Annotated in this window: 95 protein-coding genes (2 of these 95 cut by a window edge); 49 read left to right on the top strand and 46 right to left on the bottom strand. The window is 67.5% G+C overall.

Features of this window, described 5'->3' with window-relative positions; genetic code table 11:
- The 3 genes from DPV79_RS09080 to DPV79_RS09070 form a co-directional block, all read right to left on the bottom strand.
- Window positions 1–1,274 carry the 5' portion of an APC family permease gene (locus DPV79_RS09080; protein ID WP_113045236.1) on the bottom strand. Its footprint begins 1 nt before the window's first position, so 1,274 of the gene's 1,275 nt are visible here — the first part of the coding sequence; it begins with the start codon at window positions 1,272–1,274; its stop codon straddles the left edge of the window (only 2 of its three bases are visible, at window positions 1–2).
- A gap of 135 nt (window positions 1,275–1,409) precedes the next feature.
- Window positions 1,410–5,939 (bottom strand): DEAD/DEAH box helicase, encoded by a 4,530-nt coding sequence (locus tag DPV79_RS09075; RefSeq protein ID WP_113045235.1) that lies wholly within the window; start codon window positions 5,937–5,939, stop codon window positions 1,410–1,412.
- 221 nt (window positions 5,940–6,160) lie between these two features.
- Complete coding sequence (locus tag DPV79_RS09070) at window positions 6,161–6,685, bottom strand: metal-dependent hydrolase (protein WP_021159502.1); 525 nt, start codon at window positions 6,683–6,685, stop codon at window positions 6,161–6,163.
- 420 nt (window positions 6,686–7,105) lie between these two features.
- Between DPV79_RS09070 and ggt the strand changes: the two genes are divergently transcribed.
- The gene (ggt, locus tag DPV79_RS09065) at window positions 7,106–8,827 is read left to right on the top strand and encodes a gamma-glutamyltransferase (protein WP_042975050.1); all 1,722 of its coding nucleotides are present in this window, start codon (window positions 7,106–7,108) and stop codon (window positions 8,825–8,827) included.
- Window positions 8,828–8,913: 86 nt separating this feature from the next.
- On the opposite strand, the gene DPV79_RS09060 is transcribed toward ggt, so the two are convergent.
- On the bottom strand, window positions 8,914–9,837 hold the full coding sequence (locus DPV79_RS09060; protein WP_113045234.1) for an alpha/beta fold hydrolase: 924 nt from the start codon (window positions 9,835–9,837) through the stop codon (window positions 8,914–8,916).
- Window positions 9,838–10,190: 353 nt separating this feature from the next.
- Between DPV79_RS09060 and DPV79_RS09055 the strand changes: the two genes are divergently transcribed.
- Complete coding sequence (locus DPV79_RS09055) at window positions 10,191–10,640, top strand: winged helix-turn-helix transcriptional regulator (protein WP_027791380.1); 450 nt, start codon at window positions 10,191–10,193, stop codon at window positions 10,638–10,640.
- 46 nt (window positions 10,641–10,686) lie between these two features.
- Here DPV79_RS09055 and DPV79_RS09050 read toward each other — a convergent pair whose 3' ends face one another.
- The 7 genes from DPV79_RS09050 to DPV79_RS09020 form a co-directional block, all read right to left on the bottom strand.
- Window positions 10,687–11,298, bottom strand: a complete 612-nt coding sequence (locus tag DPV79_RS09050) for an ANTAR domain-containing response regulator (protein WP_027791381.1) — start codon at window positions 11,296–11,298, stop codon at window positions 10,687–10,689.
- A 6-nt stretch (window positions 11,299–11,304) separates the two neighbouring features.
- Entirely contained in the window at window positions 11,305–12,447 is a 1,143-nt protein-coding gene (locus DPV79_RS09045) for a transporter substrate-binding domain-containing protein (protein ID WP_059485061.1), read from the bottom strand.
- A gap of 32 nt (window positions 12,448–12,479) precedes the next feature.
- On the bottom strand, window positions 12,480–14,039 hold the full coding sequence (locus DPV79_RS09040) for a vWA domain-containing protein (RefSeq protein ID WP_113045233.1): 1,560 nt from the start codon (window positions 14,037–14,039) through the stop codon (window positions 12,480–12,482).
- Window positions 14,036–14,875: a CbbQ/NirQ/NorQ/GpvN family protein gene (locus tag DPV79_RS09035; protein WP_113045232.1), complete on the bottom strand. Its 840-nt coding sequence runs from the start codon at window positions 14,873–14,875 to the stop codon at window positions 14,036–14,038. Before DPV79_RS09035 ends, DPV79_RS09040 begins: the two co-directional genes overlap by 4 nt.
- Window positions 14,875–15,357 (bottom strand): AmiS/UreI family transporter, encoded by a 483-nt coding sequence (locus tag DPV79_RS09030; RefSeq protein ID WP_021159494.1) that lies wholly within the window; start codon window positions 15,355–15,357, stop codon window positions 14,875–14,877. Before DPV79_RS09030 ends, DPV79_RS09035 begins: the two co-directional genes overlap by 1 nt.
- Window positions 15,358–15,425: 68 nt before the next feature.
- Entirely contained in the window at window positions 15,426–16,463 is a 1,038-nt protein-coding gene (locus DPV79_RS09025) for an aliphatic amidase (protein WP_021159493.1), read from the bottom strand.
- Window positions 16,464–16,943: 480 nt separating this feature from the next.
- Window positions 16,944–18,230 (bottom strand): TolC family protein, encoded by a 1,287-nt coding sequence (locus tag DPV79_RS09020; RefSeq protein ID WP_414016621.1) that lies wholly within the window; start codon window positions 18,228–18,230, stop codon window positions 16,944–16,946.
- Between the two features lie 410 nt (window positions 18,231–18,640).
- Between DPV79_RS09020 and DPV79_RS42545 the strand changes: the two genes are divergently transcribed.
- The 7 genes from DPV79_RS42545 (at window position 18,641) to ppk2 (ending at window position 26,270) form a co-directional block, all read left to right on the top strand.
- Window positions 18,641–18,814, top strand: coding sequence for a hypothetical protein (locus tag DPV79_RS42545; RefSeq protein ID WP_006495012.1), 174 nt, complete (start codon window positions 18,641–18,643; stop codon window positions 18,812–18,814).
- Between the two features lie 225 nt (window positions 18,815–19,039).
- Window positions 19,040–19,225, top strand: coding sequence for a hypothetical protein (locus tag DPV79_RS09015; protein WP_021159490.1), 186 nt, complete (start codon window positions 19,040–19,042; stop codon window positions 19,223–19,225).
- A 144-nt stretch (window positions 19,226–19,369) separates the two neighbouring features.
- Complete coding sequence (locus DPV79_RS09010) at window positions 19,370–21,490, top strand: peptidase domain-containing ABC transporter (RefSeq protein WP_113045230.1); 2,121 nt, start codon at window positions 19,370–19,372, stop codon at window positions 21,488–21,490.
- A complete protein-coding gene (locus DPV79_RS09005; RefSeq protein WP_181523073.1) occupies window positions 21,487–22,491 on the top strand; it encodes a lysophospholipid acyltransferase family protein in 1,005 nt (334 codons plus the stop codon). The genes DPV79_RS09010 and DPV79_RS09005 overlap by 4 nt, the downstream gene beginning before the upstream one ends.
- Before the next feature lie 12 nt (window positions 22,492–22,503).
- A complete protein-coding gene (locus DPV79_RS09000) occupies window positions 22,504–23,799 on the top strand; it encodes an HlyD family secretion protein (RefSeq protein ID WP_111941615.1) in 1,296 nt (431 codons plus the stop codon).
- A 4-nt stretch (window positions 23,800–23,803) separates the two neighbouring features.
- Window positions 23,804–25,231, top strand: coding sequence for an OmpW/AlkL family protein (locus tag DPV79_RS08995; protein ID WP_113045229.1), 1,428 nt, complete (start codon window positions 23,804–23,806; stop codon window positions 25,229–25,231).
- Window positions 25,232–25,319: 88 nt separating this feature from the next.
- Entirely contained in the window at window positions 25,320–26,270 is a 951-nt protein-coding gene (gene ppk2 / locus DPV79_RS08990; protein WP_021159485.1) for a polyphosphate kinase 2, read from the top strand.
- A 66-nt stretch (window positions 26,271–26,336) separates the two neighbouring features.
- Here ppk2 and DPV79_RS08985 read toward each other — a convergent pair whose 3' ends face one another.
- From DPV79_RS08985 to DPV79_RS08975, 3 genes are all read right to left on the bottom strand, one after another.
- On the bottom strand, window positions 26,337–26,924 hold the full coding sequence (locus DPV79_RS08985; protein ID WP_021159484.1) for an IMPACT family protein: 588 nt from the start codon (window positions 26,922–26,924) through the stop codon (window positions 26,337–26,339).
- Between the two features lie 248 nt (window positions 26,925–27,172).
- The gene (locus tag DPV79_RS08980) at window positions 27,173–27,823 is read right to left on the bottom strand and encodes a DUF2625 domain-containing protein (RefSeq protein WP_021159483.1); all 651 of its coding nucleotides are present in this window, start codon (window positions 27,821–27,823) and stop codon (window positions 27,173–27,175) included.
- 75 nt (window positions 27,824–27,898) lie between these two features.
- A complete protein-coding gene (locus tag DPV79_RS08975; RefSeq protein ID WP_060056244.1) occupies window positions 27,899–28,756 on the bottom strand; it encodes a LysR family transcriptional regulator in 858 nt (285 codons plus the stop codon).
- A 125-nt stretch (window positions 28,757–28,881) separates the two neighbouring features.
- Here DPV79_RS08975 and DPV79_RS08970 point away from each other — a divergent pair, with 125 nt between their 5' ends.
- Both DPV79_RS08970 and DPV79_RS42540 read left to right on the top strand, forming a co-directional pair.
- The gene (locus DPV79_RS08970; RefSeq protein WP_113045228.1) at window positions 28,882–29,460 is read left to right on the top strand and encodes a DUF4865 family protein; all 579 of its coding nucleotides are present in this window, start codon (window positions 28,882–28,884) and stop codon (window positions 29,458–29,460) included.
- The gene (locus DPV79_RS42540) at window positions 29,457–29,630 is read left to right on the top strand and encodes a hypothetical protein (RefSeq protein WP_155649160.1); all 174 of its coding nucleotides are present in this window, start codon (window positions 29,457–29,459) and stop codon (window positions 29,628–29,630) included. The genes DPV79_RS08970 and DPV79_RS42540 overlap by 4 nt, the downstream gene beginning before the upstream one ends.
- Window positions 29,631–29,706: 76 nt before the next feature.
- Here DPV79_RS42540 and DPV79_RS08965 read toward each other — a convergent pair whose 3' ends face one another.
- Window positions 29,707–31,908 carry a glycoside hydrolase family 3 C-terminal domain-containing protein gene (locus tag DPV79_RS08965; protein WP_113045227.1) on the bottom strand — a complete coding sequence of 734 codons (2,202 nt, stop codon included), beginning with the start codon at window positions 31,906–31,908 and terminating at the stop codon, window positions 29,707–29,709.
- Between the two features lie 597 nt (window positions 31,909–32,505).
- Window positions 32,506–33,630, bottom strand: a complete 1,125-nt coding sequence (locus DPV79_RS08960; protein ID WP_059485051.1) for a polysaccharide biosynthesis/export family protein — start codon at window positions 33,628–33,630, stop codon at window positions 32,506–32,508.
- A 507-nt stretch (window positions 33,631–34,137) separates the two neighbouring features.
- Between DPV79_RS08960 and DPV79_RS08955 the strand changes: the two genes are divergently transcribed.
- From DPV79_RS08955 to DPV79_RS08895, 13 genes are all read left to right on the top strand, one after another.
- The gene (locus tag DPV79_RS08955; protein ID WP_059485050.1) at window positions 34,138–35,184 is read left to right on the top strand and encodes a GHMP family kinase ATP-binding protein; all 1,047 of its coding nucleotides are present in this window, start codon (window positions 34,138–34,140) and stop codon (window positions 35,182–35,184) included.
- Window positions 35,181–35,762, top strand: a complete 582-nt coding sequence (locus tag DPV79_RS08950) for a D-sedoheptulose-7-phosphate isomerase (protein ID WP_113045226.1) — start codon at window positions 35,181–35,183, stop codon at window positions 35,760–35,762. The genes DPV79_RS08955 and DPV79_RS08950 overlap by 4 nt, the downstream gene beginning before the upstream one ends.
- Window positions 35,759–36,490, top strand: coding sequence for a nucleotidyltransferase family protein (locus DPV79_RS08945; RefSeq protein WP_244321724.1), 732 nt, complete (start codon window positions 35,759–35,761; stop codon window positions 36,488–36,490). The genes DPV79_RS08950 and DPV79_RS08945 overlap by 4 nt, the downstream gene beginning before the upstream one ends.
- A complete protein-coding gene (gmhB, locus tag DPV79_RS08940) occupies window positions 36,480–37,052 on the top strand; it encodes a D-glycero-beta-D-manno-heptose 1,7-bisphosphate 7-phosphatase (protein ID WP_113045224.1) in 573 nt (190 codons plus the stop codon). The genes DPV79_RS08945 and gmhB overlap by 11 nt, the downstream gene beginning before the upstream one ends.
- Window positions 37,053–37,232: 180 nt before the next feature.
- The gene (locus tag DPV79_RS08935; RefSeq protein ID WP_113045273.1) at window positions 37,233–39,455 is read left to right on the top strand and encodes a GNVR domain-containing protein; all 2,223 of its coding nucleotides are present in this window, start codon (window positions 37,233–37,235) and stop codon (window positions 39,453–39,455) included.
- A gap of 42 nt (window positions 39,456–39,497) precedes the next feature.
- The gene (locus DPV79_RS08930; RefSeq protein WP_113045223.1) at window positions 39,498–40,679 is read left to right on the top strand and encodes a glycosyltransferase; all 1,182 of its coding nucleotides are present in this window, start codon (window positions 39,498–39,500) and stop codon (window positions 40,677–40,679) included.
- A gap of 11 nt (window positions 40,680–40,690) precedes the next feature.
- Complete coding sequence (locus DPV79_RS08925) at window positions 40,691–42,124, top strand: DUF6418 domain-containing protein (protein WP_113045272.1); 1,434 nt, start codon at window positions 40,691–40,693, stop codon at window positions 42,122–42,124.
- Window positions 42,121–43,359, top strand: a complete 1,239-nt coding sequence (locus DPV79_RS08920; RefSeq protein WP_133295627.1) for an MATE family efflux transporter — start codon at window positions 42,121–42,123, stop codon at window positions 43,357–43,359. The genes DPV79_RS08925 and DPV79_RS08920 overlap by 4 nt, the downstream gene beginning before the upstream one ends.
- A 52-nt stretch (window positions 43,360–43,411) precedes the next feature.
- A complete protein-coding gene (locus tag DPV79_RS08915; RefSeq protein ID WP_165843497.1) occupies window positions 43,412–44,620 on the top strand; it encodes a glycosyltransferase in 1,209 nt (402 codons plus the stop codon).
- Between the two features lie 314 nt (window positions 44,621–44,934).
- Window positions 44,935–46,626: a serine aminopeptidase domain-containing protein gene (locus DPV79_RS08910; protein ID WP_244321723.1), complete on the top strand. Its 1,692-nt coding sequence runs from the start codon at window positions 44,935–44,937 to the stop codon at window positions 46,624–46,626.
- A gap of 110 nt (window positions 46,627–46,736) precedes the next feature.
- A complete protein-coding gene (locus tag DPV79_RS08905) occupies window positions 46,737–47,903 on the top strand; it encodes an acyltransferase family protein (RefSeq protein WP_113045219.1) in 1,167 nt (388 codons plus the stop codon).
- 159 nt (window positions 47,904–48,062) lie between these two features.
- The gene (locus DPV79_RS08900; protein ID WP_113045218.1) at window positions 48,063–49,277 is read left to right on the top strand and encodes a glycosyltransferase family 4 protein; all 1,215 of its coding nucleotides are present in this window, start codon (window positions 48,063–48,065) and stop codon (window positions 49,275–49,277) included.
- A gap of 261 nt (window positions 49,278–49,538) precedes the next feature.
- A complete protein-coding gene (locus DPV79_RS08895; RefSeq protein WP_244321722.1) occupies window positions 49,539–50,642 on the top strand; it encodes a glycoside hydrolase family 71/99 protein in 1,104 nt (367 codons plus the stop codon).
- A 24-nt stretch (window positions 50,643–50,666) separates the two neighbouring features.
- Here DPV79_RS08895 and DPV79_RS08890 read toward each other — a convergent pair whose 3' ends face one another.
- Both DPV79_RS08890 and DPV79_RS08885 read right to left on the bottom strand, forming a co-directional pair.
- A complete protein-coding gene (locus DPV79_RS08890; protein ID WP_059485039.1) occupies window positions 50,667–52,232 on the bottom strand; it encodes a mannose-1-phosphate guanylyltransferase/mannose-6-phosphate isomerase in 1,566 nt (521 codons plus the stop codon).
- Window positions 52,229–52,813: a GNAT family N-acetyltransferase gene (locus DPV79_RS08885; protein ID WP_021159466.1), complete on the bottom strand. Its 585-nt coding sequence runs from the start codon at window positions 52,811–52,813 to the stop codon at window positions 52,229–52,231. The genes DPV79_RS08890 and DPV79_RS08885 overlap by 4 nt, the downstream gene beginning before the upstream one ends.
- A gap of 1,465 nt (window positions 52,814–54,278) precedes the next feature.
- Here DPV79_RS08885 and DPV79_RS08880 point away from each other — a divergent pair.
- The gene (locus DPV79_RS08880; protein ID WP_042975033.1) at window positions 54,279–55,670 is read left to right on the top strand and encodes a sigma-54 dependent transcriptional regulator; all 1,392 of its coding nucleotides are present in this window, start codon (window positions 54,279–54,281) and stop codon (window positions 55,668–55,670) included.
- 45 nt (window positions 55,671–55,715) lie between these two features.
- Here DPV79_RS08880 and DPV79_RS08875 read toward each other — a convergent pair whose 3' ends face one another.
- From DPV79_RS08875 to DPV79_RS08850, 6 genes are all read right to left on the bottom strand, one after another.
- Entirely contained in the window at window positions 55,716–58,196 is a 2,481-nt protein-coding gene (locus tag DPV79_RS08875) for a glycoside hydrolase family 2 protein (protein WP_113045216.1), read from the bottom strand.
- Window positions 58,193–59,251, bottom strand: coding sequence for a DUF1839 family protein (locus tag DPV79_RS08870; RefSeq protein ID WP_113045271.1), 1,059 nt, complete (start codon window positions 59,249–59,251; stop codon window positions 58,193–58,195). The genes DPV79_RS08875 and DPV79_RS08870 overlap by 4 nt, the downstream gene beginning before the upstream one ends.
- Entirely contained in the window at window positions 59,248–60,222 is a 975-nt protein-coding gene (locus tag DPV79_RS08865) for an amino acid--[acyl-carrier-protein] ligase (protein ID WP_113045215.1), read from the bottom strand. The genes DPV79_RS08870 and DPV79_RS08865 overlap by 4 nt, the downstream gene beginning before the upstream one ends.
- Entirely contained in the window at window positions 60,219–61,415 is a 1,197-nt protein-coding gene (locus tag DPV79_RS08860) for an acyl-CoA dehydrogenase family protein (RefSeq protein WP_113045214.1), read from the bottom strand. The genes DPV79_RS08865 and DPV79_RS08860 overlap by 4 nt, the downstream gene beginning before the upstream one ends.
- Window positions 61,412–61,663, bottom strand: a complete 252-nt coding sequence (locus DPV79_RS08855; RefSeq protein WP_113045213.1) for an acyl carrier protein — start codon at window positions 61,661–61,663, stop codon at window positions 61,412–61,414. Before DPV79_RS08855 ends, DPV79_RS08860 begins: the two co-directional genes overlap by 4 nt.
- Before the next feature lie 192 nt (window positions 61,664–61,855).
- Window positions 61,856–62,638 carry a Crp/Fnr family transcriptional regulator gene (locus DPV79_RS08850; protein ID WP_208866712.1) on the bottom strand — a complete coding sequence of 261 codons (783 nt, stop codon included), beginning with the start codon at window positions 62,636–62,638 and terminating at the stop codon, window positions 61,856–61,858.
- A 924-nt stretch (window positions 62,639–63,562) separates the two neighbouring features.
- On the opposite strand from DPV79_RS08850, the gene DPV79_RS08845 reads away from it, so the two are divergent.
- The 4 genes from DPV79_RS08845 (at window position 63,563) to polX (ending at window position 68,450) form a co-directional block, all read left to right on the top strand.
- Complete coding sequence (locus DPV79_RS08845; protein WP_113045211.1) at window positions 63,563–64,345, top strand: Crp/Fnr family transcriptional regulator; 783 nt, start codon at window positions 63,563–63,565, stop codon at window positions 64,343–64,345.
- A 2-nt stretch (window positions 64,346–64,347) separates the two neighbouring features.
- Window positions 64,348–65,763, top strand: coding sequence for an undecaprenyl-phosphate glucose phosphotransferase (locus DPV79_RS08840; RefSeq protein WP_425267354.1), 1,416 nt, complete (start codon window positions 64,348–64,350; stop codon window positions 65,761–65,763).
- Window positions 65,764–66,142: 379 nt separating this feature from the next.
- Window positions 66,143–66,535 carry a TraR/DksA family transcriptional regulator gene (locus DPV79_RS08835; RefSeq protein ID WP_034196043.1) on the top strand — a complete coding sequence of 131 codons (393 nt, stop codon included), beginning with the start codon at window positions 66,143–66,145 and terminating at the stop codon, window positions 66,533–66,535.
- 148 nt (window positions 66,536–66,683) lie between these two features.
- On the top strand, window positions 66,684–68,450 hold the full coding sequence (gene polX, locus DPV79_RS08830; RefSeq protein WP_113045210.1) for a DNA polymerase/3'-5' exonuclease PolX: 1,767 nt from the start codon (window positions 66,684–66,686) through the stop codon (window positions 68,448–68,450).
- 45 nt (window positions 68,451–68,495) lie between these two features.
- Here the strand turns inward: polX and ald are convergent, their stop codons facing one another.
- On the bottom strand, window positions 68,496–69,611 hold the full coding sequence (gene ald, locus DPV79_RS08825; RefSeq protein WP_113045209.1) for an alanine dehydrogenase: 1,116 nt from the start codon (window positions 69,609–69,611) through the stop codon (window positions 68,496–68,498).
- Between the two features lie 301 nt (window positions 69,612–69,912).
- On the opposite strand from ald, the gene DPV79_RS08820 reads away from it, so the two are divergent.
- The gene (locus DPV79_RS08820; protein ID WP_042977744.1) at window positions 69,913–70,329 is read left to right on the top strand and encodes a DUF3995 domain-containing protein; all 417 of its coding nucleotides are present in this window, start codon (window positions 69,913–69,915) and stop codon (window positions 70,327–70,329) included.
- A gap of 9 nt (window positions 70,330–70,338) precedes the next feature.
- On the opposite strand, the gene DPV79_RS08815 is transcribed toward DPV79_RS08820, so the two are convergent.
- Window positions 70,339–70,923, bottom strand: a complete 585-nt coding sequence (locus DPV79_RS08815; protein WP_113045208.1) for an RNA 2'-phosphotransferase — start codon at window positions 70,921–70,923, stop codon at window positions 70,339–70,341.
- 604 nt (window positions 70,924–71,527) lie between these two features.
- Here DPV79_RS08815 and DPV79_RS08805 point away from each other — a divergent pair.
- The 4 genes from DPV79_RS08805 (at window position 71,528) to DPV79_RS08790 (ending at window position 77,376) form a co-directional block, all read left to right on the top strand.
- Entirely contained in the window at window positions 71,528–72,265 is a 738-nt protein-coding gene (locus DPV79_RS08805) for a gluconate 2-dehydrogenase subunit 3 family protein (RefSeq protein WP_060085515.1), read from the top strand.
- A complete protein-coding gene (locus DPV79_RS08800; protein ID WP_021163240.1) occupies window positions 72,265–74,043 on the top strand; it encodes a GMC family oxidoreductase in 1,779 nt (592 codons plus the stop codon). The genes DPV79_RS08805 and DPV79_RS08800 overlap by 1 nt, the downstream gene beginning before the upstream one ends.
- Window positions 74,040–75,452: a c-type cytochrome gene (locus tag DPV79_RS08795; RefSeq protein WP_113045207.1), complete on the top strand. Its 1,413-nt coding sequence runs from the start codon at window positions 74,040–74,042 to the stop codon at window positions 75,450–75,452. Before DPV79_RS08800 ends, DPV79_RS08795 begins: the two co-directional genes overlap by 4 nt.
- Before the next feature lie 208 nt (window positions 75,453–75,660).
- Window positions 75,661–77,376, top strand: coding sequence for a cation:proton antiporter domain-containing protein (locus DPV79_RS08790; protein ID WP_021164046.1), 1,716 nt, complete (start codon window positions 75,661–75,663; stop codon window positions 77,374–77,376).
- A gap of 79 nt (window positions 77,377–77,455) precedes the next feature.
- On the opposite strand, the gene DPV79_RS08785 is transcribed toward DPV79_RS08790, so the two are convergent.
- The 4 genes from DPV79_RS08785 to DPV79_RS08770 form a co-directional block, all read right to left on the bottom strand.
- Window positions 77,456–78,220: an SDR family oxidoreductase gene (locus tag DPV79_RS08785; protein ID WP_060323096.1), complete on the bottom strand. Its 765-nt coding sequence runs from the start codon at window positions 78,218–78,220 to the stop codon at window positions 77,456–77,458.
- A 19-nt stretch (window positions 78,221–78,239) separates the two neighbouring features.
- On the bottom strand, window positions 78,240–79,235 hold the full coding sequence (locus DPV79_RS08780; RefSeq protein WP_059492330.1) for an arabinose ABC transporter substrate-binding protein: 996 nt from the start codon (window positions 79,233–79,235) through the stop codon (window positions 78,240–78,242).
- Between the two features lie 210 nt (window positions 79,236–79,445).
- Entirely contained in the window at window positions 79,446–81,341 is a 1,896-nt protein-coding gene (locus tag DPV79_RS08775; protein WP_113045206.1) for a peptidoglycan D,D-transpeptidase FtsI family protein, read from the bottom strand.
- Window positions 81,342–81,758: 417 nt separating this feature from the next.
- Window positions 81,759–82,103 carry a DUF3564 family protein gene (locus tag DPV79_RS08770; RefSeq protein ID WP_021164050.1) on the bottom strand — a complete coding sequence of 115 codons (345 nt, stop codon included), beginning with the start codon at window positions 82,101–82,103 and terminating at the stop codon, window positions 81,759–81,761.
- A gap of 645 nt (window positions 82,104–82,748) precedes the next feature.
- On the opposite strand from DPV79_RS08770, the gene DPV79_RS08765 reads away from it, so the two are divergent.
- Entirely contained in the window at window positions 82,749–83,960 is a 1,212-nt protein-coding gene (locus DPV79_RS08765; protein WP_021164053.1) for an SDR family oxidoreductase, read from the top strand.
- Between the two features lie 54 nt (window positions 83,961–84,014).
- Here the strand turns inward: DPV79_RS08765 and hpaR are convergent, their stop codons facing one another.
- Window positions 84,015–84,455 carry a homoprotocatechuate degradation operon regulator HpaR gene (gene hpaR, locus DPV79_RS08760; RefSeq protein ID WP_021164054.1) on the bottom strand — a complete coding sequence of 147 codons (441 nt, stop codon included), beginning with the start codon at window positions 84,453–84,455 and terminating at the stop codon, window positions 84,015–84,017.
- 152 nt (window positions 84,456–84,607) lie between these two features.
- Here hpaR and DPV79_RS08755 point away from each other — a divergent pair, with 152 nt between their 5' ends.
- The 8 genes from DPV79_RS08755 to DPV79_RS08720 all read left to right on the top strand — a co-directional run bounded on the left by DPV79_RS08755 (window position 84,608) and on the right by DPV79_RS08720 (window position 91,426).
- Window positions 84,608–85,297, top strand: a complete 690-nt coding sequence (locus DPV79_RS08755) for a fumarylacetoacetate hydrolase family protein (RefSeq protein ID WP_113045205.1) — start codon at window positions 84,608–84,610, stop codon at window positions 85,295–85,297.
- Window positions 85,294–86,058 carry a fumarylacetoacetate hydrolase family protein gene (locus DPV79_RS08750; RefSeq protein WP_113045204.1) on the top strand — a complete coding sequence of 255 codons (765 nt, stop codon included), beginning with the start codon at window positions 85,294–85,296 and terminating at the stop codon, window positions 86,056–86,058. The genes DPV79_RS08755 and DPV79_RS08750 overlap by 4 nt, the downstream gene beginning before the upstream one ends.
- Before the next feature lie 22 nt (window positions 86,059–86,080).
- Window positions 86,081–87,544, top strand: a complete 1,464-nt coding sequence (gene hpaE, locus DPV79_RS08745; RefSeq protein ID WP_059485026.1) for a 5-carboxymethyl-2-hydroxymuconate semialdehyde dehydrogenase — start codon at window positions 86,081–86,083, stop codon at window positions 87,542–87,544.
- Window positions 87,545–87,593: 49 nt separating this feature from the next.
- Complete coding sequence (gene hpaD / locus DPV79_RS08740) at window positions 87,594–88,442, top strand: 3,4-dihydroxyphenylacetate 2,3-dioxygenase (protein WP_113045203.1); 849 nt, start codon at window positions 87,594–87,596, stop codon at window positions 88,440–88,442.
- A gap of 33 nt (window positions 88,443–88,475) precedes the next feature.
- A complete protein-coding gene (locus tag DPV79_RS08735; protein ID WP_027791434.1) occupies window positions 88,476–88,868 on the top strand; it encodes a 5-carboxymethyl-2-hydroxymuconate Delta-isomerase in 393 nt (130 codons plus the stop codon).
- 20 nt (window positions 88,869–88,888) lie between these two features.
- Entirely contained in the window at window positions 88,889–89,692 is an 804-nt protein-coding gene (gene hpaH / locus DPV79_RS08730) for a 2-oxo-hept-4-ene-1,7-dioate hydratase (RefSeq protein ID WP_059623158.1), read from the top strand.
- Window positions 89,693–89,704: 12 nt separating this feature from the next.
- Entirely contained in the window at window positions 89,705–90,511 is an 807-nt protein-coding gene (gene hpaI, locus DPV79_RS08725; RefSeq protein WP_113045202.1) for a 4-hydroxy-2-oxoheptanedioate aldolase, read from the top strand.
- A gap of 135 nt (window positions 90,512–90,646) precedes the next feature.
- On the top strand, window positions 90,647–91,426 hold the full coding sequence (locus tag DPV79_RS08720) for a DUF3304 domain-containing protein (RefSeq protein ID WP_165843496.1): 780 nt from the start codon (window positions 90,647–90,649) through the stop codon (window positions 91,424–91,426).
- Window positions 91,427–91,585: 159 nt separating this feature from the next.
- On the opposite strand, the gene DPV79_RS08715 is transcribed toward DPV79_RS08720, so the two are convergent.
- Complete coding sequence (locus DPV79_RS08715) at window positions 91,586–92,395, bottom strand: AraC family transcriptional regulator (RefSeq protein ID WP_113045200.1); 810 nt, start codon at window positions 92,393–92,395, stop codon at window positions 91,586–91,588.
- Between the two features lie 95 nt (window positions 92,396–92,490).
- On the opposite strand from DPV79_RS08715, the gene DPV79_RS08710 reads away from it, so the two are divergent.
- Both DPV79_RS08710 and DPV79_RS08705 read left to right on the top strand, forming a co-directional pair.
- Window positions 92,491–92,742 carry a hypothetical protein gene (locus DPV79_RS08710; RefSeq protein WP_113045199.1) on the top strand — a complete coding sequence of 84 codons (252 nt, stop codon included), beginning with the start codon at window positions 92,491–92,493 and terminating at the stop codon, window positions 92,740–92,742.
- A gap of 46 nt (window positions 92,743–92,788) precedes the next feature.
- Entirely contained in the window at window positions 92,789–93,754 is a 966-nt protein-coding gene (locus tag DPV79_RS08705; protein ID WP_113045198.1) for a quinone oxidoreductase family protein, read from the top strand.
- A gap of 170 nt (window positions 93,755–93,924) precedes the next feature.
- Here the strand turns inward: DPV79_RS08705 and DPV79_RS08700 are convergent, their stop codons facing one another.
- The 5 genes from DPV79_RS08700 to pdxR form a co-directional block, all read right to left on the bottom strand.
- Window positions 93,925–95,016, bottom strand: a complete 1,092-nt coding sequence (locus DPV79_RS08700) for a porin (protein ID WP_113045197.1) — start codon at window positions 95,014–95,016, stop codon at window positions 93,925–93,927.
- Between the two features lie 162 nt (window positions 95,017–95,178).
- Window positions 95,179–96,246 carry an ABC transporter ATP-binding protein gene (locus tag DPV79_RS08695; protein WP_021164062.1) on the bottom strand — a complete coding sequence of 356 codons (1,068 nt, stop codon included), beginning with the start codon at window positions 96,244–96,246 and terminating at the stop codon, window positions 95,179–95,181.
- On the bottom strand, window positions 96,239–98,011 hold the full coding sequence (locus DPV79_RS08690; RefSeq protein WP_059485020.1) for an ABC transporter permease: 1,773 nt from the start codon (window positions 98,009–98,011) through the stop codon (window positions 96,239–96,241). The genes DPV79_RS08695 and DPV79_RS08690 overlap by 8 nt, the downstream gene beginning before the upstream one ends.
- A gap of 114 nt (window positions 98,012–98,125) precedes the next feature.
- A complete protein-coding gene (locus tag DPV79_RS08685; protein WP_059623146.1) occupies window positions 98,126–99,226 on the bottom strand; it encodes an ABC transporter substrate-binding protein in 1,101 nt (366 codons plus the stop codon).
- Between the two features lie 218 nt (window positions 99,227–99,444).
- Window positions 99,445–100,932: a MocR-like pyridoxine biosynthesis transcription factor PdxR gene (gene pdxR, locus DPV79_RS08680; RefSeq protein WP_113045196.1), complete on the bottom strand. Its 1,488-nt coding sequence runs from the start codon at window positions 100,930–100,932 to the stop codon at window positions 99,445–99,447.
- A gap of 102 nt (window positions 100,933–101,034) precedes the next feature.
- Here pdxR and DPV79_RS08675 point away from each other — a divergent pair, with 102 nt between their 5' ends.
- From DPV79_RS08675 to DPV79_RS08665, 3 genes are all read left to right on the top strand, one after another.
- Entirely contained in the window at window positions 101,035–102,288 is a 1,254-nt protein-coding gene (locus DPV79_RS08675) for a multidrug effflux MFS transporter (protein ID WP_113045195.1), read from the top strand.
- A gap of 138 nt (window positions 102,289–102,426) precedes the next feature.
- A complete protein-coding gene (locus tag DPV79_RS08670; protein WP_027791446.1) occupies window positions 102,427–103,107 on the top strand; it encodes a response regulator in 681 nt (226 codons plus the stop codon).
- Window positions 103,108–103,186: 79 nt separating this feature from the next.
- Window positions 103,187–104,605: a sensor histidine kinase gene (locus DPV79_RS08665; RefSeq protein WP_113045269.1), complete on the top strand. Its 1,419-nt coding sequence runs from the start codon at window positions 103,187–103,189 to the stop codon at window positions 104,603–104,605.
- A gap of 128 nt (window positions 104,606–104,733) precedes the next feature.
- Here DPV79_RS08665 and DPV79_RS08660 read toward each other — a convergent pair whose 3' ends face one another.
- The 8 genes from DPV79_RS08660 to DPV79_RS08625 form a co-directional block, all read right to left on the bottom strand.
- Complete coding sequence (locus DPV79_RS08660; protein WP_113045194.1) at window positions 104,734–105,600, bottom strand: MOSC domain-containing protein; 867 nt, start codon at window positions 105,598–105,600, stop codon at window positions 104,734–104,736.
- Between the two features lie 88 nt (window positions 105,601–105,688).
- Complete coding sequence (locus DPV79_RS08655; protein WP_113045193.1) at window positions 105,689–106,642, bottom strand: ABC transporter substrate-binding protein; 954 nt, start codon at window positions 106,640–106,642, stop codon at window positions 105,689–105,691.
- Window positions 106,643–106,679: 37 nt separating this feature from the next.
- Window positions 106,680–107,873, bottom strand: a complete 1,194-nt coding sequence (locus tag DPV79_RS08650) for a c-type cytochrome (protein ID WP_113045192.1) — start codon at window positions 107,871–107,873, stop codon at window positions 106,680–106,682.
- A gap of 50 nt (window positions 107,874–107,923) precedes the next feature.
- On the bottom strand, window positions 107,924–108,751 hold the full coding sequence (locus DPV79_RS08645; protein WP_059650825.1) for an ABC transporter ATP-binding protein: 828 nt from the start codon (window positions 108,749–108,751) through the stop codon (window positions 107,924–107,926).
- Complete coding sequence (locus DPV79_RS08640; protein ID WP_113045268.1) at window positions 108,745–109,860, bottom strand: ABC transporter permease; 1,116 nt, start codon at window positions 109,858–109,860, stop codon at window positions 108,745–108,747. The genes DPV79_RS08645 and DPV79_RS08640 overlap by 7 nt, the downstream gene beginning before the upstream one ends.
- Before the next feature lie 4 nt (window positions 109,861–109,864).
- Entirely contained in the window at window positions 109,865–110,926 is a 1,062-nt protein-coding gene (locus DPV79_RS08635) for an ABC transporter substrate-binding protein (RefSeq protein ID WP_208866711.1), read from the bottom strand.
- Between the two features lie 32 nt (window positions 110,927–110,958).
- Window positions 110,959–111,798 (bottom strand): class II aldolase/adducin family protein, encoded by an 840-nt coding sequence (locus DPV79_RS08630; RefSeq protein WP_113045191.1) that lies wholly within the window; start codon window positions 111,796–111,798, stop codon window positions 110,959–110,961.
- Window positions 111,799–111,821: 23 nt separating this feature from the next.
- Window positions 111,822–112,907 carry an LLM class flavin-dependent oxidoreductase gene (locus tag DPV79_RS08625; protein ID WP_113045190.1) on the bottom strand — a complete coding sequence of 362 codons (1,086 nt, stop codon included), beginning with the start codon at window positions 112,905–112,907 and terminating at the stop codon, window positions 111,822–111,824.
- A 313-nt stretch (window positions 112,908–113,220) separates the two neighbouring features.
- Between DPV79_RS08625 and DPV79_RS08620 the strand changes: the two genes are divergently transcribed.
- Entirely contained in the window at window positions 113,221–114,591 is a 1,371-nt protein-coding gene (locus DPV79_RS08620; RefSeq protein WP_113045189.1) for an acyl-CoA dehydrogenase family protein, read from the top strand.
- Window positions 114,592–114,652: 61 nt separating this feature from the next.
- Here DPV79_RS08620 and DPV79_RS08615 read toward each other — a convergent pair whose 3' ends face one another.
- Window positions 114,653–115,343: the 3' portion of a LysR family transcriptional regulator gene (locus tag DPV79_RS08615; protein ID WP_205713689.1), read on the bottom strand. 284 nt of this gene lie beyond the right edge of the window; the window shows 691 of its 975 coding nt (coding positions 285–975); its start codon lies beyond the right edge, outside the window; the stop codon is at window positions 114,653–114,655.

The raw sequence follows: 115,343 nt of genomic DNA, 5'->3' as shown, positions 1-115,343 counted from the left end.
TACTGGCGCGGTCCGGTCATCCGCAGATAAAGCAGCGCACCGCCCGCGAGCAGCAGCGGGCACAGGATGGCCCAGCCCGTCGTCAGGAACAGCCCGGCAACCGCGACCAGCGAAACCCACGCACAGCGGTAAGCGATGCCGCCGCGCGGCAGCAACTTCAGCGCGGCGGCCGCACCGAGCCCATACACCATCACGAAACACCCGGACGTCACGAGCACGAGCGGTTTCGGTCCGACGTCCGAGATCGCCGTCGCGGCCAGCGCGACGGCCGCGAGCACGGCGATCACGCCGAGGCTGCGGCGCGGGACTCCGCCGACCTGGCTGCCTTGCGCGAGCCACGCGGGTAATGCACCGTCGCGCCCGAGCGCCGCACCGAGCTTGGCCGCACCCGCGAAATACGCGTTCATCGTGCCGAGCGTGAGCAGCAGCGCGGCCGCGGCGGCGAGCACCTGTGCGTGACCGCCGATGCCGCCTGCGATCAGTTCGGCGAGCGGCGCGCCCGATGCGCCCGCGGAAGGCCCGAGCACCGTCACGCTCGCGGCGGCGACCGACAGATACAGGAACCCGACCACCACGACGGCGATCCCGGCCGAGCGCGGCATGTCATGCGCGGGCCGTTGGAACTCGGCCGCGAGGTGCGTGATTGCTTCCCAGCCCGCGAAACTCCACACGAGCAGCGCGGCGGCCTGGCCGACCGCGAGCCAGCCGTGCGGGGCGAACGGATGCAGGTTTGCCGTGCGCGCATGCGGCGCGGAGGCGAGCACCGCCGCGAGCAGCAGCGTGACGAGCAACGCCGACAAAACGAGCTGCATGCGGCCTGAAACGGTGACACCGAATGCATTCGCAGCCGATACGGTCGCGATCAGCGCGGCAGCCGTGACGACGACCGTCGTGTGCCCGCCGCCCGTGACGGCCGCGACGTACGCGCCGCCAAACATCGCGGCAGCCGGCGCGCCGGCCGGGACCGCGAAGTAGAAGCACCATCCGACGACCGCCGCGGCTTTCGGTCCGAATGCGCGCCGGGCGTAGGTCGAGACCCCGCCTGCATCGGGATAGCGCGCGCCGAGTGCGGCGAAGGTGGCCGCGAGCGGCCCGGACAACACGACCAGCGCAGCCCACGCGAGCAGGGATGCCGGGCCCGCGACCTCGGCGGCCAGCGCGGGCAGCGCGATCACGCCGGTGCCGAGCACCGCGCCGATATAGAGCGCGGCGCCCTGGAAAATGGTCAGCGAGCCCGAGTGATGAGCGGCGGGCGAGTCGGCGTGCGAGGGCATGGACAGCAGTCTCCGTAAATCTTGTTGTGCTGGAGCGCGGGCGCCCGCGCGGAAAGTCGTTCGATGCTACCCGAAGGCAGGCGGTCGCGCGGCCCCGCGATCAGTAGTCGGTGTGGTGCCGCGTGTCAGCCGATGTCAGTGGCGGCGCGCGAGCCGCAGGCGCGCATCCTCGCGCGCGGCGGGCGACAGTTCGGGGGCGTAGTGGAACGCCCCCGAAACCAGCGAGGCGACGGGCACGCCGTCACGGAACAGCACGCGATTTCCGGCGAGGGCCGGCACCTTGTCGCCGGGCAGCAGCGTGCCGGCAAGATTCAGCGGATCGGCGCCCGTCACGCAAACATACTGTCCATCGCCCGGTTGCCGCCGCAGTTCGCGCAGGACCGGGATCGCTTCAGGCAGCGCGAACTGTTCGCCCGCGAGCCCGGCGACGAAGCGTCCGCCGCGAATCTCGCCGCGCGCTTCGAGGCGTTGCAGCACGCGCACGAGCTCGCGCCAGTTCGGCAGCCAGTCGGCTTCGCGTTCGAGCAACCGCCAGAACACGACGCCGTAGCGGCGCAGCAGCGTCCAGACGATGTGTTCGAGTGCGTCGGGATCGGTCGTGGGCGCACTGCGCTTCGGTGCCGGCGTTGGCGTGTCAGTCGGTGCCGAAGCGCGTTGCACGAGCGCCCAGCGGCCGGCGTCGTCCATTCCGCCGATCAGCGCACCGCCGCGCCGCGTGCGCGGCGCATAGGTCGCGCTGCGCTTGACGGCAGGCTTCAGCAGTGCGCGGAGGCCCGCGTAGCTGTCCGCATTCACGAGGCCGGCCGAAACGAGTTCGCCGAGCGCCTGTTCGAGTTCGACGGGCAGCATGTGCAGGTCGTCGAGCAGCGCATCGAAGAACATCGCGCCGTGCGCGGCGAGCGCGTCGCGCACCTGCGTGGCCCGCGCGGACAGCGCCGGTTGTGCGCCGGGATCGCGCAGCGCCTGCCACGCGGAGAGGTGGCGGCGCGGCAGCAGCACGATCGGCGTCGTCTTCACCGGCGTGCCGGCCGCACGTGCCGGCGCGCCGATGCGCGTCCACACGAGCTTGCCCGAGCGGCACAGCTCGTCGAGCCCGCCCGCCGTGTAGTCGCTGAGCCGCGCGGGCAGCAGCGCGTCTTCCCATGCGCTCGCCGCGGCCTCGAAGCCTTCGAGTTGTTCGACCACGGCAGCGAGGGCATCGCGGCCCGTGCCGCGCGTGTCGGGTGTCAGGTGTTGCCAGTGGAACAGGAAGCGCATGAAGTCGGCACGCTCCACCGGCTCGATTTCGCGGCGCAGCCGTTTCACCGTGTAGCGATGAATGCGCGCAAGCAGATGGCGTTCGCACCATTCGTCCGTCGTCGTGCGCGGTGTGAACCGGCCGCGTATCACATAACCTTCGCGCTCCAGCGCCGCGAGCGCCGTCGCGACCGACGCCGGCGGCAGGCCGAGCGGCGTCGCGATCGCGTCGAGTGCAAGCGGGCCGAAACCGGTGAGCCGCGCGCGGATCACGTCGACGAGTGCGGCATCCGCTTCCCACGGCTGTGCGCAGGCAGCCGGCACCTTGAGCGCCGGCGCGATGCGGGCTTCGGGATGCAGCGCACGCAGGCACACGAGCCGTTCGACCGGCACCCACAGCGCGGCGCCGCCGGGCGTCACGAGTTTCGTCGCGCGGCGGCGTTCGGCAAGTTCCGCGAGCCGCTCGGGCCAGCCTTCGTGCGCGTGCGCCTCGCTGTCGGCGATGCATGCGAGCGTGAGCAGCGCGTCGTGCATTTCGTCGGCGTCGCGCACGAGCGGCCAGGCTTCGTCGCGCACGGCATCGATCGCGTCGGCGTCGAGCGCGCCGAGATCGTCGGCCGATTCGGGATCGCTCCAGCGGCGCGACTGCACGGCCTGCGTGCGGCGCTCTTCCAGCGGTGCGTCGTCGAGGAACGCATACGGTTTCGCGTTCAGGATCTCGGCCGCGAGCGGCGACGGCGCGGGCAGGTCGCGCGCGATCAGCTCGATCGCACCGCTCTCGATCCGGCGCAGCAGCGCGAGCCAGCCATCGGTGTCCATCGCGTCGTGCAGGCAGTCGTCGAGCGTCTGGTCGACGAGCGGGTGATGCGGTATCTCGCGTTCGCCGACGATGTTCTCGAGGCACGCGACCTGATCGGGAAACACGGTCGCGAGCAGATCCTCGCTCTTCATTCGCTGCAGTTGCGGCGCGGTGCGCTTGCCGCCGGTGAAGCGCGGCAGCGCGAGCGCCGTCGTCGCGTTCCAGCGCCAGCGCACGCCGAACATCGGCGCGTCGAGGAGTGCCTGAACGAGGACGTGTTCGGCGCTGGCCGAACGCAGGTAACGCCACACTTCGTCGAGCGCGAAGCTGTGCGCGAGCGACAGCGACAGGATGATCGCGTCGTCGGTCGCGGCCGCCTGCAGCTCGAAGTTGAAACTGCGGCAGAAGCGCTTGCGCAGTGCGAGCCCCCAGGCGCGGTTGATGCGGCTGCCGAACGGCGAATGGATCACGAGCTGCGTGCCGCCCGATTCGTCGAAGAAACGCTCCATCACGAGCGTGTCCTGCGTCGGCAGCGCGCCGAGCGCGGCGCGGGTGCGGGCGAGGTAGTCGACGATCTGCCGGGCGGCGTCGGGCGACAGGCGGAGATCGTCGACGAGCCAGCGCAACGCCGGCGCGAGGCGGCTTTCGGCGGTGGCGGCGACAACGGTGTCGTGCCGCACGTCGAGCGAGGCATCGGTATCGGCCTTGATCCCGGCCTTCGATGCCGCCTTCGCACCCGCTTTGGCGTCGGCCCGGGGCATGGACTTCCCGCCAGTCCCTTCACCGATGCGTTCACGGTTGTTGCCATGTGCGAGCCGGTCGCCTTCCGCGAACAGCCCGTCGAGCCGCGCGCGCAGCCGGCCGACCGCCGCCGACAGCTCGTCGCTGCGCCCCGGCGCCTCGCCGAGCCAGAACGGAATGTTCGGCGACTGGCCCTGCGCGTCCTCGACACGCACGCGGCCCGTTTCCACGCGAATGATCCGGTACGACTGGTTGCCGAGCTGGAACACGTCGCCCGCGAGGCTCTCGATCGCGAAATCCTCGTTGACCGTGCCGACCTGGATGCCCTGCGGTTCGAGCAGCACCGCGTAGTCGGCCATGTCGGGGATCGTGCCGCCCGACGTGGTCGCGGTCATCATCGCATTGCGGCGCCCGCGCACGGTGCCGCCGACCACGTCGCGATGCAGGTACGCGCCGCGCACGCCGCGGCGGCTCGTGAAGCCTTCGGCGAGCATCTTCATCACTTCGTCGAAGCGTTCGCGTGTCAGCCGCGCGTACGGCGCCGCGCGCGTGAAGCTCGCATACAGCGCGTCTTCCTGCCATTCCGCGCACGCCACTTCGGCGACGATCTGCTGCGCGAGCACGTCGAGCGGCGCTTCGGGAATCCGCAACGCGTCGAGCTCGCCGCGTTGCACGCAATCGAGCAGCGCCGCGCATTCGACGAGCTCGTCGCGCGACAGCGGGAACAGGCGCCCCTTCGGCACGCCGCCGACATGGTGCCCGGAGCGGCCGACGCGCTGCAGGAACGGCGCGATGCCGCGCGGCGAGCCGACCTGGCAGACCAGATCGACGTCGCCGATATCGATGCCGAGTTCGAGCGATGCGGTGGCGACGAGCAGCTTCAGTTCGCCGCGCTTCAGGCGTTGTTCGGCGTCGAAGCGGTGCTCCTTCGCGAGACTGCCGTGATGCGCGGCGATCGCGTCCTTGCCGAGCCGGTCGGCGAGATGGCGCGCCATGCGCTCGGCGGTGCGCCGCGTGTTGACGAACACCAGCGTCGTGCGGTGCGCGGCCGCGAGCCCGGCGATGCGGTCGTACACCTGTTCCCACACGTCGGTGGCCATCACGGGTTCGAGCGGCACGTTCGGCAGTTCGAGCGCGAGGTCGCGCTCGCGTGTGTGGCCCGTGTCGACGATCGTGCAATCGCGCGGCGCGTCGGCGGGGCCGCCGACGAGGAAGCGCGCGACCGCGTCGATCGGCTTTTGCGTGGCGGAGAGCCCGATACGCGGCAGCGCACGGCCGGCCAGCGCGTCGAGACGTTCGAGCGACAACGCGAGATGGCTGCCGCGCTTGGACGATGCGAGCGCGTGGATCTCGTCGACGATGACCGAGCGCACGTTCGACAGCATCTGCCGCCCCGACGTGGACGACAGCAGCACGTACAGCGACTCGGGTGTCGTGACGAGGATGTGCGGCGCGCGCTTGCGCAGCGCCGCGCGCTCGGCCTGCGTCGTGTCGCCGGTGCGCACGGCGGTGCGGATCGCCGGCACCGGCAGGCCGAGTTGCGCGAGCGATTCGGCGATGCCGGCGAGCGGCGCGTCGAGGTTCACGTGGATGTCGTTCGACAGCGCCTTCAGCGGCGACACGTATACGACGAGCGTCGCGTCGGGCAGCGTGCCGTCATGCGCGAGCGCATCGCGCACCAGATCGTCGAGCGCGCACAGGAACGCGGTGAGCGTCTTGCCGGAGCCGGTGGGCGCGGCGACGAGCGTCGAACGGCCGGCCTTGATGTGCGGCCACGCGAGCGCCTGCGCGCCGGTGGGCGCGGCGAACGTGCGCCGGAACCACGCGGCGACGGCCGGGTGGAACACGTCGAGCGCACGGGCGGCAGGGCGGGTAGCGGTGACGTCCATCGGAGCGTTGAAATAGGGTGCAAGCAGGGCGCAAAGCGTGCGCGAGGCGCGCACGAATCGAATCGCCAGTGTGCCAGACGTCGCGCGTGCGTGCCGGGTGCGCGTGTCGGCGCTCCGGACTCAAATGGGGGCCTGCACCGTACTTTCAATGGACGGAAAGTTGCGTGTGCGCCGGCGTATCGATAGCACGCCGAATCGCGTCGAATTGCGCCGAATTGCAACTAGACGCGATGCAGCCAGCCGAGCCAGTGTTCGAGCAGCGGCGCACGCGAGCACAACGACTGCGCGAGCCACAGCGTGCCGCCCCATGCGGCGCCCACGACGATCAGGTCGCAACGCCCGCTGTTCCACAGGTTGAGCGAATGACGCCGCCAGATCCACGGTACGCCGAGCGGGTTCGGCCAGTCGGCGAGCAGGTGCATCACGCCGCCGCATGCGAAGCCGAACAGCGGTGCGGCCCACAGCGGATGCGGATGATGGATGAGCCCGTGCCAGCCGAGCGCGAGCAGCGCGATCCAGCCGATGCCCCAGTGCGTGATGGTTCGATGCGTGACCCACAGGCGGCGCTTGCGGCGCCACCATGCGACTTCGAGCCAGTCGGGCGCGGTACCGCCCGCGACGCCCGCCGCGAATGCGGCGAACATGCCCGAATGCCACGGGCCCGTGGCGCCGGTTTGTGCGACGAGGGCGGCGGCGGCGACGCCGGCCGCGAAGCCGGACGCATGATGCGCGTTGTGTGATGCCATAGGAAGCGAGACGAAGAAACGTGAGGCGGCGCGTGAACGAATCTATGATGCGGTGCGAAAGCGGGGCGCTATCTTCGCAGATCGGATCGTGCAGCGGGACGGTGGTTTGCAGATTTTTTTTGACGCGTCACGGGGCCTGTCGCGCAGTTCGCAACTTTCGGTTTTGTGCGCTGCGTGAGGACGTGAACCGGTGCGAACTGCGGCTGCGCGCCCGGTGCAAATTCGACCTGTCCGCATCCGTGTCGAGAAGCGGCGGCATGACGAGGCGCGCACAGCGAACGCGCTTTCATCGCATGTCACGTGTTCGACCCTTTTTGTCCCCCTATACTACGAAACCGGATATGGCCGTCGGTGCGCCGGCGGCCATGCGCGGGACAGGTGCTTTTCCTGCCTGAAGGAGATCCATATGGGGGACATGCAATGACTACGCTGAATCGCTTCAAATCATCCGCTGTCGTGCTCGCGACGGTGGCCGGCATCGGTTTCCTGCCGAACGCACCCGTCTATGCGAAGGGGCCGCAGCCGGCCGTCCTGACGAGTTCGGCGGTCGCGGTGGCCGACAAGTACAGCGCGGATGCCGCGGAGCGGATCTTCAAGGAAGGCGGCAACGCGATCGACGCGGCCGTCGCGATCGCCTTCACGCTCGCCGTCACGTATCCGGAAGCCGGCAACATCGGCGGCGGCGGCTTCATGACGATCTACAAGGACGGCAAGCCGTACTTCATCGACTACCGCGAGCGTGCGCCGCTCGCCGCGACGAAGGACATGTATCTCGACAAGGACGGCAACGTCGTCAAGGGCATGAGCCTGTACGGCCCGCGTGCGGTCGGTGTACCTGGCACGGTCGCGGGCATGTGGGAAGCGCAGAAACGCTTCGGCAAGCTGAAGTGGAAGCAGGTGCTCGCGCCGGCGATCCACTATGCGCGCGATGGTTTCGTCGTCGACGAGCAGCTCGCGCAGCGCGGCGTCGACGCGTCGAAGGAGTTCGGCGGCAAGACCAACTTCGACAAGTATTTCTCCGGGCTGAAGGCGGGCGTGAACTTCAAGCAGCCCGATCTCGCCGACGTGCTCACGCGCATCGCGAACGGCGGCGCGGAAGGTTTCTACAAGGGCAAGACGGCCGAGCTGATCGCCGCGTCGATGAAGACCGGCGACGGCAACGGGCTGATCACCACCGAGGATCTCGCGCAGTACCGCGCGGTGTGGCGCCAGCCGGTGCAGGCGAAGTGGAACGGTTATGACGTGATCACCGCGCCGCCGCCGAGCTCGGGCGGCATCGGCCTCGTGCAGTTGCTGAAGATGAAGGCCGACCTCAAGCAGGACTTCGAGGGCGTGAAGCTCAACTCGCCGCAGTACATCCACCTCGTCGCGGAAATCGAGAAGCGCGTGTTCGCCGATCGGGCGCAGTATCTCGGCGATCCCGATTTCTACAAGGTGCCGATCGCGCAGCTGACCGACGACGCCTATATCGCGAAGCGGGCGGCCGAAGTCAACCCCAAGGAGCCGTCGGATACGAAGAGCGTGCAGCCGGGCCTCGGCACGACGATGCCGGAGAAGGCTGAAACGACGCACTTCTCGGTGGTCGACAAGTGGGGCAACGCGGTGTCGAACACCTACACGGTCAACGGCTATTTCGGTTCGGGCGTGATCGCCGACGGCACGGGCATCGTGCTGAACGACGAGATGGACGACTTCTCCGCGAAGCCGGGCGTGGCGAACATGTTCGGCGTGGTCGGCAGCGACGCGAACGCGATCGAACCGAAGAAGCGCCCGCTGTCGTCGATGTCGCCGACGATCATGACGAAGGACGGCAAGGTGTCGCTCGTGATCGGCACGCCGGGCGGCTCGCGCATCTTCACGTCGATCTTCCAGGTGATCAACAACATCTACGACTTCAAGATGCCGTTGAAGGAGGCCGTCGGCGCGATGCGCTTCCATCACCAGCTGCTGCCGCCGAACACGATCTTCTGGGAGCCGTACCACCCGATCGAAGGCGAACTCGCGAAGCAGATCGAGGCGCGCGGCTACACGCTGAAGGGGCAGGATTTCAGCGGCGACATCCAGGTGATCAAGATCGACGGCAAGACGCCGGAGGCGATGGCCGACCCGCGCGGGCGTGGCGTGACGCGGATCATTCGCTGACGTGAAGCGGCGCGTGCGCGGTTGCGAAGGCGGCCGCGCACGCCGTGTTCCGCGGCGGGGCGCCGGATGCCCGCTGCGGAACGCACTCAGCCGGTCGTCCGGATGAATCCGGCGATCCGTGCCGCGATGGCGTCGGGCGCATCCTCGAAACAGTAATGCCCGACACCCGCCAGCCGCTCGACGGGCGCGGACGGAAACAGCGCGGTGAAAAGCGGCAGGAAGTGTTCCGCGCCGAGCGTCCGGTCGGCGTCTCCCCAGATCGCGAGCGCGGGTTTCTCGCGTATCGCGCGCAATGCCGCCGCATCGGGCACCTCGAACCGGTGCGCGCCCTCGGCAAACCCGCGGGCCCATCCGATCGCGCCGAGACAGTCCGCCGGTTGCGCGAACGGCGCACCGTACGCGGCAATCCACGTGTCGGTGATGACTGCGTGGTTCTCGAAACCGTTCAGTTTCAGCGTGCTCAGGATGTTGAAGCCGAGCTGCCCGAGCACGGTTTCGAGCGTGTCATCGGCCGCCGCGCGCATGATCCACTGGAACCATGGCGCATCGCGGCCGTTCGCATTCAGGCGCTCGACGAGATCGGGCTGGCCGAACGGCGTCGGCCCGTTCGCGGACACGATGCGCCGGATGCGATCCGGATGCCGCGCGGCAAGCCCCATGCCGACCGGGCCGCCGAAATCGTGCATCACGAGCGTGAGGCGATCGAGGTCGAGCGCGAGCACGAAGCGCTCGAGGTTGTCGATATGGTCCTGCAGCCAGTAGCTGCGATCCTGCGGCGTCGCGCTTTTGCCGAAGCCCATGTGATCGGGCACGACGACGCGATGCGTCGGACGCAGCGCCGTCACCAGATGGCGGAACAGGTAACCCCACGTGGGTTCGCCATGCAGGCACAGGACGGTTTCGCCGTCGTGCGGGCCTTCGTCCACGTAGTGCATCCGGAAGCCGGACGCGTCGTCGAAATGCGGGGCGAAAGGAAAGGTGCCGTCGAACGTGGCATCGGGCCGGATCATCGAACGCTCCTTCGGGAGTCGGATAGTTTGGTTTCAAGTTGAAACTGAATCGGAGCGTAGGATATCGGGTTTCAAGTTGCAACCAAAAAGAAGGGCGGCCGCAATCGACGGACGCTCGGCCCGTTGGTGCGCGATGATGTGCCGGAACGGGGGAATGCCGGAATTTATATGCCAGATGTACGAACTGAAGTGCCAATGAGGCCCGAATCGGCCATGGCGTTCGTTGATCGCGAACAGTCGAGCCTCGCGCGATTGATCTTTCGTGTGATGAGTTTTATATTGCAACCATTCATTTCAACGAGCGTAACCGCCGTTCCGGCCGCATGCCCGGAACGGCATCGCCTCATGCATCGATGAACAGACGAACCACGCACGAAGATTCCCTTTGCGGGGTTGCCCGCCCGCTGGACGCGATCGGCGACTGGTGGTCGCTGCTGATCGTCCGCGACGCGTTCGACGGGTTGCGCCGCTTCGGCGAATTCCAGAAGAACCTCGGGCTGGCCAAGAACATCCTGGCCGCGCGTCTGCGCAACCTGGTCGCACACGGGATCATGGACATCGTGCCGGCCGCGGACGGCGGCGCGCATCACGAATACGTGCTGACCGAGAAAGGGCGCGGGCTTTTTCCGCTGCTCGTCGCATTGCGGCAGTGGGGCGAGGATTTCTTCTTCGAACCCGACGAGGCGCACGTGCTGCTCGTCGACCGGAAGACCGGGCTGCCCGTCAGGAAGCTCGAGCTGCGTTCGCAGGACGGGCGCGTGCTCGGGCCGGAGGACACGGTCGTGCTGCCGCCGCCGGACTGACGCGCCTGACGCACCTGACGCGTGGCGATCGGCGATCGCGTTCGGGTTACCGCTTCAACAGCGCATGCGCGTGCACGATCTGCTCGGCGAGCTGGTTGATCGAGATGCGCCGCTCCATCGCCTGCGAGCGGATCTGCTGATAGGCCTCTTCCTCGCTGATCGCGTTGTGCTGCATCAGCAGCGTCTTCGCTTCCTGCAGCGTGCGCGCGGACATCACGCGCTGTTCCAGCTGCGCGATGCGGCGCCGGTATTCGTCGTGCCGCCGGCTCTGGTGACACGCGAGCGCCATCGCGCTCAACAGGCCGAACGAACGCACCGGCGTCGTCACCGCGCTCTGCGCATCGATGCGCAGCATCAGTTCGAGGATCGTCGGGCTTTCGTAGGTCGTGACCGCGATGAGCGGCGGCCGCGCATCGTCCTCGAGCCACGGGATCGACAGGTGCAGCAGGTCGGGCCGGACTGCGAGGATCACGAGGTCGACGCTCTCCGGCAGCGCGGCGGGCGGCGGCCAGCGCTGCTCGCTCGGGCAACCGATGCGCGAGAGCTGCTCGACTAGCAGCAGGCCGTTGTCGTCATCCGGGTAGTACACCATCACGCGCAGCGAGCGCAGTTCGGCGAGCAGGCGCGGCGTCGAGCGGATCGGGGTGCGGGCGCGCATCGTCGGTTACGCCTTCTGTTCGTCGGGCGCGTGCACGCGGTCGCCGAGCGAATGCGTGACGAGGTACGGATCGGGATGCACGCGCCGCGTCGCTTCGCGCACGATCGTGAAATTGCCGTCGGCCGTCGCGCAGCCGATGCGCGGATAGAGGCACGTATGCTGCGTGAGGCGGTCGATCTTCACGCGGCCCTGTGGCGCGTCGAATTCCGCGTCCGCGAGATGTTCGACGAGCCGGTCGCGCTGGTCGGTGCCGGCGCGCGCGAGCGCATTGGCGAACAGGTGAACCTGGAAATATGCGGCTTCCCACGGCGCGGAGGCGTTCGCGTCGTCGCCGAAGCGCGCCTTGAGCTGCGCGATGCAGCGCCGGTTCACGTCCGAATCGATGGTCTGGAAGTAGGGCGACGACGTGTAGTGGCCGGCCGCGGCCGCGCCCATCTGACCGAGCTCGATCTCGGAGGTCGTCAGGCTCGCGATCGGCATCCTGCGTGCATCGAGGCCGGCTTGCGCATACGCACGGTAGAACGCGGCCGTGCTGTCGCCGACGAGCGTGCTGAACACGAAGTCGGGCGCCTTCGCGCGGATGTCCTCGACGACCGCCGCGAAATCCTGCTCGGACGCGACGAGCGGCATGTAGACCTCGCCGAGGATCTGGCCTTCCGGATGCTGCGTGACGAGGTCGATCATGATGCGGTTCGACTCGTACGGGTAGATGTAGTCGGACCCGACGAGATACACGCGCGCACCGAACTGCGCGGTCATGAACGCGGCGAGCTGCACGCTGTTCTGGTTCGGGGCCGCACCCGTGTAGATCACGTTCGGCGAGAACTCGAAGCCTTCGTAGAGCGTCGGATAGAACAGCAGCTTGTCCCACTTCTCGACGATCGGAATCAGCGCCTTGCGGCTGCTCGACATGTATCCGCCGAACAGCACGTTCACGCGCTCGGTTGCGATCAGTTCCTCGGCGAGCCGCGCATAGACGGCCGGGTCCGAACAGGCATCGCGCACGACGGGCACGATCTCGCAGCCGTTCGCGCCGCCCGCTTCGTTGATCTCGGCGATCGCCTGCAGCGTGCCGCGCAACTGGCTCCGGCCAAGGTGCGACGTGCATCCGCTCTGCGAGAACAATACGCCAACCTTCACACTGTTCATTCGGTCGTTCCTGTCTCTTTCGGATAGAGCCGTCACGCGGTCAGTCGCCCGGCCGCGTGCGCGACGACGGCCGGCAATGCGTCGCCGTTCGCCGCGTGCACGCAGCGCGGGCCGACGCCAAGTATTGTAGACAACCCGGGCGGCTCGCCGAACGACAGACCGGCAATCGCGACACCTCGCCGCCGGCCCTGGCGTGCCGCGTGACGCGCATCCTCGACGAGGTAGCGCGGGTCGAACACGTCGATGTCGGCGGCTTCGCCGTCGCCGATCATCAGCACGGCGGCCCGCGCGCTCGCGGTTTCGCGGCGCAGCAAGGCCAGCGCATGCCGCAGTGCCGCGCCCGTGCGCGTGCTCATCCCGCTGTCGGCCGCGAGCAGCGCCGCGCGGCGGCCGGCGTCGAACGTTTCGCCGAAATCCTTGAAGCGCGCGTAGTACACGCGATGGCGTCCGTCCGACGTGTAGCCGTGCACGGCCCAGCGGCGCCGCTGCCGGTCGAACAGGTCGCCGAGCACGAACGCCGCGCGTTTCTCGAGCGTGGCGACCTGCGCGGCCGTCGACGCCGACAGGTCGAGCAGGATCAGCACGTGCCCGCGCGCGTCGTGCGGCACGCGGCGACGGAACACGCGCGGATCGGGCGCGTGCCCGGCGCGCCGGGCGATGCGTGCGGCGATCGCCGCGTCGACGTCGAGCGCATCGCCGTCGAGCTGGCGGCCCACGCGCCGCGGCAGCTCCGATGCGCGCGCGGCCGGCATTCGCATTGCCGCGCGCCGGTCGGCGTCGATCAGGGCGGAAAGCGACGGCGGCGGCGCCGACGTGGCGGGCGCGCATTCGACGATCGTCGTCCAGTCGCGTCGTTCGCGCTGCGTGTGGCAATTCCACTCGGGATAGCGCGGCGCATCGGGTACGGGCGGCGGTGCGTCGTCGGGCTCGTCGCTGTGGCCGCCGGTCGAGGCCGACATCTCGACGCCGTCGTTGCCCGCCTGTTCGGCCGCCGCGGTGGCCGGCCGCGCCCACAGCCACGCATTGTCGTCGCGATAGGGCAGCCATGCGCCGTCGTCGGGTTCGAAGCGCACGCGCATCTGGCCGAGATCGTTCGCGAGCCTCGACGCAATCGTGCGAAACGCACGGTAATCGTCGAGCGTGTCGCGCCGCTCGGCGAACAGCTGCGCGCCTTTGTCGACCCACGGGTTGCCGTCGCGATACGACGGATCGAACAGCGCTTTCGCGAGCCGCGCGCACAGGCAGCCGAACGTGAGTCCTTCACGGCCGATCGACGCGAACGCCGGCGCCCAGAACGTTGCGAGCCCCGGCCATTCGCGGGCCAGCAGCGCCTCGACGCGCGCATCCTCGATCACGCCGGCGACGGCCGAACCGATCTGCGTCAGCGTGTCGGCCGGCTCGCCGGACGGCGAGTGGCGCCAGTGGGCCAGCGCGTGCGCGGCCGCCGCGATGCGCGCATCGGGCGGCAACGCACGGGGCACACGCAGCGCGGCATGGCCGAGCGTCGCGCGCGGCGCCGCATCGTCGAGCCGCACGTCGGTCTCGTGTGCGGTCATCCCGTGCAGGAAGCGGGCGAGTGGCAGCGCGCTCATGTCGCGAAGTGCGCGGCGGCCATCGTCTGCAACGCGGCACGCGTGTCGGCGTCGTCGGTCGCCGCGTCGCTGATCGCGATCCGGCAGGCATCGAGCGGCGCGAGCCCCGCGACGATCAGCCTTGCCGCGTGCACGAGCAGGCGCGTCGACGCGCCTTCGTCGAGCCCGTTGCCTGCCTGCGCCAGCGCCCGCGTGCGCTGCGCGAGATCGACGAGGCGGCGCGCGGTTTCGCGGTCGGCGCCGCTTTCGCGCACGACGACGTCGGCCTCGTGCGCGGCATCCGGATAGTCGAAGTCGATTGCGACGAAACGTTGCCGCGTCGACGGCTTCAGCCGTCGGTGCTCGCCGTGATAGCCGGGGTTGTAGGAGATCACCAGATGGAAATCCGGATGCGCATGTACGACTTCGCCGAGCCGGTCGAGCGGCAGCACGCGCCGAGAATCGGTCAGCGGGTGGATCACGACCGTCGCGTCGGGGCGCGCCTCGACGATCTCGTCGAGATAGCAGATCGCGCCGTGCCGCGCCGCGAGCGTGAGCGGCCCGTCGGCCCAGTAGGTGCCGTCGGCGTCGAGCAGGTGGCGGCCGGTCAGGTCGGCCGCCGACGTGTCGTCGTTGCACGCGACCTGGATCAGCGGCAGGCCCATGCGCCACGCCATGTATTCGACGAAACGCGTCTTGCCGCAGCCGGTCGGCCCTTTCAGCAGGACCGGCAGGTGATGGCGGCAGGCCGTCTCGAACCAGTCGGCCTCGGCACCGGCCGGCTGGTAGAACGGCACTTCGGCGATGCGGTGCCCGGCGAGCGGATCGGTGGCCAGCGGCGTATCGCGTGCGCTCATTACCACCTCCCCGTCATCATCAGCATGCCGGGCAGCCAGCAGGTGCCGACGCCGATCGCGATCGTGTAGCCGGGCAGGAAGCGCACGGTCCGCTTCAGCCCGAGCGCGACGAAGAACAGGAACCACAGGCTCGACCACAGCAGCCACATCGCCCCGAAACGCGCGTCGCTCGACGTGCCCGCATAGACGAGTGCGCTGATCGCGACGAACAGGCAATACCAGCCCAGGCCGGCGCCTTGCAGCCCGCGCCACTGGACGGCGGCGAGATACAGGTACGTGAACGCGAACAGCAGCCCGCCCGCGCTCGAGAAAAACTGCGGCGGCGCCGACGCCTGCACGAGGCCGGCGAGGTTGATCAGCAGCGCGAGCAGCCCGACGAGCAGGTTCAGGCCGGCCGCGTCGCGCGGTTCGATGCGGCCGGTGAGCGCGACGCCGTTGACGACCAGCACCGCGCCGATGAAAAAGAGAGCGACACCGAGCATGATGAGGGCTCCAGAGTGAGACGGCGCCGTTCGCGCAGGCAGCGCGAACGGCCGGGCGGGGCGCGGGTTCAGCGATGCGCGGGCGCTTCGGACGGAATGCCTTCGATCGGGCATTCGGGCGTGCCGGGTGTCGCGCGTGTCAGGCGTTCGACGGCCTGGCGCGTGCCGTCCGGGTCGTTCACCCAGTTCGCATAGAACTCGAACGGGCATTGCGCGACGCCGTTCGGCGATTCGCCGGAACCGATCTTGCCCGTGTAGCCGCGGTGCAGCAGCTTGTACAAGTGGTTCTGCGACTGCATGTTGCGGCGCGCGTCGCGGATCAGGCTCACCGACAGCTCCGCGTACTGCACGCCGTTCTCTTCCTCGCCGCATTCGCCGAGCGTGCGGCCGTCGAAGCCGACGATCGCCGAGTGGCCGAAATACGAGTACACGCCGTCGAATCCGGACGCATTCGCGACTGCCACGTAGCAGTTGTTCATGAACGCCATCGCTTTCGACACGAGCACCTGCTGGTCTTTCGCCGGGTACATGTAGCCCTGGCAGCGCACGACGAGTTCTGCGCCGCGCATCACGCAGTCGCGCCAGATCTCCGGGTAGTTGCCGTCGTCGCAGATGATCAGGCTGATCTTCAGCCCCTTCGGCCCTTCGGCGACGTACGTGCAGTCGCCCGGATACCAGCCTTCGACCGGCACCCACGGCATGATCTTGCGGTACTTCTGCACGATCTCGCCCTGGTTGTTGATCAGCACGAGCGTGTTGTACGGCGCCTTGTCCGGGTGTTCCTCGTGGCGCTCGCCGGTCAGCGAGAACACGCCCCACACGTTCGCCTTGCGGCACGCGGCCGCGAAGATGTCGGTTTCCTCGCCGGGGATCGTCGATGCGGTGTCATACATCTCCTTCGCGTCGTACATGATCCCGTGCGTCGAATACTCGGGAAACACGATGAGGTCCATGCCGGGCAGGCCGCGCTTGATGCCGACCACGCGCTCCGCGATTTCGCGGGCGTTCGCGATCACATCGGCGCGCGTGTGCAGGCGCGGCATCTTGTACTGGACGACGGCGACGCCGACGGCGTCGTTGCTGCTGGAAATATCGCCATGACGCATGGTGTGCTCCTGGTTCGGGTGAAGACGTGCGTTTTCGAAAGACAAAAAAAAGCCCTTGCCTCGACGAGCGAGGCAAGGGCTTCTTTGCCGGTCCGTTCATCCGACAACGCTGTCGGATAACGGGAATGCGGATGGGCGGCCCGAAACGGGGCCGGCGAAGCGCGGGCTAGCGGGCGCGCGCTGCGCACGATCGTGGGACGTCTTTGTCCGCCGGATCGATGGGATGCACTCTAGGCAAAGTTTTTTTTGGACGCAACATCGCGTATACCCCTGCACGCGGTGAGGGCGCGGCATGCGTCCGGGATCGTGTATTGCGCCGCGCGATCGAGCGGGGTCGGACGCACGCTTGCGTGAACGACGGCGCATTGTCGTGCCGCGCCGGCTTCGATGGATCGACCGGCCGGCGCGTCGGCATCGGTCATCAAGGTTGCGTGTACAACCTTTTTTGCGCGATGCGCGCCGACCCACGCTCAACCACGCTTAACCACGGTCGCTCGCCGCGTTGCTTTCGAGGAAGCTGTCCACCGCGATCAACGACTGTTCGTCGAGCGTGCCGAGCACGCTTTTCAGCTTCAGCTGCAGCTTCAGCGCATCGAGATAACTGTCGAACAGCTTCTGCCGGATGCCCGAGATGTCGCGCCGCAGGTTCAGCGTTTCGTACGTCGTGCTGTAGCCGACCTGATGCGCCTTCATCGACGAATCGTATGCGAGCCGTGCGGCCTGCAGCGACTGCTGCAGCGCGCGGATGCGCTTGCCGACCGATTCGAGCGCGGACAGCGCCTCGCGATGATCGGTGCCCAGTTGCTCCTCGACTTCGCGCAGCCGGTTGCGGTACTGCTCGGTCACGTGCTCGGCTTCCACCTGCCGGTAGTACACGCTGCCGCCGGAGAAGATCGGGATCGTCACCTGCACGCCGACCGCGCTCTGATGGAAGTCGGAGCGATCGGTCAGGCCGCGCAGGTTCGGGTTGAGCCCGCGCGAATACGACGCGAACAGGTCGACGGTCGGCAAGTGCTCGGCGCTGACGCGCTTCGCGGCGAGCCGCGCGACCTGGACGTCGCGGTACGCCTGCCGGTACGCGGGGTTGTCCTGCGGCGCATAGTCGCCCGACGGAATGCGCGGCGACGAGCCGCGCATCGCGAGCCGCGGCCAGCGCGAGAAATCGATCGTCGACCCGAGCAGCGTCTCGTAGCGCGCACGGCGCGCGTCCACGTCGGTTTGCGCGAGGGCTTCGTCGGATTGCGCAAGACTGCGGCGCGCCTCGATTTCGGCCGTGTCGCCGATCGTCTTCATGCCGAGCTGTGCCATGCGTCGCGTATCGCTTTCGAGCCGGGTGAGCGCGTTCACCTCGTCGTCGGCCGACTGCAGTTTCTCGCGCGCGCTCAGCAGGTCGAAGCACGCGTTCGCGACGCGCAGGATCAGGTCCTGCTTCGCGACCTCGAGCTTCTGCTTCGCCGATTCCTCGTACTCGGTCGCGCGCCGCATGTCGTACAGGTAGGGCACGTTGAACAGCGCCTGCGTGACCTGCGCGGAACCGTATGCGGCATTGCTCGATCCGCTGACGTCGATGCCGAACAGGTTCGCGTGCGTACCGTAGCGTCCCCATTCGAGCTGCGCGGCGGCCTGCGGCAACATTTGCGCGCGTGCTTCGGGGAATTTCTGGCGGGCCGCATCGTATTCGCTGCGCGCCTGCAGGTAGCGTGGATCGTGCACGACCGCGTACTGGTAGGCGGTGTCGAGGCAGAACGCACGCGCGTTCGCCGACATGCTGGCTATCGTTACAGCGAACAATGTCACGGTTGCAAGTCGGGGATTCCACCTAGTCGTAAAACTTGATAGGGAATTACCCGAATTCCGCGTCGCCGATCCGTAATTCGCGCGCCTCGTTTCAAACATGGCCGTCTCCGTCTCCTGCCCGTGCCGCAATGCATTGCGCCGGGATTTAAACGTATTGAAATTGAAATTCAAACAGCGTGAATGCCTGCCATCCGTGGCGCACCGGAAAACGCGCCTGTAAGAGTGTGTCCTCCATTGAATTCCGATGCGCCCGCATGATAGCCTGATTTCGGCTCGTAATCGCAGTGATTATTAGATTAACAAGTCGCTAGGGATTAAAAGCCGTTTGTCTTTCTATGAAGGTTCTTTGCATCATCTTTATTTTTTACGAGGAGAGAATGATGAAGGTCATGACGACGGAACAGGTCAGGAATGTGCATGGCGGCGGTGCGATCAGCTCGCTGGGTAGCCTCGCCGTTGACGCCGCGCCGGTGGTGACCGCGCTCGGCCAGTTCCTGCCGAGCCTCGGCAATTACCTGCAGAACCCGAAGACGTTCAATAACACCGGCAAGTAACCGCCGTGCGCGGGGAGGCGCCCCCCGCGCGAAATGCCGCGAAACAGAAGGAAAAGAATCGATCGCCGAAGTGGCAATAAAGCGAATCCGGAATGTATTATTTCCAGTTCGGGCGATTATCAGGAGGCGGGAGTGCCGGATTATCCACGTAATAATGTAAACGGCCATTGAGATTGCAATTGGCTGACGGTGGCGGGCATTCCGACAATATAAAGGCCACAACAAATGCGAGACATCACGGAAGAACAGGCCCGCCAGATTCGCGGCGGCGCGTCGCTTTACTCCAATTCGGCCGCCTATACGGTCGATCTCGTCAACCAGTCGATCGGGACCACGCTGCAGGGCCTGATGACCCAGTACCAGGCCCGCGCCGTCGAACAGTTCCGGATGTCGCTAGGCTCGTCGCGCTGAGCGGCCCGCCAGGCGGCCGGTAATACCGGTCTTCCGTCGCAGCCGGCAGCGTGCCGGCTGTGCCCTTGCGTATCGCGCACGACCCGCCACGGGCCCGCACCGGCAGGCCCGGGCGGCGTGTCGTCGCGCCCCGGGTGCCCGACCATGCTCTTCAATACGCGTAAAGTCCGTCCGGTCCTGCAGGACGAGGTGACGGAGTGCGGCCTGGCCTGCCTCGCGATGATCGCGTCGTGGCACGGGCGCGAAACGACGTTGCGCGCGCTGCGCAACCGCTATCCGGTCCGGATCGATTCCGGGCTGTCGTTCTTCGACCTGATGGAGATCTCGAACGATCTCGGCCTGCGCGCACGCGGGCTGCAGTTCGACGCGGGCGAACTCGACGCGCTCAAGACGCCGTGCATCCTGCACTGGGGGATGAACCACTATGTCGTGCTGACGAAGGTCGGCTACGGCAGCGTGCACATCGTCGATCCCGCGCTCGGCGAAACGAAGCTGCCGCTCGCGCAGGCGCTCACGCACATCACGGGCTACGCGCTCGAACTGAATCCCGATATCGGCTTCACGCGGGCGGGGCGGGCCGACCGGATCCGGCTGCGCGACTACCTCGAAGGGCTGACCGGCATTCGCAAGAGCCTCGCGATCGGCATCGCGGGCGGCGTCGCCGCGCAGCTCCTGCTGCTGCTTGGCCCGTCGTACGTGCAATTGACGATCGACGAGGCGCTGAAGAAGACCGACGTCGACATCCTGTACCTGCTGACGATCCTGTTCGCGATCGTGTTCCTGTTCGACACGCTCTACGCGAACCTCGTCGGCAACATCAAGAGCTACCTGCGCAACATCGTGTCGCAGCAGTTGTCGGCGAACATGGTCGGGCATCTCGCGCGGCTGCCGATCGGCTATTTCCTGTTCCACAACACCGGCGATTCGATCTCGCGCGTGTCGTCGGTGTCGGAGGTCGGGCGGTTTCTCGTCGACGGGCTGGCCGGCGGGCTGCTCAATGTCGTCACCTGCACGCTGACGCTCGTGCTGATGCTGTACTACAGCCCGGTGCTGGCCGGCATCAGCCTGGCCGGGATGGTGCTGTTCGCGCTCAGCCGGCTCGCGATCCAGCCGCAGCTGCAGGACGCGATGTCGCAGATCCTCACACGCGGCGCCGAGGCCGACGCGCTGCTGATCGAGAACATCCGCTCCGCGCATTCGATCAAGCTGCTGTCGGCCGAGACCGCGCGCAGCAGCCTGTGGATCAACGCGTTCACGCAGAAGCTGCAGGCGATGCGCCAGCAGGAGCGGCTGCAACTGCTGTTCGATGCGGTGTCGAAGGGGATCGTGCACGTCGAGCAGCTCGTGATCGTCACATACGGCGCGTGGCTCGTCATGCACGGACAGAGCACGATCGGCGTGATCTACGCGTTCATCCAGTACAAGAACCTGTTCGCGGACAAGTTCATCGATTCGATCCAGCTCTACGTGCGCCGCAAGGTGCTGCAGGTGCACATGGACCGCGTCGCCGACGTGTTGCAGACCGAGACCGAGGAACCGGCGCCGGACGCGGTCGTGCGGCCCGTCGACGGTTTCGACGGCACGCTTTCGATCCGCGCGCTGTCGTACACCCCGAAGGGCGGCAACCGCCCGATCCTGCGCGACATCGCGCTCGACGTGCCGGCCGGCAGCAAGATCGCGATCGTCGGCCGCACCGGCAGCGGCAAGACGACGCTGCTGAACCTGATCTGCGGGCTTGTGCGGCCCGAGCCCGGCACGCTGTTCGTCGGCGGCGTCGATCTCGCGGAAGTGAACCTGCGGCAGTACCGCAAGCATCTCGCGGCCGTCACGCAGTCCGACCAGCTGTTTCGCGGCACGATCCGCGACAACATCACGAACTTCGCGCCCGCGCCGCGCATCGGCGCGATGTTCGACGCGGCGAAGCTCGCGTGCATCCACGATGAGATCGAGCGGCTCGACCATCGCTACGACACCCCGCTCGGCGATACGCAGAAGTTCCTGTCGGCCGGGCAGATGCAGCGGCTCCTGATCGCGCGGGCGCTGTATTGCGAGCCGCGCCTGCTGATCCTCGACGAATTCTCGTCGAACCTCGATCAGGCGACGACCCACGAGATCTGCCGCAACGTGCTGACGCTGCCGTGCACGATCGTGCTCGTCACGCACGACGCGTCGATCCTGTCGATGGTCGACCGGATCTACCAGATGCACGACGGCGTATTGACCGACGCGACCGATGCGTGGCGTGCGGCCGAGGAGGCACGGTGATGCTCGGGCGACTCTTCCTGCTCAATCCTTTCTCGTATGCGTTCCTGGTGCGGCGCGCGGTGCGGGCCGTCGCGCTGCGCACGTCGCCGGCGCGCGGGCTGCGGCTGATGCGCTGGTGCTCGGGCGCGTGCCTGCGCTGCTTTCCGTGCATTCGCGAGTCGATCGAGCGCGCGGTCGCGTACATGCTGAGCGCGCACCTGAACGACGATCCGCGACGCGTGCGGGACGTGTCGGCGGCGATCGTGCGCGAACTGTTCGAAGCGGAATTCGCGGGGCTCAAGCTGCGCACGCACAGCCTTGAATCGATGAAGTCGATGATCGACGGGATGGCGTGCGAAGGCGACGCGCAGCTGCGGGCGGCACTCGCGCGCGGCGGCCCGCTGATGCTCGCGGGGCTGCACTTCGGCAACCTGATGCTGTTCGTCACGAAGCTGCGCTTCATGATTCCCGACGACCGCAAGCTGATGGTGATCCTGCACCGGGATGCGCCCGGTGCGTTCTTCGACGATGCGCTGCGGCTCGTCGCCGAATACGGCGCCGGCGAAGTCGAGTTCATCGACATCGAGGAGCGCGTGCACCTGCGGCGGCTGATCACGAGCCTGCGGCGCGAGGCGCCCGTGTTCCTGCTGTTCTCCGACCTGCACGGCAAGTTCGGCAAGACCAACCGCTGCCGGCTCGGCGGCCGCTGGGTGCGGATGGCCGGCGGCGGCGTGAAGCTCGCGGTCGAGCAGGGGATTCCGCTGCTCGTCGCGTATGCGACGGGCGTGCCGTTCCGCGATCGCTGCGCGGTCCATTTCACCGAGCTCGCGGCCAGCCCGCTCGTGCCGATGCTCGGCGCGGAAGACGACGCGTCGCCGGTGCGCGCCACGCACCAGCGCATCGTCGACCGTCTCGAACAGGCGCTCGTACGCCAGCCGGAGCAGTGGCATTTCTGGGAACACTTCACGCCTTACCTGATGCCGACGCCGCTGCTCGATGCGGCCGCACGGCGTCGCTCCTGACGAGCCTGCCCCATGCCGATCTGGAACTCCGCCCTCCGAGAACAGAAGCCGTCGCGCAAGCTCGCGCGCGGCACGACCTTCGGCACCGTGATCCACGGCGTCGTCGACGTGCCGGTGTCGATGCGCTTCTTCTGCTACCTGTCGCTCGCGATGTTCGCGATGTTCGTGACCGCACTCGTCGAACTGAGCTACGCGAATACCGAGAGCGTGTCGGGGATGCTGACGCCGCGTTCGGGGCTGATCGGTGTCAGCGCGCCGCCGGGCTGGGCCGTGCGGGACGTCTACGTCGGCAAGGACCAGCACGTGAAGGCCGGCCAGCGGCTGCTGGCGGTGACGCGCGACACGAGCTTCGTCAGCCAGGCGAACAACGTGCAGGGGATGCGTGCGGCGCTCGACCGGCAGCGCGTCGAGGTCACGCAGCAGATCGACGCGGCACGCCTCGAATACCGTTCGACGGTACAGCAGATCAACCAGCAGATCGCCGCGCAGGGCGAGAGCCGCGGGCTGATCGACCGGCAGATCCAGGACCAGAAGCGCATCGTCGACGAGTACGGCGAACGGCGCGCGCGCGTGAAGCAGCTGCTCGACGAACAGGTCGTGACGCTCGAGCAGTACAACCAGGTGAACACGCAGTACCTGCAGGCTGGGCAGGCGTACCAGGACCTGCTGCTGCGCCGCGCCGAGCTCGCGAAGAATGCGATGAAGCTGCGCGGCGACCTCGACACGATGCAGAGCAAGTACGACGGGGCGAACGCGGAGCTGAAGATCAAGCAGGAAGAGCTGAACGCGAAGGAATACAACATCGACGAGAACGTGAACCAGGTGCTGTACGCGCCGGCCGACGGGCAGATCGTGCGGCTCGACGTCGTGCAGGGCGGCGTGATCGACCCGCCGGGTACGCGCGTCGTCGAAATCCTGCCCGCGAAGGCCGACGGGCTGATCGCCGAGGTCTACATTCCGTCGTCGAAGGCCGGCTTCGTGAAGAAGGGGCAGGAGGTGAAGGTTGCGTACGCAAGCTATCCGGTCGAGAAGTTCGGCACCTATCGCGGCAAGGTGCTGTCGATCTCGCCCGTCGCGTTTTCCGCGAAGGAGCTGAACCTGCCGGGCGATGCCGCCACGCCGCAGACCTACTTCAAGACCTGGGTCGAGCTGGCCGACCGCACGCCGGCGTTCGAAGGGCGGCCGCTGTCGCTGCGGGCCGGGATGATGCTGAAGGCCGACATCGTGCTGGAGCGGCGCAGCCTGCTCGAATGGCTGTTCGAGCCGTTGTACCGCATCCGTCAACGCCTGTTCGGCGTGCCGGCCTGAGCCGATGGGGAGCCGGGACATGTACCGCCGCCGTGCGCGGCCGGGCGCCGTGCGTCCGCTGTCGCGCTGGCTCGGCGCGACGCTGTTCGCGTGCGCGGCCGCCGCGCATGGCGCGCCGCAGCCGGACGCGGACGCCGAACCACGCTGGCAGGCCGGCGCCGACGGGATCGGCTTCTGGCCGGGCGGCGACGCGGACGGGTTCGACGCGAGCGCATGGGCGACCGACGCGGGGCCGGCACGCGGCGGGCGCGGCAGGCACGGCAGACACGGAGAAGAGGCCGACGGGCCGCAACCCGACGCCGTCCCGTTGACGGCGCGCAAGATCACGCTCGGCCAGCGAACCGGCGGGGCGGGGCGCGCATGCGCGGCAGCGCCCGACGACGGCGCGGACGGCATCGGCTTCGACGACGGCGGTGCCAGTGGCTCCGGTGGCGCCGTTGGCGGCTGCGATCCGGCTGCGCCGCGCGACGCGGCGGCGGGCGACATGCCGGCGCCCGGCGTCGTCCACGCCGACCGGATGCCGTACGAACTGCATCCGGTCGATCCGTCGCGGCTGCCCGATCTGCCGGCCGCCCAGGCGCCGCCGTTGCTGACGCAACTGATGGGTGACGACCGCAACATGGTCGGCCTCGGCTGGCACTTCGTCGGCACGACCGGCCGGTCGACGCCCGTGACGACGCACACGGACGCACTCGGGCTGAACAGCTTCCAGAACCAGGGGTCGCAGCTGTCGCTCGGCAACACGAACACGCTGGCGTTCACGCTGACGCATTTTTTCTCGGAGAACTGGGCAGCCGAACTCGGCGCGGGCATTCCGCCGGTGCTGACGCTGCGCGGGCACGGCAGCATCGCGCTGCCGCTCGACCGGATCTTCTCAGGCGTCCAGGGGCGCTTTCCGCTGATCGATCTCGCGAACACGCAAAGCAACCCGCTCGCGACCACGCGCGCGTGGCTCGGGTCCGTCGTATTCAAGTATTACCTCGGCGAGCGCGACGACCGTTTCCGCCCGTTCGCGGGCATCGGCGTCAGCTATACGCGCTTCACGAACACGAACCTGAATCCCGTGTTCCAGCGCAAGCTCGCGTCGCTCGGCGGGCTGCTCGCGGCGGGCGCGGACATCGGCAGCCTGCAGTCGCTGCTGCTCGACCCGGCGCTGTTCCAGCGGATCTGGGATGCCGGCGGCGACCTGCTGCTGTCGGGCAAGACCAACGTGTCGGCGAAGGTGAAGAGCGTGTGGGAGCCGGTGTTCACCGTCGGCGCGAGCTACCAGATCACGCGCCAGTTCTGGATCACCGGCATGGTGACCTATATCCCGTTACGTACGAAGATTACGCTGGATATCGACCAGCCGAACCGTCAGCTCGCGTCGAACACGTTCGACATTGCCGCGAACCCCGTGCTGGCGAGCGTGCTGCTCGCGTTCCGCTTCTGACCGGTGCGCCGGCCCTTTTTCATGAATTTGACGCGCGACGCTGGGATAATGTCGGCGTTTGGCTGCGTCAACGATGGAAGGAGGCCCCATGGGCGACAACGATAACCGCACCGAGACCGACAACCGCGCCGATCTCGAATCGATGGAAGCGCGCCAGCGCCGCTTCGAGGAAGACCTGGTCGACGCTTACGACGAAGAACTCGAGATGGAGCTCGACGATCGCCGCTTCGACGATAGCGACGACCTGCTGTTTTCGCAGGAGCGGCGCGAAGCGCGCAAGCAGTATTTCCGCGAGCTGTTCCGCCTGCAGGGCGAACTCGTGAAGCTGCAGGACTGGGTCGTGAGCACGGGGCACCGGCTCGTCGTCATTTTCGAGGGGCGCGACGCGGCCGGCAAGGGCGGCGCGATCAAGCGCATCACGCAGCGGCTGAACCCGCGCGTATGCCGCGTGGCGGCGCTGCCGGCGCCGAACAACCGCGAACGCACGCAGTGGTATTTCCAGCGCTATGTCGCGCATCTGCCGGCCGGCGGCGAAATCGTGCTGTTCGACCGCAGCTGGTACAACCGCGCGGGTGTCGAGCGCGTGATGAACTTCTGTACCGACGACGAATACGAGGAGTTTTTCCGTTCGGTGCCCGAGTTCGAGAAGATGCTCGTGCGCAGCGGGATCCAGATCGTCAAGTACTGGTTCTCGATCACCGACCACGAGCAGGAAGTGCGGTTCCAGAGCCGGATCGAGGATCCGCTCAAGCAATGGAAGCTGAGCCCGATGGATCTCGAGAGCCGCCGCCGCTGGGAAGCCTACACGGCCGCGAAGGAAGAGATGCTGCTTCGCACGCACATTCCGGAAGCGCCGTGGTGGGTCGTGCAGGCGGTCGACAAGAAGCGCGCGCGGCTGAACTGCATTCACCATCTGCTGCAGCAGGTGCCGTATCACGAGGTGCCGCACGCGCCGATCGACCTGCCGCCGCGCGAGCATCACGAGGACTACATCCGCCGGCCGGTGCCGGACGACATGATCGTCCCGGACACTTACTGACCGACCGACTGACCGGCGCCGGGATTCGTCCGGCCACGCGGGGAGCGCGGACGCGTTGCCCGCGCGTCACGTCGCCGGAAATCCCGAGCGCCCTTGCGTCAGGTCGAACAGCTCGGTTCTTGCCGCGGCTTCGGCGTTTTCCGGCAGCTTGATCGAGAGCTTCACCGTCATCCCGTACGCGCTGTCCACGAGCGTGTATCCGGCCTGTTCGATCCAGCGGCGCACGCGTGCCTCGTCCGGGTAGCCGATCTCGATCGCGAGTCGCGTGTAGCGGACACGTTCGACGCGCTCGGCGTCGAGCAGCGCCGATGCGATCGCATCCGTATAGGCCCGCACCAGTCCGCCCGCGCCGAGCTTCACGCCGCCGTAGTAGCGTACGACCGCGCCGAGCACGCCGTCGAGATCGTGATGGCGCAGCACTTCGAGGATCGGCCGGCCCGCGGTGCCCGACGGCTCGCCGTCGTCCGACATGCCCGACTGCCCACCCGCCAGCAACGCCCAGCACACGTGGGTGGCCGCAGGATGCTCGTCGCGCAGGCGCTGCAGCGCGTGCATCGCGGCGTCGCGATCGTCGACGGGGATCGCGAACCCGATGAAGCGGCTCTTGCGGATCTCGAGTTCGCGGATGCAGGTGGTGGCGAGCGAGTAACTCATGCGTCGCGAGATGAAAGGTGTAGGGAAATCAAGATGATGACGGCCGGGCGATGCGTTGGATATCGACCCGCGCAGGCCTCGGGCGGCGGCACGAGCGGGCGGGATGAAACAGGAATTTTACCGTGGCGCGCATCGACGCCTTTCGAAGCCGTCAAAACGCGATGCCGATGTGAATGCTCAGGTGCGGCCAAGCGCACCGGCTTGGCCACAGGACCCGACGTCCCGGATTCGAAGGCAGGTCCACCGGATCACGGTTGTCTCGACGTCTTGGCGCCGGCGCCGATCTGGAGCGCATACAGCTCGGCAACGTCGACCGCCCGACGGCTGCTGCGTTCGACCGATCCTTCTTTCGTCCACAGGAATGGATAGAAGCTGAAGCATTGATCCGTCGTCAGGCGCTGGACATCGGCCTGCCAGCCAGGCCAGCGCATGCTCGCGTAGAAGTCGCTCAACGTGTCGCCGAGCGACCATCGCACGAAGTCGCCGTACCCGATCCCGAGGGGCTCCCATTCCAGCGTGTCGGGTGCAAAGTAGTACACGGAGCCCGTGTCCTCCCCGAGTGCGCCGCCATTCAAGGCGAAGAATCCGCCGACGGCATCATCCGCGACCAACAGAAAGCCGGAGGAGCGTCCCTGATTCCAGCCGACGATGTCCCGGGGCAACGCGGGATGGCCCGAGCCGAGCAGACGAAGGTAGCCGCCGTCCACGAGCAGGCCGCCGGTCGAATAGGCGATGGCCCCCAGGAGCGATCGCGTGGTGACCTGAAGGGTCGACAGGATTTCGCCATTCCGGCCCGATGGCGGCAATATCTCGCAACGATCAGGCGCTGCCGCCGACCACTCGATCAATGACGGCAGGGCGGATTCACGCTCGTTGACCAGTTCGTCCAGTGGACGCATGTGTCTTCTCTCCGGGTGGTTCGGTTCGGCATGGGTCGAGCCGGGACGATACGGCCTGCACCGGCTCGTGCGGCATCAACGCGCCCCGACCGACGAGCGCAGTGCCGCGCCGAGCGTGCGCAGTGCCTGCCGGGCGCGCGCATCGGTCAGGCTCGAGTGGAGCACCACGTCGCGCGTCGGCAATGGCGGCAGCCCGTATCGCGCACCGACGTCGACCGTGCCGGCGGGCGCCACGCGATGCCCGAGCGCCGCGACGGCCAGCCCCGCGGACACCGCCGCGCCGATCGTCGCGACGCCGCCGCCGACGAACACCTCCGTCCAGGCGACACCGGCCTGGTCGAGCGCGCCGATCGCCATGCGGCGCACGCTGCAGGGCTCGGCTTGCGTGGCCAGCCGCAGCGGTTGCGGCGGATGGTACTCGAAATCCGTCGCGGCCATCCAGCCGAACGACTCCGACAGGATGGTTTCGCCGTCGAGCCGCCGACTGTCGTGCTGCAGCGCGACGGCCGCGTCGAGCTGGCCGCGGTCGAATGCATCGAGCACGTCGCGCGACGCGGCCACGCGGATCTCCAGCACGAGCGTCGGCTCCGCCTCGCTCATGCGCCGCAGCAGCATCGGGAGATCGGCGCCGACGACATGGTGACTGACGCCGATCACCAGCCGCCGCCGGCCGGTGCCGAACGCGCCGACCGCACCGTGGTGGGCGGCCACCAGTTCGCGCGCCGGTTCCAGGAATGCGGTGCCGTCGGCCGACAGGCGAACCTGCCGCGGCGTGCGTTCCAGCAGGCGGCGGCCGAGGCCGCTTTCGAGCCGCTTGATCTTCAGGCTCACCGCGGACTGCGTCGTGTCCATCGCCTCGGCGGCCCGCGTGAAGCTCTTGAGGTCGGCGGTCAGCACGAACGCCTGCACGGCTTCGATGTCGAGCGTTTTCATCGCACACTCATTCATTGAGAAATCGAATCATTGAAATATTCTGCCATCGTATTTTCAAATGATTCAAGGTCTTCTACGCTGTTCTCGAGCCATTCGGAATCTCCGTTTCCCTTCAGGAGTCGATCATGCTGACCGCGTACTACGTGCACCGCCTGCCGGCGGATTACGACCTCGACATCATCCGCCATCGCGTGCGCGAGCGCGGCAAGCTCTGGGACGACACGCCGGACCTGGTGTTCAAGGGGTTCCTGCTGCGCGAGGCGGGCCGCTACGATGCGACGGAAAACGGCTATGCGTCGTTCTATCTGTGGCGTAACGAGCAGGCGTTCGCCGGGTTCGTCACGGGCGGCCGGTACCGGGTCGTGACGGACAGCTTCGGCCGCGCGCCGATCGACGTGCAGGTCGCGCTCGACGCGCGCAAGGGCAGTGCGTCGACGGGGCGCTTCGTTCGTCTGGAAGCCGTCGACATTCCGGCGGATGCCGACCTCGAGGCGACGCTGGCGCGGGAGGTGGCGCGCAATCGCGAAGTGGCGGCGCGGCAGGGTGTGGTGGCGGCCGCGGTCAGCCTGGACTCGCTACGCTGGCGGCTCACGCGTGCCGTCGTCACCGAACACGAGCCGGACGACGGCGGCGCAGGCACGGTGTATCAGGTGCTGCATCTGGCGAGGCCGTTGCTCGATACGCTGGAAGGGAGTGGAGCATGACGACGGGCGTCGCGTCGAGATCGCGGGCCGGGCCGTCGGGTGCCGTGAGCGACCCGGCATCCGTGCGATTGCCCGCCGGCCTCGTGGTCGCCGCGCATCTGGCCGGGATCGCGGCGGGGATCGCCGCGATTGCCGCGCTCGCGACGCTGCTGGCGCTACTGTTCCGGTGAGGATCGCCGGTGCGGACGGCGGAAGACGGAGGAGCCGGGCGCGACACGCGCGGCTCCTCCGCTGGGTTGGCGCCGCTCAGTGCCCCTGCAACCGGATATCCCGCGACGACGCACCGACGTACACGGTGCCGCCCGGCACGAACCGCCAGCCGTTACGCGACGTATCCCACACGCTCTGCATGCGCGGCGACACGGTCACGCGGACACGCCGCGCCTCGCCCGGATTCAGCCGGATCTTCTCCCAGCCGACCAGCCGCTTCGGCGGTTCGTCCTTGTACGGCACGCCGAGATAGACCTGCGGGATCTCCGCACCGGCGACGCGCCCGTCGTTGCGTACCGTGAACGCGACGCTCAGCGACCCGTCCCACTGCTTCGACACCGACAGCCCCGAATACGCGAAGTGCGTGTACGACAGCCCGTAGCCGAACTCGAACATCGGCTTGATGTTGCGCGCGTCATACCAGCGATAGCCCATGTTCAGCTTTTCCGCGTAGACCGGGTCGTTGTCGAACGTGCCGTTTTGCCCCCAGGCCGGTGAATCCTGATCGCGCGCGGGGAAGGTGACGGGCAGTTTGCCGGACGGATTGACCGCGCCGAACAGCACGTTCGCGATCGCCTTGCCGCCGGCTTCGCCCGGATACCACGCCTCGACGATCGCCGACACGTTGTCCTTCCACGGCATCAGCACCGGATTGCCGCTCTGGACGACGACGATCGTATGCGGATTCGCGCGCGCGACGGCTTCGACGAGCGCGTCCTGGTTCGACGGGTTCGCGAGGCCCAGGCTCTGCAGGTCGCCGAAATCCTCGCCGGCCGGCTGGGCCACCACGACGATCGCGACGTCCGAGCGGCCCGCGAGCGCCGCGGCCTGGTCGATTTCCTGCTGCGTATACGCACGGAACGGCGACTGCTGGTCGCTGTTGCCCGCATACGTGACCTGCGCGGCCGGCGCAAGCGCGCGGATGGCCGCGACGATCGGCACGTCGACCTTCAGCCACGGATTGCGCCACCAGCTGCACCCGGTCGACGCGCCGAACGTCAGGCCGCCGCAACCCGCGAACGAACCCGACACCGGGTCGCGCGTGTTGCCCGAGCCGCCGCCGGACAGCACGGCCGCGTCCGCATGGCCGCCGATCACGGCAATGCGCGACAGCGCCGATGCCGCGAGCGGCAACTGATTGCCGTCGTTCTTCAGGAGCACGATCGACTGCTCGGAAGCGGCCTGCGCAAACCGGTTCGCGGCCGCGAAATCGATCGTTCCGCCGCCGGTGGCCGGATCGTCCATCACGCCGACGCGGATCATCACGGCGAGCTTGCGCCGCACCATGTCGTCGAGCCGTGCGGTCGACACCGAGCCGTTCGCGATCGCCTGCTTGACGGCCGTCGGCGTCAGGTACACGCTCGGCCCGACGTCCTCTTCCTCGTCGAGCCCGGCGTTGATCGCGGCGGCCGTGCTGTGCGTGGCGCCCCAGTCGGACTGCACCTGGCCCTGGAAGCCCCATTCGTTCTTCAGCACGTCGTTCAGCAGGTGAGTGTTTTCGCACGCGTATGTGCCGTTCAGCCGGTTGTAGCTGCACATCACGCTGCCGGGGCGACCGCGCTTCGCGGCGATCTCGAACGGCAGCAGGTAAAGCTCGCGCAGCGTGCGTTCGTCGATCTGCGTGTTGCCGCCCATCCGGCCGTGCTCCTGCTCGTTGCCCGCGTAGTGCTTGATCGTGGCGATGACCTTTTGCCGCTGCGTGGCGAGCGTGCGTTCGGCGAGCAGGTCGCCCGCGAGCAACGGATCTTCGCCGAGATACTCGAACAGCCGGCCACCGCGCGGCTCGCGCGCGAGATTGGTGCCGCCGCCGAGGCCCATGCCGAATCCTTGCGCGCGCAACTGGATCGCGACCTGCTTGCCGTAGTCGTACGACAGCCGGCGATCCCAGCTCGCGGCGACGGCGATCGTCGCGGGGAACGTCGTGCTGGCCTGCGACGTGCTGCCGGAGCCGGTCGCCGAGTCGACCATGTTGAGATCGGGAATGCCGAGCCGCGGCACGCCCTGGATATAGCCGGCGCCGCCGCCCGGCACCTTTGACATTTCGTATTGCGAATGGATGAACTGGAGTTTCTCGTCGAGCGTCATCTTGCGCACGAGCAGGTCGGCGCGTCGTTGTGCGGCGGCCGACGCGAACGCATCGGTCGCGTCGCCTTGTGTGTTGAAGTCGGCATCGCCTGCGTAGGCAGTGGTGCAGAGGGTCGCTGCCAGCACGACGGCCGGCCAGAGTGTGTCCCGCATGTTGCTCTCCTGATCGTATTGCCGATTGTTCGGATGATGTCTGGAGCTGCGCTCGTCCGGTGGATTCGCACCGGACGCATTCGGCTGGCGATGCAGGGTGGTTGCGCGTCGGCATGCCAGGCCGGGCGGGGAATCGTTACGGCCGGTTGGGCTCGACCGGTCAACGCGGGCGGCGACGCGCAGGCCGCCCGGCACTGCCGAATCGGATGTAGCGATTCTCTGCAGCGACTAATGGTATGAATGTAGTTTGACTACAGCATCGGTGTTTCTACCGATACGTACGATCTTTATCGGGCAGGGCCGCGCGGCGGGGTGGAAAAGCGGTCATCGTTCCCGACGGCGCGTGTGCGATCGGGTAAGAAGTACCCGGGGCAAGCGCGTGTGCGAGTCATGCTGCGGCGCGTGTGCGCCGGTTCGTTGCGTATGCATCGAACCGGGATTCGGTCATGTCACGCACTGTTCGCAATGACGGTCATCATTTGCGTTGCGCCGCTCGTTACGACGATTCCGGGACCGGAGCAATAGCGTCCGCTTACGTCGAACTGCACGCGATGAGGGGAGTCATGCAGACCCGCTCTCCGCGTGCAGCCCGCCCGGCTACTTCGTGACGAGCGCGCCGGTCAGCCCGGCGCTGATCGCCGGCAGCAGCAGGTTCAGCACGCGGCTTGCGCGGACGAGCCCTGTGTTGTCGACATAGACGACGTCCTTCGACGCCAGCGGAAACTGGTTCGCGAGCAGCATCGACACGGGTGACTGCATGTCGAGGTGATAGATGACGGGGGCGCTGTCGGCGGCCTTGCGCAGCACGAACACCTGCTTGGCATTCGACGTCTGCTGGTTGAGCTGGCCGGCCTGCGTGAGCGCCTCGCTGAGCGTGAGCGTGCCGTCGCGCAGCGGCGCGACGGCTTGCGGCCTGACCACTTCGCCCATCACGTACACGGGATTGTCGTCGCGCGCGCTGACATGCAGCATGTCGCCGGGCTTCAGCATGATGTCCGCCGGATTCTTCCCCGTCTTCATCATCTGGGCGACGTTCAGCGGATAGATCGTGCCGTCGCGGGTGATCGTGACGCGGCTCTGATCAGCTGTCGGCGCAAATCCGCCTGCACGGCTGACGGCTTCGATCAGCGTCATTGGAATGTCGTTGACCGCCTGCGCGCCCGGATTGCGCACTTCGCCGTCGACATAGACCTGCGTGGCGCGGAACGATGCAACGCGAACCGTGACCTGCGGCTTGACGAACACCTTGGCGAGCTCGGTCCTGACTTCGTGCTGGATCTGCGCGACGGTTTTCCCGACTGCGTGGATCGGCCTCGGGACATACGGAAACTGCACGTCGCCGTTGCTGTCGACGACGAAGCCCGGCGCGGCGTCCGCGGCCTTCGTGTTCTGTATGGGTTGTCCTGCGGCCGTCGCGAATTCGGGGTGGTCCCATACCGTGATCTGAAGCACGTCGCCGGCACCGATACGGTACATACCCGACTTCGCGAACAGGTTCGGCGGGATGGACGCAGCAGGGGCGCGTCGCTGTTCGGCCCGGATCTGCTCGATCTGCGTCAGGTCGATCTGCCTGACCGGAACCTGCATGTCGCTGGTCACGTCACCATTGTCGGCGGTCGTGACCGGCAACGCGGTCGAACTCATATGCTGCCCCGGCACGACCGTGCATGCGGAAAGCACGGCGACGGTCGTGCAGGCGAGTGCCATGCACATGCCGCGCATGGCAGTTCGGGAGTGGCCCGGCGCCACGGAATCGAACGGTAGAACATTTTTCATTTTTTGTGTCCAGCATCGATGAATCGATTGATACGTTATCCAGATCGAATTCGGAGCGATTCTCGCGTGACCGTGTCGTTCCGAGCATCGTGATGATGCTTCCGGCAACTATCAGGAGCCGGATAACCGGCGTGTGATCCAACCCCGGCATCGCTCCCGAAAGCAATTGTCAAAAACTGGCAAGGACGGAAGGACATCGTCGTGCGAGGCGGGGAATGAGTCGGCGTTTATCACGCGCGCTTCGCCCGTCGGTGTGCCGATCGCGAACAGAGCGTAACGCAGGTTGGGCGCTTCGAAGTCGCGGCGGCGGCTTAATGTAAGCCATCGCACGCAGCGGGCCGGACATCTATCGCATAGTGGCGCCAACGAACATGGCCGTGTATTCCAGACGGAATGTGCGGGGGCGGGAACGGCATTGTGCCGGCGTCCGGTTCATTGTCTGCGAGAGATTTCATGACACGCTTCATTGCCCGTTCGAGGGCTCCTTTGCGGTTGGGTCTGGGCGGCGGCGGAACCGACGTGCCGCCGTATTCCGACCGGTTCGGCGGTCTGGCGCTCAATGTGACGATCGAAAAGTTTGCGTACGCGTCGATCTCCCCGCGCGACGATGCGAAGGTGGAACTGGTCGCGGCCGATACGGATACCCGATGGATCGGCTCCGTGTCGCCGGTACTCGAGGTGCAGAACGGGCTCGGTCTGCATGTCGGCGTCTACAACCGGATCGTCCGCGATTTTCACGGCGGCCACCCGTTGGCCGTCACGATCACGACGTGCTCCGAAGCACCGCCGGGGTCCGGGCTCGGGTCGTCGTCGACGATCGTCGTCGCGCTGGTCAGGGCGTTCAGCGAACTGCTGTCGCTGCCGCTCGGCGAATACGACATCGCACACCTCGCACACGACATCGAGCGACAGGATCTCGGGCTTGCAGGCGGCAAGCAGGACCAGTACGCGGCGACATTCGGCGGGCTGAACTTCATGGAGTTCTACGGCGATCGCGTGATCGTCAACCCGCTGCGGATCAAGCAGGAAATCAAGGCCGAGATGGAAGCGTCGCTCGTGCTGTATTACACCGGCGTATCGCGTGAGTCGGCCAACATCATCAAGGAGCAGAGCAGCAACGTGACGGAGGGCGTAGTCGATTCGCTGGCCGCGTTGCACGAAGTGAAGGACGAAGCCATTCGCATGAAGGAGGCCGTGTTGCGTGCCGATTTCGATGCGTTCGCCGCATCGATGCGCGATGCGTGGGAATCGAAGAAGCGGATGGCAAAGAACATCTCGAACCCGATGATCGACGATCTGTACCGCGTCGCGGTGCGGGCCGGTGCGAAGGCGGGCAAGGTGTCCGGCGCGGGCGGCGGCGGCTTCATGATGTTCTTCGTCGATCCGGTCGAGCGGCCCGCCGTGATGCGCGCGCTCGATGCATACAACGGAACCAATGGTCAGGTGCTGAACTGCACGTTCACCGACATCGGTGCGCAGTCGTGGAGAAAGAATCAATGACGATCGCAGTAGAGAGCGAAATTCGCCAGACGCTGTCGGTACTGACGGCGCTCGTATCCGATCACGGGCAACTGGCGCGGATCGAGCAGGTGGCCGAGCGCGTGACGGAGGCGCTGCGGGCAGGTAACAAGATCCTGCTGGCAGGCAATGGCGGCAGCGCGGCGGACGCGCAGCATATCGCAGGTGAATTCGTCAGCCGTTTCAACTTCGACCGGCCGGGTCTTGCCGCATTCGCGCTGACCGTGGACACGTCGGTCATGACCGCGATCGGTAACGACTACGGCTACGAGAAACTGTTCGAGCGCCAGATTCAGGCGACCGGACGCCCGGGCGACGTCTTCTGGGCGTATTCGACGTCCGGGCGTTCGCCGAACATTCTCCGTGCGCTTGACGTTGCAAGGACGGCCGGCATGTACTCGGTCGGCTTCACCGGTAACGGGCCTGGCGCCGCCGAGATGCGCAGGCGTGCCGACATCTGCATCGAGATTCCGTCCGCGTCGACCCCGAAAATCCAGGAAGGACATCTTGTGTGCGGCCACATCATTTGCGGCATCGTCGAAGAGCGGATCTTTGCATGAACGCAATGCTGCCCTGCCTGATCCTGGCCGGCGGCCTCGGCACGCGGCTGCGGCCGGTGCTGGGCGACACAATGCCGAAGGCGCTCGCGTCGATCGGCGGCGAGCCCTTTCTGTGCTGGATGCTGCGAGGCCTCCGGCAGCAGGGCGTGACCGAGGTGGTGCTGTCGCTCGGTTACGGTAGCGGCCCGATCAAGGCGCTCGTGACGTCGCGCGACTTCGGCATCGCGATTTCCGTGGTCGAGGAGGACGAGCCGCTCGGCACCGGCGGTGCGATCGTTCACGCGCTGAAGGCTCATCGCACGAGCGACATGATCGTGATGAACGGTGACACATGGTCGAACCTCGATTTGCGCGCGTTGTCGGCGTTCTATCGCGCGACGCGCCCCGATCTCGTCGTGGCGGCGACGCGGGTCGACGATGCGTCGCGCTACGGCACGCTCGATTTCGACGCGACCTCGCGCAGGCTGTCGGCATTCCTGGAGAAGCGGCCGACGCAGGGCTATATCAACGCGGGCACGTATGTCGTCAACGCGCGCACGCTGCTCGGTTTCGCGCTGCCGGCGAAATTTTCATTCGAGCAGGACTTCCTGGGCGAACGGGTCGATGCGCTCGACATCCGAGTGTTCCCCGAAGTCACGGCATTCATCGATATCGGTGTGCCGGCGGACTATAGACGCGCGCAAACCGTCATTCCGCCGATGCTGGAGATACGAACCCGTGAAGCGTAAGGCACTGTTCCTGGATCGCGACGGTGTGATCAATGTCGACTACGGCTACGTTCACAGGCAGCAGGACTGCGTATTCGTCGACGGCATCTTCGACCTCGTGCGGCTGGCCAATGCGACCGGTTACCAGGTGGTTGTCGTGACGAATCAGGCCGGTATCGGCCGCGGATATTTTTCGGAGTCGCAGTTCGTCGCGTTCATGGAATGGATGCGTCGCAGGTTCGACGAGCGTGGCGCGCGAATCGACCGCGTCTATTTCTGCCCGCATCACCCGGTGGCCGGGATGGGCCGCTACCGGCAGGCATGCGCATGCCGGAAACCGCAGCCCGGCATGCTGCACGACGCACGGCGCGATCTCGATCTCGACCTGTCTGGCTCGATCCTGGTCGGCGACAAACAGTCCGATCTCGACGCCGGCGCGCGCGCCGGCGTCGGGCGTCGCTTCCTGTTCGTGGGCGGCCAGCCGGGTCAGGCGGAAGCCGATCCGGCAGCGGATGTCGTCGCACGGCTGTCCGACATCGGCGTGGCACTGCGGGGCACGGGAATCACCGCCGAGCATGCTTAGGGGCGGCAGCAGAGACGACTGCGTGCCGGAAGGAAACGAACGAGGGCGAGAACGGATTGCCGGCGCGGCGCTTCCGATCGGCATTGAAGGATGTCCCGCCGAATTTTCAATGATATGAGCGTGAACAACAATGCGCGTAAAGCGGCGAAGGCAGCCGGATCTTCCATTCTGGAGTTCAGCATGAAGATGGATCGACCTGTATTGACCGGGCATCAGAACGAGCCGAAACAGCCAGCCCGGCATGCGACGCGGTTGTCGCCGATCGATTTGCTGGAGAACGTGCTCGACAACGGGCGTCTCTTCGCGGCCGTGTTCGCCGCCTGCCTGCTGCTGGCGATCGTCTATGCGATCGCGGCAACGCCGGTCTATTCGGCCGACACGCTGATCCAGATCGAAGAGAACAAGGCCAGCGCACTGGGATCGCTGTCGTCGATCTCCAAGGCGCTCGACATCCAGAACTCGGCCGTGATCGGCGAAATCGACATCGTCCGTTCTCGTTCGGTTGTCATGGAAGCGATGAACGCGACGGCCGCACAGACGGAGGTGTCGGTCGAGAACCGGTTTCCTGTAGTCGGCGGCCTCATCGGTGCGCTCCTGCCGAAAGGCGCGGACGGTCTCGTCGACGCGCCGCTCGGTATGTCGTCGTGGGCATGGGGCGGCGAGCGCCTCGAACTCAGGACATTCGATGTTCCCACCGCGCAGATCGGCAAGGCGCTGGAACTCGACTATCTCGACGACAACCGGTTTCGTCTGAAGGACCGCAGCGGTCAGGTGGTGCTGAACGGTGTGGTCGGCGTGCCGAGCGAGAGCAACGGCTATCGCGTCGACGTCGCGCGGATCATCGCACGCCCCGGCGCGGAATTCCGCGTGCGGCGCGTCGCTACCGACGTTCGTCTCGAAGCGATCCTGAAGAAACTGGGCGTGACCGAAACGAAGCGGCAGTCGGGCATCATGCAGCTGAGTTTCGAGGATCCCGATCCGGTCTTTGCCGCGCGCATGCTCAACGCAATCGCCGCTGCGTACCTGAACTTCAACTCGAGACGTCGCGCCGACGATGCCGAGCGCAGTCTTACGTTCCTCAACGCGCAGATGCCGATCGTCAAGGCCCGGCTGCAACAGGCCGAGCAGGCGTTGAACACGTTTCGCAACCAGCAGGGCTCGATCGACGCGCAGGGCGACATCCGGCTGCTCGTCGAGCAACTGGCGTTCGTCGACAAGTCGCGGCTCGAGACCAAGCTCGCGTATCAGGACCTGTTGTCGAAGTACGTACCGGGGCAACCGCAGGTCGTGGCGGCGGCCAACAAGCTGAAGGAACTCGACCAACAGGCGGCGGTGCTGAAGGAAAAGGCGGCGCGGCTGCCGTCGCAACAGCAGACGTACTTGCGCCTGGCGCGCGACGTCGAGGTCAACAATCAGCTCTACGTCGGATTGCTGAACAACACGCAGCAGTTGCAGATCGCGGAAGCCGGTACGGTCGGCAACGCGTCGATCGTCGATGCGGCTGTCGTCAGCGACAAGCCGGTTCGGCCGAAGCGCCTGGCCGCGATCATGGCCGGTGCCGTGATCGGACTGATGCTGGGTTTTCTCGCGGCGCAGGGCCGTGCATTGCTGGCAGGGCGCATTCGCGATCCGCACGATCTCGAAGCGGCACTCGGCATCCCGATGCTCGGTGTCCTGCCGAATTCGCGCCGCCAGGCCGAAGCGGATGCGAACCGCACGCCGGCATTCATCGCGACGAAGGAGCCGGCCGATGTTTCGCTGGCCGACGCGATGGACAGCCTGGCGCTGACATTGAGGCACCGGCTGGCCGCGTATGGCGGCGGCGCGAAGGTCGTGCTGGTGTCGTCCGCGGGACCTGCGCAGGGCAAGTCGATGCTTGCCGCCAATCTCGCGTACCTGTACGCCGAGAAGGGGCTGAAGACGGTGATCGTCGATGCCAACGTGCGTGCGCCGGCGCTGCATCGTTATCTGCCGGTCACTGCGACGAAAGGCTTGTCCGACGTGCTGAAGGGCGCACTGCCGGCCGATGAGGCGATCACCCGCGTCGACGACAGGCTCGATGCGCTGTCCGCCGGAGCGCCGGGCGCGTCGACGCGCAACCTGTTCGACATGGCACGTCTCGACTCGTTGGTCGCGTCGTTGCGGAGCCGGTACGACATGGTCATCGTGGATACGCCGTCCGCGCAGCCGGTGGCCGACCTCGCTGCATTGTCACGCGTTGCCGACATGACGCTGCTGGTGGCTCGCCAGGGTTCGGCGAACGCGACCGGCATCGCGGAATCGCTGGACGGCCTGGGCAAGATCGGCGTGCGCATCGACGGGCTGGTGCTCAATGGCTTCGAGCCGTCGCCATTGCGCGGCGTTCGCCGGATCGGCGCCGGCTTCGCAGCGGCGCGTGCCTGATCACCGGGAGGATTCGATGCTGTTGGGCAAGGAGCGCATCGCATGAGCGATTCGATGGCAGGCAAGGACGCAGCGCGGCGCGAGGCACACGCGGTGCGGGTCGTGTGGTTTCTCGGTCCGCGGCCGGTGAGCTGGAATGGCGTCATGCGCTACAGCCTCAAATGCATCGACTTCATCCCGGCGCTGGCGGGATTCGACGTGGAGCCGGTCGACATTCCGGCCGAACCGCGCTCGTTTCGGCGCTACTGGACGCAGTTCGTGCTGTATCCGCTGCGCGCGGTCGCGGCCGCGCGCGCCGGGCACTTCGTCATGCTGTACCAGGAAGACCTGGCCTTCATGATTCCGCTGATCCGGCGGGCGGGCGGCCGGGTCGGCATCGTGCTGCATCACGTGCAGCATCAGGGGCAGGTGCGCGGCGTCGTCGAGAAGCTGAAAAACGCGTACATGCGGCTGACGCAGTCGCTGATCGCGACTGCGGACACGGTGCTCGCGCCATCGGACGTGACCGCGCAAGAGGCCCTGTCGGCGCTTCGCATCCAGGCTGACCGGATACAGGTCGTACCCAATGCGTTCGACGATCACCATGCTCCGATCGACGCCACAGTACGTGCGCAAGCGCGCGCGAAGCTGCTTGCGCGCTTCGGTATCCATATCGGCGAAGCACTGGTCGTGTTGAACGTCGGTTCGGACGAAACGCGCAAGAACAATGCGACGCTGTTTCGCGCGCTGGCATTGCTCGGGCGCAAGGACGTGATGGTGCTGCGGGTGGGCAGCGCGCAGAATCAGGCCAATCGCGACGAGTGCCGGGACATTGCCGCACGGGCGGGAATCGTCGCCCACTTCGTCGAGCATGTCGACGACGAGGATCTCGGCTGCTTCTTCCAGGCATCGGATCTGTACGTGTCGCCGACGCTGCACGAAGGGTTCGGCCGCACGGTGATCGAAGCGCAGTTTGTCGGCGTGCCGGTCGTCGCGTCGGATTTGCCGGTGTACCGCTACACGATGGGCGAGTCGTTCGTGGCGATTGCCAATGCGACGGATGCCGCCGAATGGGGGCGGCAGATCGAACGTGTCGCATGCGACCCGTTGCTGCGGGCCGAACTGGTGAGCGCTGGGCGGGCGAACGCCCAGCGATTTTCGGCTCGCGCGGTCAGCGCGCAATTGCGCGATGCGCTGGACCGGGCCGTGCGGGCCCGGCCGCACGCAGGCCGGGTGGAACCGTGAACGAAGCGGCGATGCGAACGATTCGGGCGGATGGCCGTGCCGCGGCATTCACGGGGCTGGCCGTGTCGACGCTGTTCATCCTCGCGCTGACGGTCAACGCGATGCTGCCGGCGCTCGGCGTGATGGAACCGAGCGCGACCTGCTCGTTGCTGGTGGCGGTCGCCGGGCTGGTTGCGCTGGTCGTCGCCCGCCCGGTGTTCGCCGTGTCGATGCTCTACACACTGGTGATCGGATTGACCGCGTTCGTGGCAGGCGTGGGGATCGAATCCGGTGGATTCCTGCGGGAAACGGACATCTTTGGCGGTGCGAACGGCGCGTTCAGCCGCTTGCTGACGTTCTATGTGATCTTCGTCGCGTGCGCGCTGTTCGCGTTCGAGCGGTCCCTGGACGAGCGCTTCGTGCACCCGCCGATCCGCGCGCGGATGACGCGCCAGCCAGTCAGTGTCGTGCTCGGGCTGGGGTTGGTCGGCGCGATTCTCGTGACGGGCGTGCTGGCCGGCCTGACGGGCGGCTTCGCGGTTCTGAGCGGCGTCAACCGCTACGCGCTGCGCAACGACGCGTCGAACAGCTCGCTGTTCAACCTGTTCCTGAACAACCAGACGTTCGTCGCCGTGCTGCTTGGCACCTTTTGTACGAGTTCGAACCGGGCCGTGCGATGGACGTCGGTCTTACTGATCGTCTCCGATCTGGTGCTCGAGGCGTTGCATGGCGAGCAGTTCATGGCCGTGCTGCATGTGTGCTTGACATTTCTGATCCCGTTCATCGCCATTCACGCGATGAACGGCAAGCCGGTGATGCGCTATCTCGGGATCGGCTCGGTCATCGCGCTGGTGATCGGCAGCGTATCGGTGTTCTATGCGTACAGGGGACAGGGGCTGGACATCGCCGAGACGGTGGTGTCGCGCTTTCTGGAACAGGGGCAGGCGTGGTACGTGGTGGACGGCGATGCACACCTGTTCAGCGCACCGACGCTGGGCGGCATGGCCGCGTTCGGGCGCTTCGTCGGTTCTTTGGGCTCGTTTACCGAGCCGACATTTTTCAGCGATGCACCGGCGAGCGGCCTGCGCGACTTGATGCTGTCGTACGGCACGTCCGAGATCCTCAAGGCCTACGTGTTCGACGATGTCACATTCACGATGGGCAACATGGCGGTACCGGTTTACTGGTTCGGCTATGCGGGCGGTGCGCTCTTCGTCGCGTTGACGGGCGCGATCTACGGTAAGGCGAGCGCGATCCTGATCCGGGTCACGATGCGCGGCGGGGTCGTGATGCTGTGGCTGACCACGAAAATCTTTGCGTATGCGACCTACGCGATCCAGCAAGGCGACTACTGGACGTTGTTCGGCGCGCGCACACTGTTCTATCTGGCGATCGCGCTGGCCTGGTGGTATTGCGTCGATGCGAGGCGCGTGAGCGCCGACGCAACGGGGACGGGGATATCTTGAACGCGTTTGTCAGGCTTCTGTTTTCGTCGTTCGCGGGCGTGGTGTGCGAAAAGATCATCGGCGCGCTCGCGGCGATCGCGAGCAATCACCTGTTCGCGAACATCTACGGCGCGCGCCTGTTCGGCGAATTGCAGTTCGCGTTGTCGCTCGCGTACGTGATCGGCAGCGTTGCGCTGATTTTCGGCGCACAGGTGATCCAGCCGATCCTCGGCAAGCATCCGCGCTTGCGGCACATGGTCGTCTACCGTGCGTTCCGTCTGCGGCTCACGCTGACGCTCGCAGTCATGCTGCTGTTCATGGGCATCGTGGTGATCGTCATGCGGCCGTCCAGCGTCTCCGAGCTCACGCTGATCGCGGCCTTCGCGTTGATCGTGGAGCCGATCGCGCTCGGTTCGCTGATGGCCTATGCCGAATCCAGGCCGTGGGTCATTACGCGGGCGAGGGCCTACGCAAGCTGTGTCCGCGTGCTGTGGCTGTACGTCGCGGCGCACGCGTCGATGGGCGTGGTCGTCGCTGCGTTCGCATGGCCGCTCGAGGCATGCGTGGCGGCCGCCGCGCCGTTCAGCCGCTATCGCGCACTGGCGTTGAAGTCGCCGAAATCGTTCCGCGGCAGCGCGGCCGTCACGAAAGCGCTGGTCGTGCGCGGGCTGCGGATATGGCCTGCCATCGCGGCCAGCGTGCTGGTGCTGCGCATGGACCGGCTGCTGCTCGGCGTGCTGGTCTCCAAGGCCGATCTCGGCATTTACGCGTCGGCGGCGTCGCTGGTCGAGCAGTGGAATTCGGTCGGCACGACGCTCGCGCTGGCATTGGCGCCGAGCATGGTCTTTTCGGCACGGACCGAGACGCTGGTGCGCGCCAAGGCGTTGAAGCTGGGCCTGTATCTCGGCCTCGTCGGATGTGTCGCGTGGGTCGGCAGCTGGTTCGTCGGCCGCAAGGTGTTCCTGATGATCTATGGGCCCGCGTTCGTCGACGGCGTGCCGATCATGATCTATGCGACCGGCTGCTCGATCGCCACGTTTGTCGATGCGGGGCTGAGCACTTGGCTCCTGGCCGTGCGCCGCTATCGGCTCGTCATGGTCAAGCAGGTGCTGATCGTCGCTGCGATTGTCGCCGCACCGTTCGTCATGCCGCGCGCGCTGGTGATGTATGCGCCTTCGACGGGGATTGCCGTCTCGCTCGTCGCGTTCTGGTGCGTCGTGCTCGGGAATCTCTTCCGTAACAGGGTGCGTCCATGAACGGCCGGTTCCGTGCAAGCAAGAGGGTTTCGGATCGATGGGGAGGTCGCTCGTGAAAAACCGGGTGCTGATGGTGATGACGCGGGACATTCCGCAAGACGTGTCGAACGGGCGGGAGCGCACGCTGCGCTTCATCCGGAAGGCGATCGGCGACCACACGGAAGTAGCCGAATTCAAGATCCGGTCGGTATTCGAGGAAGGCGGTATCGGCGCGAAGATCGGTGCCGCGGTTCGCGTGGGATGGAGCGTGCTGCGGGGCGCGCCGTGCGCGCTTCAGGTGGCGATGTTTTCGCATCCGCGCAAGCGGACGGCGCTGCTTCGCGTCATCGACGCATTCAAACCGGACGTGATCTACTTCGACGGCATACGGCTCGTGGACTACGCGATCCTGGTTCGGCACCGCGTGCCCGGTTGCCGGATCGTCGTGGACTTCGACGATCTGATGTCGCGCCGCGCGAACATCCTGCGCGAGCAGGATTTTCCGCTGTCCGCCGGATATCTGGAAAAGTCGCTGCCGGGGCCGTTCGTCAGGCTCGCCAACGCGAGGCTGATCCGTAACGCACTCCTGGGCTATGAAGCGTATGCGCTGAAGCGGCAGGAGTGCGAGGCGATCGGAGCGTCGCATGCCGTCACGCTTGTCTCCACGGAGGACGCGCACGCGTTGCGGTGCTCGCTCACCGACGCCGAAGCGATGAAGACACACGTGATCGCACCGCCGATGAATGCGCTGTTGCCCGTGCGCCATCCGGTGACGCCGTTGCGGTTCGTGTTCATCGGTTCGGACCGCCAGTTGCAGAACCGGCTGGCGATCGAGTACCTGGTGGCGTTGTGGGCGCGTGTCGGGCCGGCCACACCGCTGGTGATCTACGGGCGCATGGCCGGCCGCTACGATCCCGTGCCGAATGTCGAGTTCGCCGGCTTCGCGCCGACCCAGGCGGACGTCTATACGCCAAGCTCGATTGCGCTGTGTCCCGCATTCCTGCGTGGCGGCATCAAGTCGAAAGTGCTGGAAGCCGTGTCGTACGGCTGCGTGCCGGTCGGTAACGAAGCGGCCTTCGAGGGCCTCGGGTTCCACGATGACACGCTTGCGATGAGCGAATCGCGACTCGAACGGTTCATTGTCGAGCCGGCCGCGGAGCTGGATCGCGTCGTGGAAGCGGCGATGCGATTTGCCGCGTATTGCGAGCAGCGCTTCAGCACGCCGGTATTCGATCGACGGTGGCGAAAGCTGATCGCGCCACCGCCGGATAACCCGTCGTGACGGGTCAACGCAGCGCAGAGGAGGGCATCGATGTCGTGACCTGAACGGCTCGCGGACGACAGGTTTCCGGACCCGCATGTGCAGCGTGGCTACCGGATAGGGGAACGTCTTCCGCGAGCGATTTGCCGTCCTGCGGCCGATCGATTCAGCAGTTCGGCCGAAGGGCGCCGTATCCATTCTTCACCGATACCTAATAGAAAATGAGACCGATCATATTTGGCGGACGGTTCGGATGGCTGCATCCGGGCAACGGGACGCGGGGCGTCGTCCTGTGCAACGCTTTTGGACACGAATCCGTTTGGAGTCATGGCGGCATGCGGTATCTGGCGGACCGCCTGTCCGCCCGCGGGATGCCGGTGCTGCGCTTCGATTACCGCGGCACCGGCGATTCCGTGGGTGCCGATGGCGCGAGCGACCAGTTCGAGACGGCGGTCGACGACGTGGGCGCGGCCATCGCGCAACTGCGGAAAGAAACGGGCGTGGCGCGAGTGACGTTGTGCGGCCTGCGGCTGGGCGCTGCATTCGCGTTGCTGGCGGCCGATCGGTACGACGCGGATCAGCTCGTGTTGCTTGCACCGGTGGCAAGCGGGCGCAGCTATGTGCGCGAGCTGTCGATCATGCGCAATATCTGGCTCGACCAGCTACCGGTGCCGTTACGGGAGGCGCAGCCGAAGGACGCGCCGTTCAACGTGCTCGGGCAGGTCTACAGTCCGGCGTTCCGCGCACGGCTCAACGCGTTCGATGCGGTCGACGCATTGAAGGACTGCGCGGGCGTGCCGGCATCGGGCACGCTGATCGTCGACGTGAACGCAGGTGGCAGCGAGCCGCTGCACAGGCAGCTCGAAGGGTTGGGCGGCTCGGTCGAGCGCCGGTCATTCGAAGGCTATGCCGCGTTCATGCAGGAGACGACGTTCTCGAGCCTGCCCACGCGGGTGTTCGACGCGGTGGTCGACTGGATCGCGGCCAAGGAAGTCCGGCATGAGCCAGCGCCACGTGTTGCTTCGAAACCGGGACAGGATGCCTACCTGGTGCTCCGCACGCCGGAAGCCTGCGAGCAGCCGGTCAGGTTCGGGGTGGCCGGCTTGTTCGGCATCTTGTGCACGCCGCATGGGATGCACGACCGTGGGTCGGTTTTGCTGATCACGAATACGTCTGCCAGCCCGCACGTCGGCGACAGCCGGCTCTCCGTGCGGATCGCCCGGGAGCTGGCGCGGCGCGGCATCGCATCGCTGCGGTTCGACGGCAGCGGGATCGGCGACAGCTCATCCGCGCGCGGCGGCACGCCGGACGACGCGCGTCAGCCGGTCTATTCGAGCGCGGTCGTCGAGGACGTTTCGACGGCCGCCCACTGGCTGAAGGAGCAGGGGTATCGGCATGTCGTGTCGTTCGGCATCTGCTCGGGCGCATACAGCGCGTTGCGCGCGGCGCTCGTCGGGCGCGCATTGTCGGGCGTCATCTCGGTGAACCTGCAGAGCTTCCACATGCCCGACGGCCTGTCGACCGACGCGCTTCGCCGGCATCGGCCCAATTCGATGGCCGGTTACCGGTCGTCGTTCTTCGAGCTGGAGAAATGGAAGCAGGTGCTGGCCGGCAAGCGCAGGATCATGCCGTTCGTCCGGCTCGTGCTGAAGCGCGTGACGACGCTCGCGGCCGTGCGGATCGGCGCATGGCGACGCCGGATCGCCGGATGGTCGTGCGCGGAGACGCTGCCGGTCGAGCCCCATGACATCTTGCGTACGCTGCAGCGCAAGGAGGTGAGCACGCTGTTCGTGTGCGGCGCATACGACAGCAGCCTGGACCTGATGTCGATGTACTTCGGCCCGCGCGGCAAGCGCGTGTCCCGGTATTCGGGCGCACGCGCCGTCGTGGTCGACGATCTCGATCACAGTGTCTTCAGCTCGCATGCGGTCGAAGCGGTGGTCGGGCTTTGCAGCGAGTTCGTCAAGGGGCTCGATGCGCGCCGCGTACCAGCAGGAAGGATCGTCAAGGCCGAATCGCCGGCGTGATCGACGGGCGGCGGAGGCTGTGTCAGATGTCGCACAGTCGGCGAACCGGTGCGGTGATACGGTAACTCGCCTGTCTTCGCCAACACTGACCGGCCTCTGCGAGTCATACGATGAACCCCGAAAGCCCCGGACGTCTGGACCATATCGATGCGATGCGCGCCGTCGCGGTTCTGCTCGTCATCTGGACGCACTACGCCGAGCGGTTCGCGCCGCTGGCCGGCGCTCAGCAGTGGCTTGACACGCTGCAGCGCTCCGTCAATTTCGGACGGATCGGCGTGGTGGTCTTTTTCGGCATCAGCGGCCTGCTGATTCCGGTCAGCTTGCGTGGCCCCGTCGGACCCGGCACGCGACGCTTCCTGATTCGCCGTTTCCTGCGGCTGTATCCGGCATTCTGGTTGTCCATTCCGGTCGGCTGCCTGGTCTTCTGGACGTTGTTCGGAAAGCCGGTGAGCGCGTGGTTGATCGTGGCGAACACCACGATGATTCCGACCGCGCTGGGGCAGGAGCCGATCATGGGGCATTACTGGACGCTCGAGACCGAACTGTACTTCTACGGGTTGTGTCTCGTGCTGTTCTGGTGGGGCGGGCTGCACCGGATGCGCGATCTCGCGCTCGTCTGCATCGGGCTTTGCGCGGTGTTCGTGATCGCCCTCGGGTTGCGCGTCTTTCCCGAGCATACGCTGGGCCAGTACAAGGCCATGCCGTACCACCTCGCGATCATGTTCTGGGGCGCATGTTTTCGTCAGGCCTACGACCACCCGCATGCAACGTTGGAGGTGCGATGCGGGCTACGCGAACACCATCGCATCATGCTGACGTACCGGTTCGTCGTCGGCCTGCTGACGGCGATGATCGTCGGCGTTGCGCTCATGGGGGTGGTCAACGACTGGCGGCAGCACAACGTGGCGCATCTGCCGTCGTCGCTGGCTTACATGGTGGGCATTGCGATCTTCGTGGCGATGGCGACGGTATTGAAGGTTCGCCTGCGCATGGTTGCGAAGCTGGGCGAAGTCAGCTACTCGGTTTACCTGTTTCACGCGATCCCGCTGTTCGGGTTCTACTGGTTGTGCGAACACTACCGATGGTCCGGGTGGCCGCTGGGCGTCTACATGATCGTTCCGGTCGTGCCATTGATCGCGCTGTCGTACGCAAGCTACCGGTATTGCGAGGCGCCCTGTGTGCGGCTTGCGCATCGCCTGACCGCGTCGCGACAACGCGGCGACCTGCCGATCGGCAAGGGTTCGGTCAACCCGTCGCGAGATCCGATTCGAAACTGACGGGCATGGACGAAAGACGGCTTGAAACGGCGCCCCCCCGGTTGCCGGCACGAATGGACTGTACGGAGTGGAGATGATGGTGAAGAGTGCAATGGAGATGGATGATTGTGGCGGCAGGCCGCGATATCGGATCGTTCAATACACGTTGCGGATGCCGAATTGAGCAGCTTCACGTCAATCGGATCCCGCCCGGAAGTCACGCGCGTGGTCGTCATCAACGACTACGCGAGAAAGGGCGGCGCGGAGGAGGTCTACCGGACGTCCATCGAGGTGCTGAGAAACATTCCGGGCGTCGACGTGTACTCGTTCGACGAGACGAATTTCCCGCCAGGCGAAGGCGCGTTCACGCGCGGCTGGAACCGCGCTGCGGCGAGTGCGCTGGCGGCGCTGCTCGACAAGGTGCGCCCGCATCGCGTGCTCGTGCACAACTATCACAACCTGCTGACGCAATCGATCCTGCCGGTACTCGCACGGCGGCGGCGCGAACAGGGATTTCGAACGTATCTCACGTGCCACGACTACCACCTGGTGTTTTACAACCCGAACCTGCTGACCTATCGCGACGGCCGCCCGGTGCCGGTCCCGGTCGATGCGCTGTCGAAACCGGCGCGGCTGTTCGGATTGGCGAGCCCTCGCGGACGTCTCCACGACGCGGTGAAAAAGCTGCACTGGCATGCCGTGTATGCGTACTGCAACCCGCGAAACGTATTCGACCTGTTCCTGTGTCCGAGCCCGTACATGCGCTCGGCACTGGCGCAGCGAGGCATCACGAAAAGTGCATTGCTGCCGAATCCGGTGAGCACGCTGGCAGAACCGTTTCCGCCACGTGTGTGTGATCGCGAGCAGTTCGATCTCGCCTATGTCGGTCGGCTCGACGCGGAGAAAGGCATTGACGAGTTCATCGAACTGGCACGTCAGACGGATTTCCGTCGAATCGGGAGCCTGACACTTTACGGCGACGGGATGCTGCGTGCGCAACTCGAAACACGCCACCAGGATCTGGTTCAGGCTCGACGGCTGCGTTTCGCCGGACGACTTGGCCACGGCGAGCTGTTTCATGCACTGCGCGCACACGATGCGCTGGTGCTGCCGTCCGTCTGGGCCGAAAACGCGCCGCTCGTGCTGGTCGAGGCCGCCACGCTGGGGCTGCCGGTGCTTGCGCACGAGATCGGGAGCCTGTCGACGTTCGGCAGCGAGATCGGCAACAAGATCCTGTACCGGAATTCGGCGGCCGGCCTGGCGAGCGCGCTCGACGAATTGGCCCGTCACTTGCGTACCACCGGCCGGCACTACGATTGCGCGGCATATTCGCCGTCGCGCTACGCGGCGCAGCTTGCGTCGTGGATGGAGCTCGGCGGGCAACAGGGGCGGTAGGGCACGCTGCGGAATCGTTACGGCACCGGCCGCGCATTCGTCGCGCGGCCATGAGACTCACTCGAGAGGAGCGTTATGTGGAGATGTCGACGTATCGCGGCGGTCGCGCTTGGCATACTGATGTTGTCGGCCGGTCAAGGCTACTGCCATGACGGCATGCGGGTGGAGGCAATCGCACCGGCCAATACGTCTGCCAGCCACGATTTCAAGGGTTCGTCGAACGGATTGCTCGGAGGTACGTCATCGATATCGAAAATCGACGTGCACACGCTGCTGTATCCGGGCAGTACGACGCAGGTGCTGGCCCACTATCTGCCGTGGTGGGGCCCCGACCCGCGCGGCGTGGACGTCGGTTATCGATCCGACGACCCCCGCCAGGCTTTTCGTACCTTCGCGGACATGCGCTCGAGAGGCATCGACGGCGTAATCGTCGACTGGTATGGCGCGGGGCATTTCGTCGACACGGCATGGCGGGCGTCCCTGCCTGAACTGGCGAAGTTTCCCGGGATGACGTTCTCGATCATGATCGACAGCGGCTCCTTCAAGTTCAATGCATGTCGCGGGTGCGATCTGACCGCGACAATCCTGAACAACCTTGCGTACATCAGCCGCGAATACTTCACGTCGAACCAGTATCTGCGTTACGACGGCCATCCGATCGTGTCGGAGTTCGGGATGGACGCAGTCGGGAAGGCTGATTGGGCGCGCATTCACGCGGCCTACCCCGACATCTACTGGATTCATACGCTGGCACAAGGCTTCGATCTTCCGTACAGCAAGGGCGCATATGTCTGGGAGCAGCCGTCGCCATGGAACACGCCACAGGCAGCCGGCACGCGGCACGACTTGCTGTATCGCGAGCGCTTCTACAACATTGCGCAGAACCAGCCACCCGGAATGATCACGGTCGGCGGCGCATGGAGCGGGTTCGACGATACGAAAGCATCGTGGGGCGCCGCGGCGCCACGCTATCTTGCGCCGGCGTGCGGCCGGACCTGGCTCGATACGTTCAGGAGCATCAACGAGCGCTTCAGCGTGCGGCAGCAGTTGCCGTTCGTCCAGTTGATCACGTGGAACGACTACGAAGAGGGGAGCGCACTCGAAACCGGCATTGCCAGTTGTACCGCGATCGACGCGCAGCCCGTGGGGGCGAGCGTGGCCGTCCGGATCACCCATCAGGAAACCGTCGACCATCTCGAACTGTACGAGCAGCTCGGCGCCGTGTCGTTCAGGCTGGTCGGCCGCTATCCGGCCGATATGACGAGCATTCCGCTTCCGGACAGCGGCGCGGGCACCTATTTCATCAAGGCCGTCGGCAAGCCGTTCATCGAGAACGTCGTGTCGCCGCCTGTCGTCGTGCGCTGACGCGCACGGGCAACGGCAGCACGCTCATTGCACATCGCTGGCCGTCGGCAGGATCCGCGCGGCCGGCTTTGACGCACCCGGTTCCTGCGGTGCGCAGGTCGCCCGCCCATACTGATCGTCGAACCGAACGATATCGTCCTCGCCGAGATAGTCGCCCGATTGCACTTCGATGATTTCGAGTGGAATCCGGCCGGGATTCTCGAGGCGATGCACTTCGCCGACCGCGATGTACGTCGACTCGTTCTCGCACAGCAGGAACGTCTCGCTGCCCCGCGTCACCTTCGCGGTGCCGCGCACGACGATCCAGTGCTCGGCGCGGTGATAGTGCATCTGCAGCGACAGCCGCTTGCCGGGCTCGACGACGATCCGCTTCACCTGGAAGCGCTGGCCGAGATCGATCGAATCGTAGTGCCCCCACGGCCGCTGCACCTTGCGGTGCTCGCGCGCCTGCGGGCGCCGGTCGGTCTTCAGGCGCTCGACGATGTTCTTCACGCGCTGCACGTCGTGCTTGTTCGCGACCAGCACGGCATCGGGCGTCTCGATCACGACGACGTCCTTCATCCCGACGCACGCGATCAGGCGGCCCTCCGAACGCACGAGGCTGTCCTGCGTGTCCTCGAACACGATCGGGCCGCGCGCGACGTTGCCGTGATCGTCCTTCGGCATGATTTCCCAGATCGCATCCCAGGTGCCGACATCCGACCAGCCGGCCGCGAGCGGCACCACGATGCCTTCGATGCCGAGTTCGCCGTGTTCCGCGAGCCGTTCCATCACCGCGTAGTCGATCGAGTCGGACGGGCACGTGTCGAAGGCCGCCGCATCGATCCGGAAGAATGGATCCTCGGGGATGCCCGCGCGCCACGCGGTTTCGCAGGCCGCATGGATGTCCGGTGCGAGTGCGCCGATCGCCTTCAGCCAGACCGATGCGCGCGTCACGTAAATCCCGCTGTTCCACCAGTAATCGCCGGATTGCAGGTAGCGTTCGGCCAGCGTCGCATCGGGTTTTTCGACGAAGCGCCCGATCGCGTAGCCGCCTTGGCCACCGTGGCGGCCCGTGCGCGGCTCGCCGACCTGGATGTAGCCGTAGCCCGTCTCCGCGCGTCGGGGCAGCACGCCGAGCGTGACGATCGCCCCTTCCTGCGCGTAGCGCGCCGCGCGCGCGATCGCGTCCTGGAACGCGCCGACGTCGGTGATCACGTGATCGGCCGGCATCACCGCGAGCACGGGATCGTCCGCGAGCTGGCTCGCGTCGAGCGCCGCAAGCGTCAGCGCGGGCGCGGTGTTGCGCGCGGCCGGTTCGAGCAGGATGCGGGCCGGCGCCGCGCGACCGACCACCTGCGCGGCACTCATGATGCGATGCTGTTCGCCGCAGACCAGCAGCAACGTGTCGCCGAGCGACGCGTTCGCGATGCCGTTCAGGCGGCGCGCCGTCGCCGACAGCGGCGATTCGTTCGAAATCAGCTCGATCAACTGCTTCGGATACTGCTCGCGGGACAGCGGCCACAGCCGGGTGCCGGAGCCGCCGGCGAGAATCACCGGCAGGATGCGCGGCAGGTCGGGATCGGGAACCGGGCGAAGGGTGCGGGTCATCGATTGGCTCCGGTGTCGGCGGGCAGCCGGTTGTGTGTACGGCTGTCGGCACGTGCGTCGTCGTCGCGCGACCGGTGTGCCGAAACGACCCGCTGCAGCAGGCCGCGCAGCGCGCCTGCCGCGCGGTCGCTGGGCCGCACCAGGCCGACGAACGGCGCACCCTGTTCGAGATACGGGCCGTAGGCCTTGCGGAATCCGAAACGCTTGTAGAACGCCTGGCGCGGTGCCGGGACGTGCGTGCGCACCGCGGCGTCGGGCCACGCCGCCTGCGCGGCGGTGAGGGCGCGCCCGATCAGCTGCTCGAGCGTCGCGTCGTCGCGTCGGCGCTCGCTCGTCAGAACCTTGTCGATCACGGCGTCCGGGTCGATGTCGTCGCCGGGCAGGATGCGTGCGTAGGCCGCGACTTCCATCGTGTCGCCGTCGCGTACGGTTGCATAGACATGCAGCGCACCGGCGTCCTTGCCGTCGATGTCGAGATGCGTGTGCGCGTCCTCGACCACCAGCACGGCGTTGCGCGCACGCAGGATTGCGTAGAGATCGACGGCGCCCAGATGTTCGAATTCACAACAATGCCATTCCATGATGCTGTCCTCGCGTGATGCCTTCGGCACGCCGTGCCGCGCGGACGCGATCGTTCCGTGCGGTGCGGCGATTCTCATCATCCGGGTGCGCCGTGCGCCGGTCTGTTCGAAAGCGTACTCTCGCTCCGGATTCGCGCGGCCGGCGCGGCTCGCACAGCGCGGCCTGCCGCGCGAGCGCCGAAAAGTGCGGTAGCACACACCGCGGCGGCCCGTGCTTTTCCATAATTGACCCATCGTCGCGGCCCGCCTCGATGCGCGGCCAGCCAACATCGAACGTCAATAAAGAACCGGGGCAGGACTTGAAGATTTCGAGCATTCACGACGGGGCGATCGTGCATGGCGGTGCCGGGCACACGCTCGCGGTCGGCTGCATCGCATGGGCAGACCGTGTCGAGCCTCGTCGAATTCCTTCCGGATCGTGCGCGCCCGCGCGGCACACGCGTCCCTCATCCCCACGCCATTGTCTGCACGCACGCGACACCGCGGCGATGCGTCGGCGCTGCGCCCGGCGATCAGGCGGTCCGGCGTGGCCGATTACGACAACGGGCGGCCCGCATCCTTACAGACGGATCGCAGGACACGGGCGTGTCGCGACCGGGCGTCGCCATGCTGCACTGCGGGGGGCGGCGGTCGGCACGATCGGCATCGCGTCTGGCCGCGACGATTCGCCGGAGGACGACCGGCGTGCGCGGCGGGCGTTTCGCCGTGTGCCGGCACCGCGGAACGGGATGCACGACGCGGTCTGGTTGATTACGGCATGTAACGGACAAGTGCGTGACAAGTGCGGGACAAGAGCAGGACCCGTGCGGGACGAGCAGGCCGCATGCGGTCGCGATACGATGCGGCCTGCCGGCGGTGGGCCCGATTATGTGGAAAATGAAATGCGGTGCCGACCTTTCAGGGGGATTTCGATGGATATCACATGCAATCGACCGCCCCCATCTTGCGGAAAAGTAGTATTTGCCACTGATTGACTGGAATGCTCGTAGATAATCAAATCTCAGTGAACAAACACGCGCGGTGCGGTGCGACAGGTCGCGTAACCGGTTGATTCAGGATTATCTTTTGGTAACACGACCATCTCGAAACGGGGTGTAAATTCAGATGCGGATGAAATGCGGCGGTCATTCCGGAAGCGGGTTGGCGGCCATCCGGTTCGGCATCGGGCGCCACTGTCGTGTACGACGTGACGCACATGCCGGCGGCATTCCCGTCTGCCGACGCGCTCCGCCTTGACGGCGGGCCGCTTCAAAGCGGGAACGTCGTGGCTCCCGCAGCCGCGCGTTCCCTTCGAGTTGGATGACAACGAGGCCGGATGACATCCGGCTCGACCTCCGGGGGTTCTCGCCGTGTGCAGTTTCGATCTTCGCCAAAGCTGCGGAAACGCAGCGCGGAAAGGCGGCCATGCGCCGCCGGCCGCAGCGCACGCGAACGGTTCGCGGAGTGGAGAAAGTGATGGTTCGTTATGAATATGCCAATAACGCGCGATAAGAGCGCCGGCGCGGGGAGTGGTAACGGGCAGCGTCCGCTGATTTACTGGACGCAGTCGCCGTCCGTCATGCTGCGAAAGGAACTGTCGCGACGCGACTGGAAAGTGTCGATCGTCGCGCAGGCGAGCGAGCTGCGCGACACATCCGGCGAGATCACCTGCGGCATCCTCGACCTGAGCGGCGGCCACGCCGACGCGATCGGCAGCATTGCGTCGACCTGCGCGTCGATGCGCGACGTCGTCTGGGTCGCGCTCGTCGACGTCGGCCAGACGGCGTCGCCGAACGTGCGCGCGCTGTTGCGCGACTATTGCTTCGATTACGTCACGTTGCCGGCGTCGCACCAGCGGATCGCCGATACGGTCGGCCATGCGTACGGCATGGAATGCCTGTTCGCGCGCGACCGCGAACGGCTCGAATCCGAAGAGAAAGGCATCGTCGGCACCTGCAGCGCGATGCTGCGGCTGTTCGATACGGTGCGGCGCTTCGCGCGCACGGACGCACCGGTGTTCGTGTTCGGCGAAACGGGAACCGGCAAGGAGTTGACGGCCGTCGCGATCCATCGCCATTCGGAGCGCCGCAACGGCCCGTTCGTCGCGGTCAACTGTGGCGCCATTCCGCCCCATCTGCTGCAATCCGAGCTGTTCGGCTACGAACGCGGCGCGTTTACCGGCGCGAACGCGCGCAAGATCGGTTATGTCGAAGCGGCGAACGGCGGCACGCTGCTGCTCGACGAGATCGGCGACCTGCCGCACGAGAGCCAGGCAAGCTTGCTGCGTTTTCTGCAGGAGCGTGCAATCCATCGCCTTGGCGGCAGCGATCCGGTGCCGGTCGATGTCCGGATCGTGTCGGCGACGCACGTCGACCTGCGCGACGCGATGGCGGAGGGGCGCTTCCGGGCCGACCTGTTCCACCGGCTGTGCGTGATGCGCATCGACCAGCCGCCGCTGCGCGCGCGCGGCAAGGACATCGAGCTGCTCGCGCATCACATGCTCGAACGCTTCCGCGGCGACGCGCGCCATCGCGTACGCGGCTTCTCGACGGATGCGATCACGGCACTGTACAAGCACGACTGGCCCGGCAACGTTCGCGAACTGATCAACCGCGTGCGCCGCGCGGTCGTGATGACGGAAGGCCGCCTGATCACCGCGCAGGATCTCGAGCTCGAATACTGTCTCGATGCGGCGTCACCGTCGGTGGCCGACATCCGCAAGTCGATCGAGCGCGAGGCAATCGAAACGGCGCTGCTGCGCACGCGCGGGCGCGTCGCGGCTTCGGCGCGCGAGCTCGGAGTGTCGCGAGCGACGCTGTACCGCTGGATGGAGGCATACGGGATCGAGCGTCCGCGCGGGACGGGCTCGTCCGACTGAGATTCGACCGGGGCGCTCGCGGCGTGCGCAGCCGCGAGCGCCGCGTCAACCGGCCTGCGTGGCGCGCACCGCGCGCGCGGCGTTCACGGCGCGGATTTCCACGGCCGGCGGCCCATCCGCGGCCCCATTCTTCCCGGCTGTTCCAAGCGGAACGAGCACCACGCGCGCCGGCGTGCCGGGCGCGAGATGGAACCAGTCGTCGCGCGGCACGAATCCCGGCGCATCGATCTGCACATGGCGTGCGACGTGCCGTGTATCGATGTCGACGTGCCACGTGTCGCCGGTGCGCGACACACACGCCTCCAGCCCGAGTTCGCGGCGCGCCAGCACCGCCGGATGCGTACGGGACGGGAAATGGAATGCCTGCGACAGCAGGGTGCCGTCGTCGCCGCGCAGGGTCGCAACGACGGTGTCGTGTTCGCAGGGCCCGAAGCGGTACGCGTAGGTCCAGTCGAAGAAGCGGCCGAGCAGCTCGGCCGAACCGATCCGCACGGTGTCGTGCGCGGCGATCCGAACCGGGCAGCCGGCCCGTGCAACCGCCGTGCGGCCGTCGCGCAGCGCGACCAGTTCGAGCGCCGCCGACAGCGGCGCGGGGCGCTCGTTGACGACATGCACGTCGAGCCCGTTCAGGCCTTCGTCGACGAGCAGCACCTGTACGGGTTGCAGCACCTGGCGCAGCGCGTGCCACGCCGATTTCGGCCGGTGCGCGGCGTCGATTACCCCCCAGCCGGCGCCCGGCATCACGTCCTGGAACTGCCAGACGAGCGCGCCGGCGCAGCGCGAGCCGGTGCGCCGCCATTCGGAAAACGTCTCGCGCATCAGGTCGGCGACCACCGCGCGCGACAGTTCGAAGTAGCGCGCCGGATCCTCGCGCCGCAGCCGGTCGGGCACGACGTCGTACAGCGTCTGCAGATAGTGGTCGCGAATGTCCTCGAAATCCCACGACGTGCCGGGGTCGCGCGGCACGGCGGCTTTCCAGCGCGGCTCGTGCACGCCGGGCCAGCCGAGCTCGGCGAGCGTCGCGTCGCATGGCACGTTCGAGAACGCGAGGCATTCGCTCGCGAAGCGCACGTCCGCGCGGCGTGCGTCATCGAGCGGGCGCAGGTAGGCACCGACACCGTAATAGTGCGACACGCGTTCGCGCGGCATGAACGGCAGCACGCCGCCGCCGGGCGAATCGGGCACGTACGGGACGTCGGGCCGGCATGCGGCCGCATGGCCGGCCAGCCGGTCGGCGGTCAGCTCGAGGAAGCGCTGCTTCGGCCCGAGCCCGGACATCGCGGCCTGCTGCGCGATCTCGCTGCCGCCGCACAGGACGGCAAGCGACGGCGATGCGCCGTGACGCGAGAGGAACTGTCGGGCTTCGCGATCGACGTTGTCCGCGAACGCGGGATCGTCGAGCGCGTAGTCGAAGTTCGCGAACATGAAATCCTGCCAGACCAGCAGCCCGAGCCGGTCGCACCACGCATGAAAGGCATCGGCTTCATAGGTCATCGTGCCGCCGATGCGGATCATGTTGAAGCCGGCGTCGCGCGCGAGCCCGAGCAGGCGGGCGTAGGTGGCGTCGTCCGCGTGCAGCGCGAGCGGCGCGGCACTGCTCCAGCACGCGCCGCGCGCGAACACGGGCACGCCGTTGACGCGCAGCCCGAAGCCCTTGCCGTCGGCACCGGGGTCGACCTCGATCGTGCGGAAGCCCGTCGCGCCGAGCGGTCGACGCTCGTCGCCGATATGCAGCGCAATGTCGTACAGCACCGGCTCGCCGTGCGTATGCGGCCACCAGCGGCACACGTTGGGCACCGCGACGCTTGCGCGCAGGCGATCGGGGCCCGCACGTTCGAGCGTGGCGTGGTGCTGGCCGCACGACAGCCGTGCCGCGAGCGCGTCGGGCAGCGGCGCGGCGAACGTCAGGTCCGCGTCGAGCCAGCCGGTGTCGCCTTCGATGCGCGCGTGCAGGTTGCAATCGGCGAGAACGGGCCCGTCGGCCGGATCGAGCACGTCCACGGGCCGCCACGGGCCGGTCGGCACATGCGGCGGAAACCAGCCCGGCATGTGCCCGAACAGCGACGTGCGGATCGTGCGCAGGGCCGCCGGCTCCGCGAGGCGCGTGCGCCAGCGCGCGCGGCGCGGCGCGCGCGCGTCGCGCAGGTGCGGGGCGAGCGCGCGGAAACAGAGGGTCAGCCGGTGCGACCCGTCGAGCGACACGGGCACGTCGTGCGCGACGAACATGCTGTCGGAGCGGAGGATCGGCGTGTCGTCGAGCCACGCCTGCGCGAGCGTCGCGAGGCCGTGAAAGCGCAGCACGCGCGGCCCGTGTCCGCGCAGTTCGATCCGGTACCAGTGGTCGCGCTCGTCGAGCGATACGGCTTCGTCGAGCCGGCCGGCGAGCGCGAGCGACTGTGCCACGGTACCGGGCACGGCCGCCGGAATCCAGCCGTTGCCGGCGGCCGGGAGATCGCGCGGTTCCCGTGCGGCCCCCGCGGCCGTCGCCAGCATCGACCACGCGGGCAGGGCGCGCGTGCGCGTCACCGCATGACCGGCACGGGTGCCGCCGCGTCGCTGTGCACGGGCGTCATGTGCCGCAGCGGCAAGCCGATCTGCCGCGCGCATGCGACCACGTCCGCGTAGGCGGCCTCGATCGCTTCGAGCGTCGAATCGCCGCGTTCCTCCTTGCCGCGCGCGCAGGCGCGCGCGAGCCGGAATTCCAGCACCATCGCCTCGGACGCGATGCGGTCGCACGCGGCGCGGATCTCGGCGAACGGCCCGACGCAGCCGCTGGCCTGCAGCCAGCGCGCGTAATGGCCGAACAGCTCGAAGTTCGCGCCGAGCTGCCGCACCGAGTTGAACGAGTACGCATGAAAGCGCTCGAGCGGCGAATCGGCGAGCGTCCGCGCGTCGGTCTGCAACTGCCGCCGGAACGCGGCGATCGGGTCGACCACCGGCAGGCGCCGCAGGTGGCGCTGCAGCGCGGCGAGCGACGTCTCGCACAGCGTGCGCTCGTCGAGCGGCGCAAACCGCCGTTTCGCGCATTCGACATAGGGTGGCAGCGTCATCGGCGAGCTGCCGCCGACGAGCCCGTCGTAGTCGAAATCCTCGGCCACGTAATAACCGCTGTTGTGGAAGTAGCCGATCTGGCGTTTCGCGCGGTCGATCGCATCGACGCCGATCGTCGTCTTCGTGTGCTGCGTGCGGTAGCTGCTGCCGCGCGTATCGGGCAGGAACCACGCGTCGACTTCGACGATCATCAGGTGACCGCGCGCGACCTGCGTCTCGATGTGCCGGTCGAGCGGTTCGTAGATCGAGTGCTCCTGCACGACGATGCCGTACAGCCGCTCCAGTTCGTCGTGCGGAAACTTGAAGAACGTGAACTGGTCGCCCTCGAAATCGAGCGCGATCGTAAACGGCAGCGCCGCGTACGGATTGAAGCCCCACCACCGGAGCACTTCGAGCCACATGTCGACGTAGCAGTTGGTCTGCTTCCAGACCATCTCCTGGCTGTGCAGCGGATGCGGCCGGTAGTGGCGCGCACGGTGGCGCACATCCTCGAACGACGCGTCTTCGCCGTCGCGGGACACGAATCTCATCGCGTGCCCCACAGCACGTCGCGGACTTCACGCGGCCATGCATCGAGGTCGAAGCCGTGATGGCGGAACAGCGCGAGCGTGAGCCGTTCGAGGCCGAAGCCGACGCAGCCCGTGTGCGCGACCTCGTCCGTCGCGGTGCGGATGTTCCACAGCAGCCCGAAATGGTCCATGTGGTAATTGAAGCTCAGGCAGGCGGTCTGGCGATCGTCGTGCTCGATCGGGATCAGCAGCTCGAACTTCAGGTTCTGCTCGCGCTGGCTGTTCGCGACGATCTTGCCGCCGCGCCCGAAGAACGGGTCGTTCGCGAGGTCGATCGCGTTGGGCAGGCGCAGCGCCTCGATCATCCGCGTGCCGCGTTCGATCCAGGTCTCGCGGAACGAGACGATCTGCTCGGGCGTACCGATCCGCACGTATTCGCGCATCCGGAACAACTGCATGCGGGTCGGATCGAGCGACGGCTCGTGGCGGAAGCAGTACGAGAATACGTCGACGATCCGGCCGTCGGCCGGCAGCGCGCCCGCGCGTGCCACGACAGGGTAGACGGGGTAGCACGCGGCCGGCGTCATCACGACGTAGGTCGGCTTCTGGTTTTCGGTCCAGTCGTCGCCGCGATCGAGACACTGCAACAGGCGCTGGTGCTGATGCTCGTCGCCGCAGAACGCGTGCACGCTGCCCGCGAGCTGCGGGAAGCTCTTCATGTATTCGCTGCGCTCGAACTCGATGCGGCTCATGGCCGGCGGGAAGCGCAGCACTTCGGCCTGCTGGTCGGCGCCGATGCGCGTGACGAACGCGTCGAGCGCTTCCACGACGCGCTCGAACCGTTCGCTGCGGCCGAACAGGCCCTGGATGCCGGTCGAGACCAGCAGGCCCGCGTCGATCAGTTCGTCGCGCAGCGGGTTGACGCCCGCGCGGTCGAGCGGTGCGTCGGCGGGAGCGGAGGCGGCGGAGGGCACGGCAAGGCGATCGTTCACGTATGTTTCTCCAGCGTCGCAGGACGCAGCGCGAGCAGCAGGTTCGAGGTGTTGGTGGCAATGCGGTCGTTGCTGATCATCAGCGGCGCCGCATGCAGGTCGCGAATGTGGCGGCCGATGCTGAACGGCGTGCCTTGCTTGTAGCCGGCCATCCCGCAGATCATCATGGCCTGGTGCGCGACTTCCAGCGCGGTCGTCGACACGTAGGTCTTCAGCGTGTTGATCTCGGCGGCCCAGGCCATGCCGGCCGACCACGAGCGCGCGGTCGCATTCGCATGGAGGCGCAGCACGTTGTCGACGCGGGCCTGCATGGCCTGCATCAGCGCGAGCGATTCGGCGATGCGTCGCGACGCGGGCGACGGTGCGCCGTCGGTCTGGCGGGCCTGCGCGCGGAAGAACTGGTGCGCGCGATGGAACGCGTCGCCGGCCACGCCGATCCAGACCGCGGCCCACAGTATGTGCGACACCGGCACCATCGTTTCCTCGGCGATCTTCGCGAACGGCACCGGCAGGCACTGGACGGCGGCGCCTTGCGCGTCGAGCTCGAAACCGTTGCTGCAGGTGCCGCGCATCCCGAGCGTGTCCCATTCGCCGCGGCGCGTGAGCGTGTAGCCATCGCGCAGCAGCGTGACGAGCACCTGCTCGGAAGCCGGGGCGTCCGCATCGCGTCGTGCGGTCGCGAGGATGCCGTCCGCATAGTCGCCGTACGAGATCGTCGGCGCGGATTTGCGCAGCCGGAACTCGCCGCCGTCGGTTTCGAGCGCGCACTGGCTCGCGCGCAGGTTGCCGCCGACGCCGTTTTCCGACGTAGCCGATGCGAGCAGCCACTGGTGGCGCACGAGTTGCTGCAGGAACAGCTTGTGCCAGCCCTGGTCGACCGCGTGGTCGACGATGCAGGCGACCTGGATCTGGTGCATCGCGAACACCATGGCCGACGACGCGCAGGCCTGGCCGAGAATCGAGCAGGTCGACGCGATGTCCTCCAGCGACGCGCCAGCGCCGCCGAGATGGGTCGGCACCATTGCGCCGAGCAGGCGGCGCGCGCGCATCGCCTCGATCGCCTCGACGGGGCAGCGCGCGTCCCGGTCGACCGCGTCCGCGTGCTGCGCGGCGATCTGCGCGACGGCATGCGCGGCCTCGTCGAGCCGATGCGCATCGCTGTCGGTCGCGAGTTCGGGAAGCAGCGCGCTCATGCGGAATGCTCGGTGCGTTGCAGCGTGGCGATCGTGTCCGCGAGCGCGTCGATGCTGCGGAACAGGTTGCGGTTCAGCATCTCGTCGGGAATCTCGATGTTGAATTGTCTCTCGATCGCGAGCATCAGCTGGATCGTGTCGAGCGACGAGAGGCCCGCTTCGTAGAGGTCGTCCCCGTCGCCGATCGAATCGATCGCGGCTTCGAGGTGGGCGACGTGCTTCAGGATGGTTCTGATTTCGTTTTTCACGTGCTGCTCCGGCGTGCGTGGTGTCGTCCGCTCGGGGCAGACGCGGCATACGCGCTGACGTCCCCCCGGCAGTCCGGCATCAGTAGACCATTGGCAGACACGGCGTTCTGTTCGCCACCCTACAAACCGCTAACCCTGCGTACCGAGGAAGCGCAGCGCCGAAGCGCCGCGCGGGCAGGTGGGGCAGGCGGGTCAGGCGCGCGCAGCGGCCGGCACACCCGAGTCGGCCGACAGGATGCGCTTCATCTCGTCACGCACGATCGCGCGGCAGCCGCACGACATCTTCTCGAGACCGTCGAGGTCGGCGAGCTCGATCGAACTCCGGTATTGCCGGATCAGGCCCAGCTTCTGGATCTCGCCGGCGGCATCGGTGACCGTTTCGCGCCGCACGCCGAGCATCTGCGCCAGCATGCTGTGCGTCACCTGGATCTCGATGCTGCGGGTCCGGTCGTACGCGAGCAGGAACCATCTGCATAACTGATGTTTGAGCACGTGATGACGGCTGCAGAACGTGATCTGCGAGACCTGCGCCATCAGCAGCCGCACGCAGACGAACACGAGATGGCGAATGACCGGCGACGCGTCGAACGCGGCGGCGAACACGCGCCGGTCGAGCCGGTAGACGAACCCGTCGCGGCAGGCCACTGCCCGGCAGGGCATCCGGCCGCTGCCGCCGATCACGTCGTCGCACGCCACGCTCTCGCTGCCGATCTCCGCGACTTCCAGCGTCATGCCGCCGGACGACACGTACTGCAGCGAAATCGCGGTCGTGACGGGCAGGTAGACCGCGGCGAGCATTTCGCCGGGCTCGCAGAGCACTTGCCCCGATTTCAGGTGGACGAGTTGAAGGTGGGGGACGAATGTCGCGAGCTCGTCGCGGTCGACGGCCGCGAGAAACCGGTTCGCATCGAAGCTGTGGGACAGCTCGATCATCCCGTTCGCGTACGCGACGGTGTCAGGGGCCTGGTGAGTCACGGCGCATCCTCGTAGGGTGGCGGTCGCGCGTCGTCTCGGCGATACCCCGAAAATGGGGAATTCGCACGATCGTGCGGACTTGTGTTCGTCAGAAATGGAGTGACGATACTCGCGAAAAGGCTAACACGCCATTGAATTCGATCAATTGCACATTGCGTAATTTCACAAAGTTTGACGATTTTTGGCGGGCGGGAATGTTATCCGGATTTAGTGATTCGTTTTAGCGGAATTAATCATCCGGAAATCGAATGGGACGTTCGGCATTCATTCGATGTCGAACGGGAATCAATCGAACGCTGCCGTGCTGCGTGCGAAGAAAGTCCCGGTCGGACATTGAACATTCTTTGACAATTAAAGGGTTGGCACGAAAATATCCATAAAAATCAATGTGATACGAGAGAAGTGTGCGTCAGATGACAGAGCCGGAAATTAGTGTGTCGATTCAAATTTGAGACAGTTTCAAACAGCCGTGCGAGGCATGGTGCCGCGGCGAAGTGCTGCCGGGCACATCACGGAAACAATTGAAAATCGACTGTAAGTATATGAGCGACAAGCCTGGGAGCCGCGCCGTGTCTGTCTCGGTTCGATGCAGGGGAAATGATCAGTCAAATCGCTCGCGGTGTCCGGCGCCCGGAAGAGTGTCCGGAAATGAGACGCTTTTTTTGGTTTTGGGCCGGTAATTCGGGCGATCTAAATCGGGCGTGATTCATATATTAAGGATGGGCATGGTTTGGCACGTAAATCGCTTATTCGGGCTGGCGTGTCGAAACGGGACGGCCGATTCGATCCGGCGGCAACAAAGCCGACGGTCGGTCGGAATCAGGGTTGTGGGCCGCAACCACTGCCGGCGTCCGGGCGCGCATCGCGATAACGAGTTCCGTGCCCGCGGCTGCAGGCGGCGCGGACGATAAAAGGGATACAGACATGCTTCATCTTCACTCGAGCTACTCGGCGAATGCCATCCTCGATGCCCTCCCGGAGGACAGCATCCGCAACATCGCACCGCATCTCGAACTGGTCAGGATCAAGGCCGGGATGCTCGAGCGGGTCGGCGAACCGATGCGCCACGTGCATTTCCCGACGACGTCGATGATGTCGGTGCAGCACCTGATGGAAGACGGTGCGATGGTCGAGGTGGCGCAGGTCGGCCGCGAGGGAGTGGTCGGTCTGGCGACGCTGGTCGGTGGCGCCGCGGCGTCGCACCGGGTCGAGGTCCGCATCGGCGGGATGGCCTATCGTGTGCCGAGCTGCGTGATGCGCGCCGAATTCGAGCGGTCGCCGGCGACCTACCGGCTGCTGCTCAGCTACTGCCAGGCAGCGATGGCGCAGATCTCGCGCAGCGCGCTGTGCAACCGGCATCACTCGGTCAGCGAGCAGCTCAGCCGCTGGCTGCTGCTCGCGCACGACCGCATCGACGGCGACGAACTGGCGGTCACGCAGCAGACGATCGCGAACATGCTCGGCGTGCGGCGCGAAGGCGTGACGGAAGCGGCCGGCAACCTGCAGGAATCCGGGCTGATCCGGCAGCGCCGCGGCCGCATCACGGTGCTCGACCGCGACGGCCTCGAACATCACGCGTGTGAATGCTACGACCTGATTCGCGCCGACTATCGCAGGCTGCTCGGCACACGTGGGACGGCAAGGCCGACACCCGTTCGGCCCCGCATGCCGGACGAGCGTCGCGGGTTCCCCGCACATGGTGCGTGACGATGCACCCGAGGTTCGGTGGAACGAATGCGATGCGGCGTGCCGCGATCGCAGCGGCCGACGCCGTGCTCGTGCTGGCCGGCGCGCTCGCGGCGCAGGCGGCCTCGGGCCTCGCGTGGCGCGCGCTGTCCGACGCGCAGCGCGGCGCGATCGCGCTGCTGTGCGTGCTGACCGTGGCGTTGCTGCCGCGCTACCTGCGCACCGCGCGTGGCAGCGTGGCGCCGCAAGGCGGCACGCATGCGCTGACGCAGACGATCGTGGCGCTCGTCTGCGCGAGCGTGCTGACGGTGGCGGCCGCGATGTGGATCATGAACCGAGGCGGCACGATCACGACACGCTGGATCGCGCGCACGGTGCTGGCCGGCGACGCGGCGCTGCTGCTCGGTCGTGCCGCGCTGCTGGCGCTGGCACTGACGCGCGACGACCCGCGCGCGCGGCAGCGCCGCGTCGCGGTGGTCGGTGCGACGGCGTACGGGCGTGTCGCGGTCGAGCGGATGCAGCTCGCGCCGCAGGGCCCTTTCGTGGCGGCGTGCGTATTCGATGACGACGCACCGGCTGCCGCCGGCGGCATCGGCGGCGTGCCGGTGATCGACGACTGGAACGCACTGCGCGACCTGATTCGCGGTGGCGAGATCGACGAGGTATGGCTCACGCTGCCGATGTCGCACGAGTGGCGGATCCAGCGCATCGTCCGCGAGTTGCGCGACGAGTTCGTGGAATTGCGGCTGCTGCCCGACGTGCGGCAGATGGCGATGGTCGATCGCTCTGCGACCGACGTGCTCGGCATGCCGGCGATCAATCTGGCGACTACGCCGCGCTCGGCGCCGGAGCTGTGGGCGAAGTTCGCGTTCGACCGGCTGTTCGCATTCGGTGTGCTGATTCCGCTGCTGCCGCTGCTGTCGATGCTGGCGATCGCGGTCAAGCTGTCGTCGCCGGGGCCCGTGCTGTTCAGGCAACGCCGCAAGGGCGTCGACGGCCGGGAGTTCGACATCCTGAAGTTCCGGACGATGCGCGTGCATCGCGCACAACCGGGCGTCGTGCGGCAGGCGTCGCGCAACGATGCGCGCATCACGCGCCTCGGCGCGTTCCTGCGGCGCACGTCGCTCGACGAGCTGCCGCAGTTCTTCAACGTGCTGTTCGGGCAGATGTCGGTCGTCGGCCCGCGTCCGCATGCGATCGAACACGACGACCTTTACCGGCAACTGATCGACTGCTACATGTACCGCTACCGCGTGCGGCCCGGCATCACCGGATGGGCACAGGTGAACGGCTATCGCGGCGAGACGCGCAAGGTCGAGGCGATGGAGGCGCGCGTCAAGTTCGACCTGTTCTACATGCAGAACTGGAGCTTCTGGTTCGACATGAAGATCATCCTGCTGACGGTCGTGCGAGGTTTTATCGGCCGGAACGCCTTTTGAGGATGACGAATCGTCCGGTGAGTTAAATCACGCCGGCAAATTCGTCGGTGGATCGATGTCGAACCGAAGGACAGACGCGATCATGCGGCGAATTGCTGCGCTGCGGCTGCGCTGACGGGCGTTTCGGCGTGAATCTTGCATCGTGTTTTCGCGTCCGTCCCCAGTTTGCGCGAGCGTTCACATGCATCGCGGGGCACACTGATTCCGGTCAACACACACCCGCTCAATGGGTTTATCCTGCATCGCATGCGTCCGGCGCCTGATGCGTCCGGGCGCGTATCCGTGGCGCGGCGGCGCCGGTCGAACCTTGCCCGCCGCACACCGGCGCGACACTGCGCGCGACCGTTTTCCGCGCGGAACCCGGAACAGGAGAGACGCCATGGCGCTCGACGCACAACAACGGCAGACGCTGAAGCAGCGGCTGAACGAGAGCGAGCAGACGTTACGTGCGGAGATCCGCACGAGCGAAGACCAGCGCGCGTCGGAATCCTATGCAGATCTCGCCGGCGCGGCGCCGGACGAGGGCGACGAGGCGAATGCGGACCTGTTCGTCGACGTCGATCACGCATTGATCGGCATGAAACTGACCGAACTGCGCGCCGTCGGCCGCGCGCAGCAGCGGATGCGCGACGGCAGCTACGGCGAATGCATCGATTGCGACGGTTCGGTCGGCTACGAGCGCCTGCTGGCGCGCCCGGCCGCCGAACGCTGCACGCATTGCCAGTCGATCTACGAGCGGCACTACGCCACGACGCCGCGCGCGACCCTCTGACGTCGGGCCGCAACGTCGCAGCACGCGACGCACGGCCGGCGTACGATGATGAACGTGCGCCCGGCGGCGTCGGCATGCGGCACCGCGCGGGCAGACGGCGTCGCGCACGCGCGCGGCACCATCCACGTGGAAGGGAGCCACGCCGATCATGCCGATCCACAATGCCGGGTGTGCGGCCGTGTTCGCCGAGATCGCCGACATGCTCGAGATCCAGGGCGCCAATCCGTTCCGGGTGCGCGCGTATCGCAACGCCGCGCGCACGATCGCCGACTACGGGCGCGATATCGCGACGATGATCGCGAACGGCGACGATCTCGGGAAGATTCCGTCGATCGGGCCCGATCTCGCGTCGAAGCTGCGCGAGATCGCCGCGACCGGCACCTGCGAATTGCAGCAAACGCTGCGTCACGCGCTGCCGGGCGCGATCGTCGAGCTGCTCGACGTGCCGGGGCTCGGCGCGAAACGCGTGAAGGCGCTGCATGAAGCGCTGCACGTCGATTCGCTCGAACAGCTTCGCGCCGAGGCGAAGAGCGGGCACGTGCGTGAACTGCCCGGCTTCGGCGCGAAAACCGAAGCCCATCTGCTCGAAGCGATCGACGACCGGCTGCAACGCGAACCCCAACGCTTCCTGCTGCCGGATGCGGCGCACTCGCTGCTGCCGCTGCTCGAACGCCTGCGCGCGATTGCGGGTGTCGGCAAGGCCGTGCCGGCCGGCAGCTTCCGCCGCCGCCGCGAGACGGTCGGCGATCTCGACATCCTCGTCACCGCACGCGATCCGGAGGCCGTCGCCGACGCGTTCGTCGGCTACGGCGAGGTGGCGCGCGTGCTGGCGCACGGCAAGACGAAGTCGAGCGTCGTGCTCGCGAACGGATTGCAGGTCGACCTGCGCGTCGTCGATGCCGATGCGTTCGGCGCGGCGCTCGTCTACTTCACCGGATCGAAGGCGCACAACATCGCGTTGCGCAGGATCGCGCAGGCCGGCGGGCTGAAGATCAACGAATATGGCGTGTTTCGCGGCGACGAACGGATCGCCGGCGCGACCGAGGCGTCGGTTTACGCGGCGATCGGGCTGCACGAAGTCCCGCCGGAATTGCGCGAGGATCGTGGCGAGATCGACGCGGCGCGCGCGGGCACGCTGCCGGCGCTGGTCGAGCGCAAGCAGGTGCATGGCGACCTGCATGCGCATACCGACGCATCGGCCGGCCGCGACAGCTTGCGCGCGATGGCCGATGCGGCGCGCGCGCGCGGATTCGCGTACCTGGCCATCACCGACCGGGCACCGGATGCCGGCGGCGGCCGCAACGGCTTCGACTGGCTTGCCCGGCAACTCGACGAGATCGACCGCCTGAACGCGTCGTTCGACGATTTCGTGCTGCTCAAGGGAGTGGAGGCCGGCATTCTCGAGGACGGCAGCCTCGACGTGCCCGACACGTTGCTCGGCCGGCTCGATCTCGTGGTCGGTGCGGTACGTGACGGCTTCGAGTTGTCGCGCGACGCGCAGACCGCGCGCGTGCTGCGCGCGATGGACCAGCCGCATTTCACGATTCTCGCGCACCCGACGGGCCGCATGCTCGGCGAGCGCGCCGCATGCGAACTCGACGTGGCACGCGTGATCGCGCACGCCGCGGCGCGCGGCTGTTTCGTCGAACTCGATGCGCAGCCGCGGCGGTTCGACCTGCCGGACATCTGGTGCCGCGAGGCCGCGAAGGCCGGCGTGCCGGTGGCGATCGGCTCGGATGCGTGCAGCACGGACGAACTCGACAATCTCGCATACGGCGTCGATCAGGCGCGACGCGGCTGGCTGACGCGGCCCGACGTGCTGAACACGCGCACGCTCGCGCAATTGAGGCCGCTGCTTGCACGCACGATGGGAGCGGACGGCGCGTCCAGGCGCCGCGGTTCGAAGGGCACATGAACGCACCGGCGGGCGCGTCGCCCGCCGCGCGTGAAGGCGGTCACGTCATGCCAGCACGCCGGCCGCCGGCACGTAGGGCAGGCCGAGCGCCAACGCGACCGCTTCGTACGTAATGTGCCCGTCGCACACGTTCAGGCCCGCGCGCAGATGCGGATCGTCGGTCATCGCCTGCTTCCAGCCCTTGTCGGCGAGTGCGAGCGCGTGCCCGAGCGTCGCGTTGTTCAGCGCGAAGGTCGACGTGCGCGCGACCGCGCCGGGCATGTTCGCGACGCAGTAGTGCACGACGCTGTCGACGACGAAGGTCGGGGCCGCGTGCGTCGTCGCGTGCGAAGTCTCGAAGCATCCGCCCTGGTCGATCGCGACGTCGACGACGACCGCCCCCGTGCGCATCGTCGCGATCATGTCGCGCGTGACGAGCCGCGGCGCCGATGCGCCCGGCACGAGCACGGCGCCGATCACGACGTCGGCATCGCGCACGGCTTCGTCGATCGTGTGCGCGTTCGAGCAGACGGTCGCGATCCGGTTGGCGAACACGAGGTCGAGCTGGCGCAGCCGGTTCACGTTGGTGTCGAGCACGGTGACGCGCGCGCCGAGGCCGACCGCCATCTGCAGTGCGCCGGTGCCCACCACGCCCGCGCCGAGCACGACGACGTGCGCGGCCGGCACGCCGGGCACACCGGCCATCAGCAGGCCGCGCCCGCCGCGCGGGCTTTCGAGGTGGGTCGCCGCGACCTGGATCGACATGCGCCCGGCCACCTCGCTCATCGGCGCGAGCAGCGGCAGGCCGCCGCCCGGGCCCGTCACGGTTTCGTAGGCGATGCAGACGGCGCCGGACTTCACGAGTGCCGCGGCCTGTCCGGGATCGGGCGCGAGATGCAGGTACGTGTAGAGGATCTGCCCGCGCCGCAGCATCGCGCATTCCGCCGGCTGCGGCTCCTTGACCTTGATGATCATGTCGGCGCGCGCGAAGACTTCGTCGGCACCGTCGCAGAGCGATGCGCCCGCGGCCGTGTAGTCGTTGTCGAGCAGGCCGATCGCGGTGCCCGCGCCGCGCTGCACCAGCACTTGGTGGCCGTGCCGAGTGAGTTCGCGCGCGCCGGCCGGCGTGAGGCCGACACGGTATTCGTGGTTCTTGATCTCCTTCGGCACGCCGATCAGCATGAGTCGCCTCCATGGCCTTCGTTATCGTTGTCGTGCAGGTGCGCCGTGCGGCCGATCGCGCGGATGCGTATCGACCGCGGTACTGGAATAACAGGGTAGTGGTGCGCGGAGGGAAGTCAAGCGGCCGGCCCGCGCGCACTGCGTTGCAACATCGGTCGTGGCGGGTTGCGACCGGAGGTCGCAATGCAGGTGCTGCCGGGTTTCGGTATCGTCACGTGTGTCGCGGCCCGGGGCCGCGTGCCGGCGCTTCGCCGGCAGCACGTCGAGATAACGACACAACGAGACGAGGGCATTGACCGACATGACCGGGGCGTATTTCAGCGTGCCGACGCTTTGCGCGATCGCGCTCATTCACGTGTACTGGGCGTTGGGCGGGCGGCGCGGCAAGCGTGCGGCCATTCCGGAGCAGGACGGCGAGCCGCTGCTGCGGCCGACCGCCATCGGCACGCTCGCCGTCGCGGCGGCATTGCTGGGCGGCGCGTGCGTGGTTGCCGCGCGTGCCGGCTGGCTGGGGCCGAACCCGTATCCCGGCGCGATCTCGTTCGCGGTCGTTGCGCTCGCATTGATCTTCGCGGTGCGGGCCGTCGGCGATTTCCGTTACGTCGGCTTCTTCAAGCGGATTCGCGGGTCGCGTTTCGCACGGATGGACACGCTGTATTACTCGCCGCTGTGCGCGGCGCTGGCGCTGTCCATCGCGTCGATGTTCTGGCCGCGTTGAACGCGCATCTCAGCGTGCAGGCGCGTCCCGCTCCGTAAGGTATTCCGCCGGCACGGTATCCGTCAGCCATACGCCGTTTTCGGCGACGAAGAACGTGTGGCCTTGCCGATGCATGCGCTGCGCATCGACCTCGAGAATCACGGGCACGCCGTAGCGCGTGCCGACGGCCAGCGCGGTCCGGATGTCCGGCGACAGATGCACGTGATGACGGGCACCGGGTATCAGCCCTTGCGCCCGAATCGAATCCAGGAAGCGCGTCGCGGTGCCGTGATAAAGACGCTCGGGCGGTTGCGCGGCCGGATAGTTGCGCTGCACGACGGGCGTCGAATGGCCTTGTACCGCGCGGATGCGTCGGCCGTCGTCGGAGAGGGCGAAGCGCTGCTTGTCGTTGGTCGCGCAGACGGTTTCGAGCGTCGCGCGATCGATGGGATGCCCCAGGCGGGCGATGCCGGCGATCAGTTCGTCGATGTTGGCCCAGCCTTCCGGGTCGAGCCGCAGCCCGATCGTTTGCGGCGCGTGGCGCAGCAGATAGCTGAGGGTTCGGCTGATGCGGGTCGCGTCGGCCGCCGGCAGTTCATTCTTATGTGGTCTCATGAGACGCGGAGGCTACCAGAGCGCGATGCAAACCGGCACCCACGGGTGCGCCGCGTGGCTGGAAAGCCACAGCCTTCCGCGAAACCCGACACACGACAATCCTTTGCCTGACGCCCGCGTCGGCAGGTAATCGCGCGAATCCTTTCGCGTTCCGGCTTCCGGATTTTTCAATTGTTGCGATTTTCGATGCATTGAATTGCATTGGCGTACCTTTGAATGGAACCGGTTCCATATATAATTCGCGGCACTTGTCGCCGGGCCCGAAAGAGGGTCGTGCACGTTGCGCTTGCTGTCGGCAAACGCGACGTCTAAGTTGAATGAGGGTCATGAGCAATGAGGGGCAGATGCGGGCAGATGCCGGTATTTGTCAGACGATAAGGCTCACAAAGAAGCCGATCCGTGCAGCGCAGCCTGAACCGGCGCGACGCGCGGCCGCATGAAGGCGCTGCCGCGCATTGCACGGGCGGCGCCTGCATCGAGGTTGTTCGCAACAGACGAAAGAACAGGACGGCCAGCCGATTGCGGCGAGGCTGCCATGCCGGACATGCCGCATGCGGAGTGCGCGCGTCCGGGCCCCGAGATCCCCAACGATCAACATCCGACCATGTCCACGTCACCTGACAAACCCAACTCGCGCCGCCGTTTCCTGCGCACGTCGGTCGCGCTCGTGCCGATCGCGTCGGTCGCCGGCTGCGACCTGCGCTCGTCGTCGCCTTCCGCGACGACCGGCAACGCGCCCGGCGCATCGGCCAGCGCCGAACGCGCCCCGTACAAGCCGACCTTCTTCGATGCGAAGGAATGGGCGTTCGTCCAGGCCGCCGTCGACCGGCTGATTCCGGCCGACGCCGAAGGCCCCGGCGCGCTCGAATCGGGCGTGCCCGAATTCATCGACCGCCAGATGGAGACGCCGTATGCGCACGGCGCGACCTGGTACATGCAGGGGCCGTTCCAGCAGGGCGTGCCCGAGCTTGGCTACCAGCTGAAGCTGGTGCCGCGCGACATCTACCGGCTCGGTATCGCGGCGGTCAACCGCTATTGCGAGAAGACTCACGGCAAGGCGTTCGCGGATCTCGACGCGCCGACGCGCGACACCGTGCTCGGCGCGCTGGAGAAGGGCGGCGCGCAGATCGACGACGTGCCGCCCGGCGTGTTCTTCGGCCAGTTGCTGCAGAACACGCGCGAAGGCTATTTCTGCGATCCGGTGCATGGCGGCAATCACGACATGGCCGCGTGGAAGATGATCGGTTTTCCCGGCGCACGCGCGGACTTCATGGATTTCGTCAACCAGAGCGGCAAGCCCTATCCGTACGGCCCCGTCTCGATCAACGGGGAGCGCAGCTGATGGCCGCAGAGAAAAAACCGCATGTCGATGCGGTGATCGTCGGCTTCGGCTGGACCGGCGCGATTCTCGCGAAGGAACTGACCGAAGCGGGCTTGAACGTGGTCGCGCTCGAGCGCGGCGAGTATCGCGACACCTATCCGGACGGCGCGTATCCGAACACGATCGACGAGCTGACCTACAACATCCGCAAGAAGCTGTTCCTCGACCTGTCGAAGACGACGGTGTCGATCCGCCACGGGCTGCAGGACACCGCGCTGCCGTACCGGCAGCTCGCCGCGTTCCTGCCGGGTGAAGGCGTGGGCGGCGCGGGGCTGCACTGGTCGGGCGTGCATTTCCGGATCACGCCGGAAGAGCTGCGCCTGCGCAGCCACTATGAAGAGCGCTACGGCAAGAAGTTCATCCCCGAAGGGATGACGATCCAGGACACGGGCGTGACCTACGACGAGCTCGAGCCGCATTTCGATTTCGCGGAGAAGGTGTTCGGCACGTCGGGGCAGGCGTACAAGGTCGGCGGCAAGGTGGTCGGCGACGGCAACGTGTTCGAAGCGAACCGCAGCGACAACTTCCCGCTGCCCGCGCAGCTCAACACGTATTCGGCGCAGCGCTTCTCCGATGCCGCGAAGTCGCTCGGCCTGCATCCGTACCGGCTGCCGTCGGCGAACACGTCGGGCCCGTACACGAACCCTTACGGCGTACAGATGGGCCCGTGCAACTTCTGCGGCTACTGCAGCGGTTACGCGTGCTACATGTACTCGAAGGCGTCGCCGAACCTGAACATCCTGCCCGCGCTGAAGCAGGCGCCGAACTTCGAGCTGCGCTCGAAGTGCCACGTGCTGCGCGTCGACCTCGACGACACGAAGAAGCGCGCGACGGGCGTGACCTATGTCGACCCGGCCGGGCGTGAAGTGCACCAGCCGGCCGATCTCGTGATCGTGGCCGCGTTCCAGTACCACAACGTGCACCTGCTGCTGCTGTCGGGCATCGGCAAGCCGTACGACCCGATCTCGGGCGAAGGCGTGGTGGGTCGCAATTTCGCGTACCAGAACCTGTCGACGATCAAGGCGTTCTTCGACAAGGACACCTACACGAATCCGTTCATCGGCGCGGGCGGCAACGGCGTCGCGGTGGACGATTTCAACGCGGACAACTTCGACCACGGCCCGCTCGGCTTCGTCGGCGGCTCGCCGCTGTGGGTGAACCAGGCCGGCGTGAAGCCGATCAGCGGCATCGCGACGCCGCCCGGTACGCCGCAGTGGGGCTCGGCGTGGAAGAAGGCGGTCAAGGACAACTACGCGCACACGATCTCGATGGACGCGCACGGCACCAACATGTCGTACCGCGACGTGTACCTCGACCTCGATCCGACCTATCGCGATTCGTACGGCCAGCCGCTGCTGCGGATGACCTTCGACTGGAAGGACAACGACATCAAGATGGCGCAGTACGTGACCGGGCAGATGAAGAAGATCGCGGAGGCGATGGGGCCGAAGGCGATCGGCGTGTCGACGCGCGAGTTCGGCAAGCACTTCGATTCGCGCGCATACCAGACGACCCACCTCGTCGGCGGCGCGATCATGGGCACCGACCCGAAGACGAGCGTGCTGAACCGCTACCTGCAGTGCTGGGACGTGCACAACGTGTTCGTGATGGGCGCATCGGCGCTGCCGCAGGGCATCGGCTACAACCCGACCGGGATCATCGCGGCGCTGGCCTACTGGTCGGCACGTGCGATCCGCGAGCAATACCTGAAAAATCCCGCTCCGCTGGTGACCGTATGAAGAGGACGATGAACCACAACGTCGCGCGCCGCATGTCGCGCGCGCTGGCGGCCGGCGCGGCCTGGGCCGCGCTCGGCTTCGCAGGCTCGACGGCGTTTGCGCAGCCGGCTGCGCCTGCGGCGGCTTCCGGCCCGGCGGCTGCACCCGCGGCCCGATCCGCCGACGCGAACCTGATCAAGCGCGGCGAATACCTCGCGCGCGCGGGCGACTGTATCGCGTGCCATACCGCGAGCGGCGGCAAGCCGTTCGCGGGCGGGCTGAAATTCGACACGCCGATCGGCGGCATCTATTCGACGAACATCACGCCGGACCCGAAGACGGGCCTCGGCGGCTGGACTTACGAGGACTTCACGCGCGCGGTGCGCGAAGGCGTGCGCAAGAACGGCGACACGATGTATCCGGCCATGCCGTTCCCGTCGTACGCGCGCCTGACCGACGACGACATGAAGGCGCTGTACGCGTACTTCATGCACGGCGTCGCGCCCGTCGAGCACGAGAACCGTGCGGTCGACATCGTGTGGCCGCTGTCGATGCGCTGGCCGCTTACGATCTGGCGCAAGATGTTCGCCCCGACGCCGAAGCCGTTCGACGCGGCGCCGTACACCGATCCGGTGGTCGCGCGCGGCGCGTATCTCGTGCAGGGTCTCGGCCACTGCGGTGCGTGCCATACGCCGCGCGCGCCGACGATGCAGGAGCGCGGGCTGACCGACGCGGACGGCCCGGACTTCCTGGCGGGCGGTGCGGCGATCGACGGCTGGGTGCCGACGAGCCTGCGCGGCGAGCCGCGCACGGGCCTCGGCACGTGGAACGAAACCGAGATCGTGCAGTTCCTGAAGACGGGCCGCACGCTGCGCACGGCTGCATTTGGCGGGATGACGGACGTGGTCGGCCACAGCATGCAGCACATGACCGACGACGACCTGAACGCAATCGCGCGCTACCTGAAGACGCTGCCGCCGCGCGTGCAGGGCGAGCAGCCGCACGTGTACGACGTGGCGGCTGCCAAGGCCCTGCAGGCCGGCGATGCGAGCAAGCCGGGCGCGGCCGTCTATCGCGACAACTGCACGGCCTGCCACCGCAGCGACGGCCATGGCTACACGCGCGTGTTCCCGGCGCTCGCCGGCAACCCGGTCGTGCAGGGCGACGATCCGACCTCGCTGATCCACGTCGTGTTGGAAGGCAGCGCGCTGCAGGGCACGCGCACCGCGCCGTCGACGTTCACGATGCCGCCGTTCGGCTGGCGCCTGTCGGACCAGGAAGTCGCTGATGTGTCCAACTTCGTGCGCACGAGCTGGGGCAACACGGGGGCGCCGGTGACCGCCGCGCAGGTCGCGAAGGTGCGCAAGAGCGTGCCGTCGACCCGGCCCGAACCGCCGCCGGGCGCGCGGTTCCCGCAAGCGTCGCGCTGACGGGGGCGGCGGGGTGCCCGCCCCGCCTGTCCGATGTGCTTCAAGGCGCCGCGCGATCCGCGCGGCGCCTTTCGTTTCGCCGGGGTTGCACCCCGCCAAGGCGCGCCGCCGCGTGAATTTTTCGCGGCGGCGCGCCATTCTTCCGCCTCATCCCTTATCCTTTCGTTCTTGAACCTTACTAAATCGTTACAAGAACTTGGGAGGGGGGATGCCTCATGACATCAGCCTGATTGCGTTGCTCGCGGCCGGTTTCGGTCTCGCGATGGTCTTCGGTTACTTCGCGTCGCTGCTGAAAATGCCGCCGCTCGTCGGCTATCTGCTCGCCGGGATCGTGATCGGCCCCGGCACGCCCGGTTTCGTCGGCGACCTGTCGCTCGCGCAGCAGCTCGCCGAAGTCGGCGTGATGCTGCTGATGTTCGGCGTCGGCCTGCATTTCTCGCTCGGCGATCTGCTCGCGGTGCGCAAGATCGCGCTGCCGGGGGCCATCGTCCAGATCACGGTGGCCACGCTGCTCGGCGGCGGCCTCGCGCTCACCTGGGGCTGGAGCGTCGGTGCGGCGCTCGTGTTCGGGCTCGCGCTGTCGGTGGCGAGTACCGTCGTGCTGCTGCGTGCGCTGGAAGGGCGCGGGCTCGTCGAGACGGTCAACGGGCGCATCGCGGTCGGCTGGCTCGTCGTCGAGGATCTCGTGATGGTGCTCGTGCTCGTGCTGCTGCCGCCCGTCGCGGGGCTGCTCGGCGGCACGCCGCCCGGCGACGCGCACGCGGCCGGCGGCAGCGTGTGGGGCACGCTCGGCGTCACGATGCTGAAGGTCGCGGCGTTCATCGCATTGATGCTGGTGGTCGGCAAGCGCGTGTTCCCGCGCATTCTGTGGCTCGTCGCGCGCACGGGCTCGCGCGAGCTGTTCACGCTGTGCATGATCGCGGCCGCGGTCGGCATCGCGTTCGGCGCGGCGAAGCTGTTCGACGTGTCGTTCGCCCTCGGTGCGTTCTTCGCCGGGATGATGATGCGCGAGTCGGAGTTCAGCCGGCGCGCGGCCGACGAGACGCTGCCGCTGCGCGATGCGTTCTCGGTGCTGTTCTTCATTTCGGTCGGGATGCTGTTCGACCCGAAGATCCTGCTCGCGGAGCCGCTGCACGTGATCGAGGTCGCGGCGATCGTGGTGATCGGCAAGACGCTCGCGGCGGTCGCGCTCGTGATTGCGTTCCGCTATCCGCTGAATACCGCGCTGACGGTCGGCGCGGGCCTCGCGCAGATCGGCGAGTTCTCGTTCATCCTCGCGGGGCTCGGCCGTGCGCTCGGGCTGCTGTCGGCCGAGGGGCAGAGCCTGATCCTCGCGGTCGCGCTGATCTCGATCGCGATGAACACGCTGCTGTTCGCGATGATCGATCCGGCGCTTGCGTGGATCCGCAAGCATTCGGCGTTCGCGCGCAAGCTCGAGGCGCGCGACGATCCGCTCGCCGCGCTGCCGATGTCGACGCCGCAGACACATCTCACCGGGCAGGTCGTGATCGTCGGCTACGGCAAGGTCGGCACGCGCATCGCGCATGCGCTCGACGAGCGCGGCATCGCGTACGTCGTCGTCGAGCAGAATCGCGAGCTCGTCGAGAAACTGCGCGCGGAAGGCGTTGCCGCCGTGTCGGGCGATGCGATCGAGCCGATCGTGCTGGTGCAGGCGCATATCGCGCGCGCCGGGATGCTGGTCGTCACGCTGCCCGACGTGTTCGACGTACGGCAGATCGTCGAAATCTCGCGCACGCTCAACCCGGCGCTCGAGGTCGTGCTGTGCACGAACAGCGGCGACGAGGCCGCGCTGCTGTCGAACGAGGGCATCGGCACCGTGTTCATGGGCGAGACCGAACTCGCGCGCGGGATGACCGAGCACGTGCTCGGCAGGATGGCGAAGCCGGTCGCGGCCGCGCATTGACGGCGCGCGGCAGTGGGCCGGGCAGCGGACAGCGGGCCCGCGGCCCGCGCGGCCGCCGCCGGCGCCGCGGGCTTCGGTTTCAGTAGAACGTCTCGAGCGTCAGCTCCTGCGCCATTACGCGATTGCCGGCCAGCAGGCCGCCGTCGACGGGGAGCGCGACGCCCGTGATGATCCGCGCCGCCGGCGAGCACAGGAACAGCGCGGCCTGCGCGACGTCGTCCGGCGTCGCGAAATCGTCGAGCGGATACCACTTCCTCAATTGCTCGAACACCTGTGGATTGCGCCGCACGCGCGCTTCCCATGCGGGCGTCTTCACGGTGCCCGGCAGCACGATGTTCGCGCGCACGCCGTCGCGGCCGAATTCGATCGCGAGCGATTTCGTGTAGCTGATCAACCCGGCCTTCGCCGCACTGTACGCCGGATGCCCGAGCGCATGCACGCCGTTGACCGAACCGATGATCGCGATTGCGCCGCGCCCGCGTGCGCGCATGCCGGGCAGCACGGCTTCGACGCTCATGTAGGTGGCCGTCAGGTTCGCGTCGAGATCCGTGCGCCAGGTGGCGGGCGTCGTGTCGCGCAGCGTGGTCGACGCGGCCGTGCCCGCGTTGGCGACGAGCACGTCGGCTTGCGGATGCGATTCCAGCGTCGATTGCAGCCGTTCGGCGTCGGTCAGGTCGTCGACGACCGGCGTCACGTGCGCATCGCCGAGCGTATCGATGAAGCGGTCGAGCGCCGCGCGGTCGCGATCGAGCGCGAGCACGCGGTCGCCGGCCGCGAGGAAGGTACGGCACAGCGCCTGGCCGATGCCGCCGGCGGCGCCCGTCACGAGGGTGGTGCGTGTCATGTCGGCTCCTTGTGCCGGCTCACAGGCCGAGCGCGGCGCGCGCCTGCTTTTCGTTGTCGCGCGTGATCAGCGTGCCGGACGTCAGCACGAGCGGCGGCGGCGCCTGGTTCTTCGTGATCCAGTCGTACATGTCGATGCTCGTCTGGTAGCCGTGCTGGCGCGGATTCAGCAGGATCGAGCCGTAGAAGCCCGTCGGCTTCGGCTTCGCGAATTCGTTGAGCGCGATCTGGCTGCCGTTGATGCCGACCGCGACCATCGCATCCGCGCCGATGCCGCGCCCCTCGGCGGCGCGCACCGCGCCGACCGTCGTGTCGTCGTTCGAGCCGAACGCGACCCAGCGCTTGAAATTCGCATGCTTGGTGAGCGCGATGTTCGCCGCGTTGAACGCGCCTTCGGTGTCGGCCGTCATTTCGGGCGCATCGATCACGTTCGCGGCCGGGAAGCCGGCGGCCTTGAGCGCATCGACCGCGCCGGTCGTGCGTTCGCGTGCGGTCGGCAACTGGTCGTACGCGATCCGGATGATGCCGACCTCGGCCGGGTTCCAGCCGCGCCGCTTCGTCTCGTCCGCGATCGCCTGGCCGACCTGCTGGCCGATCTTGTACGCGGAGATGCCCATGTGCGGCACGCCCTGGAGCGGTGCACCGCGGCCGTCGACGAGCTGGTCGTCGACCGACATCAGCTTGATCCCCGCGCGCTTCGCCTTCGCCGCGATGCCGGGGCCGAGCTTCACGTCGGGTGCGCAGATGATCACGCCCTGTGCCTTTTGCGCGGCGAGGCTGTCGAGCGCGGTCGATACCTTTTCGCCGCTCGGCGTCGCGATCTTGATCAGCGTGAAGTGCTTTTCCTTCGCCGCCTGGTCGGCGAAGCGCCATTCGTCCTGGAACCACGGATCGTCCGGCTGTTTGACGAGGAAGCCGATTTTCACGTCGGCGGGGTCGGCGGCATGGGCGGGTACCCCGCCGACCAGCGCCGCGCTCGTAATGGCCAGTGCGAGCGTCTTCCAGTGGAATCGCATGCGTCTCTCTCCTTTTTTGTAGTCGCGCGCACGGGCAGGGCTGCCCGACACGCGAAAAAATTGTAGGAGGAGCGAGCGGGAACGCTCAAATGATGCGCGGCGTTCCTAGAAAGTGGGACGGTGCCCGATGGCGGGGAAATGCGTGGCGGCCAGGCGCCGCCGGTGTGCCACGCGCGCCGGCGGCCGACGTGTCGCGGGGACGTGCCGCGCTTATCCGGCCGCGGTGGCCGGCTGCACCGGTACCTTTGACGGCGCGGCAGTCTTCAGCGGCGCTGCGGTTTTCGGTGCCGCAGCCGTCCTGGTTTGTGCAGCCGCTTTCGGCGCGGCCACCGTCTTCTGCGGCGCGGCGGGCTTCGCCGGCGGCGTCTTCTCGGGCTCGACCGGCGCGTCGGGCGGCACGCCGAGCAGTTGCAGCGAGCCGCTCGTGACCGACGCGAACACCGGGCCGGCCACCGTGCCGCCGTAGTAGCCCTTGCCGCGCGGCTCGTCGATCATCACCGCGACGATCAGGCGCGGGTTGCTCATCGGCGCCATCCCCGCGAACAGCGCGCGGTACTTGCCCTTCGCATAGGTCGCGCCGACCTGCTTGCGCGCGGTACCGGTCTTGCCGCCGATCCGGTAGCCGTCGACGCGCGCGCGGCGCCCCGTGCCGCCTTCGCCGACCGCCATCTCGAGCATCGAGCGGATCGACGCGGCCGTTTGCGGCGACGTCACGCGATGGCCGCGATGCGCGTCGATCGTCTGCTGATCGGTGCCGTTCTTCAGCAGCGACACCGGGTGCAGCGTGCCGTCGCCGGCATAGGCCGTATAGGTTTGCGCGATCTGCAGCAGCGACATCGACAGGCCGTAGCCGTATGCCATCGTCGCCTGCTCGATCGGCCGCCAGCGCTTGTAGCCGCGCAGCCGGCCCGACGCGACGCCCGGGAACGTCAGTTCCGGCGCACGGCCGATCCCGTATTCCTGGTACTTGTTCCAGATCGTTTCGGCGGGCAGGTTCAGCGCGAGCTTCGCGAGCGCGACGTTGCTCGACTTCTGCAGCGCCTGCGAGACCGTCAGCGAACCGTGGTTCGACGTGTCGTGGATCACGGCCGGGCCGATCTTGTAGGTGCCCGGCGACGTGTTGATGATCGTGTTCGGCGTGACCTTGCGTTCGTCGATCGACAGCGCGACGACGAGCGGCTTGATCGTCGAGCCCGGTTCGAACGTGTCGATCACCGCGCGGTTGCGCAACTGCTGGCCGGTGAGGCGCGCGCGGTCGTTCGGGTCGAAGGTCGGGTAGTTCGCCAGCGCAAGGATCTCGCCGTTCTGCGCGTCGAGCACCACGACGCTGCCGGCCACCGCGTTGTTCTCGACCACGGCCGCCTTGAGCTGGCTGAACGCGAGCTGCTGGATGCGGCGGTCGATCGTCAGCTCGATCGTCGCGCCATGCTGCGCCGGGACGAGCGGGCGCGTGTCCGACACGATGCGGCCGAGCCGGTCGCGGATCACCTCGCGCTGCCCGGACGTGCCCGACAGGCGCGCATTCGCCGCGAGCTCGACGCCTTCCTGGCCCTTGTCCTCGACGTTCGTGAAGCCGACCACGTGCGCGGCCGATTCGCCTTCCGGGTAGAAGCGCTTCGAATCGGCGATCTGCGTGATGCCGTCGATCGCGAGCTTGTCGAGCCTGCCTGCCGTGTCGGCGTCGACCTGCCGCTTGAGCAGCACGAATGTCTTGTCGTTGCCGAGGCGCCGCTTGACCTCGACGAGCGGCATGTCGAGCAGCTTCGAGATCTGCGGGTAGTCGGTGTCGGCGACCTGCTTCGGGTTCGCCCAGATTTCATAGGTCGACAGGCTGACGGCGAGCATCGCGCCGTTGCGGTCGACGATGCGCCCTCGCATCGCGTCCAGCTCGATCGTGCGCTGGTAGCGTTTCTGGCCCTGGCCGACGTAGAACTCCTTGTTCGCGACCTGCACCCAGAACGCGCGGCCGATCAGCGCGGCGAACGCGAGGAACACGATGATCACGATCAGCTTCGAGCGCCACATCGGCAGGCGCGACGCGAGCATCGGGTTCTTGGTCGCGGCCGCGTACGGATCGGCGGGGTGGGTCTTCTTTTTCACGCTCATGCAATGGCCGGGTCGGGCCGCCGGAGGGCGGCGAGTCAGTCTGAATAATGCGATTGTAATAAATGAGTAAACGCCGTGTGGGGAAAGTATGTTCCGGCCCCGTGAAAAGGCGCGAATCGGCGATTCGGCAAAGGGCGGAACAGGGCATCCGAAAAGAGGGCGGAAGCGGAGCTTCACCGACGCAGCAGGTGATTGAAGGCGGCCGATTCGGTGCGTATCGATCCGCTCACACGATCTCCTGGACAATCGATGCCGACCGTCTCCGGCGCGCGATCAATTGCCCGGCTCGCGATTATTTATTTGCACCAGAAAATGAAAACGCCCCGAAAAGGGGCGCCGCTAATACTGAATATCGAAATGAATATCACTGAAACCGGAATAAACCCGAAAACCGCAGACGAATTGCATCGATAATTTCTACCGGGTGACGGAAATGAATTCCCGATATTCCGGCTCGCTCGTGCAGCGATCGACAGCCTGCAGTCGCCATGCGCCGGGGTGATTGCCGGCGAGTACGGCGGAGCCCTGTTCGCGCTGGGTCGCACCGAACGACAGTCCCTTCAACTGGCACACGGCATTCCCGCCATCAGCCGCGCAGAGCGCCATCGCGCCTTCGACGTCGCGAACCTTGCCCCAGGCGGGAAGATCGATGCCCTGATGTGCCTCGCGCGACCACAGTCCTTCGTCGGTGTCGACCCACAGTACCGCGAACGAGTGCCGGGTTGCTGATTCGCTGCCATTAATCCGAATGGTGAGGCGCATTGTGATCGTCTCCAAAAAATGAACATTCGACCGTTTTGACTTGATCAGTCTAGATAGACTGGTGTGAAACGCAAGTGATAATCCGCAATAAATCCGCATTGAGTTCATTGCGGTTTCAGATGAAACGATGTCTGACGATTCATGGTTATACCGGCGGCGCGCGCAAACACACGCCCACCGGCGAGCGCGGCGCCGATCGGGGCCCGGTCGATCCTCGAGACATGGGGCAACATCGCCGAGAGGCGCGTCGATCTGTCGCGTGCAACCGGCCGCGGAAACCGGGCCGGCCGACGCGGTCCGGCCGTGCCGGAGGGGGCGCGACCGGATGTCGAGGCGTTCCGACTGCATTGCCGGACGACAGACTCCGACAATCGCATACAAATCGGCACACTTTCACGAAACTTTCGGGACAGACTTGCCTGCGGTCGGGCCCCACACTGAGATATTCCCGATCCAGTGCCGCGGACGCCCGTCCTCGGCGGCTGCCGCCGCCTCGTGCCAGAGACGCGATCGACGCGATCGCGGGCCGCACGCCCGATCGGGACTGCCGGGGCGCGCGTCAGGCCCCGGGCCGGCCGGTGAGCCGTGCGCAGCCCGCAACCGCGGCCGCCGCGCCGCCCGGCCGATTCTTCGAAGGAGACTATCGTGCTGATCTGGAAAACCGCGTTGTCGCTCAACTGGCGGACGAGCCTCGTGTCGCCGGCCAGCGCACCGGTCGCGGCGGCGAACGTCGGGCGGCTGGTGCTGACCGGCGCAACCGGCTTCATCGGCAGTACCGTCCTGACGGCGCTCGTCAATGCGGGGCTGCTCGACCGCATCGTCTGCGTCGTGCGCGCGCAGGATCGCGGCCATGCCGTCGCGCGACTGCGCGAAGCGGCGCTGCGCGCGGGGCTGGCCCCGTACTGGGCGTCGCGCCTGACCGACGCGAACGTGATCGTCGGTGCGCTCGGCGACGTGTGGCAGGGCGCCGACGCACCGCGCCTCGCCGCCGCGACGCACGTGATTCACTGCGCCGGCCATGCGTCGCCGGCCGACGGCGCGCACCTGCGGGCCGACATCGCCGACGCGGTGCGTTTTGCCGAGCGCTTTGCACGGGCGCCGCGCCTGCTGCGCTTCGTCTACGTCGGCACGGCCTACGCGCATGCGGGTCGTGGCGGGATCGTGCAGGAAGAGGCGGCGGGCGACGCGGCGAACGACGTCGCGCGCGACGAAGAAGGCCTGCCGGGCGCGGTGCTCGCCGCGGACTACCTGCATGCGAAGGCGGAGACCGAGCAGCGCCTGCGTGCGCTCGGGCTGCCGCTCGTCGTGGTGCGGCCGTCGCATGTGGTCGGCCATACGGTACTCGGTACGCGGCCCGCGCCGAATTCGTTCTGGATGTTCCGGCTGGCGCATGCCGCACGCCGCTTCACTGCGCGACCGATGACGCGCATCGATATCGTGTCGGTCGACGACGTGGCGCGCGCGACGATGCTGCTGGCCGTCAAGCCGACGCTCGCACACGACCTGTATCACGTGTCGGCCGGCGACGAGGCGCCGCAGGTCGCGCAGATCGTGCGTGCGATGGACGAGGCGGCGGGGATGACCGGCGCACCGCGTTACGCGGCGTGTGCGCCGGCCGAATTGCCGCTCGTGGTGCGTGACGTGCTCGGGCGAACCGATCCGGCACTCGAGCGCGTGATCGGCCGGGCGTTGCAGCGCTGCGGGGAATTCGCGACGGTCGATCGCGTGTTCGACAACCGTCGCGTGCGCGACGAAATCGATTTCGAGCCGCTGCCGTTCATCGATTACGTCGAGGAATGCATGCGCACGTCGCGCGGCGTGGCCGTGACCGAGCTGATGCGCGGCGCGGTGCACTGACCGTCCGCGCCGCACCGGCCCCCGTTCCCGCGGCTGGCGGGAACGGGGCCGTCATCACGTGTTGCCGCCGAGCTCGATGAGCCGGTCGAGCGCGCGATAGATGTCTTCGAGGCCGTCCTCGCCGAACCGCGATTCGAGCTGCCGGTACTGCTCGTCGATCCGCGGGCCGATTTCCGTGACCAGTTTCCTGCTTTGCGGCGTCAGGCTCACCAGCAGCCGGCGCTGATCTTCCTGCGCGCGCGTGCGCGTGATCAGGCCGTCGCGCTCCATCCGTTCCAGCACGCCCGTGAGGCTCGGGCTCAGGATGCAGCAGCGCCGCGCGATCTGTCCCGCTTCGAGCGCTTGCGCCGGTTCGCCGTCGAGCACGCGGATGATCCGCCATTGCTGTTCGGTCAGCGCGAATTCCTTGAGAATGGGGCGGAACAGACCCATCAGCGTTTCGCGGGCCTCGAGCAGCAGCATGGCCAGGTTGCGATGGTCGAGCGTACGGTTCATCGGGGTGAGCAGTGGACGGGGACGCATCAATCTTAACAGCCGAACGGAGTGAATTTCGCGTATCAGGGTAATCGAGGTTGCCAGCGTTCGATTGTTTACTTAAGATATTAAGTATTGACGATGCGCCGCGACGCGCGGCAGGGGAATGACGCATGGAGCTGTCTTGCATGACCGCCGCGGCGCCGCCGTTGCCGGTCGCCATCGGTACCGTCTACGGTGCGCTGCTCAACGAGCGTGCGGCGCTCGACGCACTCGGCGATGCCGTGAACGCACTGCCTTACGGCCGCCCGCCGCAGGCGCCGATCCTGTACATCAAGCCCGCCAACACGCATGCGGCCGACGGCGCGACCGTCGTCGTGCCGGCCGGCGTCGACGCCCTGGAGATCGGCGCGTCGGTGGCCGTCGTGTTCGCCCAGCGCGCGACGCGCGTGCCGGCCGCGCGGGCGCTCGACTACCTTCACGGCTTCACGCTCGCCAGCGACGTGTCGGTCCCCCATCCCGACTACTACCGTCCGGCCGTGCGCTTCAAGTGCCGCGACGGTTTCTGCCCAATGGGCCCGGCCATCGTGCCGGCCGCCGCGCTTGGCGATGTCGACACGATCGGCCTGACCGTGCGGATCGACGGCGAGGTGGCCGTGTCCGCCTCGACGTCTACGCTGATTCGCTCCGTGCGCGAACTGATCGCCGACGTGACGGCCTTCATGTCGTTCGACGCGGGCGATGTGTTGCTGCTCGGCGTCGCGGGCGGCGCGCCGCGCGCCCGCGCGGGCAGCACGATCGAGATCGCCGCCGCCGGCATCGGCATGTTGCGGCACACGCTGATCGCGGAGGAAACACGATGAAGACGGCACGGGTGATCTACAACGGCGCATTGCATGCAGCCGAACCGGCCGACGACGGCGCGATCCGTCTCGACACGGGGCGGGTCGTTGCCGAGGACGCGGTTGCGTGGCTGCCGCCCGTCGCGCCGCGCACCACGTTCGCGCTCGGCCTCAACTACGCCGACCATGCGAAGGAGCTCGCATTCAAGGCGCCGAGCGAACCGCTGATCTTCCTGAAGGGGCCGAACACGTTCATCGGGCACCGGTCGCGCACCGTGCGCCCGGCGGACGCCACCCACATGCACTACGAGTGCGAACTGGCCGTCGTGATCGGCCGGCCCGCGCGCAACGTGAGCCGCGCGCAGGCGCTCGACTACGTGGCCGGCTACACGGTCGCGAACGACTACGCGATCCGCGACTATCTCGAGAACTACTACCGTCCGAACCTGCGCGTGAAGAACCGCGACACCTGCACGCCGCTCGGGCCGTGGTTCGTCAGCCGCGACGAGATCGGCGATGCGGGCGACCTGACGCTGCGCACGACGGTGAACGGACGGGAGACGCAGCGCGGCAGCACGCGCGACATGATCTTCGACGTGCCGGCGTTGATCGAGCACATCAGCGGCTTCATGACGCTCTCGCCGGGCGACCTGATCCTGACCGGTACGCCCGAGGGGCTGGCGGACACGAAGCCGGGCGACGAGGTCGTGACCGAAATCGAAGGGATCGGCCGGCTCGTGAACACGATCGTCGGCGAAGCAGACTACTATCGCGCCGGCTGAGCCCGTCGCCCAAGGAGAGAGCATGACCATCAAGCACTGGATCGACGGCCGTGAAGTCGAGAGCCGCGAGACGTTCACGACGCTGAATCCCGCGACGGGGGAAGTCATCACCGACGTCGCATCGGGCGGCGAGGCCGAAGTCGACGCGGCCGTGCGCGCCGCGAAGGAAGCCTTCCCGAAATGGGCGAACACGCCCGCCAGGGAGCGCGCGAAGCTGATGCGCAGGCTCGGCGAGCTGATCGAGAAGAACGTGCCGATGCTCGCGGCGCTGGAAACGCAGGACACCGGCCTGCCGATCGCACAGACGAGCAAGCAACTGATTCCGCGCGCGTCCGAGAACTTCAACTTCTTCGCGGAAGTGTGCGTGCAGATGAACGGCCGCACCTATCCGGTCGACGACCAGATGCTGAACTACACGCTGTACCAGCCGGTCGGCGTGTGCGCGCTGGTGTCGCCGTGGAACGTGCCGTTCATGACCGCGACGTGGAAGACGGCGCCGTGCCTCGCGCTCGGCAACACGGCCGTGCTGAAGATGTCGGAGCTGTCGCCGCTGACGGCCGACCAGCTCGGCCGCCTCGCGCTCGAAGCCGGCATCCCGCCGGGTGTGCTCAACGTCGTGCAGGGTTACGGCGCGACGGCCGGCGACGCGCTGGTGCGTCATCCGGACGTGCGTGCGGTGTCGTTCACCGGCGGTACGGTGACCGGCAAGCGGATCATGGAGCGCGCGGGCCTGAAGAAGTATTCGATGGAACTCGGCGGCAAGTCGCCGGTGCTGATCTTCGACGACGCCGATTTCGACCGCGCGCTCGACGCGTCGCTGTTCACGATCTTCTCGATCAACGGCGAACGCTGCACGGCCGGCTCGCGGATCTTCGTGCAGCGCACGATCTACGATCGTTTCGTGCAGGAATTCGCGCGCCGCGCGAACAACCTGGTGGTCGGCGATCCGTCCGATCCGGCCACGAACCTCGGCGCGATGATCACGCGCCAGCACTGGGAAAAGGTGACGGGCTATATCCGCATCGGCGAGCAGGAAGGCGCGCGTGTGGTCGCGGGCGGCGCCGACAAGCCGGCGGGCTTGCCCGACCACCTGCGCAACGGCAACTTCGTGCGGCCGACCGTGCTGGCCGACGTCGACAACCGGATGCGCGTCGCACAGGAAGAAATCTTCGGGCCGGTCGCGTGCCTGATTCCGTTCGAGGACGAGGAAGAAGGGCTGCGGCTCGCGAACGACACGTCGTACGGCCTTGCGTCGTACATCTGGACGCAGGATGTCGGCAAGGTGCATCGCCTCGCGCGCGGCATCGAGGCCGGGATGGTGTTCGTGAACAGCCAGAACGTGCGCGACCTGCGCCAGCCGTTCGGCGGCGTGAAGGAATCGGGCACCGGGCGCGAGGGCGGCGAATACAGCTTCGAGGTGTTCGCGGAGATCAAGAACGTGTGCATCTCGATGGGTTCGCACCACATTCCGCGCTGGGGCGTGTGACGGGCGCGGGTCGTCTGCAGCACGAAAGAACCAAACGGAGACTTGAACGATGGGCAAACTGTCCCTCGCCGCGAAAATCACGCACGTGCCGTCGATGTACCTGTCGGAACTGCCCGGCAGGCATCACGGCTGCCGCGAGGCGGCGATCCGCGGCCATCAACTGATCGGCGAGCGCTGCCGCGCGCTCGGCGTCGACACGATCGTCGTGTCGGACGTGCACTGGCTCGTCAACGCCGGTTATCACGTGAACTGCAATGCGCGATTCGCGGGCACTTACACGAGCAACGAGCTGCCGCATTTCATCCGCGACATGGAGTATGCGTATCCGGGCAACCCGGCGCTCGGCCGGCTGATCGCCGAGACGGCCAGCACGCGCGGCGTCGCGACGCGCGCGCACGAGATCGACAGCCTCGAACTCGAATACGGCACGCTCGTGCCGATGCGCTACATGAACGCCGACCAGCACTTCAAGGTCGTGTCGATCGCCGGCTGGTGCATGTGGCATCAGCTCGACGAAAGCCGGCGCTTCGGCGAGGCGCTGCTCGAGGCAATCGAAAAGAGCGATTCGAACGTCGCATTCCTCGCGAGCGGCTCGCTGTCGCACCGTTTCAACGACAACGGCAGCCCCGAGGAATCGATCCACCAGATCAGCCGCGAATTCTTCCGGCAGGTCGACCTGCGCGTGGTCGAGCTGTGGAAGCAGGGCGATTTCAAGACCTTCTGCGCGATGCTGCCCGAGTACAACACGCACTGCCACGGCGAAGGCGGGATGCACGACACCGCGATGCTGCTCGGCCTGCTCGGCTGGGATCGCTACGATAAACCCGTCGAGATCGTCACCGACTATTTCGCGAGTTCGGGTACCGGGCAGATCAATGCGATCTTCCCGGTGGCCTGAGCACCGCGCCACGCACTCGACTGGAGATCCACCATGCCACATATCGTCGTCGAATACACCGCGAACATCCGCGACGACGCACGCATTCCCGCGCTGCTGCGCACGATCAACGCCACGCTGATCGCGCAGGGCGGCGTGTTCCCGACGGGCGGCATCCGCTCGCGCGCGATCGAACTGCAGGATTACTGCGTAGCCGACGGCACGGAAGACGATGCGTTCGTGCACGTGACGCTGAAGATCGGCTCGGGCCGCAGCGACGCGCAGAAAAAGGCTGCGTGCGACGCGCTGTTCGACGCGATCAAGGCGCATTTCGCGGAACTGTACGCGAAACGGTACCTCGCGCTGTCGATGGAGCTGACCGAGTTCAGCGAAAGCGGCTCGTACAAGCACAACAACATCCACGCCCGCTACAAGCGGGCCGGCTGAACCCCATTCCCGATCCGACCATGCTCGAAACCGCCCTCATCGACCAGCTCGCGCAGCGTCTGCACGACGCCGAGCGCGAGCGCAAGCAGATCCGCCAGATCTCGCTCGACCATCCCGACATCACGATCGACGACGCGTATGCGATCCAGCGCGCGTGGGTGACCCTCAAGCTCGCGGAAGGCCGTACGCTGAAGGGACACAAGATCGGCCTCACGTCGAAGGCGATGCAGAACACGTCGCAGATCGACGAGCCCGACTACGGCGCGCTGCTCGACGACATGTTCTTTGCCGACGGCGGCACGATCCCCACCGGGCGCTTCATCGTGCCGCGCGTCGAGGTCGAACTCGCGTTCGTGCTCGGCAAGCGGCTCACCGGCCCGGACTGCACGATCTTCGACGTGTACGACGCAGTCGACTACGTGGTGCCCGCGCTCGAGATCATCGACGCGCGCAGCCAGTCGATCGACCCCGATACGAAACGGCCGCGCAAGGTGTTCGACACGATTGCCGACAACGCGGCGAACGCGGGCGTGGTGATCGGCGGGCGGCCCGTGAAGCCGCAGGACGTCGACCTGCGGTGGGTCGCGGCGATCATGTCGCGTAACGGCGTGGTCGAGGAAACGGGCGTCGCGGCCGGCGTGCTGAACCATCCGGCGAACGGCGTCGCGTGGCTCGCCAACCGGCTGGCCCGCTTCGACGTTGCGCTGGAGCCGGGGCAGATCGTGCTCGGCGGTTCGTTCACGCGGCCGTGCGCGGCGCGGCCGGGCGACACGTTCAGCGTCGACTACGGCCCGCTCGGGACGATCCAGTGTTACTTCGAGTGAGATGAGCGAACGATGCGGATTCCTACGAATGTCTTCAAGGCCGCGCTTGCGCGCGGCGACGCGCAGGTCGGGCTGTGGCTCGGGCTCGCCAATCCGTACAGCGCGGAAGTGGTCGCGGGCGCCGGTTTCGACTGGCTGCTGATCGACGGCGAGCATGCGCCGAACACGGTGCCGACGATCCTCGCGCAGTTGCAGGCAATCGCGCCGTATCCGTCGCATCCGGTCGTGCGCGTACCGTGGAACGATCCGGTGATCGTCAAGCAGGTGCTCGATCTCGGCGCGCAGACGCTGCTCGTGCCGATGGTGCAGAGCGCCGACGAGGCGCGTGCGGCGGTGGCCGCGACGCGCTATCCGCCGCACGGGATTCGCGGCGTGGGCAGCGCGCTGGCGCGTGCGTCGCGGTGGAATCGGGTCGGCGATTACCTGCATCGCGCGAACGACGAGATGGCCGTGCTCGTGCAGGTCGAGACACGCGCGGGGCTCGACGCAATCGATGCGATAACGCGGGTCGAGGGCGTGGACGGCGTGTTCATCGGGCCGGCGGATCTCGCGGCCGATCTCGGGCATCTCGGCCATCCGGGGCACCCGGACGTGCAGGCCGCGATCGATGGTGCGATCCGCGCGATCAAGGCGGCCGGCAAGGCGCCGGGCATTCTCAGCGCGGATGAGGCAGCCGCGCGGCGTTATCTGGACGCGGGAGCGCTGTTCGTCGCGGTCGGGGTCGATGCGACGTTGCTGGCGAGGAGTGCGGAGCGGTTGGCGGAGCAGTTCAAGGGGAAAGGGCGCGAGGCGGTTAAGAAGGGGGACGGGACGTATTGAACGAAGCAAGGTATGGCTGATGTGTCTCGGGTGCGATTGAATTTCGCTCATTACGATTTTTGTGTGTTTCGAATAAGCTGGCGAAATCCTGCACTCCGCCTGAACAGTACGATGCCACATTCCACGACCCCCGACATGCTCGTGCCTGTCGAAGACGTCGAAGCAGTCGAGCGGCACCGCACGCAGGCGGCTTACCCGGCAACGCGAACCGGTACGAAGCGTACGATGGAAAACGCTCGAGCGGACTGTGGGGGGCGGCGTTCCGCCATGCCTGTCCGGTTTCTGGCTGCGCTCGCATTAGGCCTCCTGGTGGCAGGCTGCAATCAGGAAGCGCCGCAAGCAAGCGCCACTGCACCGGTGGCGCGTGCCGACGGAACGGTCGAGAATCCAGCGTCGGTAAGTGGATTGAACTACGCATCGTATGGAGTTGGACGTTTCTCCATCACGGATTCTCAAGGTCGAAGCGGGGGAGGACCGAACATCGCACCGGTCAGCAAGACTGGGGAACCGGGTGGTGGAGGCTCCGAAATGTGCTGCGTCTATGTTCCTGAGAAGTGGCGTGACGGAATGACGGTGAGTGTGCGTTGGGAACGCGACTTGCACCCATACGACGCCAACGACCGTAGTGGCGACCAATGGCTCGAAGCCGTGGCAAAAGTGCCGCCATATGGACCGAAACAATACAACTTCGTGGTGCAGTTCCTCGAGGACGACCGGATTCGCGTCCGCGTTGACGACGGTAGTTCCCTGGACAAACCGGTTAGCAATGATCCGTATGTCGTTCAGGGCGTGCTCGACGCCAAGGCGAATGCGCAAACGCACGCATGGCACGAACGCGACGAAGCGGCCAAGGCATACGATCAGCAACTACAAGAAAAGGCGGCGCGGGTGTCTAAACAGCGGGTCGAAAAATGAGCGCGATCCAACGCTCGGTATCCATGTCGGACGCTGGTCGTCCTGGCGAAGCGAAGCAGGCGTGGATCGACGGTGCCACCGTCGTTGCCCCGAAGATGCACTGTCCGACGCTGCACATCAGTCTTTCCTTTGACGGGACGAACAGGCGCTGCCAATGGACTATGACCGACTTCCGCCATTGCTGGTTTCAAGCCTCGTAAGCTCGGTGTACTTCCCCGGCGTCGTCCCCAACGCCCGCCTGAACATGTCGATGAACGCGCTCACGTTGTCGTACCCGAGATCGAGCGCGATCGTCGTCACCGGCACGCCGTCGGCGATTTTCTCCAGCGCCCGCAGCAGCCTGGCCTGCTGACGCCACTGCGCGAACGTCAGCCCCGTCTCGGCCACGAAGCGGCGGCTCATCGTCCGCGCGCTGATTCCCGCCCATTCGGCCCATTCCTCCAGCCGCCGGTTGTCCGCGAGATCCGCGGCAAGCGCATCGGTGATCCTTGTCAGCCGCGGATCCTGCGGCCGCGCCAACCCCAGCGCCTCGACTTCCGACGACGCGATTTCATCGAGGATCACGTCGGCGATCCGGGTTCGAGCGGCATCCAGCTCGGCCCCCTCCCAACTTGCCGCGCGCTGCACGGCTTCGCGCAGCAGCGGCGTCGTGCGGATCGCGCGCGGGGTATCCGGCAGCGCCGCGCAGCGCGCTTCGGCGATGAATGCCGACCAGCCGGAAATCGGCCCGAACGAATGCAACGAATGGCGGCAATGCGGTGGAATCCAGATCGCATGGATCGCCGGCACGACCCAGTCCTGGTCGTCGAGGCCGATCGTCAGCAACCCGCTCAGCGCGCCGACGAGCTGGCCGCGCGCATGCGAATGAGGTGGCGTCACGCGCGGGTCGCGTTGCGACAGCACGGCGGCGACGACGAACGGGCCGTCGTCGGAAGTGACGAAGCGGGCGGGCAGGAGCGGATCGGACATGGCCGGATATCGGTATCGAATGGCCGTTATACCGGAGATCGGCCGAATTTGCACGCCTACACTGCGTCCATCGATAACAACCGGAGTACGACACGATGCGAGCCGAACAGATGCTTCCCGACCAGACCGACCGGATCACGCTCGGCGATACGACGATCCGCAAGGGGACCGTCGGTGCGTTCCTGGTCAACGCGCGGGTGCTGACCGACCCGAACGCCGCGCCCGTCGACCGGGCGCGCGCGGAAGCCGACGCGATCGATGCGTTGCCCGCGCTGCGTGCGCTCGGCCTGTTCGACGTGCTGGAAGTGCGCGATCCCGCGCTGCGCGCGTGGCTCGACGCACGCTGATGCGCACCGGAACCGTCGATCGGGATCCCCGATTCAAGGAGTCACCATGAAAGCAGCAGTCGTGACGGGCGCCGGCGTGCGCCCCGTTCATATGGAGTTCGATGCGCCGCACGCGAGGCCGGGCCACAGCCTGATCGACGTGACGGCGTCCGCGCTGAGCCGGATCGCGCAGGGGCGCGCGGCCGGCACCCATTACTCGTCGGACGGGCGTTATCCGTTCGTCGTTGGCGTCGACGGGGTTGGCCGCCGTCTCGACGACGGGCAGCGCGTCTACTTCTTCGGCGCGCCCGCACCGTTCGGCGCGATGGCCGAACGCACGATCGCGCCCGATACGCGGTGCGTGCCGCTGCCGGATACGCTCGACGACGTCACGGCGGCCGCGATCGCGATTCCCGGGATGTCGTCGTGGGCGGCGCTGACCGAACGCGCGCGGCTCGTCGCGGGCGAGACTGTACTCGTCAACGGTGCGACAGGTACGTCGGGGCGGCTGGCGGTTCGGATTGCGAAGCATCTCGGCGCCGCGAAGGTGATCGCGACGGGCCGCAACGCGGCCGCGCTGCAGGCGTTGCTGAGTGCCGGCGCGGATGCCGTCGTGTCGTTGCAGCAGGACGACGCACATCTGGAGCGCGCGCTCGAACCGCATTTCCGCGCGGGCGTGGACGTCGTGCTCGATTATCTGTGGGGCGCCAGCGCGCAGACGCTGCTGGTGGCCGCCGCGAAGGCGACGCCTGATGGCCGTCGGCTGCGTTTCGTGCAGATCGGCTCGATCGGCGGCGCGGACGTGCTGTTGCCGGGCGCCGTATTGCGAGCAACCGCGATCGAACTGATGGGCAGCGGCATCGGCAGCGTGTCGTTGCCGCGCTTGCTGGCGTCGGTGCGCGGTGTGTTCGACGCGGCCGGACCGGCGGGGCTGACGATCGACACGCGCACGGTGCCGCTGTCGGCGGTTGGCGAGCACTGGAGCGATACGAGCAGCCTCGTTCGCCTGGTGTTCACGATGCACGGCGAATGACCGGCACGGGCCACGGATGAGGGCGCGGCCGTCGTGTGCGGGAAGCTGGCCGATCGCCCGTTGTCACGCCGATGCGCGCGGTGGAGGCGATGCAGGGCGGCACGCGCGCAATGAACCGCACAAGACGGGCGGCGCGATTCGAAGGCCGCTCGCCGCCCGTATCGTCAAACTCAGAACCGCTGCTGAATCCCCGCCGTGACACCGACCTGCGTGGTGCCGTAGCCCACGAAATCGCGCGACACGCCGACCTTCTGGTCGTGCTTCGCGATCGCGAACGCGCCGGCCGCGTACAGCACGGTGCGCTTCGACAGCGCGTAGTTCGCGCGCAACGATACGAGCGTCGGGTCGGCATCGCTGCCGCCCTTGATGTTCTGGTGATAGACGGCCGCGATCAGCGAGAACGCCGGCGTGAACTGGTACGAGCTGCCGAGCCAGTACGTGTCGCTCAACTGGTTCGCTGCCGTGGTGCGGAACGTGCGCTTGTAGTTGCGATAGCCGGCCATCGTCTTCAGGTTGCCGAAGTCGTAGCTCAGGCCCGCGTGGATGCCCTGGATGTAGTTGACGGTATCGGCCGGCGTGACGCTGTCGGCCGCGCCGTTCTGCCGGTCGAACGTGACCACCGCCGCGAACGGGCCTTTCTCGTAGCCGACCGCGAAATCGTATTTGGAGCTGGTCTTCACGCTGCCCGGCACGTTGCCGAAGCCATACAGCGCGCCGAACTTGAACCCGCTGAATTCGCCGTCGTAGCGCACCGCGTTCGACGAGCGCGTGAACATGCCGTCCTTGCGGCCGCCCGTCGCCGTCGCCGCCGACGCCCACGAGTAGTTCTGCGCGTACCCCATCGGGTCGAAGGGCAGCATGTAGTCGTAGGTGACGGTGTAGTTGCGGCCGAGCGTCAGTTCGCCCCATTTGCTTTTCAGGCCGACCGTCGCGCGGCGCGCGAAGATCGAATCGGGGCCGTCGTCGAGCGCGCCGTTCGCGAGGTCGATCCCGCTTTCGAGGCGGAACACGGCCTTCAGCCCGCCGCCGAGATCCTCGACGCCGCGCAGGCCCCAGCGCGATGTGTTCTTGTTGCCCGACTTCAGCTTGACCGAGCTGCCGCCCTCCGGCGCCGCGTGGTTCGTGTATTCGATGCCGGCATCCATGATCCCGTACATCGTGACCGACGACTGCGCGTGTGCGACGGATGCGGCGATGCAGGTCGCGGCGGCCGATCCCGTGAGGACTACTGTGCGAATCGAACGTTCTGCGCGTGACTTCATTGACGGTGTCTCCTTGGTTCTTGTGGGTTGGGGTGAAACGGATGCGGCGCGCAGCAGCCCACGGCGGACGCCGGAAGACGCCCGCCGGAAGGCATGTCATCCCATGACGAGATGTGCGCGGTATGCGTGCGCGACGGCGAGCGTGCTGCCGCCGCGCGCGGGTCAGCCCGCTTTCGCGAACGCCCAGCAGTCGTTGGTCGGGAATTCGATCCAGTGCTTGCCCGCGGCGCGCGGCACGTGGCCGAATGCGCGAAGGCGCATCTCGCCGCAATGGAACAGGTACTCCCAGCGATCGCCGAGATACATCGACGTGACGAGGTCGGCCTGCAGCCGGTTCGCGCCCGGGCCGTCGGCGACCTGCACGCGTTCGAGGCGGATCACGGCCTGCGCGTCCTGGCCCGGCGCGAACGTGTCGCGGGCGAGGGCCTGCAGCTCCCAGCCGTCGCCGGCGAGCGTCACGCGTTCGCCGTCGACGGCCGCGACGCGCGCGTCGATCCGGTTGTTGCTGCCCATGAACTCGGCCGTGTACAGCGAGCGCGGCGCGCCGTACAGCTCGGCCGGCGTGCCTTCCTGCTCGATGCGGCCGTTGCGCAGCAGCAGGATGCGGTCTGACATCGCCATCGCCTCGGTCTGGTCGTGCGTCACGCACAGGGCCGACAGCCCGAGCGACACGATCAGTTCGCGCAGCCACGCGCGCGCTTCCTCGCGCAGCTTCGCGTCGAGGTTCGACAGCGGCTCGTCGAGGAGGATCACCGGCGGGTTGTAGACGAGCGCGCGCGCGATCGCGACGCGCTGCTGCTGGCCGCCCGACAGCTGATGCGGGAAGCGTTCCGCGAGATGGCCGAGGCCGAGCTGGTCGAGCGCAGTCTGCACGCGGCGCTTCTGTTCGGCCGGCGCGACGCGGCGCAGCTTCAGCCCGTAGCCGACGTTGTCGGCGACGGTGCGGTGCGGCCACAGCGCGTACGACTGGAACACGAGGCCGAGCGAGCGCTGTTCGACGGGCAGGTCGACGCGCTGCGCGCCGTCGAAGAACACGCGGTCGTCGAGCTGGATGCGGCCGTCGGACGGCTGTTCGAGGCCGGCCACCGCGCGCAGCAGCGTGGTCTTGCCGCTGCCCGACGCGCCGAGCAGGCACACGACTTCGCCGGCCTTCAGTTCGAACGACACGCCCTTGAGGATCGGATTGGCGCCGTAGCTGAGATGCAGGTCGTCGACGATGAGCTTATCCATGAAGTTTCACTCCGAAGCGCAGGGCCACGCCGAGACCGGCGCCGACCATCGCGATGTTGATGACAGAAAGCGCGGCGACCTGGTCGACGGCGCCGGTCGCCCACAGCGACACGAGCAGCGCGCCGATCACTTCGGTGCCGGGCGACAGCAGGTAGACGGCCGTCGAGTATTCGCGCTCGAAGATCATGAAGATCAGCAGCCACGCGGCGAGCAGGCCGAAGCGCACGAGCGGCAGCGTCACGTCGAGCGACACGCGGCTGCGGGTCGCGCCGACGCTGCGGCCGGCTTCCTCGAGTTCCGGGCCGACCTGCAGCAGCGCGCTCTGGATGAGCCGCATCCCGTACGCGAGCCACACGACCGTGTACGCGATCCAGATGCTCCACATCGAGTTCTTCAGTTCGCGCAGGCCGGGCACGAACAGGAAGATCCACAGGAACGCGAGACCGGCGAGCAGGCCGGGCACCGCGCGCGGCAGCAGCACGAGGTAGTCGAGCAGCTTGGTCGCCCAGTCGGGGCGGCGGTGGCCGGCGAACGCGACGAGCGAGTAGAAGCCGATCGCGAGCGCGCCGCCGATCACGCCGATGCCGAGCGTGTTGACGATCGCGCGCACCAGGTTGTCCTGCTCGAACAGTTCGGTGAAGTTCGACAGCGTCAGCACCTCGGCGAGCGCGACGCCTTCGCCCCAGTTGGTCACGAACGCGCGCAGCACGATGCCCGAGATCGGGACGATCACGGTCAGCATCAGCCACAGCACGACGATCGCGAGCGCAACCCAGCGCCACACGCCGAGCGGCAGCACCGTCGTTCGGCCGGCCTTGCCCTTCACGGTGACGAAGCGGTTCGCCGTCTTCAGCAAGCGGCGCTGCAGCAGCACGAGCGGGAACGTGATCGCGACGATGCACACCGCGACCGCGGCCATCAGGTGATACGACGGCACGCCGAGCTTGTTGGTCAGCTTGTACAGGTAGGTCGCGAGTACGAGGTGGCCTTCCGGGTCACCGAGCACGAGCGGCAGCCCGAACACCTCGAAGCCGAGGAAGAACACGAGCACGCCGGCGAACAGCAGCGCGGGCATCGTCATCGGCAGGCTCACGTCGAGCGCGACGCGGAACGGGCGGGCACCGGTCACGCGCGCGGCTTCCTCGACGTCCGAGCCGAGGTTGCGCAGCGCGGCCGACGAATACAGGTACACGTGCGGCACGTGCGTGAGGCCGACGATCACCGTGATCGCGAAGATCGAATACACGTTCCAGGGCACGTTCTGTACCCCGAACAGTTCCTTGAACCACACCGAATAGAAGCCGACCGGGCCGGCCGCGACCACGTAGCCGAACGCGAGCACCATCGGCGACACGAACACGGGCGTGAGCAGCAGCGGTTCGAGCCAGCGGCGGCCGGGCAGGTCGGTGCGCACCATCAGGAACGCGAGGATGCCGCCGAGCGGGATCGAGATGAACAGCATCCCGCCGGCAATGATGAACGAGTTCTTCACGGCCGACCAGAAGTCGGGATCGCTGAAGACGAAGCGGAAGCCCTCGATGCCGAGCGTCTTGTTCGCATCGAAGAACGGCGCGGACAGCAGGCTCTGGAACAGGATGAAGCCGAGCGGCAGTGCGACGGCGATGGTGAGTACCGCGACGACGATCCAGCGCAGCATGCCGGCGAGCGGCTGCAGGCTGTTGACCGGCAGCGCGGGAATCGCGTCGCGCGGGCCGGCGGCAGGTGGCGCGGCCGGTGCCGTGCCGCGGGTGCTGGTTGAAAGCATGAGTTCGCCCCTGCGGCCATCCGGATGGCCGCCTCAAGGAAGTCGGTAAGGGGAAGGGGCCGCCCGCGCGACGTGCGGCGGGCGGCCATGGGTCAGCCGGAGCCGATCAGCGGATCAGCTCTTGATCGCCTGCTGCCATTGCTTCAGGAACGCGAGCCGCTTCGACTGGTCCAGGTAGACGAGCAGGCCGGTGCCGATCTGGATCGGCTTCAGCGAATCGCCGAGTTCCTTCGTGAGGCTCGCGGCCGACGTCTCGCCGGTCACGTCCGTGCGGATCGCGTACAGGTTCGCCTGGTTCGCGATCATGGTCTGGCCGCGCTTCGACAGCAGGTAGTCCACCCACAGCTTCGCGGCGTTCGGGTTCTTCGCCTTCTTCGAGATGGTGGCGAGGCGGCTCACGATCTGCGTGTAGTCCTTCGGGAATACGTAGCCGATCGACTTGTCCTTCTTCGCCTTCGCGTACGCGTACGAACCGATGATGTTGTAGCCGATCAGGTTCTCGCCCGACGAGATGCGTTCCATCATCGCGCCGGTGCTCGATTGCAGCTTCGGGCCGGTCTTGCCGATAGCCTTCACGAGTTCCCACGTGACCTTCTCGTTCAGGTGCGCGTCCTGCGTCAGCGCGTTGAAGCCGACGCCGGATTTCTCGACGTCGTACGTCGTGAGCTTGCCCTTGAACTTGTCCGGTTGCGACGTGAGCAGCTTGATCAGGTCGGCGCGCGTCTTCGGCACTTCGTTTTCGGGGATCAGGCGCTTGTTGTAGACGATCGCGAGCGGCTCGAACGTCGTGCCGTACGCCTGCTTCTGGTATTGCGCCCATTGCGGCACGTTCGGGCCTTCCGGCGAATCGTACGACGCCATCAGGCCGTCGTTGACGAGCTTGACCTGGAGGTCCATCGCCGAGCTCCACAGCACGTCGGCGCTGGTGCTGCTCGCCGCGTTCTCGCTGATGTAGCGGTTGTACAGCTCGGTGCTGTTCATGTCGTTGTACTCGACCTTCACGCCGTACAGGCTTTCGAAGTCCTTGATCAGCGGGCGCACGAGGCCCGTGTCGGTCGTCGAGTAGACGATCAGCTTGCCTTCCTTCTTCGCGGCGTCGATCACGCCCTGGTAACTCCCCGGATACCCGGCCGGAACCTGCGCGGCGGCGCTGCCGGCGGCAGTGCCCAGAACGACCGCCAGCGCGGCGGCGAGGTGCTTCGGTGCAAACGGCATGTCTTCCTCCAGTTACGTCTAGGTGTTGTTCGAGTGACGCGGATGTTAATTGCGGCGCACTTTCAGCCCGCTTTCATTTCAGTTCACAATCGCGTCGTTCGTGTCATGGATTTCCCGAGGTCGATGCGGCGGCGGCCCGCCGTTTCGCGGCGCGCGGCACGATCCGGCAACGGAGGGAAGCGGGTTGCCGCGGGGCGCGGCAACGACGGCGGGGGCGTCTAGACGGAGGGCGCGAGCAGCTTCGCGAGCAGCCGGCCGCCATGCCGCGCGTGCGCGGCCGTCAGCGCCGAGTACCCGACGACGACGCCTGCTGCGTACCGCGCGCTTCGACAGAATCCGCGGACCGGCTGCAACTCGATGCCGGCCGCGCGGGCTTGCGCGACATACGTTGCGTCGTCCATCCCGGGCGGCAGCCACAGCACGAAATGAAAGCCCGCGTGTTCGCCGGACACCGCGTACCGTCCGCCGGCGTGTTTCGCCAACTGGTCGAGCACGATGTCGCGCCGCTGGCGGTACGCGTGACGCGCCGCGCGCAGGTGCTTCGCAAAATCGCCGTGCGCGATGAAGCGGGCCAGCGCCAGCTGGGGCGCCACGCCGACCGAGCGCGCGGTCGCGTGCCACACGGACGACAGCGCCGGCCGCAGTGCCGCCGGCACGACCATGAAGCCGATGCGCAGCCCCGAGAACAGCGTCTTGTTGAACGAGCCGCAGTAGATCACGCGATCGCACGCGTCGAGCGATTTCAGCGCGGGCAGCGGGGCGGTCTGGTAGCTGAATTCGCCGTCGTAGTCGTCTTCGACGATCCACGCGCGGTTGCGCTGCGCCCAGTCGAGCAGTTCGAGCCGGCGCGACACCGACATCGTGACGCCGAGCGGCGCCTGGTGGGCGGGCGTCACGTAGGCCGCGCGCGCATCGGGATGGCGGTCCAGCGACGCGGTATCGATGCCTTCCCGATCGACCGGCACGTCGATCACGGTCGCGCCCGCGATCGTGAAGATCTGCCAGGCCGACGCGTAGCCGGGGTCCTCCATCAGCACCGTCGAGCCGGGCGTGAGCAGCGTGCGCGCGACGAGATCGATCGAATGCCGGATGCCGGTCGTGATGAAGATGTCGCCGGCGCTGCACGGGATGCCGCGATATTCGCGCAGATAGGCGGCGATTTCGTCGCGCAGGCTTTCGACGCCTTGTGCCGGCGTCGCCCCGAGGTCGTTCGCCGTCGCGGCAAGCAGGCTGGCCCCGAGCGCCTTCTTCCATTGCTGCATCGGCAGCAGGCCGGGATCGGCAAGCCGCGCGACGAACGGGACGCCCGGACGCACGCCTTGTTCCGGCTCGGCGGCGTCGGTCGTGCGCGCCGGCGCGGGGCGCGCGTCGACAGGGGGCGCGCCGTTGTCGCGAGATTGCGCGGCCGCGCGCAGGTAGCTGTCCGGTACCACTGCGCATACCCGAGACCCCGACCCTTGCGCGCGGGCGATGTAGCCCTCCGAGCACAGCCGGTCGTATGCCGCCTCGACCGTCCCCCGGGCGACGCCCCAGCGCGCCGCGAGGGTGCGGCTGGACGGCAGCGGGCTGTCGCCGGGGAGCAGGCGTTTCAGGATCGCGTCGCGTAGCGCGTCGGCGATGCACTCCTGCTTCGACTGCGGATTGCCCGTGGACAGCCCGGCAGGGCACGGCAGATCGAGCGGAATCGCGGCTTTGCCTCGCGCCATAGTGGTCCAGTCAGGGTCGAATTTAATGGCCCTTCAGCTTATATCACTTTGACCTTAGATTTCAGTCGACCACATCGATCCGACCGGAGGCGGGCTCACCGCATGAAAACGCGTTCATTACCCCAGTGGGGCTGGCTGTTCCTGTTGATGCTCGTCGTGTGCCTGCCGCGCGTCACGATCGATGCGTACCTGCCGTCGCTGCCGGCGATGGCGGACACGCTGCACGGCACCGACGCCCAGCTGCAGCTCACGCTGACCCTCTACATGGTCGGTTATGCGCTGTCGATGCTGGTGTCAGGGCCGTTGTCCGACCGTTACGGCCGTCGCCCCGTCCTGATCGGCGGCCTGTGCCTCTACGTGATCGCGAGCGTCGCCTGCGCGTGCTCGACCAGCATCGCGGCGATCGTCGCCGCACGCATTTTCCAGGCATTGGGCGGCTGCTGCGGCACGGTGGTCGGGCGGGTGATCGTGCGCGAGCGTTTCCCGGCTGCGATGCAGGCGACGATGCTGGGCCGGATCTCGGCCGGCATGGCGCTGTCGCCCGTGATTGCGCCGCTGGCCGGCAGCGCGCTGGCCGAGTGGCTCGGATGGCGCGGCGTGTTCGGATCGCTGGCGGCGGGCGGGGTGGTCGCGGCGGCGATGGTGCTGCGCTACCTGCCGGAGACCCGCGAAAGCGACGCGCGGCCGGCGCCGGGCGCGGGGCTCCTGCGGACCTACGCGGGCCTGCTGCGCGAGCGCCGTTTCCTGCGCTACTCGCTCGCGATCAGTTTCGCGTACTGCACGTACTACCCGTTCATCGCGGAATCGTCGACGCTGTTCCAGCGGCAGCGAGGCGTGTCCGGCCCGGTGTATGCCGCGATCTTCGGCCTGACCGTGCTCGGCTACCTGATCGGCTCGCACGTGTTCGCGCGGACCGGCACGCGCTGGAAGGCCGATTCGGTCATCGCGGCGGCGGCGGGCGTCAATCTGGCCGGCACCGCCGCGTTGTGGATCGGCGGAGCGGTCGCGCCGACGGCGGTGGCGGCGCTCGTCGTCCCGATGTTCTTCGTGATGATCGCCGTCGGGATCGCGATCCCGGCCTGCCAGTTCGCGGTGATGCAGCCGTACACGACGATCGCCGGCACGGCGTCCGGGCTGTTCTTCTTTATCCAGATGGCGATCACGGCCGCGTGCGGCGGCGTGCTGGCGTGGCTGTCGGACGGTACCGCGCGCCCGATGATCGTCGTCACGGCCGGGGCGAGCGTCGCGTTCCTGGCGGTGGTGGTCGGCCTGCGCGAGCGGCGGCACGCAGGTGAAGGTTCGCGCTTCGCGCCGCGAAGCCGTGCCGCCGCCGCCGCCGCCGCCGCCGAGCGCTGAGGGCCAAGCGTTCGGCGACGGTCGGCGGGCCGGCCGACGCGCGGGCGGGCCCGCGGCGCAACCCGTGTTTCCGCGAGGCGTCGCGACGGAAAGGATCATGTAATGTAGCGGCCTGTCGCTGACCTTCCCGGAATCCCCATGCGTGTGCTGCTCGTCGAAGACAACCCGAACCTCGCTCAGTCGCTGAACGACGCGCTGAGCGCGGCGCGCTTCGCTGTCGATCACATGGCGGACGGCGAGGCGGCCGACCACGTGCTGCGCACGCAGGATTACGCGCTGGTGATCCTCGATCTCGGGCTGCCGAAGCTCGACGGGCTGGAAGTGCTGCGGCGGCTGCGCGCGCGGCGCAATCCGGTGCCGGTGCTGATCCTGACCGCGCACGGGTCGGTCGAGGATCGCGTGAAGGGGCTCGATCTCGGCGCCGACGACTATCTCGCGAAGCCGTTCGAGCTGACCGAGCTGGAGGCGCGCGCCCGCGCGCTGATCCGCCGCAGCCTCGGCCACGAGCATTCGCGGGTCGAATGCGGGCCGCTTTCGTACGACAGTATCGACCGCAGCTTCCATCTCGCGGGCGAGCCGCTGTCGCTCACGCCGCGCGAGCGTTCGGTGCTCGAGGTGCTGATCCTGCGCAACGGCCGTGCGATCAACAAGGAAACGCTGTCGGAGAAGATTTTCGGGCTCGACGAATCGGTCAACGCCGATGCGATCGAGATCTACGTGTACCGGCTGCGCAAGAAGCTCGAGAACACGGGTGTCGCGATCGTCACGCTGCGCGGGCTCGGTTATCTGCTGGAGGCGAGGGCGGAGGCGGCGGAATGAGCGTCCCGCCCATCCGCGGCGGTTCGCTGCGCCCCGACGCGGCGCGTGGCGTCGTTGCGGCGGCCCGGCGGAACGCATGATGCCCCGCCCGAACCTGCGCACGCAGGTCGCGCTGTGGCTGCTGCTGCCGCTGCTCGGCCTGCTCGCGCTCGACTCGTGGCTCACGTACCAGCGCGCGATGAACGCCGCGCACGTCGCGTTCGACCGCACGCTGTCGTCGTCGCTGAAGTCGATCCGCGAAGGCGTGCGGCTCAATGACGGCGAGATCGAGGTCGACCTGCCGTATCTCGCGCTCGAAATGCTCGAATCGAGCGACGGCGGCAAGATCTACTACCTGATCCGCGAGGACAACGGCCACACGGTCACCGGCTACCCGGACCTGCCGCTGCCGCACGGGCGCGACGCGGGCGACGGTGCACTGTTCGTCACGCGCTACTACGACGTCGTCTATCGCGGCGAACAGTTGCGGATGGCCGCGCTGCGCATCCCGGTGCACGACGTGCCGACCGCGCAGTCGCGCATTGTGTGGGTGATGGTCGGCGAGACGATCGAGGCGCGCCAGGCGCTCGCGCGCGAGATCCTGGTGGGGTCGCTGCTGCAGGAAGGGCTGCTGGTCGTGCTGGCGCTCGGCATCGTGTGGCTCGGCGTCGGGCGCGGGCTGCGGCCGCTGAACCGGCTGTCGGCGACGGTCGCCGCGCGCAGCGAGGACGATACGACGCCGCTCGATACCGGCGCGATGCCGAGCGAACTTGCGCCGCTCGTCGAGTCGATCAACCAGTACATCGGCCGCACGCAGCGGATGCAGGTCGCGCGGCGCCGCTTCTTCGCGGACGCGGCCCATCAACTGAAGACGCCGCTCGCGTCCGTGCAGGCGGGCGTCGAGCTCGCGCTGCGGCCCGACGAGCAGCCGCGTGCGAACGGGCACCTGCGGCGCGCGAACGGCGCGGTGCGGCAGGCCGCGAAGATCGTCCAGCAACTGCTGTCGCTGTCGCGGCTCGATTCGGACAGCGGCCACGCTGTTGCCCACCAGCCGGTCGCGCTGCACCGGCTCGCGCGCAGCGTGACGCTCGACTGGTCGCCGGTCGCACGCGCGCGCGACATCGATCTCGGTTTCGAGCACGAGGCCGACATCGACGTGCACGGGCAGCCCGACCTGCTCGGCGAGATGATCGGCAACCTGATCGACAACGCGATCCGTTATGCGGGCGATCGCGCGGTGATTACGGTACGCGTGTCGCGCGACGGGGCGCATGCGCGGCTCGACGTGATCGACAACGGGCCGGGCGTGCCGGCGGACGAGCGCGACGCGGTGTTCGAGCGCTTCCATCGCGGCAGCAAGACGCAGACGGTCGAAGGGACGGGGCTCGGGCTGTCGATCGTGCGGGAGATCGCGCGCGTGCATCAGGGCACGGTGACGCTGGCCGATGCGGCCGGCGGGGGGCTGGTCGTGACGATCCGGTTGCCGGCGGCGAACGACGCGGGGGCGCATGCCGCGTGATGGCGAGTCGTGATGTGGGTAGCCGGAAGTGGTAACGGGTAAGCGGGAAGCGGGAAGTAGGAAGCCGCTCGGGCGGCTTCCGGGCTACGAACGCGATGTGATCGGGTGATTGGTGCCGTGTACGGGCCTCAATCGCCGAACCCGATCTCCGCTTCCAGCGCCTGGCCGACTTCGAGCCACCCGCCCGCGCCTTCGACGACGATCGCGTTGATGCCGAACGTCAGCTCGCCGCCGAAGTTCGGGTTCGCGCGATAGGTCTGCATCGTGTCGGTCGGCTCGTGCGGCCACGCGGGATCGGGCGCGCCGGTGACCTGGTCGATCGTCGGCATCGGGCAGCGCGTGCACGGCTTCACGAGCCGCAGCCGCACGGGTGCCGCACCTTCCGTGTCGAGATGTTCGACGAAATCCTCTTCGTACGCGTCGAGATCCGACACCACGATGTTCGGCCGGAAGCGGTTCATCGGAATCGCCGGTGCACCTTTGGCGGTGAGCCGCGCGTTCAGGTCGTCGAGCGACGACTGGCCGATCACGAGCAGCGGGTAGCCGTCCGCGAACTGCGTGTGCGTATCGATCTCGCCGGTCCATTTGCGGTTGCAGCCGCGGCGCGCGTCGGGCGCGAAGCGCGCGAGCTTCGCGGGCGTGCCGAGGAATTCGGTGAGCCAGGCGGCCGTTTCGGCGCCCGTGTCGATCGCATCGACGGTGTCGCGCCACACGGTCGCGGCCATTTTCGGCGTGGCGGGCGATACGTCGCCGTCGAGCGGCGTGCGGATCTCGCGCATGCCCGGCGCGCTCAGCACGAGCGCATCTTTGTTCAGTGCGGTGCGGATCAGCGCGAGGCGCGGGTGCGTGCGCTGCGTGATCATCTGTCCGGCGGGGTCGGTGATCAGCCAGTGGCGGTCGTACGCCAGGCCCGTTTCGAGCAGCTGCGCGCGCGACAGCGCGATGCCGGCGCAGGATTTGATCGGATAGACGAAGAGTTCGGCGATGGCTGGCATGACGCTGGCTGAAGGCGGATGGCGAGACTGCGATTGTGCCAGATCGCGCCGCAGCCGTTCGGACGGCTGCGCTGCGTCGCGCGGCCGGTCATGCGAGCGGGAAGCCCGGGTCGAACGTGGGACGCACGTCGAGCGGCTGGCGCAGCAGTCCCGCCTTCAGGTAGAAGTCGGCCGTGCGCTGCTGTTCGGCGATGACCGTCGCGTCGATCGGTAACCAGCGCGTGTTGCGGCGCTCGAACTGCAGCTTCGCAGCCGCCGGCGGAATGCTGATGATGCGCGCGAGCGCCGCCGAATACGCGTCGGCATGCCGGTACGACCAGGCCTGCGCGCGCACGACGCGCCGCAGGAAATCGTGCAGCACGTCGCGCTTCGACGCGATCGCCGCGTCGGTCGCCGCGATGTAGCTGAGGCCCGACCACAGCCCGCGGCCGCTGACGAGCACGCGCGCGCGCCCGCTCGTTTCCGCGAGTGCGGTATAGGGCTCCCAGGTCGCCCACGCATCGATCGAACCGGTTGCGAGCGCAAGCATCGTATCGGCGGGCGGCAGGAAGCGGAACGAGACGGCGTCGGGAGGCAGCCCGGCCGCGTCGAGCGCCTTCAGCGTGACGAAATGCCCGATCGAGCCGCGCGTGGTGCCGATGCGCTTGCCTTTGAGGTCGGCCGGGCCTTTCAGCGCGGCGTCGGGCCGCACGAGCACCGCCGTGCCGTACGGGTCGGAGCGGTTCGCGCCGATCACCTTGATGCGTGCGCCCGACGCGAGCGCGAAGATCACCGGCGCATCGCCGATCGGCCCGCAGTCGACGGCAGCCGCATTCAGCGCTTCGGCGAGCGGCGCGGCGGCCGGGAACTCGGTCCACGCGATGTCGTACGGCAGGCCGTTCAGTTCGCCGGCTGCTTCGAGCAGCGCGCGCAGCCCGCCTTTCTGGTCGCCGGCGCGCAGCAGCGGCCGCGTGCCCGATTGCGCGCGCACGGCGGCCGGGGCCGCGGCGATCGTGGCGAGGGCGCTCGCTTGCGCGAGGAAGTGGCGTCGGGTCGGATTCATCGTGAAGTTCGGTCGAAAGAGAAAGTCAGGAATTCAATCAATGCGGGAGCCCGGCCTGTACGTCGCGCACGGGTTCCGTGTCGACGCGCAGCAGCAGCGCGGTCAGCGCGTCGCCGTTCGCGGCCGGTACCGCCGGCCGTGCCGTGGCGTCCGAGCGGCACAGCAGGTCGGCATCCGACCAGCCCGCGCTGCCCGGCAACGCGCGCGCCCGCAGCCAGCCGCGGCGATCGGCGAGGAGTTGCGTGCCGCCGAGCGCGGCGGGCGCCACGCCGGCGATCGTCGCGAAGGCGAGCCACGCATCGGGCGTCGACGCGACGCAATCGGCTCGCGCCGTGCCGGCCGCCTGCGCCACGGGCGTGCCGCTTGCCGTGACGAGCAAGGTTTGCCAGCGCGCGTCTTCCGGCGGGGGCGTCGCGCCCGGCGCGAGCGCGACGATGCGCACGCGCTGGCCTGCGCGCCAGCGATCGAGCGGTTGGGGCGCGGCGCTGCCGCAGCGCACGTCGAGCGCCGGCAGCGGGACGGGCACGGGCCACGCGCCTTCCGCCTGCGCGCCGCTGCCCGCGGCGAGCGCTTTCAGGTAGTCGAGCACGGCCCAGGTGTCGCGGGGCCCGAGCGTCGCGGCGAAGCCGGGCATCGTCGGCGCACCGCGTTCGTCGCGTGTCCCGTGGCGCACGCGCCAGAACAGTTCGCCGTCGAGGCGGCGGGCGAGCAGGGCGCCGGCGAAGGTCGGCGGCCAGTGCGGGAGCGTGGCCGCAAGCGGCCCTTCCCCGCGTCCGTCCACGCCGTGGCACGCCACGCAGTGTTGCGCATACAAGTGCGCGCCGCGCATCACGTTCGATACCGAAAACGGCGCGGGATCGCGCTGGAAACTCGTCGGCACGGCGGGCGAAAGCCACAGCGAAGCCGGCGGCCACGGCGCGAACCACGCAACGGCCAGCGCGGCAAGCACCGCAAGCGCCGACGTCACACGCCGCTTGCGTAACGCGAGCGCGATGCACGCGAGCACGGCGGCCAGCGTCGTCGCCGCGACGGCGAATGCGAGTTGCCGCGTGAGCCCGGCGTCGATGCGCAGTGTTTCGAGCGCGATGCGACGGGCCCAGGGCCACGCAGGCTGACCGTCGGCGTCGCCCGTCAGCCCGATCGCATGCAGCACGCGCGACAGCGCGACTTGCGCGCGATACAGCCCTTGCAGAAACAGCAGCGCCCAGTCGGAGAACGTCGGTGCATTCATCGGCTACGTTCCCGCCGCACGGCGGCCCATCGTCGAACGGTACCGCGCATCTACCAGCTCGCATCGAGCCCGAGATGCCGCAACGCGTCGTGACGCAGCTCGGCGAGGCGCGGGTCGCCGCGATGGCGCGGGTAGGGCAGGTCGACGCGCAATTCGGCGACGATCCGCGCGGGACGCGGCCCGAACACGATCACGCGCTGCGCGAGGAACAGCGCTTCCTCGACATCGTGCGTGACGAGCAACGCAGAGAAACCGTCGCGTTGCCACAGCGCGGTGAGTTCGGCCTGCATCGTGAGCCGGGTGAGCGAATCGAGCTTGCCGAGCGGTTCGTCGAGAATCAGCAGGCGCGGATCGTTGACGAGCGCGCGGGCCAGTGCGACCCGCTGCGCCATCCCGCCGGACAGCTGATGCGGGAACACGTTCGAGAATTCCTGCAGGCCGACGCGCGCGAGCGCATCGTCGACGCGATGCTGCGACGCGCGCGCCACGCCGCGCGCCTCGAGGCCGAGCGCGACGTTCGCGCGCACTCGCCGCCACGGGTACAGCGTCGGGTCCTGGAACACGACGATGCGCGACGGATCGGGTTGCTCGATCGGCACGCCGTCCTGCGCGATTCCGCCTTGCCGCGCGGCGTCGAGGCCCGCGACGAGGCGCAGCAGCGTCGATTTCCCGCAGCCGCTCGGGCCGAGCAGCGCGACGAATTCGCCGGCCGCGACCGACAGCGTGACGTCGTCGAGCACGGGCAGCGGGCCGCCGGGGCCGTCGAACGCATGGCTCACGCGGCGGATGTCGATGCGCGCGCCGCGCGGCGCCGTGACGGCAGGCGACGCGGCGGGCGAAGCGGAAGCGGACGATTCGAGTACGGCGGCGCTCACCATTTGACGGTTCCTTTCTGCCAGGCGAGCACACGGTCGCGCACCGCGAACAGCAGCGCGATCAGCCCGGAAAACAGCAGCGCCATCACGATCAGCGCCGCATACATGTTCACGTACGAGGCCCAGCCCTGCGCCCAGCTCAGGTACCAGCCGAGCCCGGACTTGACGCCCATCATCTCGGCGACGACCAGCACCGTGAACGACGCGCTCAGCCCCATGAAGATGCCGACGAACACGTGCGGCAGCGCGGCCGGAATCGCGACGCGCAGCACGAGGAAGCGCGCGTTCGCGCCGAGCGTGCGTGCGACGTCGTAGTACTGCTTGTTGACGCTCGCGACGCCCGACCACGTCAGCACCGCGACCGGGAAGCCGGTGGCGAGCGCGATCAGGAACGCGGCGGCGGAATAGCTCGACGGGAAGAAGTAGAACGTGAGCGGCAACAGCGCGGTGGCCGGCACGGGGCCGAGCACGCGCAGCACCGGATGCACCCAGTAGCCGATCCGGCGCGACCAGCCGATCGACACGCCGACCGCGAAACCGACCGCGACGCCGTATGCAAAGCCGAGCGCGAGCAGCTTCAGCGTGTTGCCGGCGCTGCCGAGCAGGCGCGGCCAGTCGTCGACGTAGACCTCGATCAGTGCCTGCGGCGGCGCGAAGAACGGCGTCGGCAGCCAGCCGGTTTTCGCGGTGACGATTTCCCACGCGGCGAGCACGAGCGGCAGCGCGACGAGCCACGGGCCGGCCGGGCGCACGCGCGCGAGCCGCGTGCGCGTCGCGGCGACGAGATGGCCGAGCGTCGCGGCGACGAGCAGCAACGCGGCGATCGTCCACGCGGCCGTGCCGAACGTGTCCGTGTACGCCCAGTCGCTGAAACCGACGATGCGGTTCGGCCACAGCTGCGTGACGGCGCCGAGCGCGGCCCAGGCGAGCGCGGCGGCGATGCCGGTCGGCCAGGTGCGCGCGCGGCGCGCTTCGGCAGCGAGCGTCGCTTCGCAGGCCGTGCAGGCCACGCGTGCGGAGGCAGCGGAAGCAGCGGAAGCAGCGGAAGCGGGCGCACCGCCGGCCGGTGACGGTGCGGTGCGCGCGGTGGAGGCGTGTTCGATCGTCGACATCGCGTCACCCGAGCACGTTCGCATAGACCTGCTGCGCGAAGCGCTGCGGGTCGGTGCTCTTCTTCAGCACGCTGATACGGCGGAAATCGTCCGCATAGAACGCGATTTCCTGCTGCAGGTCGACGTTGGTCGGGTGGTGCGTGTAAGTGAGCGTCGCGTACAGCTTGCGCAGGTCCTCGGGGCTGATCTTCGGCGAATATTTCGCGAACACCTTCGCGGCTTCGTTCGGGTTGTCGTGCGTGAACTCGGTGGCCTGCACGATCGAGCGCGCGAGTGCGGCGGCGGACGGCCGGTCGTTGCGCACGAGGTCGCCGCGCGCGCCGATCACGCAGCACACCTTGCGTGCGTATTCGCCTGACAGGTTCGTGGCGAGTTCTGTGTACGCGCCGTTGCTGCGCTTTTCGAGGAGGTAAAGGTTCGGGTCGCCGTCGGCGATCGCGTGGATCTCGCCCTTGTCGACCGCGACGCCGAGCAGGTCGGCCGGATACTGCCGCCACGTGATGTCGCGCTCGGGATCGATCCCGTTCTTCGCGAGCAGGATCGAGAAGAAATGCTTGCCGGGCGCGGCCAGGTCGCTGACGCCGACCGTCTTGCCCTTCAGCGCCTGCAGCGTCGTGACGCCGGCCGCCTTCGAGCCGAGCAGCCGCACGCAGCCGCCGTGCGAGCTGCCGATGATCTTCACGTCGAAACCGGCTTCGAGCGGCTTCAGCCAGCGATGGATCATCCCGACCGCCGCATCGGCCTTGCCGGTCGCGATCGATTCGAGCAACTGGTCGGTCGAGCCGCTGTAGTTGATCAGTTCGACCTTGAGGCCGTTCTTCTCGAAGAAGCCGCGCTCCTGCGCGACGACGATCGGCGTCAGGCAGAACGCATTCTGGTTCCACGCGAACGTGAGCTTCTTCAGCGGCGGCGCGGACCAGGCCTTGCGGCCAAGCGTGATCGCAGGCGCGACGAGCACGGCGGCGCCGACCGCGCGCAGCAGCTTGCGGCGTTTGTCGTCGAGCGTGTCGTGCGTATCGTGCGTATGGCGCGCATTGGCGGGCGCGGGTGCGGCGGTGCGGGTCATGTGGTCTGGTCTCCGGTCGTGCGGGAAGGCGCTCAGTCGAGCAGGTCGGGTTCGTCGGCGACGACGCGCGCGAACAGGCTGTCGAACGCATGCAGCGCGCCCTCGGGGCCGCCGATCTGGCCGTGCGTGTGGCGCGCGGTGGCGTGATCGATCGGTTGCGGCGTGCCGGCCGCCTCGGCCAGCAACTGCGTGTGCGCGGCGTTGTCGAGCGCGATGTACCACCATGCGGCGGCCTCGACCGTCGGGCCGGCGGTCAGGATTCCGTGGTTCTTCAGGATCGCGCCCTTGTGCGTGGTGCCGTCCGGTTTCGCAAGCGCATCGGCGATCCGTGCGCCTTCGCTCGTGTCGACGACCATCCCCGTGAAGTCGTCGAACAGCGCGTGGTCTTCATAGAACACGCACGCGTCCTGCGTGAGCGGATCGAGCGGGCGGCCGAGCGTCGACCACGCCTTGCCGTACGTCGAATGCGTATGCGCGGCGGCGACGATGTGCGGATGCGCGTCGTGGATGGCCGCATGGATCGCGAACGCGGCCTTGTTCAGCGGGCGCGTGCCGATCGCGGTTTCGCCGCGCGCGTTGACGAGCAGCAGGTCGGACACCTTGATCTGCGAGAAATGCACGCCGAGCGGATTCACCCAGAAGTGGTCGGGCAGTTCGGGGTCGCGCGCGGTGATGTGGCCGGCGAGCCCCTGTGCGAAGCCGAAGCGAGCGAACAGGCGGAACGCGGCCGCGAGCCGTTCCTGACGGTGACGGCGCTCGGCGACGACGTCGATGCGCGGCGCGGGCGGATCGAACCAGAAATGCTGGCGCGGCGACGCGGCGAGCGCGAGGCCCGACGCGGTGCGTTCGAGTGTGGACGGAACGGCGGACATCGTAAGGGTCCTCTCGGGTTGCGTCAGGCCGCGCGGCGCGCCGCGTCGCGTGCGGCGACGGCGCTGCGCACGCGCGGAATCAGTTCGCGGCCGTAGTCGATCGCGTCTTCCAGCGGATCGAAGCCGCGGATGAGGAACGTCGTGACGCCGAGGTCGTAGTAGTCGAGCAGCGCATCGGCGACCTGTTCGGGTGTGCCGACCAGCGCCGTCGAATTCGAACGCGCGCCGGTGAGGCTGGCGATCTCGGTCCACAGCCGCTTGTCGACGCGCGAGCCGCGTTCGGCCGCGGCAAGCAGGCGGCGCGCGCCTTCGCTTTGTTGCGGGCCGCCGGCGCCGAGGCCGGCCGCTTCGCGCAGCCGGCGTGTTTCGTCGAGGATGCGATGCGCACGCGCCCACGCTTCGTCCTCGGTCGCGGCGAGGATCGGGCGGAACGACACGGAGAAACGCACCTGCCGGCCGTGCTTCGCGGCTTCGGCGCGCACCCGGGTCGTCAGGTCGCGCACCTGGTCGAGCGATTCGCCCCACAGCGCGTAGACGTCCGCATGCTTGCCGGCCACGGCGAGCGCGGCTTCCGATGCGCCGCCGAAATAGATCGGCACATGCGGCTGCTGGAACGGCTTCACTTCCGAGCACCCCTGTTTGAACCGGTAATGCGCGCCGTCGTGATCGAACGGCTGCGCTTCGGTCCAGATCCGCCGCAGGATGCCGAGGTACTCGTCGGTGCGCGCATAACGCGCGTCATGGTCAAGGAAATCGCCGTCGCGCTGCTGCTCGCTGTCCGAGCCGCCGGAGATGAAGTGCACGGCGAGCCGGCCGCGGCTGAACTGGTCGAGTGTCGCGATCTGCCGCGCGGCGAGCGTCGGCGCGGTGAAGCCGGGGCGATGCGCGAGCATGAAGTGGATGCGCTCGGTCGCGGCCGCCGCGAACGCGATCGTCAGCGTCGCCGACGGGCCGGTCGAGTGGTGCGGCACGAGGATCCGGTCGAAGCCGGCCGTCTCGTGGGCGCGGGCAAAGTCGCGCACGTAGCCGGGGTCGACCACGGGGCCGGACGGCGGGTGGATTTCCGACTGCTTCTGGCTCTGGATCATGCCGATGAATTCGACGCTCATCTGGGTCTCCGGTGCGGGGATGTCCCGGCACGCGGCCGGGCAGGAATGGAGCGCAGGTTAACGCCGCGATCATGCGGAATGGAAATAATCAATCCCGATTTGAATATCAGATTTGCATGGTTTGGGCGCGTGTGCGCTACGCATACGCTGTGGGCTCACGAACGATCGGGCGCGCGGGCGCCGGCGAATCCGGGGGGACGCGTTGCGGATCGCCCGGTTCATGGGATACCGCGCCGCGCGGCGATCGATTGCCGCGGTTGCCGATCTCCGTCGCGCTTGCCGCCTGTCCGTATTACCCAGGGAATCCGTTTCGATGTCCGCCAGCCTTGCCGCTTCCTCGCCGTCGCCGCAGCCGCCCGCGCTGCGCCTCCTGCCCACCGCCGATGCCGACGACGCACGCGTCGCCGCGCTGCTCGAGCGCCTCGCGCCGGAACTTGCCGCCGACGCGGCGCGCAACGACGTCGATGGCCGCTTTCCGCACGAGAACTTCGCACGGCTGCATCGCGCGGGGCTGATCGCGCAGGTCGTGCCGCGCGAGCATGGCGGCGCCGGTGCGACGCTCGCGCAGGCGAGCCGGATCGTCGCCGCCGTCGCGCGGGCCGATCCGGCCACCGCGCTGGTGCTGACGATGACCTATCTGCAACATCGCGCGCTCGGCCGGGCCGACAACCGCTGGCCCGCACAGGTGCGGCGCGCGGTGTTCGACAGCGCGGTCACGCACGGTGCGCTGATCAACGCGCTGCGGGTCGAACCCGCGCTCGGTTCGCCGTCGCGCGGCGGCCTGCCGGAAACCGTAGCCCGGCGCGACGGCGACGGCTGGCGGCTGTCCGGCCACAAGCTGTACAGCACCGGGATTCCGGCGCTGCGCTGGCTGGCCGTGTGGGCGCGCACCGACGAACCGGCGCCGCGGGTCGGCGTGTTTCTCGTGCCGCGCGACCGCGATGCGGATGGCGATCGCATCCGCGTGATCGAAAGCTGGAATCACCTCGGCCTGCGTGCGTCGGGCAGCCACGAGGTCGTGTTCGACGACGTCCGGCTGCCGGCCGATCACGCGGTCGACGTGCGCGCACCGGATGCATGGGCCGTGTCGGCCGCGACCCACGCGGATGCCGACGCGCAGGCCGACCAGCAGGCGTGGATGGTCGCGCTGCTCGGCAGCCTGTACGACGCGGTGGCGCGTGCGTCGCGCGACTGGGTGGTCGAATTCGCGACGACGCGTGCGCCGAGCGGGCTGGGCGCGCCGCTCGCGACGCTGCCGCGCGTGCAGGAAGCGGTCGGCGAAATCGAGGGCTGGCTGCACGCGAACCGCGTGCTGCTCGACGATCACATCGCGCGCACCGACGCGGGTCATGCGCCGCCGGTCACGACGAGCGGACTGGTCAAGCGCACCGTGACCGAGCACGCGATCCGTGCGGTCGAACAGGCGCTGAAGCTGTCGGGCAATCACGGGCTGAGCCGCGCCAATCCGCTCGAACGCCACTATCGCGACGTGCTGTGCAGCCGCGTGCATACGCCGCAGGACGACGCGATCGCGGTGGCGGCGGGGCGTGCGGTGCTCGACGCGGCGAGCCGGGTCGAAGCGAAGGGCGAGACGAAGGGCGAAGCGGGCGGCAAAGCGGGCGGCGAGACGGAAACGGGCGAGGCGTCGGTCGACGGGACCGAGCGCGGCCGCAGCGATGCGTGAGCGGAGCAGGGCTGGCGCGAGCATCGACCGGGCGGCGCGATGCTGCCGCCGCCCGATAAGGTCACGCAGCCTGGTCGTGCGCCTGCTCGGGCAGTGCGAATGCCGCACGTGCATGCGCGGCGACGGCCGTGAGCGGCGCGCCGAAGCGGGCCGCATCGTGCCGGCGCAGCAACCACAGATCGATGTGCGGCTTGAAATCGGCGAGCGGCACGATGTCGAGCGCATCGCGCAGCGGGCTGCCTTCGACGAGCGGCAGCGGCATCAGCCCGATGCCGAAGCCGTTCGCGACGCTCTGCAGTTGCAGGTCGCGGCCGTAGGCGTCGAGCGTGACCGGCATCGGCAGGCCCTGCGCGTCGAGCGCGCGCCGCAGGCCCGCACGAAAGCCGCAACCGTCGGGATTGAGCACCCAGCCATGAGCGTGGCAATCGGCGAGCCGGTAGCTGCGGCGCGGCCAGTCACCCTTGCGGCCGACCGCGACGAGCCGCGTGGCCAGCAGCCGTTCGCCGTCGACCTGTGCCGGCAGCACCATCTCGCGCGCAAGGAACACGAGCGCCGCATCGAGTTCGCGGCGGGCGACGCGCTCGACGAGCATGCCGCCCCACGCGGTCGTGACCTGCGTCGCGAGCGCGGGCCACTGCGCGGCGAGTTCGGCGATCAGCGCGGGCAGCATCAGTTCGCCGAGGCCCTGCGTGAGCCCGATCCGGAACTCGCCGGCGGGCGGCTGCTCGCCGGCCGTCAGCTCGCGCAGCGCA

Source organism: Burkholderia reimsis, from assembly GCF_003294055.1.
In the GTDB taxonomy this organism is placed as follows: domain Bacteria; phylum Pseudomonadota; class Gammaproteobacteria; order Burkholderiales; family Burkholderiaceae; genus Burkholderia; species Burkholderia cepacia.
The sequence above is the reverse complement of the archived record's forward strand: the minus strand, read 5'-3'. Positions and strand labels throughout refer to the sequence as shown.

Excerpts from the sequence above, each read along its gene's own strand:
- DPV79_RS09075 (WP_113045235.1), bottom strand. The coding sequence starts at position 5,939 with ATGGACGTCACCGCTACCCGCCCTGCCGCCCGTGCGCTCGACGTGTTC.
- DPV79_RS09070 (WP_021159502.1), bottom strand. The coding sequence starts at position 6,685 with ATGGCATCACACAACGCGCATCATGCGTCCGGCTTCGCGGCCGGCGTC.
- ggt (WP_042975050.1), top strand. The coding sequence starts at position 7,106 with ATGACTACGCTGAATCGCTTCAAATCATCCGCTGTCGTGCTCGCGACG.
- DPV79_RS09060 (WP_113045234.1), bottom strand. The coding sequence starts at position 9,837 with ATGATCCGGCCCGATGCCACGTTCGACGGCACCTTTCCTTTCGCCCCG.
- DPV79_RS09055 (WP_027791380.1), top strand. The coding sequence starts at position 10,191 with ATGAACAGACGAACCACGCACGAAGATTCCCTTTGCGGGGTTGCCCGC.
- DPV79_RS09050 (WP_027791381.1), bottom strand. The coding sequence starts at position 11,298 with ATGCGCGCCCGCACCCCGATCCGCTCGACGCCGCGCCTGCTCGCCGAA.
- DPV79_RS09045 (WP_059485061.1), bottom strand. The coding sequence starts at position 12,447 with ATGAACAGTGTGAAGGTTGGCGTATTGTTCTCGCAGAGCGGATGCACG.
- DPV79_RS09040 (WP_113045233.1), bottom strand. The coding sequence starts at position 14,039 with ATGAGCGCGCTGCCACTCGCCCGCTTCCTGCACGGGATGACCGCACAC.
- DPV79_RS09035 (WP_113045232.1), bottom strand. The coding sequence starts at position 14,875 with ATGAGCGCACGCGATACGCCGCTGGCCACCGATCCGCTCGCCGGGCAC.
- DPV79_RS09030 (WP_021159494.1), bottom strand. The coding sequence starts at position 15,357 with ATGCTCGGTGTCGCTCTCTTTTTCATCGGCGCGGTGCTGGTCGTCAAC.
- DPV79_RS09025 (WP_021159493.1), bottom strand. The coding sequence starts at position 16,463 with ATGCGTCATGGCGATATTTCCAGCAGCAACGACGCCGTCGGCGTCGCC.
- DPV79_RS09020 (WP_414016621.1), bottom strand. The coding sequence starts at position 18,230 with ATGTCGGCGAACGCGCGTGCGTTCTGCCTCGACACCGCCTACCAGTAC.
- DPV79_RS42545 (WP_006495012.1), top strand. The coding sequence starts at position 18,641 with ATGAAGGTCATGACGACGGAACAGGTCAGGAATGTGCATGGCGGCGGT.
- DPV79_RS09015 (WP_021159490.1), top strand. The coding sequence starts at position 19,040 with ATGCGAGACATCACGGAAGAACAGGCCCGCCAGATTCGCGGCGGCGCG.
- DPV79_RS09010 (WP_113045230.1), top strand. The coding sequence starts at position 19,370 with ATGCTCTTCAATACGCGTAAAGTCCGTCCGGTCCTGCAGGACGAGGTG.
- DPV79_RS09000 (WP_111941615.1), top strand. The coding sequence starts at position 22,504 with ATGCCGATCTGGAACTCCGCCCTCCGAGAACAGAAGCCGTCGCGCAAG.
- DPV79_RS08995 (WP_113045229.1), top strand. The coding sequence starts at position 23,804 with ATGGGGAGCCGGGACATGTACCGCCGCCGTGCGCGGCCGGGCGCCGTG.
- ppk2 (WP_021159485.1), top strand. The coding sequence starts at position 25,320 with ATGGGCGACAACGATAACCGCACCGAGACCGACAACCGCGCCGATCTC.
- DPV79_RS08985 (WP_021159484.1), bottom strand. The coding sequence starts at position 26,924 with ATGAGTTACTCGCTCGCCACCACCTGCATCCGCGAACTCGAGATCCGC.
- DPV79_RS08980 (WP_021159483.1), bottom strand. The coding sequence starts at position 27,823 with ATGCGTCCACTGGACGAACTGGTCAACGAGCGTGAATCCGCCCTGCCG.
- DPV79_RS08975 (WP_060056244.1), bottom strand. The coding sequence starts at position 28,756 with ATGAAAACGCTCGACATCGAAGCCGTGCAGGCGTTCGTGCTGACCGCC.
- DPV79_RS08970 (WP_113045228.1), top strand. The coding sequence starts at position 28,882 with ATGCTGACCGCGTACTACGTGCACCGCCTGCCGGCGGATTACGACCTC.
- DPV79_RS42540 (WP_155649160.1), top strand. The coding sequence starts at position 29,457 with ATGACGACGGGCGTCGCGTCGAGATCGCGGGCCGGGCCGTCGGGTGCC.
- DPV79_RS08965 (WP_113045227.1), bottom strand. The coding sequence starts at position 31,908 with ATGCGGGACACACTCTGGCCGGCCGTCGTGCTGGCAGCGACCCTCTGC.
- DPV79_RS08960 (WP_059485051.1), bottom strand. The coding sequence starts at position 33,630 with ATGCGCGGCATGTGCATGGCACTCGCCTGCACGACCGTCGCCGTGCTT.
- DPV79_RS08955 (WP_059485050.1), top strand. The coding sequence starts at position 34,138 with ATGACACGCTTCATTGCCCGTTCGAGGGCTCCTTTGCGGTTGGGTCTG.
- DPV79_RS08950 (WP_113045226.1), top strand. The coding sequence starts at position 35,181 with ATGACGATCGCAGTAGAGAGCGAAATTCGCCAGACGCTGTCGGTACTG.
- DPV79_RS08945 (WP_244321724.1), top strand. The coding sequence starts at position 35,759 with ATGAACGCAATGCTGCCCTGCCTGATCCTGGCCGGCGGCCTCGGCACG.
- DPV79_RS08935 (WP_113045273.1), top strand. The coding sequence starts at position 37,233 with ATGAAGATGGATCGACCTGTATTGACCGGGCATCAGAACGAGCCGAAA.
- DPV79_RS08930 (WP_113045223.1), top strand. The coding sequence starts at position 39,498 with ATGAGCGATTCGATGGCAGGCAAGGACGCAGCGCGGCGCGAGGCACAC.
- DPV79_RS08925 (WP_113045272.1), top strand. The coding sequence starts at position 40,691 with ATGCGAACGATTCGGGCGGATGGCCGTGCCGCGGCATTCACGGGGCTG.
- DPV79_RS08910 (WP_244321723.1), top strand. The coding sequence starts at position 44,935 with ATGCGGTATCTGGCGGACCGCCTGTCCGCCCGCGGGATGCCGGTGCTG.
- DPV79_RS08905 (WP_113045219.1), top strand. The coding sequence starts at position 46,737 with ATGAACCCCGAAAGCCCCGGACGTCTGGACCATATCGATGCGATGCGC.
- DPV79_RS08890 (WP_059485039.1), bottom strand. The coding sequence starts at position 52,232 with ATGACCCGCACCCTTCGCCCGGTTCCCGATCCCGACCTGCCGCGCATC.
- DPV79_RS08885 (WP_021159466.1), bottom strand. The coding sequence starts at position 52,813 with ATGGAATGGCATTGTTGTGAATTCGAACATCTGGGCGCCGTCGATCTC.
- DPV79_RS08880 (WP_042975033.1), top strand. The coding sequence starts at position 54,279 with ATGAATATGCCAATAACGCGCGATAAGAGCGCCGGCGCGGGGAGTGGT.
- DPV79_RS08870 (WP_113045271.1), bottom strand. The coding sequence starts at position 59,251 with ATGAGATTCGTGTCCCGCGACGGCGAAGACGCGTCGTTCGAGGATGTG.
- DPV79_RS08860 (WP_113045214.1), bottom strand. The coding sequence starts at position 61,415 with ATGAGCGCGCTGCTTCCCGAACTCGCGACCGACAGCGATGCGCATCGG.
- DPV79_RS08845 (WP_113045211.1), top strand. The coding sequence starts at position 63,563 with ATGCTTCATCTTCACTCGAGCTACTCGGCGAATGCCATCCTCGATGCC.
- DPV79_RS08840 (WP_425267354.1), top strand. The coding sequence starts at position 64,348 with ATGCACCCGAGGTTCGGTGGAACGAATGCGATGCGGCGTGCCGCGATC.
- DPV79_RS08835 (WP_034196043.1), top strand. The coding sequence starts at position 66,143 with ATGGCGCTCGACGCACAACAACGGCAGACGCTGAAGCAGCGGCTGAAC.
- polX (WP_113045210.1), top strand. The coding sequence starts at position 66,684 with ATGCCGATCCACAATGCCGGGTGTGCGGCCGTGTTCGCCGAGATCGCC.
- ald (WP_113045209.1), bottom strand. The coding sequence starts at position 69,611 with ATGCTGATCGGCGTGCCGAAGGAGATCAAGAACCACGAATACCGTGTC.
- DPV79_RS08820 (WP_042977744.1), top strand. The coding sequence starts at position 69,913 with ATGACCGGGGCGTATTTCAGCGTGCCGACGCTTTGCGCGATCGCGCTC.
- DPV79_RS08815 (WP_113045208.1), bottom strand. The coding sequence starts at position 70,923 with ATGAGACCACATAAGAATGAACTGCCGGCGGCCGACGCGACCCGCATC.
- DPV79_RS08805 (WP_060085515.1), top strand. The coding sequence starts at position 71,528 with ATGTCCACGTCACCTGACAAACCCAACTCGCGCCGCCGTTTCCTGCGC.
- DPV79_RS08800 (WP_021163240.1), top strand. The coding sequence starts at position 72,265 with ATGGCCGCAGAGAAAAAACCGCATGTCGATGCGGTGATCGTCGGCTTC.
- DPV79_RS08795 (WP_113045207.1), top strand. The coding sequence starts at position 74,040 with ATGAAGAGGACGATGAACCACAACGTCGCGCGCCGCATGTCGCGCGCG.
- DPV79_RS08790 (WP_021164046.1), top strand. The coding sequence starts at position 75,661 with ATGCCTCATGACATCAGCCTGATTGCGTTGCTCGCGGCCGGTTTCGGT.
- DPV79_RS08785 (WP_060323096.1), bottom strand. The coding sequence starts at position 78,220 with ATGACACGCACCACCCTCGTGACGGGCGCCGCCGGCGGCATCGGCCAG.
- DPV79_RS08780 (WP_059492330.1), bottom strand. The coding sequence starts at position 79,235 with ATGCGATTCCACTGGAAGACGCTCGCACTGGCCATTACGAGCGCGGCG.
- DPV79_RS08775 (WP_113045206.1), bottom strand. The coding sequence starts at position 81,341 with ATGAGCGTGAAAAAGAAGACCCACCCCGCCGATCCGTACGCGGCCGCG.
- DPV79_RS08770 (WP_021164050.1), bottom strand. The coding sequence starts at position 82,103 with ATGCGCCTCACCATTCGGATTAATGGCAGCGAATCAGCAACCCGGCAC.
- hpaR (WP_021164054.1), bottom strand. The coding sequence starts at position 84,455 with ATGAACCGTACGCTCGACCATCGCAACCTGGCCATGCTGCTGCTCGAG.
- DPV79_RS08755 (WP_113045205.1), top strand. The coding sequence starts at position 84,608 with ATGGAGCTGTCTTGCATGACCGCCGCGGCGCCGCCGTTGCCGGTCGCC.
- DPV79_RS08750 (WP_113045204.1), top strand. The coding sequence starts at position 85,294 with ATGAAGACGGCACGGGTGATCTACAACGGCGCATTGCATGCAGCCGAA.
- hpaE (WP_059485026.1), top strand. The coding sequence starts at position 86,081 with ATGACCATCAAGCACTGGATCGACGGCCGTGAAGTCGAGAGCCGCGAG.
- hpaD (WP_113045203.1), top strand. The coding sequence starts at position 87,594 with ATGGGCAAACTGTCCCTCGCCGCGAAAATCACGCACGTGCCGTCGATG.
- DPV79_RS08735 (WP_027791434.1), top strand. The coding sequence starts at position 88,476 with ATGCCACATATCGTCGTCGAATACACCGCGAACATCCGCGACGACGCA.
- hpaH (WP_059623158.1), top strand. The coding sequence starts at position 88,889 with ATGCTCGAAACCGCCCTCATCGACCAGCTCGCGCAGCGTCTGCACGAC.
- hpaI (WP_113045202.1), top strand. The coding sequence starts at position 89,705 with ATGCGGATTCCTACGAATGTCTTCAAGGCCGCGCTTGCGCGCGGCGAC.
- DPV79_RS08720 (WP_165843496.1), top strand. The coding sequence starts at position 90,647 with ATGCTCGTGCCTGTCGAAGACGTCGAAGCAGTCGAGCGGCACCGCACG.
- DPV79_RS08715 (WP_113045200.1), bottom strand. The coding sequence starts at position 92,395 with ATGTCCGATCCGCTCCTGCCCGCCCGCTTCGTCACTTCCGACGACGGC.
- DPV79_RS08710 (WP_113045199.1), top strand. The coding sequence starts at position 92,491 with ATGCGAGCCGAACAGATGCTTCCCGACCAGACCGACCGGATCACGCTC.
- DPV79_RS08705 (WP_113045198.1), top strand. The coding sequence starts at position 92,789 with ATGAAAGCAGCAGTCGTGACGGGCGCCGGCGTGCGCCCCGTTCATATG.
- DPV79_RS08700 (WP_113045197.1), bottom strand. The coding sequence starts at position 95,016 with ATGAAGTCACGCGCAGAACGTTCGATTCGCACAGTAGTCCTCACGGGA.
- DPV79_RS08695 (WP_021164062.1), bottom strand. The coding sequence starts at position 96,246 with ATGGATAAGCTCATCGTCGACGACCTGCATCTCAGCTACGGCGCCAAT.
- DPV79_RS08690 (WP_059485020.1), bottom strand. The coding sequence starts at position 98,011 with ATGCTTTCAACCAGCACCCGCGGCACGGCACCGGCCGCGCCACCTGCC.
- DPV79_RS08685 (WP_059623146.1), bottom strand. The coding sequence starts at position 99,226 with ATGCCGTTTGCACCGAAGCACCTCGCCGCCGCGCTGGCGGTCGTTCTG.
- pdxR (WP_113045196.1), bottom strand. The coding sequence starts at position 100,932 with ATGGCGCGAGGCAAAGCCGCGATTCCGCTCGATCTGCCGTGCCCTGCC.
- DPV79_RS08675 (WP_113045195.1), top strand. The coding sequence starts at position 101,035 with ATGAAAACGCGTTCATTACCCCAGTGGGGCTGGCTGTTCCTGTTGATG.
- DPV79_RS08670 (WP_027791446.1), top strand. The coding sequence starts at position 102,427 with ATGCGTGTGCTGCTCGTCGAAGACAACCCGAACCTCGCTCAGTCGCTG.
- DPV79_RS08665 (WP_113045269.1), top strand. The coding sequence starts at position 103,187 with ATGCCCCGCCCGAACCTGCGCACGCAGGTCGCGCTGTGGCTGCTGCTG.
- DPV79_RS08660 (WP_113045194.1), bottom strand. The coding sequence starts at position 105,600 with ATGCCAGCCATCGCCGAACTCTTCGTCTATCCGATCAAATCCTGCGCC.
- DPV79_RS08655 (WP_113045193.1), bottom strand. The coding sequence starts at position 106,642 with ATGAATCCGACCCGACGCCACTTCCTCGCGCAAGCGAGCGCCCTCGCC.
- DPV79_RS08650 (WP_113045192.1), bottom strand. The coding sequence starts at position 107,873 with ATGAATGCACCGACGTTCTCCGACTGGGCGCTGCTGTTTCTGCAAGGG.
- DPV79_RS08645 (WP_059650825.1), bottom strand. The coding sequence starts at position 108,751 with ATGGTGAGCGCCGCCGTACTCGAATCGTCCGCTTCCGCTTCGCCCGCC.
- DPV79_RS08640 (WP_113045268.1), bottom strand. The coding sequence starts at position 109,860 with ATGTCGACGATCGAACACGCCTCCACCGCGCGCACCGCACCGTCACCG.
- DPV79_RS08635 (WP_208866711.1), bottom strand. The coding sequence starts at position 110,926 with ATGACCCGCACCGCCGCACCCGCGCCCGCCAATGCGCGCCATACGCAC.
- DPV79_RS08630 (WP_113045191.1), bottom strand. The coding sequence starts at position 111,798 with ATGTCCGCCGTTCCGTCCACACTCGAACGCACCGCGTCGGGCCTCGCG.
- DPV79_RS08625 (WP_113045190.1), bottom strand. The coding sequence starts at position 112,907 with ATGAGCGTCGAATTCATCGGCATGATCCAGAGCCAGAAGCAGTCGGAA.
- DPV79_RS08620 (WP_113045189.1), top strand. The coding sequence starts at position 113,221 with ATGTCCGCCAGCCTTGCCGCTTCCTCGCCGTCGCCGCAGCCGCCCGCG.